This is a genomic window from Streptomyces sp. RK62 (assembly GCF_018070255.1).
In the GTDB taxonomy this organism is placed as follows: domain Bacteria; phylum Actinomycetota; class Actinomycetes; order Streptomycetales; family Streptomycetaceae; genus Streptomyces; species Streptomyces nigra.
In genome coordinates this window covers 115,343-229,451 of the sequence record NZ_JAGPYD010000006.1, presented here as the reverse complement: position 1 = coordinate 229,451, position 114,109 = coordinate 115,343, and the positions used below count along the sequence as shown (strand labels likewise).

The 114,109-nt window shown below is 69.8% G+C and carries 95 protein-coding genes, 9 pseudogenes and 1 riboswitch (2 of these 105 cut by a window edge); of the genes and pseudogenes, 45 read left to right on the top strand and 59 right to left on the bottom strand.

From position 1 onward, the window contains the following. On the top strand, positions 1 to 417 hold the 3' portion of the coding sequence (locus KBY32_RS13710) for a hypothetical protein (protein ID WP_181890334.1). Its footprint begins 378 nt before the window's first position; the window shows 417 of its 795 coding nt (coding positions 379-795); the start codon falls outside the window, past its left edge; the stop codon is at positions 415 to 417. Continuing rightward, complete coding sequence (locus KBY32_RS13705) at positions 410 to 883, top strand: GntR family transcriptional regulator (protein ID WP_210980196.1); 474 nt, start codon at positions 410 to 412, stop codon at positions 881 to 883. The genes KBY32_RS13710 and KBY32_RS13705 overlap by 8 nt, the downstream gene beginning before the upstream one ends. Before the next feature lie 7 nt (positions 884 to 890). Here KBY32_RS13705 and KBY32_RS13700 read toward each other — a convergent pair whose 3' ends face one another. From KBY32_RS13700 to KBY32_RS13665, 8 genes and pseudogenes are all read right to left on the bottom strand, one after another. After that, positions 891 to 3,659 (bottom strand): fumarate reductase/succinate dehydrogenase flavoprotein subunit, encoded by a 2,769-nt coding sequence (locus KBY32_RS13700; RefSeq protein WP_210980195.1) that lies wholly within the window; start codon positions 3,657 to 3,659, stop codon positions 891 to 893. A gap of 11 nt (positions 3,660 to 3,670) precedes the next feature. Beyond that, positions 3,671 to 4,456: an ABC transporter ATP-binding protein gene (locus KBY32_RS13695; protein WP_210980194.1), complete on the bottom strand. Its 786-nt coding sequence runs from the start codon at positions 4,454 to 4,456 to the stop codon at positions 3,671 to 3,673. Beyond that, entirely contained in the window at positions 4,440 to 5,324 is an 885-nt protein-coding gene (locus KBY32_RS13690; RefSeq protein WP_210980193.1) for an ABC transporter permease, read from the bottom strand. Before KBY32_RS13690 ends, KBY32_RS13695 begins: the two co-directional genes overlap by 17 nt. Next, on the bottom strand, positions 5,321 to 6,664 hold the full coding sequence (locus KBY32_RS13685; protein WP_210980192.1) for an ABC transporter substrate-binding protein: 1,344 nt from the start codon (positions 6,662 to 6,664) through the stop codon (positions 5,321 to 5,323). Before KBY32_RS13685 ends, KBY32_RS13690 begins: the two co-directional genes overlap by 4 nt. A 36-nt stretch (positions 6,665 to 6,700) precedes the next feature. Next, positions 6,701 to 6,928 carry a ferredoxin family protein gene (locus KBY32_RS13680; RefSeq protein WP_055620051.1) on the bottom strand — a complete coding sequence of 76 codons (228 nt, stop codon included), beginning with the start codon at positions 6,926 to 6,928 and terminating at the stop codon, positions 6,701 to 6,703. 36 nt (positions 6,929 to 6,964) lie between these two features. Then, positions 6,965 to 7,753, bottom strand: a complete 789-nt coding sequence (locus KBY32_RS13675) for a GntR family transcriptional regulator (RefSeq protein WP_210980191.1) — start codon at positions 7,751 to 7,753, stop codon at positions 6,965 to 6,967. 340 nt (positions 7,754 to 8,093) lie between these two features. Continuing rightward, positions 8,094 to 10,190: pseudogene (gene ligA / locus KBY32_RS13670) on the bottom strand (NAD-dependent DNA ligase LigA). Between the two features lie 175 nt (positions 10,191 to 10,365). Then, positions 10,366 to 11,502: a sorbosone dehydrogenase family protein gene (locus KBY32_RS13665; protein WP_210980190.1), complete on the bottom strand. Its 1,137-nt coding sequence runs from the start codon at positions 11,500 to 11,502 to the stop codon at positions 10,366 to 10,368. Positions 11,503 to 12,241: 739 nt separating this feature from the next. Between KBY32_RS13665 and KBY32_RS13660 the strand changes: the two genes are divergently transcribed. Next, positions 12,242 to 12,943 (top strand): hypothetical protein, encoded by a 702-nt coding sequence (locus KBY32_RS13660; protein WP_210980189.1) that lies wholly within the window; start codon positions 12,242 to 12,244, stop codon positions 12,941 to 12,943. 48 nt (positions 12,944 to 12,991) lie between these two features. Here the strand turns inward: KBY32_RS13660 and KBY32_RS35850 are convergent. Beyond that, positions 12,992 to 13,312, bottom strand: a pseudogene (locus tag KBY32_RS35850) (transposase); the annotation flags it as partial. Positions 13,313 to 13,339: 27 nt separating this feature from the next. Then, the gene (locus KBY32_RS13650; protein ID WP_308293724.1) at positions 13,340 to 14,029 is read right to left on the bottom strand and encodes a hypothetical protein; all 690 of its coding nucleotides are present in this window, start codon (positions 14,027 to 14,029) and stop codon (positions 13,340 to 13,342) included. 581 nt (positions 14,030 to 14,610) lie between these two features. Between KBY32_RS13650 and KBY32_RS13645 the strand changes: the two genes are divergently transcribed. From KBY32_RS13645 to KBY32_RS13630, 4 genes are all read left to right on the top strand, one after another. Then, positions 14,611 to 15,477, top strand: coding sequence for a hypothetical protein (locus tag KBY32_RS13645; protein WP_210980187.1), 867 nt, complete (start codon positions 14,611 to 14,613; stop codon positions 15,475 to 15,477). Between the two features lie 28 nt (positions 15,478 to 15,505). Continuing rightward, positions 15,506 to 16,456, top strand: a complete 951-nt coding sequence (locus KBY32_RS13640) for an RNA-binding protein (protein WP_210980186.1) — start codon at positions 15,506 to 15,508, stop codon at positions 16,454 to 16,456. A 157-nt stretch (positions 16,457 to 16,613) separates the two neighbouring features. Further along, positions 16,614 to 17,147 (top strand): kinase, encoded by a 534-nt coding sequence (locus KBY32_RS13635; protein WP_210980347.1) that lies wholly within the window; start codon positions 16,614 to 16,616, stop codon positions 17,145 to 17,147. A gap of 316 nt (positions 17,148 to 17,463) precedes the next feature. Next, positions 17,464 to 18,117, top strand: a complete 654-nt coding sequence (locus KBY32_RS13630; RefSeq protein WP_210980185.1) for a hypothetical protein — start codon at positions 17,464 to 17,466, stop codon at positions 18,115 to 18,117. A gap of 112 nt (positions 18,118 to 18,229) precedes the next feature. Here KBY32_RS13630 and KBY32_RS13625 read toward each other — a convergent pair whose 3' ends face one another. Together KBY32_RS13625 and KBY32_RS13620 are read right to left on the bottom strand one after the other, a co-directional pair. Next, complete coding sequence (locus KBY32_RS13625; RefSeq protein WP_210980184.1) at positions 18,230 to 19,402, bottom strand: glycosyltransferase; 1,173 nt, start codon at positions 19,400 to 19,402, stop codon at positions 18,230 to 18,232. 653 nt (positions 19,403 to 20,055) lie between these two features. Then, the gene (locus tag KBY32_RS13620) at positions 20,056 to 20,787 is read right to left on the bottom strand and encodes a thioredoxin domain-containing protein (protein ID WP_210980183.1); all 732 of its coding nucleotides are present in this window, start codon (positions 20,785 to 20,787) and stop codon (positions 20,056 to 20,058) included. Between the two features lie 952 nt (positions 20,788 to 21,739). Between KBY32_RS13620 and KBY32_RS35410 the strand changes: the two genes are divergently transcribed. From KBY32_RS35410 to KBY32_RS13600, 5 genes and pseudogenes are all read left to right on the top strand, one after another. Next, positions 21,740 to 22,417 (top strand): hypothetical protein, encoded by a 678-nt coding sequence (locus tag KBY32_RS35410; RefSeq protein WP_247689423.1) that lies wholly within the window; start codon positions 21,740 to 21,742, stop codon positions 22,415 to 22,417. A 293-nt stretch (positions 22,418 to 22,710) separates the two neighbouring features. Then, a complete protein-coding gene (locus tag KBY32_RS13610) occupies positions 22,711 to 23,202 on the top strand; it encodes a hypothetical protein (protein WP_210980182.1) in 492 nt (163 codons plus the stop codon). Positions 23,203 to 23,443: 241 nt separating this feature from the next. Further along, positions 23,444 to 23,730, top strand: a pseudogene (locus KBY32_RS35405) (hypothetical protein). A 448-nt stretch (positions 23,731 to 24,178) separates the two neighbouring features. Next, positions 24,179 to 24,784 (top strand): dihydrofolate reductase family protein, encoded by a 606-nt coding sequence (locus tag KBY32_RS13605; protein WP_210980181.1) that lies wholly within the window; start codon positions 24,179 to 24,181, stop codon positions 24,782 to 24,784. A gap of 715 nt (positions 24,785 to 25,499) precedes the next feature. Further along, complete coding sequence (locus tag KBY32_RS13600) at positions 25,500 to 26,516, top strand: M48 family metallopeptidase (RefSeq protein ID WP_308293723.1); 1,017 nt, start codon at positions 25,500 to 25,502, stop codon at positions 26,514 to 26,516. Positions 26,517 to 26,791: 275 nt separating this feature from the next. On the opposite strand, the gene KBY32_RS13595 is transcribed toward KBY32_RS13600, so the two are convergent. The 4 genes from KBY32_RS13595 to KBY32_RS13580 form a co-directional block, all read right to left on the bottom strand. Then, a complete protein-coding gene (locus KBY32_RS13595) occupies positions 26,792 to 27,184 on the bottom strand; it encodes a carboxymuconolactone decarboxylase family protein (RefSeq protein ID WP_210980179.1) in 393 nt (130 codons plus the stop codon). Positions 27,185 to 27,544: 360 nt separating this feature from the next. Beyond that, entirely contained in the window at positions 27,545 to 27,694 is a 150-nt protein-coding gene (locus tag KBY32_RS13590; protein WP_247689463.1) for an aldehyde dehydrogenase family protein, read from the bottom strand. A gap of 31 nt (positions 27,695 to 27,725) precedes the next feature. Next, positions 27,726 to 28,064 carry an SDR family NAD(P)-dependent oxidoreductase gene (locus tag KBY32_RS13585; protein WP_210980178.1) on the bottom strand — a complete coding sequence of 113 codons (339 nt, stop codon included), beginning with the start codon at positions 28,062 to 28,064 and terminating at the stop codon, positions 27,726 to 27,728. Positions 28,065 to 28,184: 120 nt separating this feature from the next. Beyond that, the gene (locus tag KBY32_RS13580) at positions 28,185 to 29,024 is read right to left on the bottom strand and encodes an oxidoreductase (protein ID WP_210980177.1); all 840 of its coding nucleotides are present in this window, start codon (positions 29,022 to 29,024) and stop codon (positions 28,185 to 28,187) included. A gap of 170 nt (positions 29,025 to 29,194) precedes the next feature. Between KBY32_RS13580 and KBY32_RS13575 the strand changes: the two genes are divergently transcribed. The 4 genes and pseudogenes from KBY32_RS13575 to KBY32_RS35395 all read left to right on the top strand — a co-directional run. Next, positions 29,195 to 29,740 (top strand): TetR/AcrR family transcriptional regulator, encoded by a 546-nt coding sequence (locus tag KBY32_RS13575; RefSeq protein WP_210980176.1) that lies wholly within the window; start codon positions 29,195 to 29,197, stop codon positions 29,738 to 29,740. A 56-nt stretch (positions 29,741 to 29,796) separates the two neighbouring features. Next, positions 29,797 to 30,033, top strand: a pseudogene (locus KBY32_RS13570) (IS5/IS1182 family transposase); the annotation flags it as partial. A gap of 255 nt (positions 30,034 to 30,288) precedes the next feature. Next, a pseudogene (locus tag KBY32_RS35400) lies at positions 30,289 to 30,581 on the top strand (pyridoxamine 5'-phosphate oxidase family protein); the annotation flags it as partial. A 278-nt stretch (positions 30,582 to 30,859) separates the two neighbouring features. Further along, positions 30,860 to 30,958 (top strand): annotated as a pseudogene (locus KBY32_RS35395) (XRE family transcriptional regulator); the annotation flags it as partial. A gap of 92 nt (positions 30,959 to 31,050) precedes the next feature. Here the strand turns inward: KBY32_RS35395 and KBY32_RS13565 are convergent. The 9 genes from KBY32_RS13565 to KBY32_RS13525 form a co-directional block, all read right to left on the bottom strand. Further along, complete coding sequence (locus tag KBY32_RS13565) at positions 31,051 to 31,722, bottom strand: ABC transporter ATP-binding protein (protein WP_210980175.1); 672 nt, start codon at positions 31,720 to 31,722, stop codon at positions 31,051 to 31,053. Beyond that, on the bottom strand, positions 31,715 to 32,626 hold the full coding sequence (locus tag KBY32_RS13560) for an ABC transporter ATP-binding protein (RefSeq protein WP_210980344.1): 912 nt from the start codon (positions 32,624 to 32,626) through the stop codon (positions 31,715 to 31,717). Before KBY32_RS13560 ends, KBY32_RS13565 begins: the two co-directional genes overlap by 8 nt. Positions 32,627 to 32,676: 50 nt before the next feature. After that, complete coding sequence (locus KBY32_RS13555; RefSeq protein WP_210980174.1) at positions 32,677 to 33,558, bottom strand: ABC transporter permease; 882 nt, start codon at positions 33,556 to 33,558, stop codon at positions 32,677 to 32,679. Continuing rightward, entirely contained in the window at positions 33,548 to 34,516 is a 969-nt protein-coding gene (locus tag KBY32_RS13550; RefSeq protein WP_210980173.1) for an ABC transporter permease, read from the bottom strand. The genes KBY32_RS13555 and KBY32_RS13550 overlap by 11 nt, the downstream gene beginning before the upstream one ends. A gap of 35 nt (positions 34,517 to 34,551) precedes the next feature. After that, positions 34,552 to 36,135 (bottom strand): ABC transporter substrate-binding protein, encoded by a 1,584-nt coding sequence (locus tag KBY32_RS13545; protein ID WP_210980172.1) that lies wholly within the window; start codon positions 36,133 to 36,135, stop codon positions 34,552 to 34,554. Positions 36,136 to 36,438: 303 nt separating this feature from the next. Beyond that, positions 36,439 to 37,224 (bottom strand): ABC transporter ATP-binding protein, encoded by a 786-nt coding sequence (locus KBY32_RS13540; RefSeq protein ID WP_210980171.1) that lies wholly within the window; start codon positions 37,222 to 37,224, stop codon positions 36,439 to 36,441. Further along, entirely contained in the window at positions 37,221 to 38,336 is a 1,116-nt protein-coding gene (locus KBY32_RS13535) for an iron ABC transporter permease (RefSeq protein WP_210980170.1), read from the bottom strand. Before KBY32_RS13535 ends, KBY32_RS13540 begins: the two co-directional genes overlap by 4 nt. Then, positions 38,333 to 39,358, bottom strand: coding sequence for an ABC transporter substrate-binding protein (locus KBY32_RS13530; RefSeq protein WP_210980169.1), 1,026 nt, complete (start codon positions 39,356 to 39,358; stop codon positions 38,333 to 38,335). Before KBY32_RS13530 ends, KBY32_RS13535 begins: the two co-directional genes overlap by 4 nt. A 48-nt stretch (positions 39,359 to 39,406) precedes the next feature. Continuing rightward, a riboswitch (cobalamin riboswitch) is annotated at positions 39,407 to 39,528 on the bottom strand. A gap of 215 nt (positions 39,529 to 39,743) precedes the next feature. Continuing rightward, the gene (locus tag KBY32_RS13525) at positions 39,744 to 41,102 is read right to left on the bottom strand and encodes a PP2C family protein-serine/threonine phosphatase (protein ID WP_247689422.1); all 1,359 of its coding nucleotides are present in this window, start codon (positions 41,100 to 41,102) and stop codon (positions 39,744 to 39,746) included. Positions 41,103 to 41,478: 376 nt separating this feature from the next. On the opposite strand from KBY32_RS13525, the gene KBY32_RS13520 reads away from it, so the two are divergent. Beyond that, a complete protein-coding gene (locus KBY32_RS13520) occupies positions 41,479 to 42,003 on the top strand; it encodes an AAA family ATPase (RefSeq protein WP_210980168.1) in 525 nt (174 codons plus the stop codon). 70 nt (positions 42,004 to 42,073) lie between these two features. Here KBY32_RS13520 and KBY32_RS13515 read toward each other — a convergent pair whose 3' ends face one another. Further along, complete coding sequence (locus KBY32_RS13515; protein WP_210980167.1) at positions 42,074 to 42,955, bottom strand: DUF1963 domain-containing protein; 882 nt, start codon at positions 42,953 to 42,955, stop codon at positions 42,074 to 42,076. A 174-nt stretch (positions 42,956 to 43,129) separates the two neighbouring features. Beyond that, positions 43,130 to 43,768 (bottom strand): HD domain-containing protein, encoded by a 639-nt coding sequence (locus KBY32_RS13510; RefSeq protein WP_210980166.1) that lies wholly within the window; start codon positions 43,766 to 43,768, stop codon positions 43,130 to 43,132. A 137-nt stretch (positions 43,769 to 43,905) separates the two neighbouring features. Between KBY32_RS13510 and KBY32_RS13505 the strand changes: the two genes are divergently transcribed. Continuing rightward, positions 43,906 to 44,883, top strand: coding sequence for a GlxA family transcriptional regulator (locus KBY32_RS13505; RefSeq protein ID WP_210980165.1), 978 nt, complete (start codon positions 43,906 to 43,908; stop codon positions 44,881 to 44,883). Between the two features lie 331 nt (positions 44,884 to 45,214). Beyond that, a complete protein-coding gene (locus tag KBY32_RS13500; protein WP_210980164.1) occupies positions 45,215 to 46,315 on the top strand; it encodes an FAD-binding oxidoreductase in 1,101 nt (366 codons plus the stop codon). Positions 46,316 to 46,396: 81 nt separating this feature from the next. On the opposite strand, the gene KBY32_RS13495 is transcribed toward KBY32_RS13500, so the two are convergent. Both KBY32_RS13495 and KBY32_RS13490 read right to left on the bottom strand, forming a co-directional pair. Next, the gene (locus KBY32_RS13495; protein ID WP_247689421.1) at positions 46,397 to 46,981 is read right to left on the bottom strand and encodes a hypothetical protein; all 585 of its coding nucleotides are present in this window, start codon (positions 46,979 to 46,981) and stop codon (positions 46,397 to 46,399) included. Positions 46,982 to 47,011: 30 nt separating this feature from the next. Then, positions 47,012 to 47,446, bottom strand: coding sequence for an arsenate reductase ArsC (locus KBY32_RS13490; protein ID WP_055620092.1), 435 nt, complete (start codon positions 47,444 to 47,446; stop codon positions 47,012 to 47,014). Positions 47,447 to 47,537: 91 nt separating this feature from the next. Between KBY32_RS13490 and KBY32_RS13485 the strand changes: the two genes are divergently transcribed. After that, a complete protein-coding gene (locus KBY32_RS13485) occupies positions 47,538 to 47,846 on the top strand; it encodes a helix-turn-helix transcriptional regulator (RefSeq protein WP_055620093.1) in 309 nt (102 codons plus the stop codon). After that, positions 47,843 to 48,961: an ACR3 family arsenite efflux transporter gene (gene arsB / locus KBY32_RS13480; RefSeq protein ID WP_210980163.1), complete on the top strand. Its 1,119-nt coding sequence runs from the start codon at positions 47,843 to 47,845 to the stop codon at positions 48,959 to 48,961. Before KBY32_RS13485 ends, arsB begins: the two co-directional genes overlap by 4 nt. Before the next feature lie 92 nt (positions 48,962 to 49,053). On the opposite strand, the gene KBY32_RS13475 is transcribed toward arsB, so the two are convergent. Further along, entirely contained in the window at positions 49,054 to 49,590 is a 537-nt protein-coding gene (locus KBY32_RS13475; protein WP_210980162.1) for a GNAT family N-acetyltransferase, read from the bottom strand. A gap of 1 nt (position 49,591) precedes the next feature. After that, complete coding sequence (locus tag KBY32_RS13470; RefSeq protein ID WP_210980161.1) at positions 49,592 to 49,966, bottom strand: helix-turn-helix transcriptional regulator; 375 nt, start codon at positions 49,964 to 49,966, stop codon at positions 49,592 to 49,594. A gap of 472 nt (positions 49,967 to 50,438) precedes the next feature. Here KBY32_RS13470 and KBY32_RS13465 point away from each other — a divergent pair, with 472 nt between their 5' ends. From KBY32_RS13465 to KBY32_RS13455, 3 genes are all read left to right on the top strand, one after another. Then, on the top strand, positions 50,439 to 51,419 hold the full coding sequence (locus KBY32_RS13465) for a hypothetical protein (protein WP_210980160.1): 981 nt from the start codon (positions 50,439 to 50,441) through the stop codon (positions 51,417 to 51,419). 63 nt (positions 51,420 to 51,482) lie between these two features. Continuing rightward, on the top strand, positions 51,483 to 53,312 hold the full coding sequence (locus tag KBY32_RS13460; protein WP_210980159.1) for an HSP90 family protein: 1,830 nt from the start codon (positions 51,483 to 51,485) through the stop codon (positions 53,310 to 53,312). Next, the gene (locus KBY32_RS13455) at positions 53,312 to 56,302 is read left to right on the top strand and encodes a hypothetical protein (RefSeq protein ID WP_210980158.1); all 2,991 of its coding nucleotides are present in this window, start codon (positions 53,312 to 53,314) and stop codon (positions 56,300 to 56,302) included. Before KBY32_RS13460 ends, KBY32_RS13455 begins: the two co-directional genes overlap by 1 nt. Positions 56,303 to 56,747: 445 nt before the next feature. On the opposite strand, the gene KBY32_RS13450 is transcribed toward KBY32_RS13455, so the two are convergent. Further along, a complete protein-coding gene (locus KBY32_RS13450; RefSeq protein ID WP_210980157.1) occupies positions 56,748 to 57,695 on the bottom strand; it encodes a DUF5996 family protein in 948 nt (315 codons plus the stop codon). Between the two features lie 250 nt (positions 57,696 to 57,945). Between KBY32_RS13450 and KBY32_RS13445 the strand changes: the two genes are divergently transcribed. Beyond that, the gene (locus tag KBY32_RS13445; protein ID WP_210980156.1) at positions 57,946 to 58,497 is read left to right on the top strand and encodes a molybdenum cofactor biosysynthesis protein; all 552 of its coding nucleotides are present in this window, start codon (positions 57,946 to 57,948) and stop codon (positions 58,495 to 58,497) included. A gap of 544 nt (positions 58,498 to 59,041) precedes the next feature. On the opposite strand, the gene KBY32_RS13440 is transcribed toward KBY32_RS13445, so the two are convergent. Beyond that, positions 59,042 to 59,650 (bottom strand): TetR/AcrR family transcriptional regulator, encoded by a 609-nt coding sequence (locus KBY32_RS13440; protein ID WP_210980155.1) that lies wholly within the window; start codon positions 59,648 to 59,650, stop codon positions 59,042 to 59,044. A gap of 167 nt (positions 59,651 to 59,817) precedes the next feature. Here KBY32_RS13440 and KBY32_RS13435 point away from each other — a divergent pair, with 167 nt between their 5' ends. Together KBY32_RS13435 and KBY32_RS13430 are read left to right on the top strand one after the other, a co-directional pair. Then, positions 59,818 to 60,588: an SDR family NAD(P)-dependent oxidoreductase gene (locus tag KBY32_RS13435; protein ID WP_210980154.1), complete on the top strand. Its 771-nt coding sequence runs from the start codon at positions 59,818 to 59,820 to the stop codon at positions 60,586 to 60,588. Between the two features lie 847 nt (positions 60,589 to 61,435). Next, positions 61,436 to 62,689 carry a low temperature requirement protein A gene (locus tag KBY32_RS13430; RefSeq protein ID WP_210980153.1) on the top strand — a complete coding sequence of 418 codons (1,254 nt, stop codon included), beginning with the start codon at positions 61,436 to 61,438 and terminating at the stop codon, positions 62,687 to 62,689. Positions 62,690 to 63,003: 314 nt separating this feature from the next. Here KBY32_RS13430 and KBY32_RS13425 read toward each other — a convergent pair whose 3' ends face one another. Beyond that, on the bottom strand, positions 63,004 to 63,669 hold the full coding sequence (locus KBY32_RS13425; RefSeq protein WP_210980152.1) for a TetR/AcrR family transcriptional regulator: 666 nt from the start codon (positions 63,667 to 63,669) through the stop codon (positions 63,004 to 63,006). A gap of 122 nt (positions 63,670 to 63,791) precedes the next feature. Here KBY32_RS13425 and KBY32_RS13420 point away from each other — a divergent pair, with 122 nt between their 5' ends. After that, complete coding sequence (locus tag KBY32_RS13420) at positions 63,792 to 64,580, top strand: SDR family NAD(P)-dependent oxidoreductase (RefSeq protein WP_210980151.1); 789 nt, start codon at positions 63,792 to 63,794, stop codon at positions 64,578 to 64,580. 169 nt (positions 64,581 to 64,749) lie between these two features. Here the strand turns inward: KBY32_RS13420 and KBY32_RS13415 are convergent, their stop codons facing one another. Next, entirely contained in the window at positions 64,750 to 65,748 is a 999-nt protein-coding gene (locus KBY32_RS13415; RefSeq protein WP_210980150.1) for a hypothetical protein, read from the bottom strand. 133 nt (positions 65,749 to 65,881) lie between these two features. Between KBY32_RS13415 and KBY32_RS13410 the strand changes: the two genes are divergently transcribed. Then, positions 65,882 to 66,571: a TetR/AcrR family transcriptional regulator gene (locus tag KBY32_RS13410; protein ID WP_210980149.1), complete on the top strand. Its 690-nt coding sequence runs from the start codon at positions 65,882 to 65,884 to the stop codon at positions 66,569 to 66,571. Between the two features lie 27 nt (positions 66,572 to 66,598). Here the strand turns inward: KBY32_RS13410 and KBY32_RS13405 are convergent, their stop codons facing one another. The 3 genes from KBY32_RS13405 to KBY32_RS13395 are packed head-to-tail and all read right to left on the bottom strand — an operon-like array spanning position 66,599 to position 70,745. Further along, complete coding sequence (locus KBY32_RS13405) at positions 66,599 to 68,206, bottom strand: FAD-dependent oxidoreductase (RefSeq protein ID WP_210980148.1); 1,608 nt, start codon at positions 68,204 to 68,206, stop codon at positions 66,599 to 66,601. 39 nt (positions 68,207 to 68,245) lie between these two features. After that, positions 68,246 to 69,214, bottom strand: a complete 969-nt coding sequence (locus KBY32_RS13400; RefSeq protein ID WP_210980147.1) for a diiron oxygenase — start codon at positions 69,212 to 69,214, stop codon at positions 68,246 to 68,248. Positions 69,215 to 69,248: 34 nt separating this feature from the next. After that, entirely contained in the window at positions 69,249 to 70,745 is a 1,497-nt protein-coding gene (locus KBY32_RS13395) for an NAD(P)/FAD-dependent oxidoreductase (RefSeq protein ID WP_210980146.1), read from the bottom strand. Between the two features lie 625 nt (positions 70,746 to 71,370). Here KBY32_RS13395 and KBY32_RS13390 point away from each other — a divergent pair. Both KBY32_RS13390 and KBY32_RS13385 read left to right on the top strand, forming a co-directional pair. Then, complete coding sequence (locus KBY32_RS13390) at positions 71,371 to 72,153, top strand: MEDS domain-containing protein (protein WP_210980145.1); 783 nt, start codon at positions 71,371 to 71,373, stop codon at positions 72,151 to 72,153. After that, complete coding sequence (locus KBY32_RS13385) at positions 72,150 to 73,109, top strand: sensor histidine kinase (RefSeq protein ID WP_210980144.1); 960 nt, start codon at positions 72,150 to 72,152, stop codon at positions 73,107 to 73,109. The genes KBY32_RS13390 and KBY32_RS13385 overlap by 4 nt, the downstream gene beginning before the upstream one ends. A 346-nt stretch (positions 73,110 to 73,455) precedes the next feature. Here KBY32_RS13385 and KBY32_RS13380 read toward each other — a convergent pair whose 3' ends face one another. Further along, positions 73,456 to 74,448, bottom strand: coding sequence for a polysaccharide deacetylase family protein (locus KBY32_RS13380; RefSeq protein WP_210980341.1), 993 nt, complete (start codon positions 74,446 to 74,448; stop codon positions 73,456 to 73,458). Between the two features lie 1,004 nt (positions 74,449 to 75,452). Here KBY32_RS13380 and KBY32_RS13375 point away from each other — a divergent pair. Continuing rightward, positions 75,453 to 76,334 carry a fructosamine kinase family protein gene (locus KBY32_RS13375; protein WP_210980143.1) on the top strand — a complete coding sequence of 294 codons (882 nt, stop codon included), beginning with the start codon at positions 75,453 to 75,455 and terminating at the stop codon, positions 76,332 to 76,334. 344 nt (positions 76,335 to 76,678) lie between these two features. Further along, complete coding sequence (locus tag KBY32_RS13370) at positions 76,679 to 77,584, top strand: GNAT family N-acetyltransferase (protein WP_210980142.1); 906 nt, start codon at positions 76,679 to 76,681, stop codon at positions 77,582 to 77,584. A 385-nt stretch (positions 77,585 to 77,969) separates the two neighbouring features. Here KBY32_RS13370 and KBY32_RS13365 read toward each other — a convergent pair whose 3' ends face one another. After that, positions 77,970 to 79,403, bottom strand: coding sequence for an MFS transporter (locus tag KBY32_RS13365; protein WP_210980141.1), 1,434 nt, complete (start codon positions 79,401 to 79,403; stop codon positions 77,970 to 77,972). Between the two features lie 148 nt (positions 79,404 to 79,551). Here KBY32_RS13365 and KBY32_RS13360 point away from each other — a divergent pair, with 148 nt between their 5' ends. Beyond that, positions 79,552 to 80,199 (top strand): TetR/AcrR family transcriptional regulator, encoded by a 648-nt coding sequence (locus tag KBY32_RS13360; RefSeq protein WP_210980140.1) that lies wholly within the window; start codon positions 79,552 to 79,554, stop codon positions 80,197 to 80,199. Positions 80,200 to 80,238: 39 nt separating this feature from the next. On the opposite strand, the gene KBY32_RS13355 is transcribed toward KBY32_RS13360, so the two are convergent. Further along, the gene (locus KBY32_RS13355; RefSeq protein WP_210980139.1) at positions 80,239 to 81,024 is read right to left on the bottom strand and encodes a DUF1963 domain-containing protein; all 786 of its coding nucleotides are present in this window, start codon (positions 81,022 to 81,024) and stop codon (positions 80,239 to 80,241) included. Between the two features lie 286 nt (positions 81,025 to 81,310). Continuing rightward, entirely contained in the window at positions 81,311 to 83,137 is a 1,827-nt protein-coding gene (locus KBY32_RS13350) for an RICIN domain-containing protein (protein ID WP_247689454.1), read from the bottom strand. A gap of 515 nt (positions 83,138 to 83,652) precedes the next feature. Between KBY32_RS13350 and KBY32_RS13345 the strand changes: the two genes are divergently transcribed. Continuing rightward, positions 83,653 to 84,312, top strand: a complete 660-nt coding sequence (locus KBY32_RS13345) for a TetR/AcrR family transcriptional regulator (protein WP_374224935.1) — start codon at positions 83,653 to 83,655, stop codon at positions 84,310 to 84,312. A gap of 9 nt (positions 84,313 to 84,321) precedes the next feature. Beyond that, positions 84,322 to 84,516: pseudogene (locus KBY32_RS35390) on the top strand (flavoprotein); the annotation flags it as partial. A 284-nt stretch (positions 84,517 to 84,800) separates the two neighbouring features. On the opposite strand, the gene atzF reads toward KBY32_RS35390, so the two are convergent. Genes atzF through KBY32_RS13325 form a run of 4 tightly spaced genes read right to left on the bottom strand, consistent with a single transcriptional unit; the run spans position 84,801 to position 91,538 of the window. Beyond that, on the bottom strand, positions 84,801 to 86,453 hold the full coding sequence (gene atzF, locus KBY32_RS13340; protein WP_210980138.1) for an allophanate hydrolase: 1,653 nt from the start codon (positions 86,451 to 86,453) through the stop codon (positions 84,801 to 84,803). Continuing rightward, a complete protein-coding gene (uca, locus tag KBY32_RS13335; RefSeq protein ID WP_210980137.1) occupies positions 86,450 to 90,037 on the bottom strand; it encodes an urea carboxylase in 3,588 nt (1,195 codons plus the stop codon). The genes atzF and uca overlap by 4 nt, the downstream gene beginning before the upstream one ends. Next, entirely contained in the window at positions 90,034 to 90,687 is a 654-nt protein-coding gene (locus tag KBY32_RS13330) for an urea amidolyase associated protein UAAP2 (RefSeq protein ID WP_210980136.1), read from the bottom strand. Before KBY32_RS13330 ends, uca begins: the two co-directional genes overlap by 4 nt. Beyond that, positions 90,684 to 91,538, bottom strand: a complete 855-nt coding sequence (locus tag KBY32_RS13325; protein WP_210980135.1) for an urea amidolyase associated protein UAAP1 — start codon at positions 91,536 to 91,538, stop codon at positions 90,684 to 90,686. Before KBY32_RS13325 ends, KBY32_RS13330 begins: the two co-directional genes overlap by 4 nt. 167 nt (positions 91,539 to 91,705) lie before the next feature. On the opposite strand from KBY32_RS13325, the gene KBY32_RS13320 reads away from it, so the two are divergent. After that, positions 91,706 to 92,401 carry a TetR/AcrR family transcriptional regulator gene (locus KBY32_RS13320; protein WP_370592007.1) on the top strand — a complete coding sequence of 232 codons (696 nt, stop codon included), beginning with the start codon at positions 91,706 to 91,708 and terminating at the stop codon, positions 92,399 to 92,401. 27 nt (positions 92,402 to 92,428) lie between these two features. Here KBY32_RS13320 and KBY32_RS13315 read toward each other — a convergent pair whose 3' ends face one another. The 6 genes from KBY32_RS13315 to KBY32_RS13290 form a co-directional block, all read right to left on the bottom strand. Beyond that, on the bottom strand, positions 92,429 to 94,000 hold the full coding sequence (locus KBY32_RS13315) for an amino acid permease (RefSeq protein ID WP_210980134.1): 1,572 nt from the start codon (positions 93,998 to 94,000) through the stop codon (positions 92,429 to 92,431). A 351-nt stretch (positions 94,001 to 94,351) separates the two neighbouring features. Further along, the gene (locus KBY32_RS13310; protein ID WP_210980133.1) at positions 94,352 to 95,212 is read right to left on the bottom strand and encodes an STM4011 family radical SAM protein; all 861 of its coding nucleotides are present in this window, start codon (positions 95,210 to 95,212) and stop codon (positions 94,352 to 94,354) included. Positions 95,213 to 95,221: 9 nt separating this feature from the next. Further along, a complete protein-coding gene (locus tag KBY32_RS13305) occupies positions 95,222 to 96,559 on the bottom strand; it encodes an STM4012 family radical SAM protein (RefSeq protein WP_210980132.1) in 1,338 nt (445 codons plus the stop codon). Next, complete coding sequence (locus tag KBY32_RS13300; RefSeq protein WP_210980338.1) at positions 96,556 to 97,371, bottom strand: STM4013/SEN3800 family hydrolase; 816 nt, start codon at positions 97,369 to 97,371, stop codon at positions 96,556 to 96,558. The genes KBY32_RS13305 and KBY32_RS13300 overlap by 4 nt, the downstream gene beginning before the upstream one ends. 65 nt (positions 97,372 to 97,436) lie before the next feature. Then, a complete protein-coding gene (locus KBY32_RS13295) occupies positions 97,437 to 98,627 on the bottom strand; it encodes an STM4014 family protein (RefSeq protein WP_210980337.1) in 1,191 nt (396 codons plus the stop codon). 50 nt (positions 98,628 to 98,677) lie between these two features. Then, positions 98,678 to 99,637, bottom strand: a complete 960-nt coding sequence (locus tag KBY32_RS13290; RefSeq protein WP_210980131.1) for an STM4015 family protein — start codon at positions 99,635 to 99,637, stop codon at positions 98,678 to 98,680. A 163-nt stretch (positions 99,638 to 99,800) separates the two neighbouring features. Here KBY32_RS13290 and KBY32_RS13285 point away from each other — a divergent pair. Together KBY32_RS13285 and KBY32_RS13280 are read left to right on the top strand one after the other, a co-directional pair. Next, positions 99,801 to 100,031 (top strand): annotated as a pseudogene (locus KBY32_RS13285) (hypothetical protein); the annotation flags it as partial. Positions 100,032 to 100,334: 303 nt separating this feature from the next. After that, the gene (locus tag KBY32_RS13280; RefSeq protein ID WP_210980129.1) at positions 100,335 to 100,643 is read left to right on the top strand and encodes a hypothetical protein; all 309 of its coding nucleotides are present in this window, start codon (positions 100,335 to 100,337) and stop codon (positions 100,641 to 100,643) included. A 397-nt stretch (positions 100,644 to 101,040) separates the two neighbouring features. Here the strand turns inward: KBY32_RS13280 and KBY32_RS35845 are convergent, their stop codons facing one another. Beyond that, positions 101,041 to 103,449: a bifunctional serine/threonine-protein kinase/ABC transporter substrate-binding protein gene (locus KBY32_RS35845; protein WP_210980128.1), complete on the bottom strand. Its 2,409-nt coding sequence runs from the start codon at positions 103,447 to 103,449 to the stop codon at positions 101,041 to 101,043. A gap of 836 nt (positions 103,450 to 104,285) precedes the next feature. Here KBY32_RS35845 and KBY32_RS13270 point away from each other — a divergent pair. The 4 genes from KBY32_RS13270 to KBY32_RS13255 all read left to right on the top strand — a co-directional run bounded on the left by KBY32_RS13270 (position 104,286) and on the right by KBY32_RS13255 (position 108,539). Next, the gene (locus tag KBY32_RS13270; protein ID WP_210980127.1) at positions 104,286 to 105,332 is read left to right on the top strand and encodes a YncE family protein; all 1,047 of its coding nucleotides are present in this window, start codon (positions 104,286 to 104,288) and stop codon (positions 105,330 to 105,332) included. Positions 105,333 to 106,108: 776 nt separating this feature from the next. Further along, the gene (gene chvE / locus KBY32_RS13265) at positions 106,109 to 107,191 is read left to right on the top strand and encodes a multiple monosaccharide ABC transporter substrate-binding protein (protein WP_210980126.1); all 1,083 of its coding nucleotides are present in this window, start codon (positions 106,109 to 106,111) and stop codon (positions 107,189 to 107,191) included. Between the two features lie 475 nt (positions 107,192 to 107,666). Continuing rightward, complete coding sequence (locus tag KBY32_RS13260) at positions 107,667 to 107,930, top strand: DUF1737 domain-containing protein (protein ID WP_210980125.1); 264 nt, start codon at positions 107,667 to 107,669, stop codon at positions 107,928 to 107,930. Between the two features lie 222 nt (positions 107,931 to 108,152). After that, complete coding sequence (locus tag KBY32_RS13255; RefSeq protein WP_210980124.1) at positions 108,153 to 108,539, top strand: hypothetical protein; 387 nt, start codon at positions 108,153 to 108,155, stop codon at positions 108,537 to 108,539. Positions 108,540 to 108,596: 57 nt separating this feature from the next. Here KBY32_RS13255 and KBY32_RS13250 read toward each other — a convergent pair whose 3' ends face one another. The 3 genes from KBY32_RS13250 to KBY32_RS35690 are packed head-to-tail and all read right to left on the bottom strand — an operon-like array spanning position 108,597 to position 109,908. Next, complete coding sequence (locus KBY32_RS13250) at positions 108,597 to 108,779, bottom strand: hypothetical protein (protein WP_210980123.1); 183 nt, start codon at positions 108,777 to 108,779, stop codon at positions 108,597 to 108,599. Continuing rightward, positions 108,776 to 109,783 (bottom strand): 4-hydroxy-2-oxovalerate aldolase, encoded by a 1,008-nt coding sequence (gene dmpG, locus KBY32_RS13245; RefSeq protein ID WP_210980122.1) that lies wholly within the window; start codon positions 109,781 to 109,783, stop codon positions 108,776 to 108,778. Before dmpG ends, KBY32_RS13250 begins: the two co-directional genes overlap by 4 nt. Beyond that, complete coding sequence (locus KBY32_RS35690; protein WP_282107995.1) at positions 109,780 to 109,908, bottom strand: hypothetical protein; 129 nt, start codon at positions 109,906 to 109,908, stop codon at positions 109,780 to 109,782. The genes dmpG and KBY32_RS35690 overlap by 4 nt, the downstream gene beginning before the upstream one ends. A 466-nt stretch (positions 109,909 to 110,374) precedes the next feature. On the opposite strand from KBY32_RS35690, the gene KBY32_RS13235 reads away from it, so the two are divergent. Next, positions 110,375 to 110,662 carry an EF-hand domain-containing protein gene (locus tag KBY32_RS13235; protein ID WP_210980121.1) on the top strand — a complete coding sequence of 96 codons (288 nt, stop codon included), beginning with the start codon at positions 110,375 to 110,377 and terminating at the stop codon, positions 110,660 to 110,662. A gap of 654 nt (positions 110,663 to 111,316) precedes the next feature. On the opposite strand, the gene KBY32_RS35685 is transcribed toward KBY32_RS13235, so the two are convergent. The 3 genes and pseudogenes from KBY32_RS35685 to KBY32_RS13225 all read right to left on the bottom strand — a co-directional run bounded on the left by KBY32_RS35685 (position 111,317) and on the right by KBY32_RS13225 (position 112,438). After that, positions 111,317 to 111,439, bottom strand: a complete 123-nt coding sequence (locus KBY32_RS35685; protein WP_282107994.1) for a hypothetical protein — start codon at positions 111,437 to 111,439, stop codon at positions 111,317 to 111,319. Between the two features lie 5 nt (positions 111,440 to 111,444). Next, a pseudogene (locus tag KBY32_RS13230) lies at positions 111,445 to 111,967 on the bottom strand (OB-fold nucleic acid binding domain-containing protein); the annotation flags it as partial. Positions 111,968 to 112,186: 219 nt separating this feature from the next. Further along, positions 112,187 to 112,438, bottom strand: a complete 252-nt coding sequence (locus KBY32_RS13225; protein WP_210980120.1) for a hypothetical protein — start codon at positions 112,436 to 112,438, stop codon at positions 112,187 to 112,189. 525 nt (positions 112,439 to 112,963) lie between these two features. On the opposite strand from KBY32_RS13225, the gene KBY32_RS13220 reads away from it, so the two are divergent. Beyond that, positions 112,964 to 114,109, top strand: partial view of a histidinol-phosphatase gene (locus KBY32_RS13220; protein ID WP_308293719.1) — the 5' portion only. Its footprint extends 411 nt past the window's final position; the window shows 1,146 of its 1,557 coding nt (coding positions 1-1,146); the start codon lies at positions 112,964 to 112,966; the stop codon falls past the right edge of the window.

The following is a 114,109-nucleotide window of genomic DNA, read 5'->3' as shown; positions in this document are numbered from 1 at the left end:
CGCGTCATGGAGGTTGCCTGTAATGGGTGGCACACGTCCATCGGTCCCTGGCCCGGGCTGTACTACAGCGGTCCGATGCTCGGTGCCCTCGCGGTCGCGACCCCCGCCTGCGTCTGGGCACTGCGCCGTATCGCCTTCGGGCCGGGCGGCCACCAGCAGCGCCGCGACCGTGCCTGGGCCATCGTCGGGGCCTGGGGCCTGCTGGTGTCGTGTCAGGTGCTCCTCGTCGTGCTGATGTTTCTCGTCGCCTTCATGGACGGACCCTGCGCGGGCCCGCTGGGCGCAGTCACCCTCGTGGTGATCTGCCCCCTGGGTCTGCTCGGCATGTTCACGTTCGGATGGTCCCTGCTGACCGTCGTGGCGCCGCGAGCGGTGGACGATGGTGTGGCCGACGAAGGGATGTACGACGATGAGTGACCCCGCCGTTCGCGTCGACACCACCAGTCAGGTACCGCCGTACGAGCAGATCCGTGCCCAGTTGGCCGCGCTCATCCGCACCGGCCGGCTGGTCGAGGGCGAGCGGTTGCCCACCGTTCGGCAACTCGCTGTCGACCTGGGTCTGGCGCCGGGCACCGTGGCTCGTGCCTACCGCGAGCTGGAGGCCGCCCAATTGATCCGGACCCGCCGTGGCGCGGGCACCCGGGTGGCCCCGCTCCCGGACGCTCCGCACGGACACGACGTCCACCAACTCAGCACGCTGGCACGGGACTTCACCGCCGCTGCCCGAGCGCTCGGGGCCGGCACCGAGGACATCCTGACCGCCGTCCGCAAGGCTCTGGACTCGGAGTCCGAGCCAGCCCCGGCTTCGAGGCACAGCGGATCGAGCGCCAACCCGACCGAGGCGTCGGCCACCATCCCCGCTGTGGGCTCACGCGCCAGGTGACAACCGGTCACAGCGCCCGGGCCGCGTAGGCCCTGACGTCCGCATCCGGATCCGTCGTCGCCGTCGCCAGGGCCGCCCGGGCGTCCTCGATGGCACGGTGCCGGGTCAGCGCCGCCACGGCGGCCTTGCGGACGTCGGCGTTCGGGTCGGCGAGAGCCTTGGCGAGGGCAGGTACGGCACGGCCGGGAGCCGCGAGGGAAAGGGCGGTGGCCGCGCCGGCCCGCACTTGCCAGGCCGGGTCGGACAGGGCCGCCTCCGCGCGTGAGGCCAAGGGCGCCGGGCAGCCGGTCGTGCCCAGTGCCTCGTAGGCGGCCGCACGCACCAGCGCGTCGGCATCGTCGATGAGCTCGGCGAGGGCAGAGAGGACTACTTCGGGGCGGGTCGGCGTCGCGTCGTCGAGCTGTCCCGCGCTCACCGTGGCCAGGGCCTTCGCGATGGTGACGCGGACCTCGCGGGACGGGTCGGCGGTCGCCGCCCGGGCCAGCTCGCCGGCGGCGTCGACCGACACGAGGGCCCGCACGGCCTCGATCCGCACGGAGATGTCCGCGTCCGACAGGGAGCTCGCGAACAGCGCGGCGTCACCGAGGCGCAGGGCACGCAGGACGTCGAGTGCGGCGGCACGCGCGACGGGGTCGGCTTCGGACAGGGCGGCGACGAGTCCGTCGCGCAGGGCCGGTTCGGGCTCCAGCGTCTCGACCAGTTCGCGCAGTGAGGCGGCCGCGGCGGCGCGGACGCCGGCGTCGGGGTCGGCGAGCCCGGCGGCCAGTGCCGGTCCGGTGCCCGGTGGCACCGTCTCCGTCAGTACGGTGACGGCCGTCCGGCGAACGGTGGGATCGGAGTCGGCCAGGTACGGGGCGAGGGTGGAGAGCCGGGGCACGTCCTCCGCGAGGGAAAGCAGTTCCAGCAGGCGCGGCGTGGCCGGCGTGTCCCGGCCGGTTCCGGGGCGGGCGGTGGTGTCGGCCGGGGCAGGCTCCTGCCGGGTCGCCACCGGCGCCGCCTCCCGGGCCCCCGCCGTCGCGACCTGCTCCGGGTGGACCTCGCCGAGCGGGCGGGAGGGCCCGCCGACGGCGGCGAGACCGTCGACCGGGACCACGTAGGGAGCCACGGGGCGCGCGGTGAACTCCATCGCCCCCGTAGGGGACTTGTACAGGTCGAGGTGGTGGAACCAGGACGCGTCGTCACGCTGGGGGTGGTCGAGGCGGTCGTGGTAGAGCCCCCAGCGGGATTCCGTGCGGGCCAGGGAGGCCCGTGCGGCCATCTCCGCGCAGTCGCGGATGAAGCTCACCTCCGCGCAGCGCATCAGCTCGTGCGGGGTCCGGGCGCCCATCGCGGCGATGTCGTCGTGCATCCGCTCGAACGCCTCAAGGGCCAGTGACAGCCGGGCGCCGGACTTGGGCGGGGCCACGTAGTCGTTCACGAAGCGGCGCAGCTTGTACTCGACCTGGGTCTGCGGCGGGCCGTCCGGGTTGCGCAGCGGACGGTAGATCAGCTCGTGCGCCTCCTGGAGCTGGTCGAGGGGCAACTCGCCGTCGTACGGCCTGTACTGGGCCGCGTCCGCGCCCGCCAGGTCACCGAAGACGAAGGCGCCGATCATGTAGTTGTGCGGCACGCAGGCCAGGTCACCGGCGGCGTACAGGCGGGGGACCGTCGTACGGGCGTGGTCGTCGACCCGGACGCCCGAGGCGGAGTGGCCGCCGCACAGCCCGATCTCGGAGATGTGCATCTCGACGTCGTGGGTGCGGTAGTCGTGGCCTCGGCCGGAGTGGAAGGTGCCTCGGGTCGGGCGCTCGGTGGAGTGGAGGATCGACTCCAGGGCCGAGATCGACTCCTCCGGGAGATGGCTCAGCTTCAGGTACACCGGGCCCCGGTCGCTCGCGACCTCCTCCGCGAACTCCGCCATCATCTGGCCCGACCAGTAGTCGGAGTCGACGAAGCGTTCACCGTGCCGGTTGACCTGGTAACCGCCGAAGGGATTGGCGACATACGCGCAGGCGGGGCCGTTGTAGTCCTTGATCAGCGGGTTGATCTGGAAGCACTCGATACCGGTGAGCTCGGCGCCCGCGTGGTAGGCCATCGCATAGCCGTCACCGGCGTTCGTCGGGTTCTCGTACGTGCCGTACAGATAGCCGGAGGCGGGCAGGCCGAGGCGGCCGCACGCGCCGGTCGCCAGGATCACCGCGCCCGCGCGGACCGTGACGAAGGCGCCGGTGCGCGTGTTGAAGCCCACCGCGCCCACGGCGCGCCCTCCGGCCGTGAGCACCCGTACCGGCATCACCCGGTTCTCGATCCGGATCCGCTCGCGCATCTCACGCCGCCGCAGCTGCCGGTACAGGACCTTCTTGACGTCCTTGCCCTCGGGCATGGGCAGCACGTACGAGCCGGAACGGTGCACCTGGCGGACCGCGTACTCGCCGTGCTCGTCCTTCTCGAACTTCACCCCGTACGACTCCAGCCGCTGCACCATGGCGAAGCCCCGGGTGGCGGTCTGGCGGACGGTGGACTGGTCGACGATGCCGTCATTGGCACGGGTGATCTCGGCGACGTAGTCGTCGGGCTCGGCGCGCCCGGGTATGACCGCGTTGTTGACGCCGTCCATGCCCATGGCCAGTGCGCCGGAGTGGCGTACGTGCGCCTTCTCCAGCAGCAGGACGTCGGCGCCGTGCTCGGCGGCGGTCAGGGCCGCCATGGTGCCGGCGGTGCCGCCGCCGATGACGAGGACGTCGCAGACGATCTCTTCCGCGTCGGTGAGGGCCGGGGTCTGCAGGGGGGTGTCCACCAGGGTGCCTTTCAAGAACCGAGTGACGTGAGGGCTTCGCGCCGCAGGGCGATACGCGCCGGATCGTCGTGGGCGGCGCGCTCGCGCGGGCGCGGTACGTCCCGTACGGCGATGAGGCGGCCCGCGCCCAGCAGGGCCACGCGGTCGCCGAGGAAGAGGGCCTCGTCCACGTCGTGGGTGACGAAGACGACGGTGGCGCCCGTGCCGCGCAGCACCTCCACCAGCAGGTCCTGCATGCCCGCCCGGGTCTGGGCGTCGAGGGCGCCGAACGGCTCGTCCATCAGCACGGCACGAGGACCGGCGGCGAGGGCGCGGGCCAGTTGCGCGCGCTGACGCTGGCCGCCGGAGACGCGGTGCGGCCAACGCTGGGCGTGCTCGGCGAGTCCGACCCGCTCGAGCCACGCCTCGGCGCGGGCCCGGCGTTCGGCGCGCGGCTGGCCCTGGATGGCGAGGGGGAGTTCGACATTCGCGCGCAGGGTGCGCCAGGGGAGCAGGGCGTCCTCCTGGAACACGAGGGCGCGTTCGGCGGACGGGGCGGTCACGGGGCGTCCGTCCTGCGTGAACTGCCCGGAGAGCAGCGGCAGAAGGCCGGCCAGGGTGCGCAGCAGGGTCGACTTGCCACAGCCGGAGGAGCCGACGACGGTCAGGATCTCACCGGGGGCCACGTCGAGGTCGACCTTGTCCAGCACGGGCGCGCCGGGGCGCCCCAGGGCGGCGTCGTGCAGGGCGAGACGGGTGCCGGTGCCGGTGCCCGTGCTGACGACGGACGGTGAACGGACGTCAGATGAGCTGGTCATGGGACACGCCCTCCTTGGACCTGGGGCCGACCGGTGTGAGGGAAGCGGCTTCGCGCGTACGCCGCGGCAGGCGTGCGCCGGGCACGTACGAGGTGCGTGGCAACCAGCGGGTCAGGCGGCGGCCCAGCAGTTCGACGGCCGTGGAGGTGAGCCAGCCGAGGACGCCGATGGTGACCATGCCGACGAAGACGCCCGGGTAGTCGACGATCGTGTAGTCCTGCCAGGTGCGGTAACCGACGCCGTACTGGCCGGAGATCATCTCGGCGCTGATCACGCAGATCCACGAGACGCCGATGCCGACCGACAGACCACCGAAGATGCCCGGCAGGGCACCCGGCAGGACCACCGAGCCGAGGATGCGCCACCGGCCGCCGCCCATCGTCAGAACGGCCTCCTCCCACACGGGAGTCAGCGCACGGACGGCGTGCCGCGTGGAGACCAGGACCGGGAAGAACGCGGCGGTGAAGGTGATGAAGACGATGCCCTGCTCGTTGGACGGGAACAGGAGGATCGCGACGGGCACCAGGGCGATGGCCGGGATCGGGCGGACCACCTCCAGCAGCGGGCCCAGCAGGTCCTCGGCCAGCCGGGAGCGTGCCACGAGCGCGCCCCCCGCCACACCCAGCACCGCCGCCAGCAGGAAGCCGTTGAGGATACGGGTCAGGCTGTCGGTGAGGTCCGTCCAGTAGTCGGCCCCGGCGAGCCGGTCGGCGAAGGCGTCGGCGATGTCGGTGACCGTGGGGAACTGCGAGAAGCGCAGCCACAGGTCGACGTCCAGGCTGGTGACCAGCTGCCACAGACCGAGGGCCGAGGCGAGGGAGACCACCCGCAGGGCGTACCGGGCGGCTCGCGGCGCGGGCCTGCTCACGCCACACGCTCCAGAGCGTCGGCGTAGGAGATGACTCGCGCCCCGTCGTGCCGGTCGACGTACGCCTGCGCGGTCGCCGGGGCGACGAACGGCAGCAGCTTGTCACCGTCGGCCACCCACACCGCCTTGTCGGCGAACCAGAGGGTGCCGGTGGTGGCGTCGGGGACGTAGGCGGCGCGGATGCCGTCGGAGTGGGCCGCCACATACCGCAGCAGCCGCGCCGGCGACGTGAAGCTCTTGGTCTCCTTGGCGCCCTTGGGCCAGGCCTCGCTCGCGGCGGCGGGCGGCGCGGACGCGAGCCGCTTGCCGTACGACGCCCCGAGCGCCTTCTTCACGTACTGGTCGTCGACGAACGCGTCCACGTCCACGTCGCCGGTCAGCTTCGCAGCCTTCAGGATCGAGACGTCCTTCTTGAGCGCTGCGACGAGCTGCGGCTTGACCGCCGGGTCGAAGGTGGAGATGCCCTGGGCGCCGTTGTAGAGGTACACGACCTCGGCGGGCAGACCGGTGGCCTCGGCGACCTTCTCAGCGGCGTCGACAGGGCGGTCGTTGAGGTAGTCGGTGGCCTGTGCCTGAGCCTTGAGGAACGCGTCCAGGACGGCCGGCCGGTCCTCGGCGAAGTCCTCGCGGGCGGTGACGCCGTGGAAGGTGGGCAGGTTCAGCTGGGCGCCGTCGTACAGCGCCTTCGCCTTGCCCTGGTAGGCGAGCAGGCCGGGCCAGGCGACGAACTGCGACAACGCGTCCGCGCTGCCCGCGGCCAGGGCCGACGCGCCCACCGCGGGCTGCTGGTTGAGCTTCTCGACGCCGTCGTTCGGGTCGATACCGGCGCGCCGCAGGGCCCGTACGAGGGTGCCGTCGGCGGCGGAGCCGACGCTCGTGGAGACCTTCCTGCCCTTCAGCTCCTCCAGGGAGGTGAGCTCGGAGTCGGGTGCGGTGACGATGGTGTTGAGGCCGCCGCGCAGGTTGTAGCCGGTGACCGAGACCAGGCGGGTGGGGCGGTCCAGCTGCCTGCCACGGGCCGCGTTGATGAGGAGCGGGAAGTCGCCCATGGAGCCGATGTCGATCTTCCCGGCGGTCATCTGGGCGGTGATGGGGGCGCCGGTGGCGTAGTCCTGCCAGACGACCTTGTAGGTGCGGCCGTCGTCGAGCGAGTTCAGCTGCTTCTCGAAATAACCGAGGGAGCGGAGCAGAGTCCCGGCCGTGACGGTGTTGATGGTCTTGGACTGGTAGCCGACGGTGACGGTGACCGTGGAGCCGTCACCGGCCTCGGCGTCACCGCCGCAGGCGCTGAGCGGGAGAAGAAGGACGGCTGCGGATGCTGCGACTGCCGTGCGTTTCATGGTGGTTCGGCCTTTCACCGGAGCAGGTCGAGGGGATCAGCGGAGCAGGTAGGGCATGTTGACCGTGACGGCTCCGGTGGGACAGCGGGCCGCGCACGGACCGCAGTACCAGCACTCGTCGACGTGCATGTACGCCTTGCCGCTGCTGGTGTCGATGGCGAGCGAGTCCAACGGGCACATGTCCACGCAGAGCGTGCAGCCGTCGATGCACTTCGACTCGTCGATGGTCACGGGCACGTCGGTCCGCTGGGGCACCAAGGGCATGGCTGTCTCCAGAAAAGGGTGTTGCAGTGAGTGGTGTCAGAGGGAGCGGTGCAGCAGACCGCTCATCGTGATGCGGTCGCCGCGGAAACGGATGAACTCCAGATCCACAGGGCGTCCGTCGGCGAGATGCGTGAGTCGCTCCAGCATCAGGACGGCCGCACCGCGCGGCGCCTGCAGCACGGCCGCCGAATGGGCGTCCGCGTTGACCGCCTCCAGCGTGATGTCGGCGTGCCCGAGGCGCAGGCCGGTGAGGGACTCCAGGAGACGGAAGACGTCGGTGTTCTCCAGATCGCAGCCGAGTAGGGCCGTCCCGATGTCCATGGGGATGTAGGTCAGGTCCAGGGACAGGGGAAGACCGTTCAGGGACCGCAACCGCTCGATATAGAGCACGTCGGTACCGGCGGGGACACGAAGCCGCCCGGCGACCGGCGCGGGGGCCGGCACCGGGCCCACCGTACGCACCTCATTGGTGACACGGCCGTGCTCGTGCAGGGTTTCCGCGAGGCCCATCAGCCGGTCGAGCCCGTGCGGGTACTTCTGGGCGACGACCACCGTGCCGACGCCGGGGAGCCGCTCCACCAGCCCCTCGGCGCGCAGAAGGTCGAGGGCTTGCCGGACGGTGTTCCGGGAGGCCCGGTAGTCGGCGGCGAGAGTCGATTCGTGCGGGAGAGTCCCGGCCGGAAAGCCCCCGGTGAGGATCTGGTGACGCAGAAGGTCGGCCAGCTGGCGTGCCTGGTCCGCGCGCAGCCGACGCCGCGTGCGCTGGGCGGCGACGGTGGGCGCGCCCTGGCCGGCGTGGTCTCGGATGCGGTCGGTGGCTGGCATGTTCCGAACCATACTGATCCGGTAGGGATAGTGGTGTTGCGGAAGTGTTGCGCCACCTGACGGATCGCCGGGTAGGGCTTTGACCTGGGGTTTTGGTGGGGGGACGGGCAGTTCCGCCAGGGCCGTCGGCGCCCGCGGGAAGGGGTTACGCCCGCGTGCGAGGCCCGAGGTGTTCTGGATGTTGTCCTAGCGGGTGGGGCCTGCCTGCCGCCGGTTCGCCCCATGGGGAGGCCGCCGCTGCCGAAGGGACCGCGAGGTGTGTATCGCGGTCACCTTCGTGGTCACCTCGGCCGGTGGAAACCAACTCTCGGCGGGCCCGGCCGTGCGGAAGCAGGCAGGCCTAGTCGAGGTAGTCGGCCACCAGCGTGGCGAACTCGTCCGGGGTGGCCAGGCGGATGCCGAGGCTTTCGGCCTTGGCTCGCTTGGACCCGGCGCCGTCTCCGGCGACGACGAGGGTGGTCTTCTTGGAGACGCTGGAGGACGAGCGGCCGCCGGCCTGTTCGATGAGTTCGTTCATCTGGTTGCGGCTGAGCTTCTCCAGGGGGCCGGTCATTCCGCCAGTGACGACCACGGTCATCCCGGCCAGCGGCCCGCCCGCACCTTCGGTCTCCTCGTCGGAATCGTCGGAAGCTCTGCCGGGAGGGGTGGGCGGGGTGGCGCCGGGTTCGGTCATGTTGACCCCGGTGGCGGCGAGTTTGTCGATCAGCGATGCAAGCTCGGCGAGTTCGGCGACGATCGAAGGGGCCTTCTAGGTGCCGATGCCCTCAACCTGCTGCATCGCCTCCGCATCTGCGGCCCGTATGTTGTCCATGGTGGCGAAGTGCCGGGCGATCCGGCGGGACATGGAGCGGCCGGTGCCGCGGACGCCGAGCGCGCAGAGCACCCGCGAGAGCGGCTGCCCCTTGGCTGCGGCGAGTGCGGCGAGGAGGTTGTCGGTGCTGGTCTCACCCATGCGCTCCAGGCCGAGAAGCTGCTGGCGCGTGAGCGTGAACAGGTCCGCGAGGTCGGTGACGAGGCCCGCCTCCACCAGTTGGACGACGCGTGTGTGCCCGAGCCCTTCGATGTCGAGCTGATCGCGACCGGCGGCGTAGGAGAGGGAGGCGACGAGGTGGCAGTTGCGGCCGTTCGTACAGCGCCAGCGCTGCTCACTGGTGTCGATGTCCGAGCCGCACCGGGGACAGACGTCGGGGAAGACGATGGGCTGTTCCTCGCCGGTGCGGAGGTGGGCGACGGGTGCCTCGACGCGCGGTATGACGTCACCGGCCCGGTACACCATGACGTGGTCGCTCAGACGTAGATCTCGGCGAGTGATGTCGGCAGGGTTGTGCAGGGTGGCGTACGTGATGGTGGCGCCGTCGATCTCCACGGGTTCCAGCACGGCGCGCGGGGCGATGATGCCGGTGCGGCCGACGTTCCACTCCACTTCCAGCAGCCGGGTGATCTTCTCGACGGCGGGCAGCTTGTAGGCGATCGCCCAGCGCGGAGCACGTGAACCCGATCCGGCGGCCTGCTGATCGGCGGCCAGGTCGGCTTTGATGACGATCCCGTCGATCCCGAACGGCAGCTCGGCCCGCACCGCGGCAATCTCCTGCACGCGGGCCAGCACCTGCTCGACGGTGTCGGCGGTGACACCGGGAACGTCGGTGGAGGCGGTGGTGTTGATCCCATACGCGGCGGCTTGAACCATGAGGTCGCTGTGCGCGAGGTCGCCCAGCTTCACGGCGAGCGAGCTCTCGGTGTCGGACAGGGGCAGCAGACCGTAGCCGAAGAACGTCGTCGGCACTGTGTAGGCACGCTCCTTGGCGCGCAGGGTGCCCGCCGCGGCGCCGCGCGGGTTGGCGAAAGGCTGCCCGCCGTGCGCGGAGCGCACCTCGTTGGCGTGCTCGAACTGTGCTGTCGTCATGAGGACTTCGCCGCGTACTTCCACGGTGACCGGCTCGGAGAGTTCCGCCGGCAGGCCCTCGATGGTGCCGATCGCGTGTGAGATGTCCTCCCCGGCCATCCCGTCCCCGCGTGTGATCAGCCGGCTCAAGCGGCCGTCGACGTAACGTGCGGCGATCGCGAGCCCGTCCAGCTTCGGCTCGACGCTGAACCGCTCGACCTCGTGGCCGATGCGCCGGGCCAGCGAGGCGGTCCAGGCGCTGAACTCCTCCGCCGAGAACACGTTGTCCAGACTCAGCATCGCCACCGTGTGCGGGACGTCGCCCTCCACGGCGCCACCGGCGACCTTCCCCGTCGGGGAGGCGGTCAGTATCTGGTCAGGATGCTCGGCCTCCCACGCGGCGATGCCTCGCACCAGTCGGTCGTAGGCGTCATCGTCCAGAGCCGAGTCCCCACTCGCGTAGTAGGCGGCGGACGCCTTCACCGCGTCCTCGACCGCCTGCGCGTAGGCGGCGGCATCCGTGATCACAACTGCAGCTGTCGTCATGCCCGTCATCTTGCCTGCCACCACTGACAATCCCCGATGCGGCGGGACGGCCGCCGCTCTTGGCGTCCTCGCGCCGCGTTGTCTGGCTCGGTACGAGGACGCCGGGGTGGTTGCGAGTGCCTGCGGAGGTGGTCAGGCGCCACGGCCGGGTGGTCCTTCGCCACCCGGCTGCCGGCTGCGGGGCTTACGCGGCGTCGATACGGGAGAGGCTGCCGCCGATGGTGAAGACGTACAGTTCGCCGTTGCGGTCCTGGGCGAAGGAGATGATCTCGCCGCCGTTGACCCCGAGGTCGTTCACGGCTGTCACCTTGCCGTTCCTCATCTGCAGCGAGCGGATGGTGCCGTCGCAGTAGTCGCTGAAGACGTACTGGCCCCTGAGGGCCGGGATCGCCTTGCCCCGGTAGACGTAGCCGCCGGTCACCGAGCAGCCGAAGTTGCTGCGGTCGTACTCATGGATCGGCGGTACGTGGTTCGCGGGTTCCGTACCGCCGCGGAAGGGATGGGTGCCCTCCATCTGGCCCCAGCCGTAGTTCTCTCCGCCCTTGCTGCTCGCGGGGGCCCAGTCGATCTCCTCCCAGTCGTTCTGGCCGACGTCGCCGATCAGCAGGTCGCCCGTGCCCGCGTCGAAGGAGAAGCGCCAGGGGTTGCGCAGCCCGTAGGACCAGATCTCGCCCTTGGCGCCCGGCGTGTTCACGAACGGGTTGTCCGCCGGGATGGCGTAGGGCTTGCCGCCTCTGGGGTCGATCCGCAGGAGTTTGCCGAGCAGGGTGCCGAGGTTCTGTCCGTTGCCGTGCGGGTCGCCGCCGGAGCCTCCGTCGCCGAGCGCGATGTACAGGTATCCGTCGGGGCCGATCTTGATGTCGCCGCCGTTGTGGTTCGCGTAGGGCTGGGTCTGGGTGAGGACGGTGCGGCGGGTGTGCGGCTGGACCTTGCCTTTGCGTACGGCGAACTCGTCGACCGTGCTTGTGCCTTCGGGATTGGTGAACGAGATGTAGAAATGGGCGTACTTCCTGTCGAACGCGATGCCGAGCAGCCCGCGTTCGCCGTCGGTGGTGGTCTCGGCGGATATGTCCAGGACGGGTTTGCCGAGGCCCTTGTCGCCGAGGACCCGGACGGTGCCCGCGCGTTCGGCGACCCAGAGTTTCCCTCCGGGTCCGGCGGCGCCGGCCGTGGGGTTCTTGGCCGTGGCCACTTGCTTGAGGGTGATCTGTGCCGTCTGCCGTGCGGCAGCGGGCTCGTCGGCGGACGCCGTGGTCAGGGCGAGGGAGGCGACGAGACAGATGGCGCCGATGATCGCGGAGCTTCTGGTGCGAACTTTCACCGTGTTCCTCCTGGAGGCGGTGAATCGGCAGGTCGCGTGGCTGCCCGGGCCGATCGTGCGGGATACGTCTGCGACAGCACGCGATCTGTGGGGTGTGGGGGAGTGAACCGTGTGCTACTGGCCGGATACGGGTGAGGATACTGGGACTGACGCACTTGGTATAGACCAGCAACGGGGGGTCTCGCCAACCAGCTCTCGCCACTTCCATGTACCGGCTCCCGTAGTGAGGCCGTTCCTGCCCAAGTGGGCATCGGCACCGTCCACATCGACGCGGTTTTCGCCGCAGCCCAAAGACGGGGCCGATCCGCGCCGGCCGTGCCCGCCCGCCGGCCGGCCCGCAACGGCCGCAGTGACGCGTAGGCCGACAAGCACGACCTGCTCACCACCGAACTCGCGTCGCAGCAACGCGAAGTGGACCGACGCCTGCTGCTCGGCACCCTCGACGACTGAGCCAGCTCAAGGCCGGATCCGGCCTGCTGGTCACCTAGTCGGTCCAACAAGGTGCGCTGCCGCAGCTGCGCACCGCGACGCAGTTCGGTGTGGGCGGCAACCAGTCCTTCGGGAGATCGACGCTTAGGGAGACACGGGCGGATGTTCGCCCTGGGGCGGAGTTCACGTTCCCCATGTGCGACGGGCAACTCCGGCAGGGGGTGTGCGGTGGCGGTGCTAGGAAGTGGCGTGCGTGATTCGGTGGCGGGGTGGGATTCTGGTTGTCAGAGGCCTCCGGTTGAATGAGTACGTGACTGTCCATGACGTAGCTCGCAGGCTCCCTTCCATCGCTGAACTGCGGGATCTGTGCCGCTCACTGGCGATGCTCGATGCGATCTTGTGCCGTGACTGGGAAGGCCGCCACCACTCCTTCAACGCCGGCTGGGCCGACGGTGAGGAGATGGCGTCGATGCGCAACGGGTCGGGGGACGAGTACTCCATCGTGTTCTCGACGGCCGGGGCCTACGTCCGTGGCTTCGCCCACGAAGCACCGATGAGCCCGTATGCCAACGATGGCGAGCCCTGGGAGGGGGTGATCGATGAGGTTCCGGATGCCTTCAAACCCTTCGTGGAGGAGCCGGCGTTCACCGACGATGACGACGTCCCCGTCGTGACGGTCTGCCTGTGGCGAGAGGCGTCGGATGATCAGTGGCGGCACGGCGCAATCGACTTCCCGACCGAGTGCTCCGACCCCGACGGGGCAACGCGCCTCTTCGGGCTCCTGATCGACCGGTCACCGCAGGCGTTTCAGCGCTTTGCCGAGGACTATTTCGAGGTTCCCGTGAACCTGGAAGCGGTGCGTTTCGTGTATGCCTTGCGACCGCTGGACGAGAGGCTCGTGTCATGGCTGAACGCGGGAGTCACCCTGGCAGACCTGGCCGAGGACATCGCTGAGCTCGGCTACCCGGGGCCGGGACGGGACGAGATCTGCGCTGCAACAGTCAGCGACTAGTGCCGCATCAGGCAACGTTCGCCTTGTCGACTACCTCACGTAGTCGTCGTGCTCGGCCGGCCTGGACTTGGAGATCTTCTTGATCTCACGACGTTCCGGGAGCGTGAGAGTCTTGGGTCGACCTCCCTTGTACTTCGGGTAGAGGGACTCGAAGCCGTCGGCGTTGAAGTTGTGGATCACGTCCCGAACCCGGTCCGCGCTGGTGAACGTCACCTCGGCGATCCTCGCCACGGACATGCCTTGGGCGGACGGCAAGACCATCTGGGCCCGCCGCCAGGTCACCACCGACCCCGTGCCCCGGCGCACGATCCGCAGCAGGCGCTTGCCTTCGTCGTCATCGATCTCGCGGACGCGCACTCGTTCTGCCACCCGCACATGATCGCGGCTAACACGCCGTCATGTGGAAACCTCAGGTGGTGCGTAGTGATGCAAGTAGTTACGCAACTGCGGTTCGAGCTGGGACAGGTCGCCGCCGTTGACCGCATGCCAAAGACGGTTCTCGATCCAGAAGCGATGGGCGAACTCCTCGAACGACGGTGCACACCAGAGGATCGCGGCTGTCTGCTCCTCCGCGTCATTGAGATCGCTCTCTGTCTCCTCCCCGTCACGCTGGGCCTCGAACTCGTACTCGTAGTCGAGGTAGGAGTGCACCACGAACGCCTCGCCGGAGGATCGGAGGTAGAGGTACCAGATGACGCAGTCCTGCTGATCCCGCAGGAACCGCACGAGGAAGGAACCAGGCTCGACCGGACTGGGTAGTGGTCGCGAGATGTCGGTCCAGCAGCCAGTCACCGAGACCTCGTCCAGCGAGCCGTACAGATTCGCGCTGGTCTGGAAAGTGACGAAGTCCTGCGGCAGAGACAGGCTCCTGGCCGCCAGATCCCCCGCCAAGTCGTTGAGCTTCGCGACCTGCTCAGGGTCGAGGCCTCGGGTGCCACCGAGCCACTGGAAAGCTCCTGTGAACTGGCTGGAGTCGAGTGGCGGCAGGCTCTCATACGCGTAGCGCTCATAGGTGTAACGGCAGGCGCGGTACTCGCCGAGGTCGGTGGCGCACCACGCGGCGTCGAAGCCGACCGAGGACAGCACGGACCCGGATCTTTCATCAGGCATCGGAACCCCAGTTGATCACTGCGAGCGAAGTCGGCGCTAGCTTGGCAGCCGCCACCGACATCTCCTACAACGGGTGGGTCAGACCGGTTCCCCAGAGCAGGGTCGGGGCGAACGTTGCCTGATGCGGCACTAGTTGGGAGCCCATTGGGCTGGTGGGCGGTCGCGGTCGCGGTCGCCTGAGCGTATCGGCTATGGACCCCGCTCAAGGTCGTTCATCGAAGGCGTGCCCGTATCGACGAGCCCATGCCACGCCAGATCACCTGCCCAGTCAGTCAGCGTTCGTGGCGCGCCGCTCGACGTCCGGAGCCCGCAGGCCATCCCCGCGCGACGTCGTCAGCCAGGCCCCGTCCTGGCGGCTACTCCGGCGGCTGCCTCGCCGAGCTGGGCACAAAACGGCTTGTCCCAAGGGCGGTTGTCGACCATGATCACAGCATGACGACCAGAAAGGGCCATGCCCTCTAGGCATCCTGCTCCGCTCTCCGCCGCTCGCGCACCGCCGGCGCCGCACCGCAGTACCCGTTGGCCGTGACCGAACGCCCGCTCAGGAGAGCCGCCTCATGCAGAAGACTGCCCTCGTTCCCTACGCCCATCTGCCCCATGTGCACCATGGTCGCCATGTCCTGACCAGTACCGTCGACGTTTCCGGCACCGCCCACTGGCTGCTTGCCGAACACGCTCCGCAGCCTGGCGACGCTGTCCGGCCTTTTGACGCGCTGGTCGTTTCCGTCGAGCCGGACGGCAGTGTCGAACTCACCGAGCTGAGCGCCGTCCGAGCCCGTTGGCCGCGCCTGGACCGTCTGTCCGACGGTGGATTTGTGGTCGCCGCGTCTCGCGTCCGCCGAGACGCGGACGCGAATCAGGTACAGGTCTTCGACGCGCTCGGCCGTGAGACCGCGTCCTTCTCCGTCGGGGACGCCATCGAGCACCTCCTCGTGGACGAGGCCGGCCGTATCTGGGTCGGCCACTTCGACGAGAACCCGGTGGGAATCCGCTGCTGGACCGCTACGGGCCGACTCGCCTGGACATCAGACGACGCCGACATCCCCGGTCTCTTCGACTGCTACGCCCTGAACGTGTCGGGCACCACCGCCTGGGCGTGCCCATACACGGACTTCCCGCTCGTCGAGATACGCCCCGACCGCACCCATCGGCCCGTGCGGGTATGGGCGAACCGCGTACAGGGCGCCAAAGCCGTGGCCGTCCACGGCGAGCGGGTCACCTTCTACGGCGGCTACGGCGAAGATGGGGACCGACTCGCCCATGCAGAGATCAGCGAAACATCCGTCGAGCCAACGGGCGTCGGCCTGCTGACCCTGCCCGACGGCTCTGCCCCCGGTCGTCGGCGAATAGTCGGCCGAGGAAGCAGGATCTACGTCCAGGATGAGCCGTTCACGACCTGGGGTGTGTACGACCTCAGCAGCTGACACCCCTACTCACCTCGCAGGGAGCGACGTGCCGCCGTCCTTCGTCCACCGGATAACCAAGTACGACCCGGCTGACCGGGATGAACACGGCCACTACACCGGTGCCGAGGAGGCGGTCAGCGATCACGGGCCGGTTGAGGCCACGTACCTCGCCGCCATCGCCGCCTTCGCGGAGGCCTCGGACATCGATCGGCTGGAGATCCGCGATCCCGGAGTCGCTGGGTTCGTCCACTTCGGCGTGGAACCGTCCGATGCGGGACATGGCCTCGATGGGCTCTTTCCACCCGACCTCTCCGGCTACCACGACGGGGCCGAGGTGTCCCTTCCGGTCGCTCTGGAACTGGTCCGGGTCATGCTCCGCGGCCAAGGTGCCTGGTGTCGTTTGGAGGCGGGGGACAGGCTCACCGTGGATGTCGGATGGGACCAGTACGTGTATGTGGGCAGCGACCGGCCCTGCACGGACGCGGTTGCCCGTACCCGCGAACTCGGCCTCTTCCCGGAACCGATGACGATTTCCCCCTCCGCGGCGGAGCTGGATGAGCCGGAAGTGACAGTGGCGGCCGACGAGGGGTTCTGGGCGCGCGTGCGCACCGAGCTGGCTTCACGCAAGGCGGTGCTCCTGGAGGAGGGCTATCTCCGCAACGCGGCGCGCTTCCACCGTCTCACGCCGCAGAACCTCGATGCGGTGCGTGCCAGCCTCAGCCCGCGCGCCCTCCTGACCGTCTGGCCCGACCTGAACCCCGATGTCGGCGCGGTCCTCGCCACGCTGCCAGAGGAGGAATCGATCGAGTTCGTCTGGGAGATGCAGAGCGGGACGATCAGACACACAGTCGTCGACGACACCGACCACAGAGAACTCGCCGCCCTGGTGGCCGACGCCCGAGCGGCCTGCGCCCTGCCCGTGTACGTCGACGAACGCCGACCACTGCTTTGCGCCGCCCTGCCCGACAGCGATGGCGTGCTGCGCGCCCGCTGGTGACCCCGTTCCATTCGGCCCCTGTGGGGGATCCACGGGTGCCCGGGGTGCCTGTGGCACACCGGCTCCGCTCCATGGACGTACTGGCTGGCTCCGCGTTGCCTGGTCGGAGTCAGAGTCGGAGTCGGTGTCCGTGCTCGTGGGTAGCGTGAGGGGCGTGATGGTGGGCAGTGAAGACACACGGCTGGTCATCCTGCGTGGCAACAGCGCGTCAGGGAAGTCGTCCGTCGCGGCCGGCCTGCGCGAGCGGTTCGGCCGCGGTCTGGCGCTGGTCGGCCAGGACAACCTCCGCCGCATCGTGCTCCGCGAGCGCGACCGGCCCGGCGCGGCGAACATCGGCCTGATCGATGTGACGGCCCGCTACGCCCTGGACGCCGGGTTCCATGTCGTGGTCGAAGGCATCCTGTACGCCGACCGATACGGCGACATGCTGGCCCAACTACGTGCCGACCACCGCGGCGTGACCCACGGCTACTACCTACACGTACCGCTCGGCGAAACTCTGGCCCGGCACGCGACCAAGCCGATCGCCGACGATGTCAACGAGGCCCAACTGAGGGACTGGTACCGGGAGCTCGACCTGCTGCCCGGCTGGATCGAAACCGTCATCGGCGCAAACAGTGCCCTGCACGAAACCGTCGACCGCACCATGGTCGACACCGGGCTCGCCCACCTGCCCGCCACGGACCGCTGACCGCAGCACCGCCGCGTCAAAGGCGGCGCCTGCGTAAGTGTCAACCATCCGGTGTCGGCGTTCTCCAGCCGACGAGGGTGTGGAGGACCGCGAGGGAAGACTCAGGCAACCCCGCACACCCCCGGCGCTGCGCTGCGAGCCCCGTCTGCGATCCACCACGAGCCCCGAACCAGCGCTCCTGGCGCTCCTTCGGCGAGTGGCGGCAAGGTGCGGAATCGGTCTCGGAGCGGTGCCGTTTTGGCTATGGTCTGCCCCATCGGCACCGGGCGTCAGCGCGTCGCCCGGGACCTGGGGGAGCCGACGGGGGAGGACCATCATGAGCTCTGGGCGCGGAAGTCTGGCCGACCACCCGGTCATTGTCATCATCAGTGTGGTCGCCGCCGTGGTGGGCCTGATCGTCGGTGTGAAGGAGCTGAAGGGGACGGACTCCGCACCGCCATCGGTCGCGGCCCCTACCGCAACGGACACCGACACGACCCTGCGCACGCCGACCGCCACGCAAGCGGCCCCGACGCAGGAGGAGGACATGCCTACGCAGGACGAGGAGCCGAACGCCTCCGAGCCGGCACGTGAGCCCGTGACGCAGCCTGTCGAGGAAGAGCCTTCCAGAGCCGCTGCCGTTCAGACCCCTGGGCACACGGCTCCGCTGGTCGTACGGATCAAGTTGGGCTCGTCCGGGAAGACGGGGCCAGACACCTATCGCGTGGGATCGCGGCCGGGGGCCAACACCGAGGTGTACGACGACACCGGCCGCTTGGACCGCGGGTGCTACGTCCAGTGGACGCTGAGCCGTGGTTCGGAAGTGGTGCGACGCGTGACGAGCGGGCGGTGCCGCCCGCCGAGCATCACTCTGTTCAACTTCGAGGACAGCCTGGACGAGCCCGGGTCCTACACCCTGAAGGCGGACGTCACGACGGACTGGCGACAGACGGGGACTGAGTCGGTCACCTTCAATGTCGTACCCGGCTGAGACGGTCTCCTCTCGGAGAGTCTGCGCGCTGTCGCCTGTGCCGTGCTGATCGAGGTGGGCGCGGTGCTGCACGTCGTGTGCGTCGGCCGCGGCCTTCCCTGACCGCGTTCGGTCAGCTGGGCGCGGCGGAAAGGATCACGTCCACGAGTCGCTCCGCCGCATCCGGTCGCCCATGCGCCCGGGCCCGCCGCGCCATCTCAGCCCGCCGCGCGGGATCGGCGAGGAGCGGGCCCACAGCGTCTCGCAGAGCCTCCCCCGTGACGTCACCGAGCAGCGCGACGGCGGCCCCGCCCTCGTGCAGGTGGCGGGCGTTGTGCGCCTGCTCGTTCCCCGACGAGGTGGCAAGCGGGATGAATACGGCCGGCTTGCCGAGAGCGGTGAGCTCGGCCAAGGTCCCGGCCCCACTGCGCGAGACGACGACGTCCGCGAGCGCGAGAACGTCGGGAAGCTCCGGGCCCACGAACCCAGTGACGTAGTACCTGCCGACCGACGCGGCCGGCAGGGCAGCCGCGTACTGCCGCAGCTCTTGGGCGTTGTCCGGGCCGCACTGGTGGATCACGTTCGCCTTCTCCAGCAGCCAGGGCAGGACATCCCGTACGACGCCGTTGATCTGCTGGGACCCCTGCGCGCCGCCAGTGACGTACACGGTCGGCAGCCGCCGGTCGAAGCCGTGCAGCCCCAGAGCTTGGATCGCCTTATCGGGATGCCCGGACAGCACCTCGGGCCGGATCGGGTTGCCCGTGACCACTGCAGCGCCGCGCACCTCGGCCGGCAGGAGGGGCAGCGTCGACTCGGAGGACACCGCGATGCGCGTTGCCGAGCCGGCCAACTTCCGGTTGGCCAGGCCCAGGCGCACCGTCTGCTCGTGCAGCACCAGAGGCCGTCGGCACATACGGGCGGCCAGCCCCGCCGGGACTGCGACGTAGCCGCCGGTGGCGAGGACCACGTCCGGCTGGAAGTCCGCGACCAGCTTCCTGGCCTGGGCCACGCCCATTGGCACCCGGGCCATGTCCCGCAGGTTCGCCGCGGACATCAACTTCAGCGGGTTGCTCGAGCGGCGGATCTTCCCTGTGGCCACCGTGGCGAAAGCGATCCCCTCGGCCGGCGCGACACGCGCCTCCAGGCCCTGGGCAGTGCCGATCCACAACACGTCAAGAGCCCTGCCCTCGGCCGCGAGCCGATCCCGCAGGGCACGGATCGCAGTGAGCGCTGGGTAAGTGTGGCCACCAGTGCCTCCCCCTGTGACGATGAGGCGGAGGGCGTCGGCAGGGCCGGGTTCATTCATCACTCGGCGCACCCTACTGGCTTCGACCCGGACCCCTGCATACATCCGGCCCCGCTCGACCGACTGACAAGCCGAGCCTGCGCCCCGCGAAATACCGCAGAGGTGGCCGAGGGGGCTCGCTGACCTCGCTCATGAACGTGGAACGAGGACAGCGCCACTCTGGACCGGGTCCTTTGAGCTGAAGAATGAGGAGGGCCAGTAGGAGTGCCACCAGGTGGGGCAGTCAAGGGACTTCGGCAGCACCCGCTGTCAGTGTGGGCTGCCGAGACCCTCGGCTAAAACCGTTACTGCCCTCGCAGCGGCTCGACGCGGCCGGCCTTGGAAAGCCGTGCCATCCGGTCTCGAGCGTTTGGCTACGGTCGTGGACGACGCCAGGGACTCCGTCTCCGTCCATGGCCGGTTGCGCTCACCGGTCACGGTCTGCGGTGTGCCGGGGGCGGTCCCACTACCCGGCGCTGTAGAGCGGGTCGCTGTAGATGACTTGGGCGTCCCTGCGAGCGACGGAGACGGCAGTGGCCAGGCGGTCGTCTGGGATGCGCGCGCTTTTGAGCAAGGACTGATGCCGACTGACTGCCCCAGAACTTGTGCTGCCGTGCACGGCAGTGCGGGATTGCGTGCTCGGTGGCCATGAGCCTGCCGGTATGGCAAGGCGGTCAGAGTGTGGTTGCGTCCCACTCTTCGGGCTTGTCGTGGATTTCCTGGAGCAGTTGGGCGAAGGTGTCACGTTCCATGAGAAGGGCACCGTATTCGAGCGGGATCCGCTTGTCGTTGATCACCGCGGTGGGTGTACCGGGGCCTTCGGGATCCTTGGTGCCCCCGGCCTTCTCGTAAGCCTTCTCGGAGGCAGTGACGAAGGCGCGGTACTTCATGGTCTTTACGGCCGCGTCGAACTCCGGGCCCCGCAGCCCCTTGACCTCGCCGGCCAGTTTCAGCAGGTAGGCGTCGGTGTAGCCGTCGACGCTCTCCTCGGGCTGGTTGGCGTAAAGCAACTCGTGGTACTCCACGAACTTGCCTTCCTCCAGCGCGGCGCGTAGCGCGTTGACCGCCTTCTTGGACCCGGCACCCCCAAGCCTGTCGTCCAGGAACGATGCCAACGTGTACTCGGCGATGACCGACCGGTCGAGCATTGCATCGCGAAGCCGCGGACCACCGCCGGTTGTCTCGAACTCCTTGCAGTATGGACAACGGGGGTCCTCATACAGGTGCACCTTCACCGGCGCCTCGGGATCGCCGACAGTGATGGTGGTGCCGTCCGCACCGAGCCTTTCCGGCAGCATCGCGGCGCTCGCGAAATCAGGTTCGTGCTCGGCGGCTCGCTGTCCGCACCCCGACAGGACTAGCACCGCGGCCACACACAGCACAGCCCACCGGCCCCCACGCTCCATGCGTCATCCCCTCCCCAGAGAACAACGCGACCCTAGATCATCAGCCCGAAAGGCGCACCAGCAATAGCTTGTCGACAGGCGGCTCCCCGGCGGACATCACCCCACTGACCGTCGTCCCGTACTCCGGCCATGGGGGAAGTGCCGCGCGCAGCAGCCCCCGGCGGGGTACGACGCCCTTGGGGTGAGGAACCTCTGGATGTGGGTGAGTGGACGGGCCACAGCGAATGTGCGGACGCGCAACTGCTAGGCGATGACTCACTGAACGGTCCAGGTTGGCGGGGCCGGCGCGGACATCTGCGCTGCGCGGGAGCGTTTGCCGGTAAGGGCCCTCGCCGCGGCAGGCTGGCGGAGCTACGGTGCCGGGGTGACTGATCTAGAAGTGGTGGCACGTGGGGTGGCTGGCCGCGGACGCTCCTTTGAACGGCTGAGATGTCATCCGCGGCTTCCGCTGGTGGCCTGCTCGGAATCCGAGCGTCCGGCAGTGCACATATGGGACTTCAGTGGTGGGCAGCTACGTGAACTCGGCTCCGTGGGCCTCACGTCGAATGCCTATGGAGGCGCCTTCGGGTGGGAGCGGGCAGCGCGCACGCCCGCTGTGGCGTGGCATCCGCACCAGCCACTGCTTGTCGTGTCGGGGGAAGGCGGACTACGTCAGTGGACTCCTGCTGGAGTTGCCGAACCGGAAGGCGCCCCAGCCGACGCCTCCTATCGCAGTCTGGCTTTCAGCCCGGACGGGCAGACCCTGTGGGCTTCACCGTCGTTGCGTGACGAAGGCGGCGGGTGGGAGAGCTCGGACGCCCTTGACCTTGCTTCCGGGTCCATCACTACCGGACCTCGCTGGGACACAGGGGTCACGGAGCATCCCGGAGGTGGTGTTGTCGCCACGCTCGCCAGTGACCAGGGGGCCACATACTGTCTCTTCGCGCGCGTCGATCAAGGTACCGCGCCTGCCGTGATGCGGCCGCTGCGCCGGGCGCTGATCCTGGACTGTGACGGCTACGAGACCCCGCTCTTCAGCGCAGACGGACGTCATATGGCGGTCCGTGGCAACGCGTACGGCAACTCGGTGCAGGTATTCGAATTCCCATCCCTGCACCGGGTGATGGCCACAACCCTCGGTGACCCTAACCCGGGCTATCCGTACCCGCAGGAGTGGCTTGACCAGATGACATCCTGGTCGCGTCATAACATCGCCTTGGGACCCCAGCCAGGTGTGCTGTGGATCGCGACGCCCGCGGGTGTTTTGGTTGAGGTGGACGTCGAAACCCACCATGCGACGGAGCACGATGTCCTGACCGGGTCCCGGTTGTCCGCGCTGGCCGCCACGGCGACCGGCGGGTTTGTCGTTGCCGGCAGTGAGGGAGAACTGGTGCTCTTGTCCGTGCTCAGCGACTCCACACAGTCCCGCCCCACGAGCAGGGACGTCTCGAGGGCTGCGGCCGTCGCGTTCCTGGAGGCCACAGCCGAGGTTCCGGACGACGGCGCCGACCTGGAGACCCACCTTGTCCTGACCGATGGAACCGGCACGTGGGAAGCAGACCATCTGGCAACGGTGACCACGGCCGGCGCGACAGACCCGACCTGGCTTCAACTTCAAGCCGCCATCAACAAGGCAAATAGGTGTCGATGAGACGCTGGTCGTGGCGCTGCTATGCGACAGCTTCTGTTCTGCACGCCCTGGCCTCCAGGCCTCACTGCACTGGCAGAATCAGAGATTTCCGGGTGGGGTAGCCGAACTCGTCGCATCATCCCAGGAGATGGGGGATCCCAGCGTTGGTCCCGGTCAAATGAAAGCGGACACGGCTCACGAGGCAAGTATTTAGCCTAGAAGGGGAAATTCATGGCTAAATTGTTTGGAATAGGATTCCTGCTGGCCGTCGGATATGGGGACGTTGGCCGGTATTGCGTCGATCCTGCCAGGCGATGCTGATGATGCGGCAGCGAGTGAGGAAGCTTCGCTTTGCCGCCGTGTCTGCAGTGGCAGTCGTCCTTGCGTCCGGGTGGGTTCTTATTCGCGAGTGGAGCGAGTTGCCGAGCGTGCCTTCGAGTGTTGCGCAGTCCGTCCAATCAGAAGACGTGAGGATTCTGGCGGAAAGGGAAGGTACGAACCCTGGAAACGACTGGGAGCAGTCGTACGTCCTCGTCGCCACATCTCCGTATGCAGAGCCCGTCGATGCCATTGAGGGGGCCCTTCGGTCAACAGGATGGGTTACTTCGAGGGGAGATTCAGGTCCACTTGTCTTGGGTGGAGATCGACCCAAGAGCCACCCAGAATACGGTGTCACGGTTCAAAGGTTAGATAGCTTCATGGATTCCAGTTGCTTCGAGTATGAAGACGTCTGTGAGGAATTCAAAAAGGCAGCAAGGGGTAAGGGGCTGGAGTTCTTTGTTGTCGACTTTATGCCGTACGTTTGAAATGAAATAGTCGAGGCCTTCAGTGAAGGTGATGCAGGAGATATGCAATTCGACCTGCAGGTCAAGTCCCCCCCCGTGGGGCGGGCAGTTCGGCTGCTGCTCTGGCGGTGGTATTCGAGCTTGCGGGGTCCGCCCGGGAGTGGCGGCGATCCATCACCGGTGCCCGCCCCGTGGTCCTGGTCCGCCGCGGCGCAGTGTTCGTGTTCGGTGTTCTGGTCGGGTGTGAGGCGGAGGTGGCCGCGTGAGCCGGCCTGAGCATGGGGCACTGCACCACGTCGAGATCTGGGTTCCCGAACTCGAGCGTGCTCTGCGCTCGCTCAGCTGGCTGCTTGAGACGCTGGGTTACGTGTCGAGGACGCCGCCACCGTCGAGAGGCTCGCCGTCGCCGCGGCCGGGCACGGCTGGAGCCTGATGTACCCCGAACTCCATCCACACGCCGGCGGTCCGCAGCACTACGCGGCCTACCTGGAGAACAGTGACGGCTTCGAAGTCGAGCTCGTCGCAATCAAACCACACCCCACCAGGTGAGCTGATTCGATCCACCAACAGGCGGACTGTTGGGTGTGGGTGGCCACGATGCTCGTGGTGGCGCTGCTGCCGTGCCTGCGGAGTCTCGCGCTGTGTCTGTTCTCCGAGCAGTTGCTCGAGCTCATCCGTCCTCGCAGAGGGCGCGGTGACACCCTTGCCTCGCAACATGCCCGGATGCGGCTTGTGAGTGTTCGCGCAATGCGGTCGTGATGCGGCGGGGGCTCGGTTGGCCAGGGGGTGTGGCGGCGCATCCTCTGCCGCCCTGTCCGGTGGTGCACACGTCGCGCGCGGGTCGCCAGTGCGGGCCCTCTGGCTCTGTGCGCGAGTGCTGTGTGGGTGGCTGGTGCGGCTGCTGTCTGGCAGATTCTGAGTTTTTAGCGGTGTGGCCGGTGAGTTTCTGACGGTCAGCCGGTCGAAGCTGGTGACACCGTGTGGAAGGGAGTGGGCTATGTCGGAGCTTCTGGTCGATTTCATCACTTCGCTGGATGGCTGTGCGTCGGGGGAGGGGTGGCCCGGGTTTTGGGGTCTGGAAGGCCCGGAGTACCTCGGATGGCTCGGGGAACAGCCGAAGGCCACCTACTTGATGGGGGCGAACACCTACCGGCTGATGTCGGGATTCGCCGCAGGAGAGGTCCCGGCCGGCCTGGACGAGTTCAGGCCCGAGGAGGAGGCGTCCGTCGACGAGCTCACGCAGGCGCCGAAGGTGGTGTTCTCCTCCTCGCTGGAGGAGCCGCTGTCGTGGGCGAATTCCACACTCGTGCGTGGCGATGCTGTCGAGGCGGTACATGCCTTGAAGTCGGAAGGTTCGGGTCTGCTGAGCACGATCGGCAGTCTGAGCCTGTCCCGGTCGCTACTGCGGGCGGGACTCGTCGACCGTTTCCGGGTGGTGATGTTCCCGGTGATCACCGGGGCCACGGGAGCAGAGCGTATCTATGACGGTTATCCGGATGTGGCCCTGCAGATGATCGATCACCGTACCTTCGACGGCCGTATCCAGTTGGTCGAGTACAGGCCGCGGGTCCTCGAACACCCGCCGCTCGGCGTCCCTGGCTGACGATGCTCGGCCCGGACGGCCACTGGTCCGCACGCCCCGCCGGAGGGCGGGTGCGGATCGAGTGCCAGGAGACCGGGGACGGACGGACGTCCGACGTCAGCATGCCCGGTCCTGGTCGTCACGGGACAGCGCTCGCCGACGGGTGGCGAGGCCGTCCGGGTCGCTCGTGCGGGGGGCCGTACTCCCGGTGAAGTCGGGGGCGGGAAGGTCCCCGGAAGAGGGCGGTCCGGTCCAGCGGTGCCGGGGGAGGGTTTCGCGCTGCCTGTGCTGTGCCGCAGCGCGCTTGTACCCGTGCCTTGCTCGGCTTGGGTGGTTGCGGTGGGGTCACGGTTCCGCGCGGGCGGGCGTCCGCACTTTCACGGTGTCGTCGTGCTGTGATCGGATTGGCGTGATCAGCAGGGGAGCGGTTCAGGGGTGGGCCGTCCAAGAGGGGGAGAAAAGTGTGATGCCGGCTATCGCCGAAGAGACCGTGCAGCCGTGCCCGGAATGCGGCTCGGAGATACGTGGTGACGGCCGGTTCACCCTGTGGTGCGCGGCGTGTGACTGGAACGTCGACCCCAGTGAGCCGCATCCGGATGCGGGGCGGCTGGAGCGGGCGGGGCGTGTTCTGGCGCGTCGGCACGGTGAGCAGTTGCTCGGCGAGATGTTGGACGGGTCGGGTGGGCGTCCCCGGCGCGACGTGTCGGCGGTGGCGGCGACCGTGCTCGCTCTGGCCGTGCACGCTGTCACTGTCGTACTGGCCGTCGGTGGTCTGTGGTGCGTGGTGGCCCTCGGGGGTGGCATCGGGGTCGTGGCGGGTGTGGTGCTTCTGGCGCTGGCCTGGCTGCTCGCCCCGAGGCCCGGCCGTCTGCCCGAGGGCCGGCCCGTGCTGCTCCGGGCTGATGCCCCCGAACTGTTCGCCCTGGTCGACGAGGTGGCTGGGGCGGTCGGCACCCGCAGCGTGGACGCGATCGTCGTGGACGGCAGCATCAACGCCGCTGTCACCTCCTATGGGATACGGGGAAGGCGGCTGCTGGTGCTGGGCATGCCGCTGTGGGAGATCCTCACCCCTGAGGAGCGGGTCGCGCTGCTGGGCCACGAGCTGGCCCACTACGCCAACGGCGACATCCGTAACGGTCTGGTGGTGGGCAGCGCGGTGCGTTCCCTGACGGTGTGGCATCACATCGTCCAGCCGCTCCCGCACGCGACGGGCCTTGAGATGATCGTCAACGCTCTCTACGTGCTGCCCCGCCTGCTGATCGGGGGATGGCTGATCCTGCTCATCCGTCTGACGTCACGGGCCGGTATGCGGGCCGAGTACCTCGCCGACCGGCTGGCCGCCCGCACCGCCTCCACACCCGCGGCCGCCGGCCTGATGGACCGCCTGCTCATCACCGAAGCCCTCGGCGTCTGGCTGCGCACCGAGGCCAACCGTGCCGCCCTGCGCGGACCCCGCTCCACCCGGCACGCCACGGACCGGGCCGGCGAGCTGTGGGAACGCCTCACCGCATACGCGGAGTCCATCCCGGAACACGAGTACGAAAGGCAGCGCCGCGCCGGAGCCCGGCGAGGACACCAGGTCGACACCACCCACCCGCCGACCCACCTGCGTCGCACCTCCCTGCTTGCCGGCCCGTCCGAAACAGCCGCAGTAACCCTCCAAGCCCACCGAAGCGACATGATCGCCGCTGAACTCGCCGAGCCCCGCACCGAGGTGGCCCGACGCCTGCTGCGCGGCGCCCTCGACGACTGAGCTCCCTCTCGGTATACATGCCAGGTGGCCTGACTGGACACAGCTGGGAATGGTCAGGAAGCAGGGGCGGCTGCTCGAGCACGGCGAAGGCGAGCAGGCTGAGGACCACCTCGGCGACAGCCTCTTCCACCGCCTTGACCAGGAGACCGCTGCGGACTTTCGCCGCCCTGCGAACCCTCACGGAGACCTCCCCGTTCTTAGGGCTCGGCGCATGGGTCCAAGCACAACGGCTCGGCTGGGGCCGGCTCCTGCCCACACAGGCCGGATCTGGCGGATCAGACGGCGTTGGACGAAGCGTTCTCGGCGAAGACGGACAAGGCGACCTGGTAGGTCTCGAAGGCGCGGGCCGCTCCCGCGTAGACGGCGAGGTGGATGAAGAGGTCGACGATCTCGTCCTGAGTGACGCCGTTGTTGAGCGCGATGCGCAGCTGCCCGCGCAGTGGTTCGAACGCGCCCAGCGTCGCGGCGATGGCGACGGAGACCAGGGATCGGTCGTGCGTCGACAGTGCGGTACGGGTCCATGAGTCCCCGAACGTGTGCACGGTTGCGACCTTGCGGAAGTCGACTCCGGAGGCCGGTTCGCCGGGGCTCATCGGCAGTTCCAGGCGCTGTCCCAGGAGTTCGCTTGCGGTGTCCAGCGCCTGCTCGTAGGCGTCGTCGGTACTCATCTCTGCTCCTTGCCGGTCGGTCGAGCGGGGCGGTGGGCCGGCGGGCCTGGCCACCATGGGCAGCGCAGGGTTCGGCTGCGGGTCAGTGGGGTTTCCCACTCGCTGGGGGTGCTGCTCGCCGGGGCAGCGGGGCGGCTGTTCGTCGTACGAGGCCGATGTCCAGCCTCGCACCGTGTGCGATCGGTCTGCTCGGTCGGGTGAACCGTCAGGGCTACAGGGCACGGATCGAATGTCCCGTCCGGACTGCGACGGCCGGGCTACCCCGAAGGTTTTTGGGCGGGCCCCTGGGGCGTGGGCGGATCGGGGAGCCGTGCGGGACGGGCCCTTCGTCCTCCGGCAGTCCGTCCCGCCGCGGTGTGACTACCGGGGGCAGGTGATCGACTTGTGCTCGACGTAGCCGGTCAGACCGGCCTTGCCGTACTCACGGCCGAGGCCGCTGGCCTTGTAGCCGCCCAAGGGACCGTCGAAGCTGATCGGCGAGCCGTTCAGCGTGACGGTGCTGGTGCGCAGCCGACACGCGGTGGCCAGGGCGCGGTCGGGATCAGAGGTCCGGATACCGCCGGTTGACGTTCACATCGCGGTGGAACTCGTCCTCGGGCATGTCCTCGATCGAGCCCACACTTCGGGCGCCGGCGCTGTGCGCGAGCACGTCGACGGCTCCGAACTCGGCGACCGTGCAGGCGACCGCGTCACGCGCGGACGCCGGGTCGGTCACGTCCAGGGCGCGCACGCGCAGCCGGTCGCGGTGCTCCTGGGGAACGGGCACCGCGTCGGGCGCCAGGTCGGTCGCCACCACGTTGTGGCCGGCGGCGAGCGCCACCGTGACGACACGGCCGCCCGGGCCCCCGGCGGCACCGGCTATCAGGAAGGTCTTGGTCATTGTTTCTCGCTCCTCCTGGGCCGGCGGCCGGCCCGGCGAGGCGGGGTGGGCGGTCGGTCGGCGGGGCCGCCCGGGGATCCGGTGCCCGGACCGGTCCGCTGCCGCGCGCGCACAATGCCGTCAGGTGGTGGGGAAGTCCGTGGAACGGCTGACCTCGGCCCACTTGCCGGCCTCGGCCAGACGGCCTTCCTCCGAGCTGATGGCGATCTCCAGGGCGTCGCTGCCCAGCAGCAGCCTGCGCGGGGGCTCCTCGGCGTCCACGGCGCCGATGATCGCGCGGGCCATGCGGTCCGGATCACCGGGCTCGTTGCCGGCGTAGTCCGCGAACCGGGACAGCCACAGACCCACGGTCTCCTCGTAGTCGGGAGTCACGGGACCGGAGGGCTCCGCGGCACCCGTGGCCCAGCCCGTGCGGATACCGCCCGGTTCGACGATGGTGACCTTGATACCGAACGGTGCCACCTCGTTCGCCAATACCTCGGAGAACCCCTCGACGGCGAACTTCGCGGTCTGGTAGGCGCTCAGACCCGGCGTACCCCCCACACGTCCGCCGATCGAGGAGATCTGCACGATGTGCCCGGACCGCTGGCGGCGCATGACGGGAAGGACCGCCCGGGTCATGTTGACCACGCCGTACAAGTTGGTATCGACCTGAGCGCGGAACTCGTCCTCGGGAAAGTCCTCGATCGAGCCGCTGGTGGCGTAGCCGGCGTTGTTGACGACGACGTCCACCGATCCGAACCGCTCCAGCGTCGCGGCCACAACGCCCCGGGACTGGATCGCGGAGGTGACGTCCAGCGCCGCCGCCTCCAGCTGGTCGGGATACTCGGCCTTCAGGGAAGCCAGCGCCTCGGGCTTGCGTGAAGTCACCACCACGTTGTCGCCGGCCCCCAGGGCCGCGAGCACCAGGGCCCTGCCCAGGCCCTGCGAGCCCCCTGTGATCAGCCAGGTTCGTGCCATGACACGTGCCTCGTTTCGTCTTCTGATTCACCGCCCCGAACGGGAAAGCAACTCCACTGTAGACGAAATTGGTCTAACTTCAACATCGATGATGCAGTAATTTTCAATGTCGCATCTCACAACGTGCTGTTAGGCGGCTAAGTGAAGCCCGCGCGTAAAATGCCGACATCATGAGAGCTGACGCCGCGCGCAACCTGACTGCCGTCCTCCACGCCGGAGCTCGACTCCTGGCGGAGGACCCGGGCGCCTCCATGGCGGCCATCGCCGGCGCCGCCGGGGTGGACCGGACGACCGTCCACCGCCGTTTCGCGAACCGTGAAGCCCTGCTCAGCGCCGTCTTCCAGGCCAAGCTCGACTCCTCCGAGCGCGTACTGGACGAAGCCCGCCTGGTCGAGTCCCCCCTGCCGGTCGCCCTCCACCGCTACCTGGAGGGGATCATCCCCGTCAGCCGCGAGTGGCCGGTCGACCTGCGTCTGATGATGCGGAAGGACCCGGCCGCCCGGGCCCGCCAGGAGGAGCTGAGTGCGCGCCTCGACGCCTTCATCCGCCGCGCGCTGGACGAGGGCTACCTGCGCGCCGGCGTCGACGCGGCCTGGGCGCGGACGATCCTGGACGAGCTCGTCGACACCGCCGCCCACCGGTTCCCCGACCTGGAACCCCCGCAGGCCGCTGACCTTGTCGCCGCCACCTTCCTGAACGGCCTCGGCGCGGCCTGATACCATCACCCGCCGCGGAACAGGGCAAGCCCGACGACCGCGACACCAGCATGCGGCTCGCCGAGCAGTCCAAGTATTGCCGGTACTCCACCAACCACCAGGTCGTCGCCGATGCCGACACGCGCGTGGTCGTCGTCGGCCGACCGCTTCCCGGCAACCGCGCCGACTGCAAAGCATGGGAGGAATCCGGTGCCAAGGTCGCCGTCGGCAAGACCACCACGATCGCCCGCTGCGGCTGTCCCAGCACAGGACTCGTCATGCCGCATCGCCGACGGGTATCCACTCCGGGGTGGTCCGCTCATATCTGGTCACCGGGCCACGCGCACCTTCCACGCGTCTGCGGATGACAGGGACCGCGTCATGCTGGTTGCTTCAGGGCAGGGAGTGCAACTCCCGCGCGTTGACGGATGGTTCCGGCTCATGATGCATGTGGGTGCGGTAGTGCGCGCCTTCGGTTGAGGGCGGGTCGGGTTCGGATTGGGGTGCGGTTTCGGTGTCCTGGCTGTACGGCCGTCCGGCGCGGGCCGTGGACCGGTTGGGTGCGGGGCCGCGCCATCGACGGTGCCGTGGTCGGTTTCGAAGCCTACGAGGTCGACGCTGCGGCGCGCAGCGGCTGGAGCGTCGTCGGCACCGACCCGGCCCCGGTGGTGACCGACCACGACGAACATGAGCACCTGGTCCAAGGGGCCCCCGCTCCTGGGTGCCCTGGCCTGTGGAAGTCCTCGTGCGCATCGAGCCGGAGCTGGTCACGGGCCGGGAGCTGGTCGGCGGGCGCGGTGTGGACATGCTGCCATCGGCTTCGGCGCGGACGTCGGAGCCACCGTTGGCGAAGGAATGCTGACCCGGCAGGCCGAGCCTGTCCTTGATCGGAAGCGCGTCGCGCGTCGTGCACTCATCGTGCGGACCATGCGAACGCAGCGGATCGCGCGCTCCCCGTCATCGATGCGGGGAACCGGGTGGCCGGCGTCGTCTCCGAGGCCGAGCTGTTGCGCAAGGAGGAGTTCCGCGACAGCGACCAGGAGGTGCACCCGGATCCGGGAAACGCCAGTGGTGTCCTGGGACACGAGGACGATGGCCTTGCGCGCCAACGCATCCGCGCCTTGCGGGTGGCGCAGGGCTGCCGAGGGCGGGCCCTGCGAGAGCCTGGGCATCTTCGACCGTGACGCCCGCCGCGGCCACCAAGGCGAGAGCGGCGACGACACCCAAGGCGCTCCCGAACGACGGCGGAGGCCGCCCGACGGCTCAGCGGGGACGACCTCTTGCGCGCCAGGCAGCACCCTGCGGCGGCACCCGCCCAGGGCGCGAGGGCGTCAAGCCCCGACGTCTGCGGCGATGAGGTCGTCCCAGTGGACCGTGCGGTCGCACCAGCGGTCCAGGAGCCTGTGGTCATGGCCGACGGTGAGCAGTCCCGCGCCCGTGGCGGCCCGGTACTCCTCGACGGCTGCGACCAGGGCAGCGGCGGTGGAGGCGTCCAGCATCGCGGTCATCTCGTCGCAGATCAGCCAGCGCGGACGCAGGACGAGAGCGCGGGCGAGGCAGGCGCGCTGGAGCTGGCCGTCGCTGACCTCGTGGGGCCGACGGTCCAGGAGATCGGGGGTGAGGCCGACGGCCGGGGCCAGGTCGGACAGGCGCTGCGGTATTTCATCACGCCGGCCGGTGGCCCGCAGGGGCTCGGCGATGAGGTCGGTGAGGCGCAGCCGCGGGTCGGCGGACAGACGGGGCTGTTGGAAGACGACCCCCAAAGCGGTGCGTTGGAGGCGTGGGGCGCTGTAGCGCCAGCCCTGTACGGGTTCCCCGTCGAGGGTCACGGTGCCGGTGTCGGGGCGGTGCAGCAGGGCCGCGACCCGGGCGAGGGTGGACTTGCCGCAGCCGCTCGGCCCCAGGAGGCCGAGACTCTCGCCGGCGGCGAGGGACAGGCTGGCGTTGCGGACGACGGGGGTTCCTCTGTCGTATCCGGCGGTGATGTCGTGCAGTTCAAGCACGGAGGTCCTCCGGTACGTGCGGGTGGTGGCAGGCGACGCCGTCGGCGGGCTGGGGCAGGGCGGTGCACGCGTCGGTGGTCCGCTCACAGCGTGGGGCGAAAGCGCACCCCGCGGGCAGGTCGCCGAGCTCGGGCGGCGTGCCGGGAATCGGGCTGAAGGCGCGGTCGGGGAGGGCCTGGAGGAGACCGCGGCTGTAGGGGTGGCGGGGGCCGGCGGCCCCGAAGAAGCTGTCCGCATCGGTGACTTCGACGAGGCGGCCCGCGTACATCACGGCCACCCGGTCGGCGATGCGCTCGGCCGCGGCCAGGTCATGGGTGATCACCAGAAGAGCCCGGCGACCGGTGTCGACGTGGCGACGCAGTTCGTCGACGGTGTGTTCGACCAGGTCGCGGTCGAGACCTGTGGTGGGCTCGTCGGCCAAGAGCAAGGGGGCGTCGCCGACGAGGGCGAGGGCGGTGGCGGCGCGCTGGGCCATGCCGCCGGAGAGTTCGTGCGGGAAGCGATCGAGGTGACCGGCCGGGAAGGCGGCGCGTTCGGCGGCGGTCTCGGCAGCGGAGCGTACGGCTGCCCGTCCGCGAATTTCGGTCAACGCGGAGACGGTTTCCTCCAGGTGCGAGCGGGCCGTGCGTACCGGCGTGAGGTGTGCGGCCGGGCTCTGCGGGATGAGGCCGATCAGGCGGCCCCGTACTGCCCGCGCCAGTGTCCGCTCGTCGGCGGCGAGCAGATCCAGGTCTCCGATGCGGGCCTCTCCCGCCGCCTGGGCGTTGGCGGGCAGCAGCCCGAGCAGGGCGGAGGCGAGGACCGACTTGCCGCAGCCGCTCTCGCCGATCAGGGCGAGACACTCGCCGGCCGCCACGTCGAAGTGCGCGTCGGTGACGGCGGCGATCCGCCGCCCGCCTGGCATGAGGAAGCGCACGGACAGCCCCCGTACGGTGAGGATCGGGGTTCGCTCGGTCACAGCATCAGCTCCGATCGACGGCGGGGATTGATCCGCTCACGCCAGGCCCCGGCGAGCCCGGCGATGGCGAGCGTGGGCACGATGATGAGAAGGCCCGGGAAGAGGGTCGGCCACCACTGCCCGGAGAGCAGCGAGCTCCGCGCGCCCTGGACGAGGTTGCCGAGGCTGGCCAGATGGGTGGGCAGGCCCAACCCGAGGAAGGACAGCGCGGATTCGTGCCACATGGCGTGCGGCACCATCAGGACGGCGGCCAGTGCGGCCTGCGGCAGCACGCCGGGCAGCAGATGCCGAATCGTCACACGCCACCGGGACGCCCCACCGGAGACGGCCGCGTCGATGTAGGGGCGCGCACGCAGGGACAGCACCTCCGCGCGCACGATCCGCGCGGTGGACAGCCAGTGGGTGAGCGCGACCGACACCACCACCGGCCACACACCGGGCCGGAACATGGAGACGATGAAGATGCCCAGCAACAGGTGGGGTACGGATGAGAGCGTGTCGACGAGCCGCATGAGAGCGCGGTCGGCCCAACCGCCGAGTGCCCCGGCGGCCGCCCCCACGGCCGTACCGATCAGGGTCGCCGTGAGCGCGGCGGCGACTCCGATCAGCAGGGAGACCCGCAGGCCGTAGACGCACCGCAGGAGCAGGTCCCGGCCGAGGTCGTCGGTGCCGAAGGGATGCGACCAGCTCGGGGGCAGCAGCTTCGCGTGCAGGTCCACGGCCTGCTGGTCGAGCTGGACCAGTGGCGGGACGAGGAGCACGGCGAGCACGGCGGCGGCGACCAGGGCCGCCGAGACGCGCACGCGCACGGTCCTGGTGGAGCGGCGATCGGTGCCGTACGACCGCCAGACGGTGCCTTGAGGTGCCTCACATGTCATGGAACTTCACCCTCGGGTCGAAGAGGCCGTAGAGCAGGTCGGCGAGGAGGTTGCCGAGGAGCACGGCGGCGGTGGCCAGGGTCGTGAGGGCGGCGAGCAGGGGGAAGTCGACGGCGGTGGCCGCTTCGACGGTGGCCGCGGCGATGCCGGGCCAGCTGAAGACGGTCTCCACCAGCAGGGCCCCGGTGATGAGTTCGGGTACGCGGGAGCCGACCAGGGTGAGGACCGGGAGCAGGCCGGAGCGCAGGGCGTGGCCGAGCAGGACGGTGCGTTCGCTCACGCCCCGCGCGCGGGCGCCGCGTACGGGGTCCTCGGCGAGGGCGTCGCCGACGCCCTGACGCACGTACAGGGTGAACCAGGGCAGTTGGGAGAGGGCGAGGATTCCGGCGGGCAGCACGATGTGACGGGCGACCTGCCCGAAGGTGACCTGCTCGCTGGCGGTGTCGGTCAGACCGCCCGCGGGAAGTGCGCCCCACTGGAGAGCCATCAGCCAGATCGCCAGCAGGGAGAGCCAGAAGACCGGTGCCGCCTCGAGCGCGTAGGTGAGCGACGTCACGACCCGGTCGAGGACCGACCCTGGTCGCCGGGCCGCGAGCACACCCAGCACCGTGCCCGTCAGTACGGCCACCACGAACGCCATGGCACACAGCAGGGCGGACCACACGAGGCGTTCACCGATGACCTGGGTGACCGGCTGCCGCATCACGCTGGACTGCCCGAAGTCGCCGCCGAGCGCCGCGGTCAGCCAGTCCCACCAGCGGGAGACGAACGGCTTGTCCACGCCCAGGTTCTCCCGCAGCCGTGCCAGCGTCTCGGCGTCCGCGCCGAGGGCGGCCGTCCCCGCGTACGCCTTGACCGGGTCGAAAGGGGAAGCGGCGGCGATCGCGAAGACGCCGAACGTGACGACGAGCAGGATCGGGGCGGCGAACAGCAGCCGCCGCCCCGCCAGTCGAGCCATGGCGCTCCAGGGCAGTGATCTTCCGCGGGCCGGCGTCACTTCTTGGGCCGCCAGGTCTCGAGGTTCCACCACGGTCCGGAGGCGAAACCGTGCTCATGAGGCTCGACCTGCGTGGTCAGCCCGTCCCAGCGGTCGGCGAGGACGTAGACGTGGTCGATGTGGGTGAGGAACGTGTAACCGGGATTCTTGAGCAGCTCACGTTGGAGTTCGTCGTAAGCGGCCTTGCGAGTCGCCGTGTCCGAGCTGCGGCGGCCGGTGTCGAGGGCCTTGTCGACGACCGGGTCGTCGTAGCGGGCCATGTTGTTGAAGCCGTCGCCGGCGAGGGAGGAGTGCAGGAGCGTGTGGAGACCGTAGTCGGGGTCTCCGGTGCTGCCGAAGCCGGCCAGGACAGCGTCGTCCTTCATACGCGGCTCGATGACCTCCCAGGTGGCGCTCTCCACCTTCACCTCGATGCCGGCCTTCTTGGCGTCGGAGGCGTAGGCGAGCGCGTGGTCCTGGCGGACCTTGTCGCCGGAGGGGCAGAGGAGGGTGAAGGAGGCCCGCCGGCCGTTCTTGACGCGGACGCCGTCGTCGTCGGCCTTCCAGCCGGCGTCGTCCAGAATCCGCCGGGCCTCGCTGAGGTCCTGCTCGCGCTCGATGCCCTTGGCGAACCAGGGGGTGTCGACGGGCAAGGGCCCGTACGCGGGGCGTCCTGCGCCGTCGAGGATCGTGTCGACCATGCCCTGCCGGTCCACCGCGGCGTCCAGTGCCCGCCGGACGGCACGGTCGGCGGTGACCTTGTTCCCCTGCGGAAGGGTGACCGCGCGGAAGTCGTACGTCGTCGCCTCGTAGGTCTTCTTCGCGCCGTCGCTCTTGAAGGTGGCGGCGAGATTGGGCGGCAGGACCGCGCCGTCGAGGTCACCGGAGCGCAGGCGGGTGGCGCGCACGTCGTCGTCCTTGATGACCGCCATGGTCACCTTCCTCACCTTCGGCGCGCCGCCCCAGTAGCCCGGGTTGGCCTTGAAGGTGAGCTTCTCTCCCTTGCTCCAGGCAGTGAGCACGTACGGGCCCGTGCCGACGGGCTTGGTGTTGAGGGAGCCGGTGTTGGGGTCCTGCCCCTTGGCGATGTGCTCGGGGACGACGGGCAGCACCGTGCGCCCGGCGAAGGGGGCGTAAGGGTACTTGAGGGTGAAGACCACCTTGTCGTCGCCGTCCGCGCGGACCTTCTTGATGGCGTCCAGCTCGCTGCGACTGGTGTTGTTGGTCTTCGCGTCGAGGATCGTCTCGTAGGTGAACACCACGTCGGCCGAGGTCAAAGGCTCGCCGTCGCTGAATGTCACGCCGTCACGGAGGGTGTAGGTGTAGGTCAGGCCGTTGTCGGTGACCTCGGGCAGGGCCTTGGCGAGGGCGGGCCTCAGCCTCAGGTCGGCGTCCCGGGCCAGCAGGCCGTCGAACACCTTCGAGTTGCCGTCCTTGCCGTAGCCGAGCAGGGGACTGAGTGTGTCCGGCTCGGATGCCACCCCGATCACGACGGAGTCGGCTCTGCCGCCGACTTCGCTGTCACCGGGGGCCGAGCAGGCGGCGACGCCGGTGAGTAGGGCCGCCGTGGCGGCGGCTGTCCGTATCCGACGGACCGTCATGGACCTCACACCCTTAATGAAGATCATAAGCTGTTGCATACTACTTGCAACAAAGGCTGCCCGGGCAGCTCAGAGGACAGTCCGGTACCGAAGGGCCTGCTCGGGCCCTTCACATGGGCGGTGTCGTAGGGGGCAGGCGGCGTCCATGAGGCGGCGCGCGCCGCCGGTCTTGCTCTGGGCAGGACATCGAGGCGATGCGGCAGCCCCCTACCTGACAGGGCAGGGCCAGGCTCTGTGCCGCCGTCAGGAGCGCGGCGGACAGCCTGCGCTCGCGCCGTCACCGGGCGCCCTGGGTTGAGCTTGTCAGGCGCGTGGCTCCAGGGGGAGGAACGTCACCTGTGGGGCGCCAGTGCGCGGATGGACGGCCACTTCCGTCTCCACTCCATAGACCTCGGCCAGGAGCGCGGGGGTGAGTATCTCGGCGGGCGGTCCGGAGGCGGTGACCTCACCCTCGTACAGAACGTAGAGGCGGTCGCAGTAGCGGGCGGCCAGGTTGAGGTCGTGCAGGGCGAGCAGCACGGTGGCGGGCAGGCGCCGCAGGGTGCCGAGCACGGACAGTTGATGCCGGATGTCGAGGTGGTTGGTGGGTTCGTCGAGGACGAGGAGGGTGGGCTGCTGGGCGAGGGCCCGCGCGATGAGGACGCGTTGGCGTTCGCCGCCGGAGAGCCGGTCGAAGGTGCGGTCGGCCAGGTGGACGACGTCGACCGCCAGGAGCGCCGCGTCGATGAGTTCGGCGTCCTCGGGGGTGTCACCCGCGAGGAGCCGTTTGTGCGGAGTGCGGCCCATGGCGACGACCTCACGCACCGCGAGGTCGAAGTCGGCTGCCGACTCCTGGACAACCGCCGCCACGGTGCGGGCCAGCTGCCGCACCGGCAGCGACCAGGCGTCGGTTCCGTCGACCTTGACCTCACCCGCGTCGGGGCGCAGCACGCGGTAGACGGTGCGCAACAGGCTCGACTTGCCGCTGCCGTTGGGGCCCACGAGCCCGATGGTCTCGCCCGGACGGGCGGTCAGTGACACGTCGCGCACCAGGTGGCGGGCTCCGGCGGTGAGCGTGACGCCGTCGACGCTCAGATCGGACGCGGTCATGCCACACCTCGGTCGGTGCCGCGCCGGGCGTCCCGGCGCATGAGCCACAGGAAGAACGGCCCGCCGCACAGGGCCGTGAGGACGCCGACGGGTATCTCCATCGGCGCGGCGATCGTCCGCGCGGCGATGTCGGCCCAGACGAGGAAGACCGCTCCGCCGAGCGCCGCCGTCGGCAGGACCCGGCGGTGGTCGCCGCCGACGAACAGGCGCACGATGTGGGGCGTCATCAGGCCGACGAAGCCGATCGGCCCGGCCGCCGCGACCAGCACGCCCGTGACGAGGGACAGCAGGACGAACAGCCGGGCACGGAAGCTGGCCACGTCCAGCCCCATGGTGGTGGCCGCCTCCTCGCCGGCCAGCAGCAGGTTCAGGTTGCGGGCCTGCGCCAACAGGACGCCGACACCGAGCAGCAAGGCCGTGCTCGGCAGCCACAGCGTGCCCCAGTCGACCCCGCCGAGACCGCCGAGGGTCCAGGCGAGGACCGCGCGGGTCTCGTTGCCCCGGTCGGTGGTGAGCAACAACAGATCGAGGACCGCGGTGAGCATCGCGGCGATCGCCACGCCGGACAGCACGAGACGGGAGGAGGTGATGCGTCCGCCGGTGCGGGCGGTGGCGTACACGAGCAGCAGCGCCCCCAACGCCCCCACGAAGGCTGCCACCGGCAGGGAGACCGGACCGAAAAGGGTGACTCCGAACACGATGACGGAGACCGCGCCGAGGGACGCCCCCGAGGAGACGCCGAGCAGATACGGCTCGGCGAGCGGGTTGCGCACCAGCGCCTGAAGGGCGGTGCCGACCACCGCGAGGCCGGCGCCGGTGACCGCCCCGAGCAGCACCCGCGGCGCTCGCACGTCCACCACGATGGTCTCCCGGGCCCGCGACCAGTCCGGCTGCTGCCAGTCGGCACCCAGTGCGTGCGTCACGATGCCCCACACCTGGGCGGGTGGCACCTGGACGGAGCCGATCGCAAGTCCGGTGACGGCGGAGACGACGAGCAGGGCGGTGAGCACCAACAGTGTGACGGCCAGCCGGGTTCGGCCCTCTCCTGGCTCGGTGGTCCTCCGTCGTCGGACTCGCGTCTCGACGGACGTGACGGTGGTGGTCCGGGTCACCGGAAGCTCTCGGGGTGCAGTCCGCGGGCAAGATCGTCGACGGCGTACGCCGAGCGGATTCCCACCAGCGTGGCGGTCAGCGGCAGCACGACGAACCGCTTGTTCCTGACAGCGGGGACGTCGGCGAGTGCGGGCTGGGACAGCAGGAACCTCTTCTTCTGCTCAACGCTTCCGGCACCCGCGTAGTCGTAGACGGCGATGACCTCCGGTCTGCGCTCGATGACCTGCTCCCAGGAGACGTCGCCGAAGACGTCGTCGAGGTCGGCGAAGACGTTCTCGCCGCCGGCCAGCCGGATGAGCTCGGTGCCGAGGCTCTTGCCGCCCGCGGTGAAGGCGGCCTTGTCGCCGCTGTCGTAGACGAAGACGGGTACGTCGGGCTCGCCCTCGACCTTGCCGGCGGCCTTGCCGACGCGGCTCTTGAGGTCGGTGACCAGCTTGTCGGCCCGGTCCGTGACACCGAAGATCTTGCCGATGGTGCGGACCTCGTCGTAGGTGTCCTCCATCGTCACCTTCTTCTTGCCGCAGTACTCACGGTTGAGGTAGGTGTCGATGCCCGCGTCGGCGAACGCCGTGCGGGAGCGGCCCTCCTTCTCGGCGAAGGCGCTGCCGTAGCCGCCGTAGACGAAGTCGGGTTCGGCATCCAGGACCTTCTCGAACGACGGTTCCTTCCGCGCCAGTTCGGGAACCGCCTCGTAGTCCTCCTTCAGCTCGGGCAGCACCGCGGAGTCGGGGAAGGCCGTGCCGACCATACGATCCTTCAGGCCGAGGGCGAGCATGAGTTCCGCCGGGTGCTGATGGATGGTGACCACCCGCGACGGCGGCCTGTCGTACGTCGTCCTCACACCGCAGTTGTCGACGGTGACCGGGAAACCCGCGGGCACGGCCGCGGTGGCCTTCGCGTCCCCGCCGCTCTCGTCGGCCGCACCGCAGTTCGTGGTCAGCAACACTGACGACAGAGCCACGGCAGCTGCCGTGGCACGAAGGAACCCGCGCGTGCGGGCAGGGCTGAACAGCTGGGACACGTGAAGCCTCCTGGAGTCCGCGCTCCTCGGATCGGGCCCGCGACGGACCAGTGTCCTGACTCCCGGATCGACGCTTCCTCCGCCTTCCCGCGCGGCGCGCAGTGGCGTGTCGGAGGGGCGCTCCCCGGTCACAGTGGCGGGACCGTGCCGGATTCGCACCGGCTTCCTGTCTCCCGTCGCGGCGATGACCAGGTGATCCTACGATTCCCCGTGTCATCGGCAAAAGGCCGAGGGGTTCCGGCCGCACGCACCACGCCTCCTCGACGCTCCGTGGACGGCCCACTTGCCTGCTGGGTCCGCCCAAGGAGCGAGCGCCGTGCTGATCACTCGTGACCGCGCTCGGGTGACTGCCTGTCAGGCGGTCTGGCCTCGTATCCTTGTGGCCTTATGCCGGGAGCTGTGGGGAGCGGGTGCCGGCAGGAATGCGCAGGGCGAGGATGGCCATGTCGTCCTGGCCGTCGCTCGGGTGGTGATCGGCCAGGACCTGCACGAGTTCGTGCAGCGGCCGGGTGGCATGGGTGGCGGCGAGGTCGGCGAGCGCGGTCAGGCCCACATCGATGGAGTGGGCTGGATGTTCGATGAGGCCGTCGGTGAAGAAGAGGAGGATCGAGCCCGCGGGCAGGGAGCGAGTGTGGTCGGGGCGGTGTTCACCGGTGCTCACCCCGAGCGGCAGGCCGGGCTCGGCGTGCAGGTACTCCGTTTCCAGGTCAGGGCTGATCAGCAGGGGAGGAAAGTGCCCGGCCGTGCTCCATCGCAGTACCCACCCGGACGGATCGGGTTCGATGCGGGCCAGGCAGGCTGTGGTGACCGGGACCTCCGCAGTGGCATGCAGAGTGCGGTCCAGTTGGGCGAGGATCTCGCTGGGCGGAGTACGGCGGTCGTACAGCAGCGCCCGGAGCATGCTGTGGGTCTGCGCCATGGCGGCCGCCGCGTACAGGTCGTGGCCGCCTACGTCACCGATCATGATGCCGACCGCCTCGTCAGGCAGCACGATGGCGTCGTACCAGTCCCCGCCGAGCCGGTTGGGTTCATCGGCCGGCCGGTAGACGGTGGCGGCGGTGAAGGGGCTCAGATCGGGCAACGTGGGCAGCAGCAGACGCTGGAAGGTCTCCGCGCTGTCACGGACCTGTCCGAAAAGGCGGGCGTTCTCGATCGCGATACCGGCGGCGCTGGCGAGGGCGACCACCACGTCCTCGTCATCGGGGCCGAAAGGACGGCCGTCGAGACGTTCGGACAGGTAGAGATCGCCGTAGATCTCGCCGCGGACGCTGATCGCCACTCCCAGCAGGGTGCGCATGGGCGGATGACCGGGCGGGAAGCCGGCGGAGGCGGGATGCGAAGGGATGTCGTCGACGCGGAGTGGTTCGGGATTGTGGATGAGATGCCCGAGCACGCCCCGACCGTGGGGGAACGCCACCCCGCCCAGATCGGCGCGTTCCGTCTCAGTCAGCCCCGCCGTGATGAAGGCCTTGAGATACTCGCCGGACTCGTGCAGCACCCCCAGGGCGCCGTAGCGTGCGCCGACCAGTTCCATCGCGGTGGTGACGATGCGCCGCAGCACGGCCGAGAGATCCAGTTCCCCGCTGATGGCCAGCACCGCGCCCAGCAGACCCTGCAGCCGGTCCTTGGCGTCGGCCAGGGCTTGTAACTGCGCACCGATCTCGTCCAGCTCGGTGTCCAGCTGCAGCCGCAGGTCAGGAACCTTCGGCTGCTCGGTCCGCCCGGGCTGGTCCTGGTCACTCAACGCGCGTGCCTCTGGATCGTGTGATGTGCGGTCAGTGGGAGTCGGGTCCACCTATATACCTAGCCGCCTACGAACGGGAGGCGGCCAACGGCGCAAGCTTTGCCCCGTTTCGTTCATCCGCAAACAGGCCATGTGCCCGGCTACGTGTGCGTGGACCAGGCAGGGATGGCATAGACGGAAGCCGTGTCACTTCGGGCGGAAGCCGTGGCAACGTCTTCGTGCCCAGCTCGGCGCCGCGCGTTGCGCCGGTACGTGGCACCCGATGAGCCGCTCGCGCCGAGTCCGGCCGGTCGCGGCGGCCGGGGCACCCACGGCCACGGCTCTGCGTAGCGAATAGCACCGCGCAGTCGCGTGTGCTCATGTCTACGCTGGCGGAGTGACATTGGTGTGGGTGACCGGCAATTCAGGGACGGGCAAGTCCACGGTCTGCGGGGTGCTGCGCGAGCGTGGCTTCGTCGCGCTCGACGCTGATGAGGACGGCTTCTGCCGCTGGTTCGACCGGGCTGACGGCGAGGTGGTGACGAACCCGCCTTACCCGGTTCCCGCAGGCTGGCTCGATCGATACGGGTGGGAGATCGTCCGCGAGCGGGTGGAAGCCCTCGCGACGGACTCCCGTTCCCGCGTGGCCTTCTTGTGCGGGTCGGCGGAGAACGAGGCGGACATCCTCGATCTTTTCGACGTCGTCGTGTGCCTGGCGATCGACGACGAAACCCTCCGCCACCGGCTCGCGACCCGCACCACGAACCCTTTCGGACGGCATCCCGAAGAGCTGGCGGCGGCTCTGAGGTGGAATCCTCTGACGCGAACGATCTACGAGCCTCACGGCGCTACGATCATTGACGCCTCCAGGCCTTTGGCCGAAGTGGTGGACAGGGTGATCGCCGCGGTACAGGAGCGCTGAGGTCGGTGTGTGCGGATACCCCGCGGCGACTGGTGCGAGGGGTTCGCCGGCTGGACGGAGGTCCGGTGCCCTACTCGGTGAACTCGGTCACGGAAAGCGCCCTGTCCACCCGGGCGGCCGCCAGGTCGTCATGTCGGATCACGAAACTTCCGTAGTAGAACTCGTGCGCGGCGGGAAAACGGGCCAGTGTCATCCATTCGCTTGTCAGTCGGTGCTTCTCCTTCTCCACATGGGAATACCATTTCGCCACCGGGATGACGATGTCGCCGGCCTGCTCGAGCCCCGCCAGCGTCTGTTCGGCAATACTCGTGATCACTTCGTCGTCGACATACCCGCCGATACATGCGCTGGCGAGTCCTTCGTCAGCCGGCCACAGGTCGTGGGCCAGAGCGCGGAGTTGGTCCAGGTGCGGGATGTCACGCTCCAGGTCGCGGGCCAACTGCTCCTGAAAGGGCGACCGATCGTCCTCACCGTCATCCGCGTCCTCGTCCGCTTCGAACCAAGGCGGAAGCTCAGCGAGAAGCGTGGCGCTGACGGCATACTCCTCGCCGACGCATTCGGGTCCAGGGGGTTCCGCGGCCACGGTGTCGGTGCCGGCTTGGACATACAGGACGCGGGCGTAGCTCCGCTCCCCGCCACCGTCGTCCAGATGGTCCTCCTCATGGTCCAGGAAGAAGAGCAGTGTTCCGTCGGACGGCAGGCCGAAGCCGTCGACTCTCGGAAGCGCCCCGCAGTCGACGGAGAAGACGAACGGCAGCGGACTGTGCCCCGCGGACGGCCAGGGCACGCCCACCGGCAGGCGGGGCACCCCGCCGAACTGCCCGACCGGAGGACCTCCGGAACCCCCGCTCAACCGGATCGACAACCGCAAGTGCCGGCCGAACCTGCTGATCTCGTCGTCCGGGATACCCAACTGGCCTGCCGCGCACCGGAATTTGCCCTGATGATCCATGCCGACATGATGTCAAAGGCCGGCGACCAGCACCGGACGGCACCCAGCCGACCGCTCGATGATCCGACCGTCAGCAAGGCGCCGAGCAGACCGACGACATACACCGTGAAGATCACCGGCATCGTGACGGACAGGCATCACTCACACGTGTCATCACGTTCCACGGCGCCTTGATCAGCTCGGCCACGGAGCGCCCATGATGCGCTCGACCGTGCTCGTGCGCTGGAAGCCGGGAATGAAATGCTCCAGAACATCCGCATTCACGGTTCCGTTCGTGGTCTCCGGGCGGTGCTTGAGTCCGTCGACGTAGGCCTGCAGGAACTCGTTCTTGAAGTCACCTCTCGGGTGAACGGTGATGATCTCGTCCACCTGGCCGCGATCCAGCTCGCCCAAGCCCAGGCCGATCACGTCGGTCAGAACCCCCAGATGCGTGATGGCGATCTCCGGGCCCATCCGCCCGGGAATTCCCGGGGTCGTGTGCAGCGCGATCGCCGTCCACACCACGTCGGCGGCCTCGGCGGGAAACCCGCTGTCGAGCATGAACTTACGTGCATGGTCGGCTCCATCGACCTCGAAGCGCTGCTCGACGTCGGAGAACGGCGTCAGGAGACCCGTGTCGTGAAACATGGCGGCCAGGTAGAGAAGCTCCGGGTCGGGCTCCAGGCCGAGTCTGTGAGCGTGCATCGCGCCGAAGACGAAAACGCGCCGGGAGTGGTGGTAGACGAGGGGGCCGGTGGCCTGCTGTATGAGGCGGGTGGCCTCGGCGACCGCCGTCGTTCCGGGAATCTCCACCCCCGCGATGACCTCGCTCATGACCTCTGCTCCTTCTGAGACGGGTGTGTTACGAATGGACGGTGCGTCCGTCTTCCACCCTGCCGACCACCCGGCCTCCGGCGCTCCCTCGGTCCGGCCATGAGTCACCCGAATCCGGACAGGCGGGCAGCGAGGAGGTGGGCTCCGCCACGCATCGGGTCGCGATCCTGGTCTACGACGGGGTCAAGCTCCTGGACGTCGCCGGCCCGGCGGAGGTGTTCGGGGAGGCGAACCGGCTCGGTGCCGAGTACACGATCGTGCTGGTGTCACCGACCGGTGCGGATGTCACCTCGTCCATCGGGATCCGGATCGCGGTCGACGCCGCCGTCGCGGAGTCTGCTCCTGACACACTCCTGGTGGCCGGCGCGGACCTCTACCCGCGCACACCCGTGCCCCGTGATCTGATCGAGGCAACGCGCACGCTGGCCGATCGGGCCGGCCGGGTCGCGTCCATCTGCACCGGAGCGTTCATCCTCGGTGCCGCGGGCCTCCTGGACGGCAAGCGCGCGACCACACACTGGAAGGTCGCGCACGAGCTCGCCGCCCGCTGCCGGGCCAGCCGCGTCGAACCCGACGCGATCTACGTCCGCGACGGCACCACCTACACCTCGGCGGGCGTGAGCGCCGGCATCGACCTGGCAATGGCACTCGTCGAAGAGGATTGCGGCCCTGAGGTGACCCGCGACGTCGCCCGCGCCCTGGTGGTCTACATGCAGCGCTCGGGCGGCCAATCACAGTTCTCCGCCCCCCTGCAGGGACCGCTGCCCCGGTCTCCTGCCCTCCGCAGAATCACCGACTTGATCACGGCGAATCCCGGAGGCAACCACTCGCTCGGCGAACTCGCCAAGCACCTCAGTGTGAGCTCCCGGCATCTCACGCGGCTCTTCAACGACGAGCTGTCCACCACGCCGGCCCGGTACGTGGAGATGATCCGGTTCGACATGGCCAAAGCCCTGCTCGACCAAGGGCATACCGCGACACAGACGGCATCTCTTGCCGGATTCCCGAATTACGAGAGCATGCGGAGAGTTTTCGTGAGGAAATTGTCCCTCAGTCCCGCCGCCTATCAGCGACGCTTCAGCACAGCACGCCGAGCCGGCGCGCAGGAGCAGTAGCGTTCCTGCTGCCGTCGGCGCCTCTGGACAGTCGCGGAATCGTCGGACGGCCGATGTACTGCTCGGAGGCCTCCTCCCAAGCTGTGGCCCGACTCCTGATCCTGCTGGTCTCCGCCTGTCGGCCAGGGCCGTCCGAGGTGGCCGCTTGAACATACTTCGGACCGGTGTGAGGCTGGAGGAGGCACGGTTCCGCCGTCGCGTCACGAAGAGCCCACCTGACAGATTCGCCCACCGGGTCCGGTAACCCACCAGGTTGCGGCGGCGAGGGGTGAATGCAACCCCCGCCCCGCAGGGGCACGGACGGCATCTCTACGCGAAGTGAGGCGATGGAATGGCTCGGGTTCCCGAGGTTGCCGTGGTAGGAGCCGGTATCGTCGGCCTCTGCACCGCCTACGCACTGGCCGAACGTGGAACGACGGCGCGGGTGTACGAGAGCGGCGTTCCAGGCCATGGACAGTCCAGTGGCCAGTCCCGCATCTTCCGCCACGCGCACGACGACGCCCGCCTCGTCGAATTCACCCGGCAGGGCCGTGCCATCTGGGACGAGTGGGCCGACCGGTTGGGCACCGAACTGGTCTCCCAGGACGGAGTGGTCGCCCTGGGCGGTCCCGTACCTGGGAGACTGCGCATTCTGCAGGAGGCGGGTGGCATAGCAGTCCGGGCCGTGGACGGCGCCGAGATGCGCACTCGCATGCCGCTGCTCGCCGACTACAGCGGCCCCGCGATGCTCGATGAGGACGGGGGCGCCATCCGCACCCGTGCCGCGGTCGAGAGCCTGGCCGAAGCGCTGGGCGACGCGGTGGTCACCGACGAGGTCATCTCGCTGCATCCGACGGGCCGCGGCACGGTGGAAGTGCTCAGCGCGGCCGGCCGCGAAGAGTACGCGACGGCCGTGGTGTGCGCGGGCCTGAGCACCGCGCGGCTGGCACGCAACGTGGGGCTTTCGCTGCCCGTACGGCCGGCAGCCCATGTCCGCCTCACCTTCCAGGTCAGGGGAGCGCCTCCGGAACGGGTCGCCTGCCTGCAGGACAGCAGCGGCGACTTCGGTGAGGTCGGCGTCTACGCGGCCCCCTACCCCAGCAACAGCCGCTACGCGGTGGGCCTCAGCGAATCGGTGGAAGTACGGGAGGACGGCAGCTTCGCGGACCCCAACGCACTGGTGGCGCTCAACGACCGCGCCCGCGCCTATGTCTCCCGCGCACTGCCCGGCCTCGATCCCGAGCCTGTCGAGTACCTGCACTGCTGGGTGACGAGTCTGCCGTGGAGCGAAGACGGCATGGCGGTCTGGGAAGCCGACAGGATCTTTTTCACCGCTGGGCACAACCTGTTCAAACAGGCGCCTCGGCTGGGACGGGCATTGGCCGGCGCGGCCATGGGCGAAGGACTCGAGGAGAGCCTGCGACCGGCGGCGACACTCGGCCGGCCCCGCTGACCGCCCCGACGGTCGGCGATCCCGCTCCGACCGCCTGGTGCCTACGAGGGCCGCGGGCGCTTGCCCGCGGGGCGCTAAGGCTCAGGTGTTGGCGGCGCCATAGTGCAGGACGTCGCCTCGCGGAAGCAGGTACCCGATGTCCCGCGTCTTCGGCATCCTCCCCGCCAGCGCCGACGCGTCGGTGCAACCCGAGACCTCGAAACCGATGACCCCCAGGCTGAAGGAGGTGCTCGTGAAGGTTTCGGTGCCGATGGCGGCCAGCCATTCGTCCATCACGTCGGACCGGAAGAACGGCCGGCCGTCCCAGTAGGCGACGCCTGCCTTGTCCAGGGCGCCGAGGGGGACGTAGAAGTCCAGCCAGTCACTGCTTTCGTCACCGCCGCGGATCGCCACACAGCCGCATACGGTCAGGTGGCCCGGCGGCAGGCGGACCCGGCCACTGAGGTGACCGAACTCGGCCAGTGAGTCGACCGTGCACGGCACGGGATCCTGCTCCTCGGGTTCACGGTCTCTCCGCCCGAAGCACCCGTGAACGTCGGCGGCAGACCACAGAGCACTCAGGACGGCTTGGATCCGGGCATCGTCGTTCGACCCGACCTCGATGGCCAGCTCGTAGTAGCCCTCCGACCAGTTGGTCCGGTCCCGGAAGGCGGCAGGACTCGTCATACCGTGATCATGTGGCAGGGTCACGACGAGTCAGGCCGTCGTCTCCGGCTTGGACGGGGCGATCTCAGCGATCAGGCCCTCGACCAGGGTCTTGATCTCGTCGCGGATAGGACGCACGGCCCCGACGCCCTGGCCGGCCGGGTCGTCGAGCCGCCAGTCGAGGTAGCGCTTGCCGGGGAAGACGGGGCAGGTGTCGCCGCAGCCCATGGTGATGCAGACGTCCGATTCGCGGACCGCGTCGACGGTGAGGATCTTCGGTGTCTCCTGGGAGATGTCGATGCCGACCTCGGCCATGGCCTCGACAGCGGCCGGGTTGATCTGGTCGCCGGGGTCGGAGCCGGCGGAGCGGACCTCGACGCGGTCTCCGGCCAGGTGGGTCAGCCACGCGGCGGCCATTTGGGAGCGGCCCGCGTTATGGACGCAGACGAACAGGACGGACGGCTTCCTGCCGGGGCTCTCGGGCATGACGGACTCTCTCGTCTCACGGTGGCACACCGCCACCCATGACATCGCCATCCGCTGATATCAGCGAAGGGTGATGTGACAGTATCAGTGCATGCTGACTTCAGTCGATCCTGATGTGATCCGGGCGCTGGGCGATCCGCTGCGCCTGGAGATCGTGACCCTGCTGGCGCGCGAGACGCTCTGCACGACGCACCTCGTCGAGGAGACGGGAGCCAGGCAGACCAACCTGTCCAACCATATGAGGGTGCTGCGCGAGGCGGGGCTGGTGGAGACCGAGCCGTGCGGCCGCTTCACCTACTACAAGCTCAAGCCCGAGGTCCTGGCCGGCCTGTCCGAGCAGTTCGCCGAACTGGCCGCCTCGGCCCGCACCGCTGCCGAGAACAAGAGGGCCTGCCCGTGACCTCCGCCGAGCCCACCCCCGCTCGCGCCCAGAGCGCCGACGCGGCCGGGGACGACTCTATCGTCAAGAAGCTCTCCACTCTCGACCGCTACCTCGCGGTGTGGATCCTGCTCGCCATGGCCGTCGGTCTGAGTCTGGGTCGCTTGGTCCCGGGGATGGACGACGCGCTCGCGAAGGTGGAGATCGGCGGGATCTCCCTGCCGATCGCGCTCGGCCTGCTCGTGATGATGTATCCGGTCCTGGCCAAGGTCCGCTACGACCGGCTCGACCGTGTGACCGGCGACAAGCAGCTGATGGTCTCGTCACTGGTCATCAACTGGGCCGTCGGCCCTGCGGTGATGTTCGCCCTGGCGTGGATCTTCCTTCCGGACCTGCCCGAATACCGGACCGGCCTGATCATCGTGGGCCTGGCCCGCTGCATCGCCATGGTCGTCATCTGGAACGACCTCGCCTGCGGGGACCGCGAGGCGGCGGCCGTCCTGGTCGCACTGAACTCGGTGTTCCAGGTGGTCGCGTTCGGGCTGCTGGGCTGGTTCTACCTCGACCTGCTGCCGCGCTGGATGAACCTCGGTGATGGCCAGGGCCTCGACGTGTCGGTGTGGTATATCGCGTTGAACGTCGTCGTCTTCCTCGGCGTCCCGCTGCTGGCCGGCTTCCTGACCCGCCGCATCGGCGAGCAGAAGCTGGGCCGCACCGGTTACGAGGCGCGGTTCCTGCCGACGGTAGGCCCGTGGGCGCTGTACGGGCTGCTGTTCACGATCGTCATCCTCTTCGCCCTCCAGGGGCAGACGATCACCTCGCGGCCGCTGGACGTCGCCCGGATCGCCCTGCCGCTGCTGGTCTACTTCGCGGTGATGTTCTTCGGCACCTTCCTCCTCGGCAAGGCCGTGGGCCTGGCCTACGACCGCACCGCGACCCTCGCCTTCACGGCGGCGGGGAACAACTTCGAGCTGGCCATCGCGGTCGCCATCGCCACCTTCGGCGTCACCTCGGGCCAGGCCCTGTCCGGTGTCGTCGGCCCGCTCATCGAAGTGCCCGTGCTGATCGGGCTGGTCTACGTGGCGCTCGCCTGGCGCAGGAGATTCACCGCCGACGCGGTGACGACGGCCCCGTGACGCAGCACGCGGACGGGATGGTGGTGGGCGACGGACCAGCGGAGCTCGGCGCCGACCACGCCCTGCGCCGGCGCGGCAGCCGTCTTGACGGGTCAGACGATGGCGGGGCTGCGTCGCTCGACGAGGACGACGTCGCGCCAGACGCCGTAATGGCGTCCGATCCGTTCCCGCGTGCCGATGACACGGAAGCCGGCCCGCTGGTGAACAGCGAGACTGGCGGTGTTCTCGGGGAAGATCCCCGACTGGATCGTCCAGATCCCGGCCCGTTCGGTGGAATCCACCAGAGCCTTCAGCAGGGCGGAGGCGACGCCCCGGCCTCGGGCGGCGGGGTGGACGTAGACCGAGTGCTCGACCACGCCCGTGTACGCACACCGGTCGGAGACCCGGCTCGCGGCCACCCAGCCCAGCACGGCCCCGTCCGCATCAAGGGCGGCGAAGCGGTGCTCGGGCAGCTTCGCCGCGTCGAACGCCTCCCAGGTCGGCGCGACGGTCTCGAGGGTGGCGTTCCCCTCGTCGATCCCCGCCTGGTAGACATCCAGGACCTGCACCGCGTGCTGCGGCGCCAGTGGCACGATCTCCGCGTTGGTGAATCCGCTCCCCACGACGTCCTCCCGTTGGACCTCGTTCATCTCAGGCCGCGCCCGGCAGGGTCAGCAGCTTGCCCATCGCCGCCAGCACGGACGACTCGACCCGGTAGTAGACCCAGGTGCCGCGCCGCTCGGAAGTGAGCAGACCGGCGTCTTTGAGCTTCTTCAGGTGGTGGGACACCGTGGGCTGGGAGACGCCCACGTCGGAGATGTCGCACACGCACGCCTCCCCGCCCTCGTGGGAGGCCACGGCCGAGAACAGCCGAAGCCTGACCGGGTCGCCGAGCGCCTTGAACATCCGCGCGGCCGTCTCGGCCTCCTCGGCGGTCATCGGACGCTCGGTCAGCGGCGGGCAGCACGGCGCCCCACCCTGACCGTCGGCGGGCTCGAGCAGCGGCAGCAGACTTGCATTCGACATGCGTCTATGTTGACACATGTCTAACCAGGGTGGGGAGGGTCGATTACGGCGCCCGGGACGAACTCGGTGCGGCTGTGCGCCAGCGGTTTGAGGAGGTCCACGACGCTGCCTGCGTCTTCGGACACGGGGACTGGGACGGCCGCGGCGTGAGCGGGTCTCGAGCGGGGGAGGGCAGGCCTGCACCTCCCCCGCGCTGCCTGCCCTCCCTCGTGCAGCCACCCTTGCCGGCTCGTCCCCGAGCCCGAGCATGATGCACACGCGCGCCGGTGCGCCGGCCCGACGAGCCTGAAGCCAGGATCCGCTCGCCCGTGCTCCCGCGCAGTAGATTCCGCACCCCTGCGGCCGATGTATCGGCACACCCCGCGCTACCTGGGGCGTTCGCGTGGCGCCGATGTGAAAACCCTGTGGAAGCGATGTCGGTGGGGCGCCCTATGATGCGCGAACGATCACGCGGACCAGGGGAGGGCGCGACATGTTCGGCAAGTTGTTCGGCAGGGGCGGGGACGGACCGGGGGCGGATCCGTACGCTCTGCCGACACCGCGCAGGAAGAACGGGACGTACGCCCTGCGCGCCCTCGGGGACACACGGGTACTGGCGGTCGAGGAGGCGGCGGGCACCGGTGACTGGGACGCGGTCAAGGCCGCACTGACTGCCTTCGACCTGGGTCATGACCACCAGGTCCTCGGCAGGCTGGCCGTCCTGGACGGGGTGCAGGACTGGATCGTCCGCGCCGTCGAGGAGGACAAGGAGCACCGGGCCCTGGCCCTGCTGATATCCGGGGCGCGTCACGTCAACTGGGGCTGGGAAGCCCGCACCAGCGCACGTGCCGTGGACGTCACCCGGGAGCAGTGGCAGGTCTTCCACGAGCGGCTCAACGTCGCCGAGCAGCACCTGTTCGAGGCCGCCGAACTGCGTCCCGACTGGATCACGCCGTGGCGTCACTTGCTCACCTCCGCGCGCGGCATGTCGCTCGGCGCCGCGGTCGCGGAGACCCGGCGCGACGCCGCCCTGCGCCGTGACCCGCTCGACCTGGAGGTCCACCTCGAATGGCTGTCCCAGCTCCAGCCCCGGTGGGGCGGCGAGCCGGGCGAGGCCCTCGAGTTCGCCCGCGCCGCGTTCGCCAAGGCACCCGACGGGCACCGGCTCGGCTGCGTCGTCGCCATGGCGTACGTCGAGGAGTGGGTGGAGTCCGACGACAGCTCCTGCCTGCAGCAGCCCAGGATCCGGACCGAGCTGAGGCAGGCGGCGGAGCGCAGCGTCCTGCACCACGCCTACGAGCGCCGGCTGGGCTGGCAGGGCGACTACAACATCTTCGCCATGGCCCTGTCCCTGGCCGGAAGCAGCACGGCCTCCAACGTCTTCCGCGAGCTCGAGGGCGCGTACACCGAGTGGCCGTGGGCGTACATGTCCGAACCGCAGAAAGCGTACGCGCGTCTCCGCAAGGCCTTCTGAGCCCCGGTTCGCCCCCGTCCGCTGCCAGTCGCCCGTCGCACGCCTTCACACCCCGGACCGCCGATGACCCTGCCCGAGAACACCGCCGACCGCACCTTCCAGGTCGACCTGCGTGGCCTCGTCGACCTGCTTTCCCACCACCTCTACTCCAGCCCCCGCGTCTATTTGCGTGAACTGATGCAGAACGCGGTGGACGCGCTCACCGCCCGGCACGCCCTCGAACCCGCCGCCCCGCCCGGCGCCTTCGGTATCCGGCTGTACGCCGACACCGCCGTGATCCGCGTCGAGGACGACGGCGTCGGCCTCACCGAGGCCGACGTACACACCTTCCTGGCCACGATCGGCCGAAGCAGCAAACGCGCCGACGGCATCGCCGAACAACGCGGCGACTTCATCGGCCAGTTCGGCATCGGCCTGCTGTCCTGCTTCCTGGTCGCGGACGAGATCCACGTGGTCAGCCGGTCCGCCCGCACGCCCGACGCGCCCGCCGTGGAGTGGCGGGGACGCGGCGACGGCAGCTACACCGTACGCACCCTGCCCGCCTCTGCCCGGTCCCGGCCCGGCACCACCGTCACGCTGACCCCGCGCGCCGACGCCGGCGAATGGACCCGGCCGGCGCAGGTACGGTCCCTGGCCGGGCACTTCGGCTCGCTGCTGCGCCACCCGGTGACCTTCGACGACGGCACTGGCCCCGCCTTGCCGGTCAACCCTGAGACGGCGCCCTGGGCGCGGACGTACCCGACGCCGGGCGCCCGCGCCCGCGCGCTGGCCGCGTACGGCGAGGAGGTGTTCGGCTTCGCCCCGTTGGACACCATCGAACTGGACCTGCCGGCCGTGGGCTTGAGAGGCCTCGCGTGCGTGCTGCCGGAGGCGGTGCCGGCCGGGCGCCGTCACGGCCACCGGGTGCACGTCAAGGGCATGCTGCTGTCGGAGCAGGCGGAGGAGATCCTGCCGGACTGGGCGTTCTTCGTCCGCTGCGTCGTCGACGCGGAGAGCCTGCGCCCGACGGCGTCCCGCGAAGCCCTGTACGAGGACGACACCCTCGCCGCCGTCCGTGACGCGCTCGCCGAGAGGCTGCGCGCGTGGATCGCCCGCGTCGCCGCGAGCGACCCGGACCTGCTGCACCGCTTCCTCCAGGCGCATCACCTGTCGGTGAAGTCGCTCGCCGTGCACGACGACGAGATCCTGCGGATGCTGCTGCCGTGGCTGCCGTTCGAGACGACCGACGGCCACTGCACCCTGGACGAGTTCTCCCGCACCCACCGCACCGTGCTGGTGACGTCCAGCGTGGAGGAGTTCCGGCAGGTCGCGGCCATCGCGTCGGCCGCCGGGCTCGGCGTGGTCAACGGCGGCTACACCTACGACCGCGAACTGGCGCACCGGCTGCCGGAGATCAGGCCCGAGGTGAGCGTCGCAGACCTCGATCCGGCGACCCTGACCGCGCACCTCGACCCGGTCGACCGGGAGACGGAGCTGGCCGCCGCGGCCTACCTGGCTCTCGCCCGGGACGCCCTCGTGGTGTTCGACTGCGATGTCGCGCTGCGCGCCTTCCAGCCGGCGTCCGCGCCCGCCCTTCTCGTCGACAGCCGCGAGGCCCGGCACGAGCGCACCCGCTCCCGGCTCGCCCGTGAGCAGGACGGCGGCCTGTGGGGCGACATCCTCGGCGCCCTGCAACAAGAGGCCCCGCGCGCCCAGCTGATCCTCAACCAGCTCAACCCGCTGGTGCGCACCGCCGTCACGATCGATGAGCCCGAACTGGCCCGCACCAGCGCGGAGGCCCTGTACGGGCAGGCCGCGCTGCTGTCCCGGCGCCCGCTGCGGCCCGCCGAGTCCAGCCTCATCAACCGCTCCTTCCTCGACCTTCTCGCCCACGCCCTGCGCAAGGACAGCTGATGCAGACCGCACCCCAGACCACCGACGAGCTGTACGAGGCGCTGCGGGAGAACGACCGGCGCCCCTACGGCCGCACCCGTACCGTCACCGCCGAGGAACTCGCCGAGGCGGCCGAGCTGTTCGGCGAGCCGGTGCCGCTGATCCACGCCCTGCTGGAGCTCCAGGAGGCGTACACATATGGCTCTGAGCCGCGGAAGTCGCCGGTCGTCTTCGCCCGGCTGCTGAACCTCTTCGACGAGCAGCCCAGCGTGTTCGACGACCGTCTGCGCCACCAGCTGTTCTGGCGGTTCAAGTGGGTCGCCAACGCGCTGCGCTCCCTGCCCGAGGTGCCGCTGGCCAGCCTGCGCCAGTGGCAGACGGAGATGCGCGACCGCTACGAGAAAGCCGGGCTCGAACTCCAGCCCTACTACGGACAGGCCTACCAGCTCGCCGCCCACGTAGGCGAGGACACCGCCCTCGCCTACGAGCTGTGGGCGGGCCGGACCCGCAGCCGCCTCAGCGACTGCGAGGCGTGCGAGACCTGCGAACGCGCCCTGTACCACCTGGCGGCGGGCGACGACGAGCGGGCGCTGCGCGCCTGGGAGCCGGTGCTGGCCGGCAAGGAGTCCTGCCAGGAGGAGCCGGCCCGCTCAGTGTCGTACGCGCTGCTGCCGCTGGTGCGCGCCGGGCGCACCGACGAGGTGCGCCGCCTGCACCTGGCCGGCTACCGGGGCTGCCGCCGCAACCCCTCGATGGCCGGGGAGATCGGCCGTCACCTGGAGTTCTGTGCGCTGACGGGCAACGAGGCGCGCGGTCTGGAACTGCTGGCGGAGAACCGCACCCTGTTCGACGAGGTGGACTCGCCGCTGTCCCTGCTCGACCTGCTCACCGGCGTGGAGGTGCTCCTCGCCCGGGTCGAGGCGCTGGGCCACGGGGAGCTGCCCACCGCCGGGTTCCCCGGCCGGAGCTGGACGGTGGCGTCGCTGCGCGCCGAGGTGCGGCGGCGCGCCGACGACCTGGCCGCCCGCTTCGACGCCCGCAACGGCACGACGGCCCACACCGACCGCCGCAGGACCCGTCTCGACCGGACGCCGCTGCTGGAGTCGCTGGAGCTGACCCTGCGGCCGCGGACCCTGGCCGACGTGGCTCCGGCGACCGCCCCAGCCGCACCCGAGCCGGCCGAGGCGCTCCCCGAGTCGCCCGCCGAACTGATCAAGCGGGCGCGGGAGCTGGACGAGCAGGGCCATCCGGACGCGCACGCCTGCTGGGCCCGTCTGCGTACCCTCACCACCGACCCGGACTACGTCCACCCGGACGACCCGGAGGCGGGCCCGCCGGCGCGGCTGCGTGCGGACTTGCTGGAGGAGGAGGCGACGCTGGCGGAGCGCAAGGACGCCCACGCCGACTCGGCCGCGCTGTACGAGGAGGCCGCGGGTCTGTACGAGGACGCCGAGCTCGCGGGCCACGCGGTGATCGCCCGAGCGAGCGCGGTCCTGGCGGGGGCGCAGGCTGTGCCTCCGTGGGCCGAGGCCGAGGACGCGGAGCGTGCCGTTCCCGAGGGGGCCGGCGCTGAGGGTGCGGATCCGCAGGCGCGGACCGCCGCTCAGGTCGCGGTGTTCTCGGAGGCGCACGAGGAGCTGGTGCGGCTGCACGAGCAGGCGCCCGGGATCGCCCCGTACCTGCAGGCCCGGCTGCTGCGCCTGCGGGTGAGCGCACACGGCCTGCGGCTCCAGGCGTCCGGGGACAGCGAGCACGTGGCCCCGGTCCTCGCGGAGGTGGAACTGCTGTTCGACTTCGCCACACGGCACGGCCTCACCGGGCAGATCGCCGCCGCCCGGCTGCTGCGGGCCACAACGCACGCCATGGCCGGCGACCTGCCGACCGCGCTCGCCGAGGCGGACGGACTGGTCGAGGTGCTGCGCACGGACGGTCCCGCCTGGCACCTGCCTCGCGCGCTGTCCCTGCGCGGCAAGATCCAGCTCGGCCTCGGGGACGCCGAGGCCGCCTACGCGAGCCTCAGCGAGGGGGTACGGCTCGCCGTCGAGTGGCCCGCCGAGTCGGTCGACACCCCGACCCTGCACGGCGAACTCGCGCAAGCCTGCATGGGTCTGGGCCGCACCGACGAGGCGTTGCGCCATCTGACCCGGTCGGCGGAGCTGGAACTACGGGCAGGCGCCCGGTTCGACGCGTTCTGCACCTACAGCAACGCCGCCCAGCTCAGCCTCGACCTGGGCCGGATCGACGACTGCATCGCGCTGCTCGACTCCCTGCTCCTGGAACCGGACGTCGTCGACGGCGAGCTGGACGACCGGCTCGTCGCCCAGTTGCGCCTGACCCGCGCCCGCGCCCTGCGCACCGGTGACGACCTCAAGGCCGCCACCGCGGAGTTCGTCGCCCTCTCAGCCGAGTCGGCAGGCTGGGACGACGACCCGGGGAGTCACGCCATGATCGCGGCGGAGACGGCCATACTGCTCGGTGAGGCGGGTGAGTTCACCAAGGCCCGCGAGGTCGTCGACCAGGCGCTCGCCGCCCACGCCCGCGACCCGCGGTACGAGCAGGTCAGCAACGCCTTGCGGGAGCTGGCCCGGCTGCGGGCCCAGCAGCACGGCCCCGAAGGCCTGACCGACGCCCGCGCCTTCCTCGACGACGCCGGCCGGGTCGCCGACGCGGCCCGCACTGTCGGCTTCAAGGCGCACGGCCGCTCCCTGGACACGGCCCTGGCCTACGAGCACGGGCGGATCAACGCATACGCCGGTGCCTACGACGAGGCGCTGGCCGCGCTGGACAAGGCCCTCGGGCTGCTCGGAGAGCCGGGTGAGGACCCCCACCTGGCCGCTGAGTGGGCGGAGTGCGTCCGCCTGGCCGGTGTCGTGGAGGGCGTCTACCTGGAGCGCACCGCCCCGGCCCTCGCCCGGATCGAGGCGGCGGCCGACCGGCTGACGTCCCTCGGCCACAGCGAGGAGGCCGAGCCCCTGACGGGGCTGGCGGAGCGGTTGCGCGACGGGGAGTGACTCGTGCCGGCGCCGGGGAGGGGTTCTTCCCCTCCCCGGCACCGAGGGGGTCCGGGTGCCGTCCCGTCTCACCATGAACAGGGACGGGTACTTGTCCGACGACCGCCCCCCGCGCCAGCGGCGTTACTCGCTGCCCGTAGGACGCTGACCGGCTGTGACAATCCCTTTTGACGTGCCGGTGGGAGATCAGGAGGAAGGCGAGGCGGAGGAAGGGCTCAGGAAGGGCTCGTGGATGTCGTCGCGTCGTCTTCCCAGCGCTTCCGCAAGCGGCGGAGGCCGTACAGCCCGGAGGTCGTCGGCTCGACGACCCGGCGGAAGATGTCCAGGCCGGTGCCGTATGACTGTTGACGTTCGGCGATCGCGGGTCGGATCTCGTGCTGCCGTAGGCGTCGGCGGTACTTGTCGTGGGCGTAGCCGCGGTCGGCGAAGAGCGGCCGCCCTTTCCTCAGCGCTGCCGGGATGCCCAGCGACGAGGGTCTGTCTCCAGCGTAGAACGGTCCCACCGTCCGCCGTCGGCGGCGGCGTCATAGGTGCTGTGAAGGAAGGCCGCCAGGGTCGCATCAGGGTCGGCGGATTGCCGCACGGCCTCGTACGGGAGGAGGAACTGACCGTGCTCACGACTGTACGAGGCTGCCTCGGGAACCACGGGAGCGAGTGAGAAACCCTCTGGCTCCGGATAGGCGTAGGAGTAGAAGGCTCCCTCCTCGCCTCCGCCCGGCCAGAAGCCGCAGCTACTGAGTTCATGGGAGTAGCCCTCGACCATCACCCAGTCTCCGCAGTGCGGCGCACCCCCCGGATGCACCGGCGCGCGCCGTCCGGAGAAGCGTGTGCACGCAAGATCCATCGCCCCCCAGAAGAAGTGGACAGGGCTCACCTTCCCCGCGAAGTACGAGCGGAACGCCGTCATACCTCGATGCGCCTGGACGAGCTGCTGCCAGAAAAGATGGACAGCGTGCGGATCGTAGGTGCGGTGCACGAAATCATCGGTGAAATCGATCGCCACCTCCGTCTCATTCGGATGATTCTGGATCCCGACAGGAACCCCGAGCTCGAACAGGCCTGACATCAGCCGCGCGTGGAACTCCATGACGGGCATGGAGCGCAGCGCCACGTCCCGCCGACCACCCTCGCTGGTTCGGACTACGAGTGTGTGCTGCGTGAAGTCGAATTCGATGTCGAACAGCCCCGACCCGTACGGGATCCCGGAGGTGGTCAGCCCGCGTGGAGTGACGTAAAGGGTCACCTGCCACCAGTGGTTGACCAGAGGCGCGCAAGCCAAGCGCACTTTCCCCACGATCTGCACCCACATGTGAAGTGTCTCGCGCGTCTCAGTCCACTCGTCGACCAGGAGCCGCGGCCACGCCGCTTCCTTCGCGAACTCGGCAGCTGCCATGGGAGCTCTCCTTTCACCGCATGGCCACAGGGCGGAGGCCAGCCGCGCAGCCCGAACTCCTCTGTCCAGCGTGACGTGGCGCCTGATCAGGGGCAAGCTCACATGGCGAGGGGCAGACCTGCCGCTTCGACGGGGGAGGAGGCGCCGCACTGGACCGCTCAGCGGAAACGAGCCTGCAAGGCCTCGGCCCGGCCCTGAGCCGCGGCTTTCATCGGGTGTCCTGCTTTTCGGCCCGTCATACTCTGAGTTCATGACCGCGATAGAAGTGATTCAGCTCTTGATCTCACCGATCCATCGCTATGTCGGACGGCCGGCCGACGGGCCGGTTGCGACGCAAGAGGACGAGCTGGTCGACAGCGTCGAGGTCCGGCGTACGCTAGGGATCGTCGGCGATCGGTACTTCGCTCATCCGGCACACCGTCGCGCTGCAATTACTCTGATGGCCGTGGAAAATCTTCCTCTGCATATCAATGGCGCGGTCGACCTTCGTCAGACACGCAGGAACGTGCTTCTCAGGGGGGTGGATATCGACGAGTGCGTGGGATCGACCGTCAGTCTGGACACCGGTAGCGGCCCCGTCCTGCTGGCAGTCAACAGCGCGGCACGCCCTTGTGCCTGGATGGAGACCACAATCGGAACCGGCGCCCAGCGTGCGCTGCGAAACAAGGGAGGCGTGCGCTGCACACCACTCTCCGACGGCATCCTGAGCTTGGGTAGCGCAGCATTCACCGTTACTGACACGGGAGTGGAAAAGGCAGGTCCGGACGCTTCCCGCTCCACGGGCACGACTTACGACCGCTGACACGGTGAGGTGGGCAGGCGGTGAAGGCCGTGTCCAGGGTGGGAGCTGAGGGTTCGCTTTGTGTAGCCGCAGCGCGAGCGACGCCGGCCGCAAGCCGCTGCCGGAGGGGGGTGACGGGAGGGTGTACTCCTTGCCTTCGCGGACGGTTCGGCCGTTACAACGGCAGCGGAACTGACACCCAGCCGGCTTGCTCGGGCTGGGCAGGAAAAGCGTTCATGCCGACGGACGGAGACTCGTCGGCGGAGGACGCCACCGGCCTTGTCAGTGCTTTCGACCATGTGACGAGTGCGGCGTTCGCGCGTGTACCCCGAGCAGAGCTGCCGCGAAGATCTCGATGGCCTCGGTGTCCGTTCCGTGGAGGAGTCCGGGCGCCGGCAGCCGAGGTGCCTGCCCGCGCGCGGAGGGTCATGGGGCGGACGGCTCCGCGACGCGGGACGGGCCCTGCGGCACTGATGTATGCGCAGCCGCGTATCGGGCCCGGGGGAAGCGGGTGCCTGAGCCACCCGGTCGCTGCGCACCGGGACCGGGCGCAGCACCTACCACGTCACACCCGGGGCGCCGGTGTCGACCGCAGATAGTCAATCCCGTTGTCGAGTGCCGCCTTGAGGTGCGCGGAGTCGCCGGTCGACATCATGATGGCGACCCCACCCTGGATGCCGGCGAGCAGCGCGGCGGCCGTACGGTCCACCTCCAGAGCGGGTGAGACCAGCCCGTTCTCCTGGAGGGCGCGGATACCACGGGCCAGATCCTGCTGCCACTGGCGCATCAGCTCGACGACGATGGCGCGGGCCCCCGGTCGCGAGCGCCCGACCTGCATGAAGAGCGAGCCCAACGGGCATTCGTCGCCCTGCTGTTCGTAGCGTTCGACGACCGTGTCCCGCCATCGCGTCCATGACTCCCACGAGTCCAGCCGGCCCAGGTGCGGCTGCTGGTCGGCCAGGACCCGGTCGGCCTCGAACTGGGCGACCTCCAGCAGCAGTTCGTCCTTGCCTCCCGGGAAGTAGTGGAACAGCTGGCTCTTGCTCGTGCCGGTCCGGGCGCGGATGTCGTCGAGCGTGGTGAGGGCGACCCCCCGCTCGCGCAGCACGGAGGCGGCACCCTCCACGATGCGGGCGCGCGTGGCACGCCCTTTGGCGGTCGAGGCGTACGGCATACGGACTCCCGATGGCTTCTGGCTCCTGGCCGACGGGCTTGTGCCCTGGCCCCGAACTTTTCTGGACTTGCCGGTCCATTTTCCACGACGCACAGTGGCACGCGAAACCGCGCGGGTCACCCGAGGCGCGACGCGGGACGACGAGTACCGGAAGGACGGACGGACCCATGAGTGAACGTCTGCGGAACAGGACGGCCCTGATCACGGGGTCGACCAGCAACATCGGCCAGGCCATCGCGGAGGCCTTCGCCGCACAGGGGGCCCACGTGGTGGTCTCGGGGCGGAACCGGGAGCGCGGCACGCGCGTCGTGGCCGGCATCCGGGCCGACGGCGGGCGGGCCGATTTCATCGAGGCCGACCTCGACGGCAGCGCGGAGGCGTCCAGGGAACTGGCCGAGCGGGCCCGGGAGGCGCTGGGCGGCCGGATCGACATCCTGGTCAACAACGCCGGCGTCTACCCCGCGCCAGCCACCACGGCTACCGACGAGAAGACCTTCGACCAGGTCTACGGCGTCAACGTCAAGGCGCCGTTCTTCCTCACCGCCGCTGTCGCCCCCTGGATGACCGAATCGGGTGGCGGCGTCGTCATCAACCTCGGCTCCTGGATCGCCCGCCTCGGCGTTCCGCTCGGCGCGCTCTACAGCTCCACCAAGGGGGCCATGGAGACCCTGACCCGGGCCTGGGCGGCGGAGTTCGGCCCGCGGGGCGTCCGCGTCAACGCCATCTCCCCGGGCGTCATCCTGCCCCCGTCCCCCGATGGCGTGGAGCCGAACGCGGGCGAGCAGATGATGAAGGGCACCCCGGCCGGCACAGTCGGAACCCCGGAGGCCATCGCCCATGCGGCCGTCTGGCTGGCGAGCCAGGAGTCGTCCTTCGTCCATGGCACGGTGGTGGACGTGGACGGCGGCCGGGCGGGGGTGGCGGTGGTCGCCGCGTAGACCACCCACCGGCGCCCGCCCAGGCCCCGCCCACTGCGCTCGGCTCTCACCGGCCGCCGTCCGTCTTCGCGCCGTGGGCGTATGGGGCGGGGGCAGCCGCAGGCATTTGCCTCGCCGCCGACGCTTTCGGCTGAAGTCGCCGCCGTGCGGCCGAACTCACCCCGGACTGTCGGAGCGGGTTCCTGCAGTCCGTAGCGTCCGGCGGCACCGTCTCGCGGCTTCGGCCGAGCCACCTCGCACCCGGGAGCAACGTCCCCCGAGCGATCCAACCACCTTGAAGAGCCGCGCGACCGCCTTCCTCGCCGCCTGCGACGGCCGCCTCGTAGATGACGCCACCGCGGGCCGCCTGGACTCGCACGGCCCGCACGCCAGGGCCGCGGCGGGGCCGACACCTGACAGGCCGCCAGCACCATCGGCGGAAGACCACGCGCACCCTCACGCCCTCGCTGGCGCCGAGCGCCGCCGACTACCGCACAGGTCGCATACGAGGCCTTCGCCAGTGGCCCGGTAGGAGGCCCAAGGGGGATCGTCGGTGGGTCACGGGCCGGGTGGAGTCGCCGGCATCGCTGCCTTTCTGTCACACCGGTGGGCCCGTGAGCCCCGGCCACTCGTGAAGCTTCGCATGTGGAAGCCCTGACCCGGCTGCGCCGAAGAGGCGCGGTCCGCTCCGATCGCGAGCGAGCCGGACGGGCCGTCAGTGAGCGTCATGAGGGCGTCCCCTGACGCGTGACATCGCTGGTGTCGGGTCGGGCCAGAGGCACAGCCGTGCGGCGTGCCTGCGGGTACGGCGGCCGTACAGCCGTCACGATCGCTTCGTCCCACATCCGGCCGCCCGCAGGAGCCCCGCATGTCCGACAGTGCCCCCGAGCCCCGTCCCGGTGCCCCGAAGGGAGTGCCCCTGGGCACCGGAGCCCGGCGGTGGCTGTTCCGCCCGCCACGGCGTCACGGCGAGGTGGACCCGGACCGCAGCGTCAGCTTCCTGGAACTCTTCTACGACCTGGTCTACGTCGTCCTGGTCGGCCAGGCGGCCCACACGCTCGCGGAGCACTTCACCTGGCGCGGCACGGCGACGTTCGCCGTGGTCTTCGGGCTGATCTGGATCGCCTGGCTGAACGGCACGCTCTTCTACGAACTGCACGGCCGGGAGGACGGCCACACCCGGTCCCTGATCTTCGTGCAGATGCTGCTGCTGTCCCTCATGGCGGTCTACGTCGGCCACGCGGACGGGGGCGACGGCCGCACCCTGGCGATCCTGTACGCGATCCTGCTCGCCCTGCTGAGCTACCAGTGGTTCTCCGTGTACCGGCTGGACAGACCGGAGCTGCGCAGGACCCCCCGCCGCTATCTGATCGTCATGGTCGTGGGCATCGTCGTGATGGCCGTCTCGGTGCCGCTGTCGGCCGACGCCCGTCTGGTCGTCTGGGCGGTCTTCGTCGTCGCGTGGTGTGCCGTGGAGTGTGTGATCCTCATTTCCTGGCGTAGGGCGCCGAGCTACGCCGTGGTGACGGAACCGCTGGTCGAGCGGTTCGGTCTGTTCATCATCATCGTGCTCGGCGAGGTGGTCATCGGTGTCGTGAACGGGCTGACGGACACCGAACGAGGTGCCCTGGTGACGACGACGGGCCTGCTGGGGCTCGCCGTGGGCTTCGGCTTCTGGTGGAACTACGCCGACCTGGTGGCCCGGCGCATGCCCCGCGAGACCGGTCACTCCCTGGCCACGTGGATCTTCGTCCATCTGCCGTTGTCGATGGCTGTGGCGGCCGCCGGGGCCGGCATGGTCGGCCTGGTGGAGCACGCCGCGGACGAGCGGACTCCCGTCGCCGTGAGCTGGCTGATGGGTGGATCGGTGGCCGTCATGCTCGTCACGATCGTGGTGCTGCTGCCCACCCTCTCGGACTACGACCGCCGTCCGTCCCTCCGAACGTCGGTGCAGACGGCACTCACCACGGCGGCCGCCGGCGCCCTCGTCGTCGGATGGGCCCGCCCCGTCCCGTGGCTCCTCGCCCTGGCCCTGCTCCTCCTGCTCTTCGCCTCCTGGGTATTCGCCTTCGTTCGCTGGCTGAGCGAGGGCTCCCTGATCAACGAGCGGCCTGCCGGCTGAAGGGCATGCGCCGAGTGGTGTGCCATCGCCAGGCGGACCGTCGGTCGGTCGCGGAGCAGGTGCAGCACCTACCGCACGAACACCTCTTGGTGCTGGAGGATGCCACCGTGCCGGAGCGTGGCTGAAGGGTGTCCCGCGACTGCCAGGCCGCGGCTGAGACGATCTTGCGGTGCCTGCTGTGATCACGGCGTCGGCAGTCGACTTGGGCAGCGCCGTTCACCGGGCTGAGCCCGCGCGTGTTCGCCAAGTTGACGCCTCACCCTGCGACGCCAGGACGAGGAGAGGAGGCCTTCGCGAAGGTAGGCATGGGGAGACTACGCAGAGCCGTGGGGCCTGGTGTCCGAGGCGCCGTGGCCGTCCGGCGTGCCGTATCGCGCGAGCATGGTCAGCACCGCTTGGTCGACCGCGTTGGCGACGGCGGTGTCGTCGGGTTCCCAGTGTGCGAGCAGCATCCGGGGCCAGAATACATAGTTGGAGATCATGCCGAGGAATTGGGTCGCCGCCGTCTCCGCATCGTCGAGCCGGGCTGTTCCGGCGGCGTCCTCCGCTGCCAGGTAGCGGCGGACCGTTTCGAAGTAGGGCATCTTGCCGAGCTTGAACTGGGTCTCGCCGAGCTCGGGGAATCGCGGTACCTCGGCGATGACGATACGGAAGAGGGCGGCCATGCCGGGCTGAGTGAGCAGGGCCACGTATCGGCGTCCGATGGTCTCAAGCCCGGCGCGGAGGTTCCCGGGCTCGGGGAGGGGCGCCTCCCCGTCGTCGACTTTCCAGTATTCGGTGACGATCGCCTCGAACAGGGCCGCCTTGGTGGCGAACTGCTTGAACAGGGTCGCCCTCGACACTCCGGCCGCCTCCGCGATGCGGGCCAGCGAGGTGCCGTCGTAGCCGGAGTCGAGGAACAGCTTCGTCGCCGCCTCGATGATGGACGTCCGCTTCTGCGCTGCCACGCGCCGGTGGTACTCCGAAGGCTGTGCCGTCATGCCCCCAGTATGCCCCTCGCTCCGAGGTGAGTCACTTGACTCTCCTCTAATTCTGCTCCTACCGTGAGTGGGGAGGTGAGTCACTCGGCTCACCATTGTGTGAGCCTGGAGGAGGAAGCAGCATGGAGCGCTTCGAAGGCCAGACCGTCGTCGTCACCGGCGGCAGCGGGGGTATGGGCAGCAGTCATGTGCGGGGCTACCACGCCGAAGGGGCGAACGTCGTCATCGCCGGCCGTGACGACGACGCCGGCCGCGATCTCGCTGCTCGTCTCGGTCAGCGAGCCCTGTCCGTCCACCTGGATGTCACCAGCGAGGACGACTGGGCGGCACTGGTACGAGAGGTCGAGAACCACTTCGGGCCGATCACCATCCTGGTGAACAACGCGGGCATCCAGAACCCGGCGGCCCCTGTCGAACACACCGAACTCCGGGCCTGGGAGCACACCATCGGTGTGAACGTCACCGGTCAGTTCCTCGGTATCAGGGCCGTGGCTCCGTCGATGCGCAGGGGCGGTGGCGGAAGCATCGTCAACGTAGCCTCGACCATGGCCCACGTCGGCACGGCCTTCTACGCCCCCTACACCGCAAGCAAGTGGGCCGTACGCGGGCTGACCAAGACGGCCGCGCTGGAACTGGGGCGGGACAACATCCGGGTCAACTCCATCCACCCCGGCGTCGTCTCCACACCGCTGATCCACGAACCCACCGTCGCAGGCCAGCCGGCCATCGCCGACCTCTACTCGCCCGATCCCTTCGCCATTCCCCGGCTCGCCGAACCGTCCGAGGTCACCCGCCTGTTGCTCTTCATCACGTCCCAGGACGCATCCTTCGCCACGGGCTCGGAATTCGTCCTGGACGGGGGTCTGCTGCTCGGCCCCGCACTCCGACCCGAAACCGGCATCGCAGCTTGAGCCGGCAGTGCAGGACGGACGTGCAGTCGGGGACGCCCATCAGGCCAGGACAGGACCATCTCCGGCAAGAACAAGCGGATCGCCGACAAGTGCACGGCAGACGTGAACACCGAGCCTGCCGGAATCCTGGCCCCCTCACTGCCTGCCGTGCCGACTGGACCCTGAACGGTCAGTTCGAGATCTCCCACCATGGGCTCCGGCGTTCGTGTGCATCTGTGATCCGGATCGGTTCGTGCGGGGTGCTGTGCTGGTACCGCGAACGCTCATCGTCGGTCACGAACCATGGGGCCGCGGGCAGGTCGGCTTCGGGGAAGGACTCCTGCACACAGAGGTACGTGAAGCTGATGGCGGCCCGCTGGCTGTCCGTGAGCGAGCGCACTGCACTGTCCGGGGCCCCGTCGAGGAGGCCGCGAGTTCCGGCTGGGGGAGCTGCGGCGTCTTCGATCGGCAGGGGGTGGTCGATGAGCCGCCGGTAGACGCTGACGACCTCCTCCATTCTGTAGCGTGGCCAGGTCGAGGACACGGGAGGGAGGAGGCTGGACAGTTCGCGTACGGTGAACGAGCCCCGGGCCCGGGTCCGCGCAGTCTGCCGGACGGCGTCCAGCCGGGACAGCCCGATCAGCCACTTGCTTCCGGCCCACCAGTTGATCAATGTCAACACGATCGCGAGAGCCACCAGCCAGCCATTGCCGCCCCAGTGAAGACGCGATGTGCCCCACCACCACGGTGGGACGGCCAAGAGGAGAAGGACGCCGGCACCCCGGGCCACCCAGGCGGACGGATCGCGATGCGACATCCGATAGCCGAACAGGGGTCGGCGTCGAGGAATGGCGCGCGAGACCAAACCGTGGACGAAAGCGTTGGCGCCGGTGGTGATCTCGTCGAACACCCAGCCCGCACGCTCAGCCGACGGCATGGCGGTCAGGTACTCCTCGATCTGGAGGGCGAGGAACCTCGCCGTGAACACGTGGGCGGCCGTCAACGCGGTGAAGACGAGCCACATCCGATCGATCGGCACAGAGACCGCGGCCACTTGAAGGGACTGACCGCCCGCCAGAAGGCGGGTGAGGACGACGGCGACGGCGAGCAGACCGCCGATGGCCAGGATCCGTTCCGCATTACGGGCTCCGGCCACGAGTCGCCGTTGCGCAGGACTGGGATCACTCACCGGCACACGATCGCCCATCTGCGGTGGTATTGCCAAGCTTCCACCCGCGCAGCGACGCCTGGTGGCCCGGGCATTCGGTCGTATGAGCGACGACGCCCGTCGTTGACGTCCGGGTCCCCGATATCCTGGCCCGATGGCGGACAGAACCGGCGGCGAGCCGCCCATCGACGGGCGCTCCACCCGGTGGGACGAGCACAAGGCGCAGCGTCAGCTCGAGCTGGTGGACGCGGCGGTCGCCCTCATCGAGGAGGAGGGCGCGCGGTTCCGGGTGCAGCGGCTCGCGGAGCGGGTGGGTCTGCCCCGGTCGGTCCTCTACCGGCACTTCAAGGACCGCGCCACGTTGGACGAGTTGATCCGCCGCCGGGTGGTGGAGTCGTTCATGCGGCGCATGGAGCCCACGCTCACCTTCGACGGCACGATCGAGGAAGCGATCCAACGGGTGGTCGGTGCGCACCTGGACTGGGTGGCCCAGCATCCGCGCCTTTACGCGTTCATGGGCGTCGGGGAGCACGCGATGGGCGACGGGTCGCTGGTCGCGGATACGAAGACGGCCATCGCGATGATGCTCGGTGACCGGTTCGCCGACGTGCTCAAGGCACTCGGGGTGAGTGAGGCGCCGATCCGTTCGGTGGCCATCGGGATCGTCGGGTTCGTCGACGCCTCGGTCAACCAGTGGGTGCGCGACGAGCGGCGCGAGCAGTCCGAGGAGGAGCTGCGGGCGATGCTCTGCCGTTCGGTGTGGGCGGTCCTGGACGCGACGCTGCGGGATCTGGGCGTGAAGCTGTCGCCGGATCAGCGCGTGGCGGACCTGGAGCGGTCCTGACCCCGCTCCACGTCCTCATGACAGCTGTCAGGCGCGTGCCGCCGGGTTCGCCTCCGCCGCCCGACGCAGGGCCTCTGTGTCCGTGAACTTGACGCGCGGGCGGCCCTGCGCCTTGCCCGCCTCCCGCTCGGCCCGGTCGATCGCCCGCCAGGCGTCCAGGTCGAGCGCCTGCGTCGTCGTACGGACGGTCCGCTCGGCCCCGCTGAGGCGGCCTGCCGCGAAGTCGTCCAGGAGTGACTCGACCGTTTCCTGCGCGCAGGACTTGTTCGTCCCGATGAAGCCGGTCGGGCCGCGCTTGATCCAGCCCGCGACATAGACGCCGGGCTCGACCCGGCCGGCTTCGTGCGGCACGGTCGCGCTCGCCTCGTCGAAGGGCAGCCCCGGCACGGGCCGTGCGCGATAGCCGACGGAGCGCAGGACGAGGCCGGTCTCGAGGACCTGTGTGCCGCCGGCGGGGCGGGCGCGGACGGTGCCGTCGTCATCGGTGTACAGCTCCGTGGGGGTGATCTCCAGGGCGCGTACGGACGTGTCACCGGTGATCCGCAGCGGGCTGGTCAGGAAGCGCAGGACGATGCGGCGGCGGCCCTCGGCCGGTGTCCGGGCGGCCAGATCCGCGAGCAACCGGGTCTTGTCGCTGGTGTCCGGGTCCAGGCCTTCGGGCCAGCCTTCGACCAGCACGTCCACGTCCTTGAGCGCGGAGAGCGCGAGGAGTTCGGGGACGGTGAACGCGGACTGGGCGGGTCCGCGGCGGGCCAGGAGCACGACCTCGCGGACGTCGCTGGTGCGCAACGCGGCGAGCGCGCGGTCGGAGATGTCGGTGCGGGCGAGCGCGTCGGGGTCCGCGGTGAGGATGCGGGCGATGTCCAGGGCCACGTTGCCGTTGCCGACGACGACGGCGCGTTCGGTGTCCAGGGGATGGTCGTCGTGGGCGCGGTCGGGATGACCGTTGTACCAGCCGACGAAGTCGGTCGCGGAGACGCTGCCGCGAAGGTCCTCTCCCTCGATACCGAGGCGTCTGCCGGCCGAGGCGCCGACGGCGTAGATCACCGCGTGGTGCTCGCGCAGGAGGTCGGTGTGGGTGAGGTCGGTGCCGAGTTCGACGCCGAGCCGGTAGCGGAAGCCGGTCTGCGACTCGATCGTCCGGAAGAGCTGGGTGACCTGCTTGGTGTCCTGGTGGTCCGGGGCGACACCGGCCCGCGCGAGCCCGTACGGCGTCGGCAGCCGGTCGTGGACGGTGACGCGCACTCCGGGGTGGCGGAGCAGTTCGTCGGCGGCGAACATCCCGGCGGGGCCCGCGCCGACGACCGCCACGGACAACTCGGCGGTGGGCAGTTCGCGTCGGCGCGGCACGACGTACATGGGGCTTCGGTCGGTATGCGGGTTCCGCTTGTAGTAGTCGGCGTTCAGCTGGAGGAACGGCAGTTCGCCCTCGCCGAGCTTGGTGTGAGGCTTGAGCGCGTCGACGGGGCAGGCCGTCGTGCAGGCACCGCAGTCCACACAGGTGCGGGGGTCGACGTAGAGCATCTCGGCCGTGCCGAAGCCGGGCTCGCCGGGCGCGGGGTGGATGCAGTTGACCGGGCATGCCAGCACGCAGGAGGCGTCGGCGCAGCAGGATCGGGTGACGACGTACGGCACGGCGGCCTGTCTCCGTTCGGTGGTGGAGCGGTCGGTCTGTCAGTCGGCGTGCAGGGCGGGCTCGCCGCGGAAGCGGGCGGGGCGGCCGTCGATACGCAGCGCCTTCCAGACCGGCCGTGACACCTTGTTCATCAGGCCGATGTCCTCGGCGAGCATCCGTACGTCGGAGAAGAGGTCGTGCAGCATTCTGCGGCCGGCCTCGGACTTCCAGAAGACGTCCTTGATCACCCAGCCCGGGATGCCGACCTGCGCGGCGGACTTGCGGTCCGGGATCATGATGACGTCGCACAGGACCCGCATGATCACCGGGAAGAGGACGGAAAGTGCGCCGCGGCGGGCCTTGCGCATGTGGGGGACACGCAGGCGCAGGAACTCGTGCGCGAAGGAGATGTGCCGCGCCTCCTCGGCTATGTGGATCTGCATGATCCGCTGCGGCAGGGGGTGGACGGGTTCGCCGCTGCGCAGGGCCGACTTCTGAAGGTGGTCGATGGGCTCCTCACCGGCGAGGATGCCGGTGAAGAACGCCTCCGGGTAGAGCGATCCGGCCAGCGGCAGGAAGCGGCTGACCTTGCGGAACCAGCGCTTGCCGCCGGCGGTGTCCACGCCGGTCCGGTTGACCAGCTCCTGGAACATCTGGGTGTGGTGGGTCTCCTCGGTGATCTCGTGGGTGAGGTAGCGGAACTCCTCGTCGCGGTTGCCGAGTTCGTAGAGGTAGTCGAGGGCGCCGCGCATGAGGATGTTCTCGAACTGCATGCCCACCTTGGCGATGACCGCCCAGCGCCAGATGCCGATCCGGATCTGCGTCTCCAGTGGCTGTTCCCGGTACCAGGGATGCGCGCCGAGGGCGTCCGCGCTGGTGAGCACCCAGCGCGGGTCGCTCGTGTCGACGGCGAACTCGGGGTCGTCCCACTGGATGTCTTTGAAGGCGTTGAAGTTGACGTTCACGGACCCCTCGGACAGGGTCCGCAGGCGCTCGTCGTACAGCTTCCTGGTCAGGTTCGCGGTCATCGTCGTCCTCGGTTCCTGTTGTACGGCCGTACGGTCAGGCGGCGCGGGTCGGGGCGTCCTGGGCCACGCCCGCCTTCTCGAAGCGCAGTGCGCTGTCGTTGATCGGGGCGTCCCGGAGCAGGGCACGGTCGCGGTAGTAGTTGTTCCACAGCCGCCAGGGGTCGCGGGTGCCCTGCCGTGGCATGACCTCGTTGGCTCGGGCGATGTAGCCGGAGGTCAGCGCCTCGCCCATGACGGAGAACTCCGAGCGGTCGGAGTCGGAGGCGACCGGGGTGGCGATGGCGTGGCCATGGCGCCGCATATGGGCGATCAGGCGGGCCGTGTAGGCACCCGCGAGGTCCGCCTTGAGGGTCCAGGAGGCGTTGGTGTAGCCGATGACGAGCGACATGTTGGGCACGCCCTCGAGGAGGACGGCCTTGTAGAGGACACGGTCCTTGACGTCCACCGGCTGACCGTCGACCGACAAAGTCATGCCACCCATGAGGCGGACGGTCAGGCCGGTGGCGGTGACGACGATGTCGGCCTTAATCTCCTGGCCGGACTTCAGCCGGATGCCGTCGGCGGTGAACGTGTCGATCTGACCGGTGGCGATCGACGCCTCGCCGCGCTTGAGCACCTTGAACAGGTCGCCGCCGGGGACGACGCACAGGCGCTGGTCCCAGGGCTTGTAGTCCGGGCTGAAATGGCGCAGGTCGACGCTTCTGCCGGCCTGGGCGCGAACCAGACCCAGGAGCACCTTGCGGGCGAGTCGCGGATACTTGCGGCAGAAGGCGTAACTACCGCGCTGGAGCGCGATGTTGCGGGCGCGGACCACCTTGTGTGTCAGGCGGGCGGGGGCACGCAGCTTCTGCAGGACGGAGGTGAGCGGGTCGACCTCGGGCAGCGTGAGGACGTAGGTGGGGGAGCGCTGCACCATGGTGACGTGCGCGGCGGTGCCGGCCAGCGCGGGCAGCAGGGTGATGGCGGTGGCGCCGGAGCCGATGACGGCGACGCGCTTGCCGGTGTGGTCGAGGTCCTCGGGCCAGTGCTGCGGGTGGACGAGCGTGCCCTCGAAGGCCGCCTCGCCGGGAAACCGCGGCCGGTAGGGGGTGTCGTAGTCGTAGTAGCCGGTCGCGCCGACGAGGTAGCCCGCGCTGTAGGACTCGCGCGCACCGGTGGACTCGTCCTCGACCTCGACGGTCCACCGGCCGGTGGCGTGCGAGAAGTCGGCGCTGATCGCGCGGCGCCCGAAGCGGACGCGGTCCAGGATGCCGCCGTCGGCCGCGGCGTCCTCCACGTACTGCCGGATCTTCGCACCGTCGGCGAGGATGCGCTTGTCGCGCCAGGGGCGGAAGCCGAAGCCGAAGGTGGGCATGTCGGAGTCGGAGCGGATGCCGGGATACCGGAAGAGGTCCCAGGTGCCGCCGACCCGGGCGCGGCGCTCGAGGAGTACGAGCGAACTTGCCGGGTTGTCGCGCAGGACATGGCGGGCGGCGCTGATGCCGGATATGCCTGCGCCGATGACCAGGACGTCGGTGTGGATCTGCTCCATCGTGGGGGGTCCTTCGCTCACGGGCCTCACGGAGAGGGAGGGGCGGAGATGCGCCCCGCCGCCGGGGGCACAGCAGTTGGTCGGACACGTGGTTCCACTTCTGCGTGTGATGGCAATTTACCTGCGACACGCTGTTGCAGCTACCCCCGGTAACGTGCCCTAGGTCACATTCTTGATGAGGGCTCGCCGCTTCTCGGGCCGCAGAATCCGAGTCCCGGGCACCGGACGCGACCGGTCCGTGCGAGGACGCCGAGGTGCTCCCGGACTCCGCGGACCGACGCCTGCCGAGGGGGCCTGTTTCCCCTGACGACCGAAACGTCCGCACCGATGACGCCGCCTACGCGCAGACCGAGGTATGACGGGGGCAGCCGACGGCCGCGAGCGGGTCCTGACCGCCCGGGCACGGTGCCCCCGTGCGGCGATCGTCTGCCGGACAGGCGCGCGACGACGGCGGGAGGGCGACCGGTCGGCAGACACAGCATTCATCCCGCTTCGCCGGTGGGTTCCCTCGGCTTGCTCCGCGCGCCGGCGATGCGCGGCTTCGGGTGATCGATCATGGCCCGGACGGCTTGGTGATCTGCGCGTGCGGAACATTAAGGTGGGAGGCGAGGCGAGGGAGGAAGCGGTGAGAGCGACACGCGCGGTGGAGACGCTGGATGAGGTCGATGTCGGTGACCATGTGTGTCAGCTTCTGGATGTGACGGACGATCTGATGGTCCGAAGCCGGGCCTTTGTCGCGGACGGAGCTCTGTTCGGCGACAAGGTGCTGATCGTCTCGCCCTCCGCGCAGGTCACGACTGATGCCGTCGCTCTCGTACTCGATCCGACGCGGCTCGAGGAATCCCTTCTCGCGGTGGTGCGCCGGGAGGCGGCCAGCGCCGAGAGCGAGGGGTACCGGACTCTACGGGTGCTGAACCATGTGACAGGTGAAGCCGCCGGCGGTGACGAGGAGCGGCTGCTGCGCAGTGAGCTGGAACTGGAAGAGTTCGCGGCTGACAGCGGCGCGTCTGTGGTCTGCGCCTATCAGAGAGGCCACTGGGATGCTGCCCTTCTCGACAAGCTCAGATGTGTGCACCCCCATCACCTGGGCAGCCGACCGAAGTCGCCCTCGTTTCAGCTCTACCGGGCGGGGAAGGGCGGCTGGACTGTGAAGGGGATCGTCGACACCGACGGTGCCGTGGCTTTCGGTGCGATCCTGCTCACGCTACTGCGGCAGACGACCACGGTGCGGCTGCGGTGCCAGAGTCTGGACTTCTTCGACGCAGCCGGCATGAGCGCCCTTGCCGATGCCGCTCGAGCGCTGCCCGATCGCAAGATCGTGCTGGAGGGAACCAATGAGACCGTACGCCTGGCTTGGAAGCTGTCCGGCTTCGCAGACCCTTCCATCCCCGTGGTGATGACGCCATGACCTCCTCCGAAACCCACACCACACCGTCACCGTCCGGGGAGGGATACAGGCACGAGCTGTACCCCTACGAGGGCAGCGAGGAATACCTCCAGGGCACCCTGGGCTTCATCCGGGAGGCCCGGGACGGTGGAGAGGCTGTCGTCGTCGCCGTTCCCGAGGAGAAGGCCGCCCTCTTGCGTGCCGAGATGCCCGGGGACGACAAGGTTCGCTACGTCGAGACCAGCGCGGTGGCTCACCACCCGGGCCGACTCATCGAGGCGTGGCAGGAATGGATCAAGGCGCACACCGCCGTAGGCCGGCCTGTGCGCGGGATCGGCGAATCCCCCTGGGGCGAGGTGCGCAGTCCTGCGGAGGCGGAAGAACTGCGCTACCACGAGTGGCTGCTGAACAAGGCGTTCTCCGTCGGCCCCGCGTGGTGGCTGCTGTGCCCGTACGACATCGCGGGCGAAGGGGCTGCGCTGGAGCGAATGTCCCGCTGCCATCCCACCATCCGTACTGACGGCCGCAGCGAAACGAGCGAGACCTACGACCCGCAGGCACCCTTCGACTTCAGCCCGCTCAGTCTCCCCTGTTCCCCCTACGAGGAGTTCGCCTACAGCCGAGGTGATCTTCCCGCGCTCAGGGAGAAGATCGCCTCCTGCGCCGAACAGCTCGGGCTGGAAGGGGCCCGCCTGCGCGAGCTGCATCTGGCGGCGACCGAGATTGCCGCCAACAGCATCCGACACGGCGGGGGCCAGGGCGTGTTGCGGATGTGGAGCCAGGAGCAGCGCCTGGTGTGCGAATTCCGCGACGCCGGCTTTATCGACGATCCGCTCGTGGGCCGTTCACGGCCCACCCGCACCCAGGTGGGCGGTCGGGGCCTCTGGCTCGCGCACCAGCTGTGCGACCTGGTCGAGATCCGTTCGACCCCTGACGAAGGAACCACGATTCGTCTGCACACCGGAGTGACGTACTGAGACTGCAAGGGTGGCGCCGCCGGTGCCTGCGACCGTGATGGTGGCGCCGGCGCCGTGGTCTTCGGCTAGGCGGCCAGGAGTTCGGCCAGACCTTCCACTGGCACCTGCTGGACAAGGGCATCGGACACGTCCGCATCAAGGCCCCGCACACCGCGGCTGAACGGCAAGGTCGAGCGATCCCTCCGCATCGACTCGGAGGAGTTCTACCGGCTGCTGGAGAGCCAGGTCGTCGACGACGTCAACTACCATCGCCCACACGGCGTCCTCGCTGGCCGGACCCCATGCGAACGCCTACGACAGAAAGCCCAAGACCCACTGTCATAGGCGTCCGTCAGCTACACAGCCCTTAGCTGGTGCTGCAGGTGACTGTGGGCCAGGTCCAGTTTCCGTTGGTCTGGATGGTGGCGCCCCAGGTGTTGCCGTTGCCGTTGGGCTTGGCCACGAGGGTTTGTGCGTCGGGGTAGCTTGCGCTGATGTTCCAGGTGGCCAGCACCTTTTCGGGTGAGGGCACCTTCATCGTGACGGTCCAGTTGTTGGATCCGTTGACGGAGACGTTCAGGTTGTAGCGGTCGTTGTACTTGGTGCCGGCCGACAGCGTTGCCGTGCAGCCACCGCCACCGCCACCACCGTCGCCGGGGCCGCCATCGGGTGCGACAGCGCGGCCGGTGCTCGGGGAGATCATGCCGGTGCAGAGGTTGCGGCTGGCCAGGGACTGCGCGATGCGAGGGATGGCGGCGAGTGTGTTGGAGGGCCACTCGTGCATCAAGATGACCTGGCCGTTGGTGAGGCGGCCGACAGCTTGCACGATGGCGTCGGTGCTGGCGTTGTTCCAGTCCTGGGAGTCGACATCCCAGAGGACTTCGGTGAGGCCGTAACGGGATTCCACCGACCTCACCGTCGAGTTCGTCTCGCCGTACGGAGGGCGGAACAGTTTCGGTGTGCCGCCGCCTGCTGAGGCGATGGCCGCTTGGGTCCGGGAGATCTCGGAGTCGATCTGGGATTCGCTCTGCTGGGTCAGGTGGGGGTGCGTGTAGCTGTGATTTCCGACCCACATTCCAGCGTTGACCTGTGCCTGGACTTGAGCGGGGTAGGCAGCCGCGTATTGGCCCTCATTGAACATGGTGGCCCGGAGTCCATTTTGTTTGAGGGCGTTGAGCAGGGCGGGGGTGTGGTCGTTGGACGGTCCGTCGTCGAACGTGAGGGCGACGTAGCCGTTGCAACTGGCAGCCTGGGCCGGTGCGGCACTTCCTGCGACGAGGGAGCCGGCCATGAGCATCCCGGCCACAAGCGCGTAACCGGTGGCGATGGCTGCTAATGGCTTCCGGGGTGTGCGAGGCATGAGGTGTTTTCCTCCTGGGAGGTACGGGCAGGCGGGGGTGGCCTGCCCGTTGTCATGTGAGGAGTTGCGGCTAGCTGGTGCTGCAGGTGACCGTGGGCCGTACGTGCCCCCGTCACTGGTGACGGCCCCCATGGACACCGAGCCGCCGCCGTCGCTCCAGCGCGCGTAGGGGTAGCCGCTATTGGTGCCGGCCTGGTTGGTGGCGTCGGCGCTGGCGGTGGCCGGCAACGCCACCGCTGCGTTGACGACCGCGAGTGCACAAAGCCGGCTGAAGAGGGAGAGCAGACGCACTCGAGGCCGGTCAGGAGGCTCCCGACAGTCTGAGCGGATGAGTGGTGCATGCCTTCCTTCCTGGGTTGGGACTTACAGGAGGGAGATCACGGATGCTGCCCGGAAGACCACGCCCGCGCCGAGGGGCACGTTCGTTGGGTGCGGTCCAGGGGCCATGGCGGACGGGCTGGGAGGTTCGGATCGATGTCGGCACCGTTCATGAGGAACCTGGGGCGTCTGCAGCGGCCGAAGGTGAAGCAATCGACCTACAGGCACCAGGAGTCCCCTCGTCGTTACGGAGGAGGGTTCGAACGCTGGAGAGTATGGGCGGGGTTCAAGTACACAGTCAATGACAAAGTTTCCGAAAGTTTCTCGAAACATGAGTAGGCTGACCGGGGAGCTGTTGACGAATGTTTCGGACTCTCGGAAAGGGGTGGCGAACGCCCATGTGGACCCAGGTTGGGTGTCGTGGGGCGACGCCGGTCCGATGTAGGGCGCGGTGGATCAGTGACCGAAAGAGTCGCAGTGCCGTGAACGCACGTGTCGGCGGTGTCGGCGGTGCGTGGTAGGAGTGTGTCGGCCAGGCGGGTCCGCAGAAGCCTCGGCATTCCGTCGGCGTCCTGGGGTGGCCCCGCCAGGTGAGCCAGCGCCGCTCGAAGACTGCAGCAGTGATGCCGGGCTCCGGGAGCGTTGGAGCTGAGCACGTCGGGACTCGACAGAGGAGCGCACCGTTGATGGAAGCGACACCTGCCCTGCTTGAACGCCTCCAAGTGGCCGGTCTGAGCGACGTCGTTGCAATCGAGCCAGTTGCCGGAGGCTTCGCGGCGACCTCGGGACTTGTGCACTGTGGTGACGGCACGTCAGTGTTTGTCAAGGCGTTCGGTGAGCCACCGTCGGACGGCGCGTTCGCCGCCGAGGCGGAAGGGCTCACCGTGCTGTGTGAGGCCGGCGGTGTGACCACGCCCGAGATCATCCTTGTGGACCGCGACTTGCTCGTGCTGTCCATGCTGCAGCCGCAGCCCGGGACCGAGACCTTCTGGGAGCGGCTCGCGCATGTGCTTGCGCACCTGCACACCAGCACTCGGTACCCCCGATTCGGGTGGCACCGGGACAACTGGCTGGGGCGCCGTCGGCAGATCAATACCTGGGAGGATGACGGCTTCGAGTTCTTCGCCCAGAATCGGTTGTTGCGCTGGCTGGACGAGCGTCGCGTTCAAGAGGCGTTGGATGCCGCCGACCGGATGGCGCTGGAGCGTCTGTGCGAGCGATTGCCTGAGCTGCTGCCGATCAAACCCGCCTGTTTGACGCACGGAGATCTGTGGGCCATGAACGTCATGGCGACTGCTGACGGCCGGCCTGCACTCATCGACCCGGCCGTGTCGTACACGTGGGCCGAGGTCGACCTGGCCCACCTGTGGACGACGGCGCCGCCGCCTGAGGCGCACGTGTTCTTCACGCTGTACGCCGAGCTCACCGGCCTCGACCGCGGCTGGCGCGAACGCATGCCGATTCTCCAGCTGCGCCAGCATCTGGCTGTGATCGCCCAGTTCGAGCCCGACTGGGGGGCCGTCGACATCGTGCGCGCCACGCTCGCCCCGTTCCGGCGACGGCTGTGAAGTGATCTGAACACACCGCAGACGCGATCCTGGTTCTACGGCCGAGGTCAGTGTGACCGGTGTTTCGCGTCGCCGGAACCGACGGGCCGGCGTTATCGACGCAGACCTGTCGTGGCATGACACCCACCTCCAGCGACAGGGGCTGCTTCCACCTCCCTCGATCGAACATGATTCGAACGCTGTGGAGCGAACCGATCTTCAGGTATATCGCGGACCGTTCGCCTCGCCTGCCGCTTACCTCCGTGGTGCGATGGAACGGGGGAGAGGAGGAGAGAACGGTGGTCCCACCAGCAGCGGAGCGCAAGAGTGGAGCGGTCCCTGCATCAGTCCGCCCGCTGGGTGAGATGGACCTGGATCGGGCCGATGAGATCTGCAGGGTCGCCTTCGGGACCTTCCTGGGGGCACCTGATCCGTTCGGGACCGTGGACTACGTCCGTACGCGCTGGGCGGCCGATCCACAGGCGGCGTTCGCGGCGACGGTCGAGGGTGAAGTAGTGGGATCGAACTTCGCCACCAACTGGGGCAGCGTCGGGTTCTTCGGTCCGCTGACTGTACGTCCGGATCTGTGGGACCAAGGCATCGGCAGGCGCCTGATGGAGCCGGTCATGGACTGCTTCGACGCCTGGGGGAACAGCCACCTCGGCCTGTTCACCTTCTCGCACAGCCCCAAGCACCTTGAGCTCTACCGCCGGTACGGATTCTGGCCCCGATTCCTCACGGCCATCATGAAGAAGCAGGTCGCAGAAGCTGCCGCAGTGCCCGGCCGGGTGCTGTATGGCGAACTGCCCGCTGCCGAGCAGCCCGATGCGCTGAGTCTCTGTCGAGCACTGACCGGAGCCGTCTACGAGGGCTTGAGCCTGGAACGAGAGATCGTGGCCGTGCACACGCAGGGACTCGGTGACACCATCCTGCTGCACGGCGCCGGCTCCGAGCTCGACGGCCTGGCCGTCTGCCACTGCGGAGCCGGGTCGGAGGCCGGCACGGACGTGTGCTTCGTCAAATTCGGTGCCGTACGTCCGGGTCCGGGGGCTGCTGACCGGTTCGAGCGATTGCTCGACGCGTGCGAGCGGCTGGCTGCTGAGCGCGGGCTGGACCAACTGGACGCCGGCATGAACCTGGGCCGCCCCGATGCCTACCGGCGCATGATCGACCGTGGGTTCCGCACCTGGTTGCAGGGTGTGACCATGCACAGGCCCAACCAACCCGGGTACAGCTACCCCGCCGCCTATGTGATCGACGACTGGCGCTGAGACCACCGCCGCGCTCGATCCGCCAGGAAGGCCCGGTGCTATCGGAACCCGTGAACATTCCGAGCCAGTGCCGAGGGCAAGACACCTCGCCGACCGCTGGCGCATCGCGTACTCGTCACGCCGACCACCCGCGGGACCTGTGGCTGGGGTTTTGGGGCGACCTGCTCAACGGACGTTCGCCGTATGCAGGAGACGTCTTCGCACGTGAAGCGCCGTACACGAAGTCGCAGGACCACCCGCCGCCCTATCACGGGAAGATCGGCGGGGAATCACAGGTAGGAGCCGTGCAACCCAACGCTTCCTTCTGAGTCCGGGAGCTGTCGGGGTGGACGGTGACAGTTCCTGGCGTTCTGAGGCCCGGCGGCTGCTCGCCGGTGGGCGGCGATCAGTGGACGTGCGGGCCCCCGGTGGACCGGGGCTTGCCGCGAGGCACGAGCCCCAGGGCGACGACGGCGCCGGCCCCGGCGGCCACCGCGCACACCGTGAACGCGTCACGGAATCCGGCTGCCGAACCACGCGCGAAGCCGGAGGCGGCGACGGTGGAGACGACGGCGACGCCGATCGAGCCTCCCACCTCGTGGAAGGTGTTGACGACGCCGGAGGCGAGGCCCGACTCGGCGGGCTCCACCATGGTCAGGGCGGTCGTCATGGCCGTGACGAGGACCGCGCCGATACCGAGGGCGGCGATCACGAAGCCCGGCAGCAGCCCGGCGTACACGTTGCCGGTCTGGGACAGCCGGGTCAGCGGGATGGTCCCGGTGGCGGCGAGGGCCATGCCGGCGGCGGCCGTCGGACGGCTGCCGATCGTGCCGACGAGCCGGGAGGCGAGGTGTGCGCCGATGCCGGTGGCCACGGCGACGGGCAGGAACACCAACCCGGTGCGCAGCGGGCTGAGGCCGCGGATGTGCTGGAGGTAGACGGATCCGAGGAAGAAGTACGAGATCAGCAGCGCGGTGGCGATCAGCATCAGGAACGCGCCCGCGAGCACCGGCCGCCGGGTGAACATCCGCAGGTCCATCAGCGGTGCCCGACTGGCGCGCTCGACCGCTGCGAAAACCGTGTACGCGGCCGCCGCACCGGCCAGCGCCAGCAGGGTCGAGGGGTCCGTCCAGCCACTGTCCCCCGCTTCGACCAGACCGTAGATCAGGGAAGCCGTGCCCGCGGTGACGAGGAGCGCTCCGGGTACGTCGAGTCGTACGGGCTGCGGGGCACGGATAGGAATGACGGCAGGCAGGACGACCAGCAGGAGTAGTCCGACCGGCACGTTGATGAAGAACACCCAGGGCCAGCCGGGCCCGTCGGTCAGGGCCCCGCCGAGGAGTACGCCGGCCGCGGAGCCGGTGCCGCCGATCGCGGCCCAGACACCGAGAGCCTTGTTGCGTTCGGCGCCGTGGAAGGTGGAAGAGACCAGGGAGAGCGCGGCCGGGGACAGCAGGGCCGCACCGACGCCCTGGCCGATCCGGCCGCCGAGCAGCATCGGGGCGCTCTGGGCCAGTCCGGTGAGCAGCGAGGCCGCGGTGAACAGTGCGAGTCCGGTGAACAGGATGCGGCGGGCGCCCAGAGCGTCGGCGAGTCGGCCGCCGAGCAGCATCAGCCCGCCGAAGCACAGGGTGTAGGCGGTGACGACCCAGGTCAGCGTGGACCGGCCGAGATCGAGATCGGCAGCCATGTCGGGCAGGGCGACATTCACGACGGTGACGTCGAGGACCAGCATGAACTGGGCCGCGCAGATGAGAACGAGCGCGGTCCAGCGGCGGGGGTCGGCGGGCGGATGGTCCTGCTGGACCGAGTGATGAGTACTGGCCGGGGAGTGGGTCATGGCGGGTCCTTCGGACGTTTGTCGGCGGTCGGATCTGGTGCAACGGTCAATGGAGAAGCAGGGCTGCGGCCGCACTCGACTCTGAACTGAACCATACTGTTCAGTTCACATGAACTCAACAGTTCAGGTGAACTGCTAGGGTCGCGGTATGAGCGTGAAAGGTGTCAGACAGCCCCCCAGCGGCCCCCGTGCGGAGGTGAAACGGCAGGCCATCGTCCGGGCCGCTCGCGCGTTGTTCCTGCGGGACGGCTTCAGCGTGGGGATGGACACCATCGCCGCCGAAGCCGGCGTGTCGAAGGTGACTGTCTACAACCACTTCGGCAGCAAGGAAGCCCTGTTCATCGCGGTGATCACGGACGCTCTGGATGAGCCGCTCGCCGGGGAGTCGTCGGCCGCGCTGGAGGGGCTGGCGGCTGCCGAGGACCTGCGGACCGCCCTCGTCGATGCCGCCCGGACCTGGATCCGCGCCGTGCGCACGAACGACGAGGTCTCAGCGTTGAGGAACCTCGTCGCCGCAGAGGTCCACCGTTTCCCTGAACTGGGCAGGGCTTGGCGGCACCGCGGCACGGAGAGCCACCATCCCGCCGTCGCGGGAGCTCTGCAGGCCCTGGCCGAGCAGGGGCGGCTGGAGATCTCCGACCTGGAGGTGGCGATCATCCAGTTCTACGGCTTGCTGGTCTTTCCGCACATGGTCTTCAGCTCCTACGGCACGGACATCGATGAGGACCTGACAGACCGTCTCATCATCGGGGGAGTGGCCATGTTCCTCGACCACTACAGCCCTGCAGGCGCCTGAACGCCTCTTGAACTCGCCTCGACGGAACTCGGTTGCCGTTCAGACTTGCTGCTCGAACTCCAAGGCGTTGTACCGGCGCGCGGCGATGTCCTCGCGGGTGCCGACAATCAGAGTCTGGGTGTAGACGTGGCGGTCGATCGACTGTCCGTGTATTTGGGCAAGGAGGACGCGGTCACCTTCGTCCGGTGGTGACTGCCAAGGGCTGGAGTGGCCGCCGAGTTGGACTGCGACTCCGTGTGAGGCGCCGCCGGCTGCCTCTTTGCGCACGGCGTCCTCGAAGTCGTCCAGGGTGTCGTCGCGGTCGCCGTCAAGGTCCAGGTACGCGCTGGTCGCCGGGCTGTCGCGCCAGTCGGGTGAGACGGTCAGCCCCGGAACCGCATACAGAACGTCCGGCTGGTAGACCTTGACCTGCTCTGGTTCCCCGTAGAACTCGTAGGTCGCCGAGTGTTGTGTGGTTCGCACGCCGGCGGGAACGTGCAGCACCGCCGACGACTCCGGCTCGTACTCGATCGTGATGAAGAACAACAGGTAGCCGTCCTGCGGAAGTTCGATGTCCAGGGCTTCGCGGGGGAGAGCTGCGCAATCGACGGTCAGTATCAGCGGGTCGCGCCCATCGGGCCAGTCGACGCCGTCCGGCAGGCAGGGAAGGCCTCCCGTGCGCGCGGCGGGACGGGCCGCCCGCTGCTTGTCGGGCGTCAGGTCCTGGATGGGGACCAGGTGGAGGCACGGCCGGGATTCGGCCAGCAGCTCCTGCCCTACGGGGCCGGGAACGCCATGCCTTTGGGCCGCCCTCAGGACGAGCTCTTCCACGGTCGGAGTGGTCATGACCGCGATCATGCCAGGACCGACTGACATCGACAGGCCTCAACTCCCGTCGGCAGGTGGCAGGTTCCTGCCCTGGGGCCGTCACCCGGAGCCCGTGCCGGATCGACTTGTTCGGCGGCAGCCAGGAACGCCTGCCGGCCCGGAGTCACGCCCTGGCTGACAAGACGCCGCACATGTACGCCGCACCGCGTCCCCGTCCCCCCGATGGCGGCTAGTTTCAAGCTCGTCGGTGGTGGGGCCGCCGGGGTCGGCCGTGCCCCACCACCTTCGAGGTGGAACCGTCAGGTCAGCCGGTCAGTCGGAAGGACTGGGCCGTCGAGCCGGAGCAGCTCTGCTGGGACAGCTTCGCACCGTTGGCGGTGGAAGATCCGTCCACAGTCAGGCACTTGTCGCTGTGCCGGGCCACGAAGCGGTACTGCCCCGAGGTGAGGGGCTCGGCACGCCACTGCTGGTTGGTGCCGCCGACGTAGTCCCACAGGTGCACCTTGGTCCCGTCCGCGGTCGCGCCGGCGCCGCCGTCCACATCCCAGGACTTGTTGTTGTGCTGGTTGACCACCTGGTAGTAGCCGTCACCGACGGAGCGGAACTGCCACTTCTCGTTGGCCCCGTCGCCGCACGACCACTGCTGGAGCGGGGTGCCATTCGTGGTGCCCCAGTCAGTGGCGTCCAGGCAAGCGCCGCTGTTGGTGTTCGCCACCCGGTACCAGGCGCTGGTGTCGATCGGGCCAGTCGGGTCACCGCCGCCGGACGGGTTCCACACGAAGGTGGCGACCGCGCCACTCGGCAGGGTGTAGGTGAGGGAGCGACCGTTGTCAGTGATGGAGAAGCGCTGCGTCCCGCCGGTGTTCACCACGTAGGCGACGCGTGTGCCGTCCGGGTTCTGGAAGGCGACGTTCTGGATCCCCCCGCCACCCTGGCTGGTGGAACCGATCCGGGTGGCGCCGACCTTGACGAACTTGCTGATGTGGCCGAGCGAGTAGTACTCCGCACCCCGGTTGACATTGCCGTTCGCGATCTCGACCACGCCGTTGCAGCGGTTGGCGCAGTGCCCCTGGTGCGGGCCGCCGTTCTGGTCGAGGGCGAGGTTCCAGGTCACCACGGTCTCGCCGCCGTTGCGCATGTTCTGCACGACGAGGTTCTCCGCCTGCCAGCGCAGGCTGTCTGCGAACGTGGTAGCCGGATTGGAGCTGTCGGTCCCGGAGCACTCGGTGAAGAAGACGCGCTTGCCCGCGTTGACGACCTGTTGCTGGGCGGAGGGCTGTCCACCGTAGCAGTGGAAGGCTGCGCCGATGATGCGGTTGATCCCGGATGTTCGGGAGAACACCTCGAGGGGGTAGTTGGGGTGGTCCCAGTTGTGGTCGAAGGCGAGGAGGTTCGTCGGCAGTGAGGCGGCGGTGAGCTTGGGGTCGAGGACTCTGAGGAAGTCAGCCTGCTGCGTCGAGGTCATGGACATGGAGGGATAGCTGGTGGCGAACTCGGGTTCGTTCTGGACGCTCAGGTCGGTGAGTGTGATGCCCTCCTGCCGGTAGGCCTGGATGGTCTTGACCAGGTAGTCGGCGTAGGAGCCGTAGTTCTCGGGTTTGAGGCTGCCGCCGTTGAGCGAGTTGCTGGTCTTCATCCACCCCGGAGGTGACCAGGGGGTTCCCATGAAGCGGATGGACGGGTTGACGCCGAGCGCCTGCTTGATCACTGGAATGATCTCTGCCCGGTCCCGGTCGATGGAGAACTGACCGGGCGTGTCCTCGTACGAATGCGGGTTGTTCGTGGCGTCGAAGTCGCTGCTGCCCAGCGGCTGGCGCAGGTAGGAAAGGCCGATCCCGTCACCCGAGGTCGAGAACAGCGACCGCATGAGGTCGTTGCGCCTGTCCTGCGGCAGTTGCTGTATGAGGTGGGCCGACGCGCCGGTGACCGAGGCGCCCGCACCCGTGTACCTCTGCCCCCGAGCGTTCGCGTCGATGCGGATGTCGACGGACTGCGGGGAGCCGGTGAAAGGTGCGCTGCCGTCCGAGCTGAGCTTGCGGGCGCCGTCCGGGGTCGTGATCCACACCTGGGCGACGGGATCAGCGGCCTGTGCGGTTCCACCACTCGTGAGGCCAAGACCGGTGACGGCCAGAGCCAGGACGAGCGCAGCCGCCCGAGCTCTGGGCGGGCGGGTCCTGAGGTGGTTTGACACGGTGCGGGTCTCCTTCGGTCGGTGACGCGTGGGGGGGTATACCGATCGGCTCGCCGGAGCGGGGAGGAGGACGAGCCGACCGGGCTCGAAGGGTGGTGCACTCGGGGTCGCGCGGGCAGGCATGGAGGCCGGACGCGGGAGAGGGGAGGCATTTCTGCCTTCCGGCCCGTCGCATTGGTACGCGTCCACCGCCGGCGAATCGCCGCCCGACTGGGTGACGGCCCCGTCCTGTGCGCTCCGCACCCAGCCGACGGGCGGCACAAAACAGCCCAACTCCGATGATTTGAAGTCCTGTTGCCGAGGGAGAAGGCATGAGGCTCCTCATGGGCGCAACAACGAGTGGGCGACATGAAAACACACTTACTAAGTACTTAGTAAGTGGTCTGCACCAATCAGTTGTCCCGGAGATGCAAAGATCATTACCGGTGGTGAGGGCTCGGCGTAGGCTGTCGCGGGTGAGTGATCAGCCGGTAGACGGACCTGCCCGCAGTGCCAGGGCTACGCCACGCGCGCCGCGCAGCGTCGAAGCTCGGAGGCGGCAACAGGAGATCCTGCATATCGCCACGGATACGTTCGCCGCCCGCGGCTACAACAACGCATCCCTGGCGGAGATCGCCGACCGCGTGGGATTGACCCAGGCCGGCGTACTGCACTACTTCCGGTCGAAGGCCTTGCTGCTCACCAGTGTCCTGGAACTCCGCGACGAGGCAGACATCGAGCAGCTTGGCACCGAGCGCCCGCAAGGCCTTGAGTTCCTCCGTCATCTCGTCGCCACCGCCCGCCGGAACGCCGAGCGCGAGGGCATCGTCAGGCTCTACACCGTGCTCTCCGCCGAGTCCGTCACCGACGCCCACCCGGCCCAGGCGTACTTTCGAGACCGTTACGCCGGTCTGCGCGCCTTCGTCACCGACGCCGTGATCGAGGCCTGCGGAGCCGACGAGGAGACCAGGCCGGCCGCGCAGAACGCGGCGAACGCCATCATCGCCGTCATGGATGGTCTCCAGGTCCAATGGCTGCTTGCCCCGGACAACGTCGACATGGTGGCCTCCACGGACCTGGTCATCACGTCGTTGCTCGCACACCTTGCTCCTGAGCGCTTCTCCGCGACCACTTGAGCCGGCTGCGGACGGCTCGCGGACCGGCGTCCACCCCAGCTGGAGCGTCTCGGCGTGGCGGCCAAGGCCGCCGTCGACCGGGGCCACGCGGAGGCGGTCACCGGCTTTCGAACCGAAGCGATCGACCGGGTGGACGACGGCCGTCTGGTCCTGGTCGACGAGGACGGCCGCCGCCTGGAGCCCGTGGACGAGGTGATCGTGCTGCTCGCGCCGCCCTGCTCGTCCTGCGGCGCGCAGATCCTGAGTGGGACGGCTGCTCCGGTCCCAGAGGAGGACGCGTGGGCCCGCCACCGCCCCACCTTCCGCGACGCTCTCACCCGTGGGACCGCTGCCCCATGCACCCTGCCCGACGCGCCTGACCAGGCTCCGGTCGCCGGGATTCGATGCGCGGCACGGCTGGAGGGGGACCGGGGCGCGGGGGGGGGCCTCGCCCTGGTGGACTGCTGTGATGTCCCACCTGGCGAAGCCCGACCCCAAGGTCCCGATCGTCACTCCGTGCGGGCGGCGAGCGCCGCGCGCCAGCCGCCGTGCGCGGTGATCTCCCGCGCGCCGTCGAGGGCCTCGGGCTCGCAGAGGAAGCCCGGCACGCGGGTGCCGTCCGCGAGTTCCACGCTGCCGAGGGCCATCGGGCGGGGGAGGGCGGCCACCAGCGCGCCCAGCCCCTCGGCGGGCAGCCGCCACACCTCGGCCTCGATCGCCGCTCCGCCGTCGCGCACCCGGACCAGACCGGGTTTCGCGGGCGTCGTGTCCAGGGCGTACAGCCGGTACGCGGGCGCCGTCGCGGTCGTGCGGACGAACCGGCCGCCGAGGGCGAGCAACTGCCCGTTGAGCGGCTGCCCGGACAGGTGCGCGCCGATCACCGCCAGGTCCAGGGGCGGAGCCATGAGCAGGCGGGCGATCCGGGCGAGGCGTTCGTCGGTGTGGGCCGGCCCGATCAGCATGACGCCGAACGGCCGTCCCGCCACCTCGCCCGCCGGGACGGCGACCGCCGCGAGGCCGAACAGGTTGGTGGAGTTGGTGAACCGGCCGAGCCGGGCGTTCGCGTCGAGGGGTGCGGCCGCGACGTCGGCGAGAGTCGGGTGCCCGGGCGTGGTCGGCAGGAGCAGCGCGTCCGCGTCGCCGAGGGAGGCCAGGGCCTGGGCGCGGAGGCCGGCCAGTCTCTCGCGGTCCGCGTACAGGCGGTGAGCCGGCACGTCGCGCGCCCCGGAGATGATCCCGGCCACCGTCGGATCGAGGCCCGGATCGCCCGCGTGCTCGTCGACGAAGGCGCCGACGGCCGTGTAGCGCTCGGCGACGAACGCACCCTCGTACAGCATGGCCGCTGCCTCGAGGAAGGGCGCAAGGTCCACGGGCAGGAGTTCGGCCCCCGCCTCCGCCAGCCGGGTCGCCGTCGTGACGAACGCCCCCGCCCAGCCCTCGTCCAGCTCACCGAGCTGCGGGGCCCGAGGCACCGCGACGCGCCACGGCCCTGGGCGGCGCGGCGGCACGGCGGCGAGGTCCACCGGTGCCGCCATGAAGGACAGGGCCTGCTCGGCCTCGGCGAGGGTGCGGGCGAACACCGTGACGCAGTCGAGCGACGCGCAGGCCGGGACGACGCCCTCGGCAGGGACGAGCCCGGGGGTCGGCTTGAGGCCGACGACACCGTTGAAGGCGGCCGGCACCCGGCCGGAACCCGCCGTGTCCGTGCCGAGGGCGAGGTCCACGAGACCGAGGGCGACCGCGACCGCCGAACCGGACGAGGACCCGCCGGACACGTACGCCGGGTCGACGGCGTTGCGGACCGCGCCGTACGGGCTGCGCGTACCCACCAGACCGGTCGCGAACTGGTCCAGATTGGTGGTGCCGAGGACCACCGTCCCGGCCGCCCGCAGCCGCGCCACCGCCGGTGCGTCGGCTGCGGGCCGGTACGCGTACGAAGGGCAGCCCGCGGTGGTCGGGAGCCCCGCGACATCGATGTTGCCCTTCACGGCGAGAACCGTTCCGGCCAGGGGCAGGCGCTCCCCGGCGGCGGTCCGCGCGTCGATGGCGGCGGCCTCCGCCTCGGCGTCCTCCTGGGGGCGGAGGTCGATCCACACCTCGGGCCGGTCCGCCCGGGCGATGCGGGCGTACGCGGCCCGCACCCGTTCCAGCGCACCCCTCATACGGCCACCTCCGCGGTCTCGACGGGGGCCAGGACGACGAGGGCGGTACCCGCCTCGACCTGGGTTCCCGGCCTGATCAGGACCTCAGCGACGACGCCTGCGGCGGGAGCCGTCACAGGGGACTCCATCTTCATCGCCTCCAGGGCGACGAGCTGCTGACCCGCCGACACCCGGTCGCCGACCTCGACGTTGACCTGCCAGACGCAGGCGGTGAGGTCGGCCTCGACCAGCCGGCCGCCCTCGGGCACCTCGACATCGGCGGTGGGCTGCACGACCTCGGTGGCCGCCTCGGCGCGGGCGAACTCGCCGGCGGTCTCCCAGGCGTCGCGTTCGGCGCCGAAGGCGGCGCTCTGCCGGGCCCGGAAGGCGGCGATCGACGCGGCGTTCGCGTCGAGGAAGTCCTGGTGGGCGGCGAGCGAGAAGGTGCCCTCCTCGGTCTTCGGCACGAACCGGCCGGAGACGATGTCCGCGCGCAGTTCCAGGAGTTCGTCGGCCCCGACCGGGTACCACTTGATCCGGTCGAAGAAGCGCATCAGCCAGGGCCTGCCGGGTGCGAAGGCGCCGCGCTGTTGCCAGGGCGACCACACCTGGGTCGTACGGCCGACGAACTGGTAGCCGCCGGGGCCCTCCATGCCGTAGATGCACAGGTAGGCGCCGCCGATGCCGACCGAGTTCTCCGCCGTCCAGGTGCGGGCCGGGTTGTACTTGGTGGTGACCAGCCGGTGCCGGGGGTCCAGCGGGGTGGCGACGGGGGCGCCGAGGTACACGTCGCCCAGGCCGAGCACCAGGTACTCGGCGTCGAAGACGGTGCGGTACACGTCGTCCGCCGTGTCCAGGCCGTTGACACGGCGGATGAACTCGATGTTCGACGGGCACCAGGGGGCGTCGTCGCGCACGCCGGCGATGTAGCGCGCGATGGCCTCACGGGTCGCCGGGTCGTCCCAGGACAGCGGCAGGTGCACGGTCCGGCTGGGTACCACCAGTTCGTCCGTGGCGGGGAGCTCCTCCTCCACGCGCAGCACCACGTCGAGCAGGTCGTGTTGCGGCAGCACGTCCGGATCGGTCTGGATCTGGAGCGAGCGGATGCCCGGCGTGAGGTCGACGACTCCGGGGAGCCCGCGTGCGGCCAGCGCCTCCGCGAGGGCGTGGACTCGCATGCGCAGCGCCAGGTCGAGCTGCATGGGCCCGTACTCGACGAGGAGGTTGTCGTCGCCGCTGCGCCGGTAGGTGACCGACGGGCGGGCGTCGTTCTCGGGCAGGCGGGCGAGGACGCCCCCGTCGACGATCACCTCGCGGTCGGCGCGCGGCACCGTGGCCGGGGCACGGCGCAGCCCGGCGGCGGCCTGCGCGGTGACCGGGACGAACCGGACGGTGTCGCCGGGGCGGAGTTGGCCGAGCTTCCAGCGCTGCCCGGTGACGACTGTCGCCGGGCAGACGAAACCGCCGAGCGACGGCCCGTCGGGGCCCAGGAGGACTGGCATGTCGCCGGTGTAGTCGACGGCGCCCACCGAATACGGCGTGTCGTGGATGTTGGAGGGGTGCAGCCCGGCCTCGCCGCCGTCCGAGCGCGCCCAGCGCGGCTTGGGGCCGACCAGCCGGACGCCGGTGCGCGCCGAGTTGAAGTGCACCTTCCAGTCCGCCGCGTAGAAGTCGCGGACGTCGTCCTCGGTGAAGAACTCCGGGGCGGCGTGCGGACCTTCGACCGCGCCGACATGCCAGACGGTGCCGAAGTCCGGCCGTTCGGCGACGGGGACGACGGAGGTCTGCGTGCGTGCCGCGCCGCCGTGCAGGACGTCGCCCGGGCGGAGGGCCCGTCCGCCGTGCCCGCCGAACCGGCCCAGGGTGAACGTGGCCGCGCTGCCCAGGAACTCCGGTACGTCGAGGCCGCCCGCGAACAGGACGTAGGTGCGCAGACCGTGGGCGGTGGGTGCGTCGACGGCGAGGGTCTGTCCGGCGTCGACGGTCACCGGTTCCCACTGCGGCACGGCGGCACCGTCGACCGTCACCCGTGCCGGGGCACCGGTGACGCAGACGGTGGTCGGGTGGGTGAACCGCAGGGAGGGGCCCTGGAGGGTGCATTCCAGTCCGGGGGCGCCTTCGTCGTTGCCGAGGGCGGTGTTGCCGAGCCGGAAGGACAGGTCGTCCATCGGCCCGCCCGGGGGGACACCGACCTGCCAGTAGCCGGTACGCCCCGGCCAGTCCTGCACGGTGGTCAGGGTGCCCGCGGCGACGACCTCGACGCGCGGGGTCGGGTCGGTGACGCCGGCGAGCGTGGCCGTGGAGTGGGCGGTCGCGCGGACGTCGGCGTTCCGCAGGGCCGCGCGGACCAGGCCGAGGTTGGTCTCGATGCCGTCGACGCGGGTCGCGGCGAGGGCCGCGTCGAGCCGGTGGAGTGCGTCGGTACGGTCGGTGCCGTGCGCGATCACCTTGGCGAGCATGGGGTCGTACGAGGTGGTGACCTCGGTGCCCGTCTCTACCCAGGCGTCCACGCGGACGTCGTCGGGGAAGGCGACCCGCGTCAGCAGGCCCGCGCTGGGGCGGTGGTCGCGGGAGGGGTCCTCCGCGTAGACGCGCGCCTCGACGGCGTGGCCCGTGGGGGCCGGGGGAGCGGTGACGACGTCGGTGTCGCCCTGGGCGAGGCGCAGCATCCAGGCGACGAGGTCGACGCCGTAGATCGCCTCGGTGACCGGGTGCTCGACCTGGAGGCGGGTGTTGACCTCCAGGAAGTACGCCTCCTCGCGGGCGGCGTCGTACACGAACTCGACCGTGCCGGCGGATCGGTAGTCGACCGACGCGCACAGGTCGCGGGCGGCGGTCGCGAGCCGGTGGCGGACGTGGTCCGGCAGGCCGGGGGCCGGTGCCTCCTCCAGGACCTTCTGGTTGCGGCGCTGGAGGGAGCAGTCGCGGTCGCCGAGGGTGACGACCCTGCCCCTGCCGTCCCCGAAGACCTGCACCTCGACGTGGCGGGCCCGCTCGACGAGTCGTTCCAGGAAGACCCCGGCGGAGGAGAAGGAGGCGGCGGCCACCCGCTGCACCCGCTCCCAGGCGTCGCCGAGTTGGGCCGCGTCGTGACAGGCCTGCATGCCGATGCCGCCGCCGCCCCCTGTCGCCTTGAGCATCACCGGGTAGCCGATCTCGTCGGCGGCGGCGAGGGCCGCGGTCACGTCGGGGAGGAGGCCGGTGCCGGGGGCGAGCGGGACGCCCGCCGCCTCGGCGGCGGCGCGCGCGGTGTGTTTGGCCCCGAAGAGCTCCAGTTGTTCCGGGGTGGGGCCGACGAAGACGATGCCGGCGTCCGCGCAGCGGCGCGCGAAGGCGGCGTCCTCGGACAGGAAGCCGTAGCCCGGGTGGATCGCGCCCGCTCCCGTGTCCTTGGCGGCCTTGAGGACCAGGTCGGCGTCGAGGTAGGACTCCTTGGCCGGGGCGGGGCCGAGCCGTACGGCCTCGTCGGCGATCCGGACGTGCTCGGTGGCGCGGTCGGCGTCGGAGTACACGGCGACGGTCCGCAGCCCGAGCGTCCGGGCGGTGCGGATGACGCGCGCCGCGATCTCGCCGCGGTTGGCGACCAGCAGGGTGTCGAAGGTCATCGTGCGCTGTCCTCGTCGTTCTCGCCGGGCTCGGTGATGGTCATCCGGACGGCCGTCGGGTCGAACCCGTTGCAGGGGTTGTTGATCTGGGGGCAGTTGGACAGCAGGACGAGGACGTCGGTGTCGGCGCGGAGCACGACCTTCAGGCCCGGGGCCGAGATGCCGTCGACGATGCCGAGTGTGCCGTCCTTCTCGACGGGCACGTTCATGAACCAGTTGATGTTGGAGACCAGGTCGCGTTTGCCGAGGCCGTGTTTGGCGCCCTCGCCGAGGAAGTTCTCCACGCAGGCGTGCTGCGACCAGGTGTGGTGGCCGTAGCGGAGGGTGTTGGACTCCTTGGAGCAGGCGCCGCCGAGGGTGTCGTGCCGTCCGCAGGTGTCCTCGACGACGGTCATCAGCGGCGTGTGCTCGTTGGAGAGCAGGACCGAGCCGGTGGTCAGGAAGACGTTGCCCTGGGCCTGGATCGTGTCGGGGGCGCTGTAGCGCACGGAGGTGTCGTGCGCGTCGTACACCAGGAAGTCCGCGGCCTGGTTGCCGTGCAGGTCGGTGAGGGTCAGCAACTGCCCCTTGCGGACGACCGCGGACCAGCCGGCGCGGGCGGGAACGGTGTCGTCGCGGACGACGAGTCCGGGAAGGGCGGTGACGGTCATGCGAGCCCCCGGGCGGTGAGGTGATCGGCGGTGTTCAGGAAGGCGCGGCGGCCCTCCGGGGCGGCGTCCCAGAGGGCGTCTCCGGGAGCGGTCGGACGGGACCGGTACGCCACTACCTGGAGGTCTCCGCAGACGTACCGCGGACGCGGGTCCAACGGGTGCGGCACGTTGGCGAGGAGGACGGTGACGTCCTGCTCGGCGCGCAGGGTGACGGACGCGCCGGGACCCGCCGAGCCGGTGAACACGGTGGTGCCGTCCTCGGCGATCCGTACGCCCTGGAAGAAGGAGACGGACGGCGGGAGGTCGCGCGGGGTGAGGCCGTTCTTCAGTGCGGCGAGCTTGAACAGCTCGCGTCCCGCCGGCGAGGCGGACTGCGGGGTCCCGTCCCCGTACCGGGCGGCGTTGCGCGCGAGGGTGGAGGTGCCGGTGAGGGCGTCGTGCCGGCCGGAGGTGTCCTGGACGACGGAGGCGAGCACGCGGCCCTGGTCGGAGAGGAGCAGGTGTCCCTCGCCGAGGTAGGCGTTCCAGAGCACCTTGACGGTGTCGGCCGTGTTCATCCGCTCCCAGGGCCGGTCGGCGCAGTGCAGGAGGAGGTGGGCGCAGGCGTCGCCGGTGAGGTCGGTCAGCCGCAGCTCGGTGCCGCGGGCGAGCACCTTGTGGGTGTAGTTGCCACCCGCCACGGTCTCGGCCCAGACGAGGTCGCCCGCCGCGACGCCCGGGGGAGGTTCCGGCCACTCGCTCGCGGGGACGACCGGCATGGCATCCGCCGGGGTCCCCTCCTGGGCGCGGGCATGTGCGCGGGCGCCGTACGCCGACGCGGTGACTGACGGTGGCGCTGAGGGTGTCCCCATGGCTCGACCTCCGGTGCGGGCTCGTCTCCGGCCTAATTTCTGTCGCTCGACAGAAATTAGGCAGCGGCCGCTTCACCGCCATTGCCCGCGCGTTTCCGGTCGGTTACCGAGGGCTCACCCCACGGCCCGCGCCCAGGAAGCGGATGACCCTGTGCGAGGATCACGCAGTGAGCACGCCGAACACGCCCGCCGGCAGGAGAGTCGGCCGCCCGAGAGCCCAAGAACGACCCGCCGACGGCCCCGAGCCGCGCGAAGAACTCCTCGCCGTGGCAGCGGAGTTGTTCACCACCCGGGGCTACACGGCCACCTCCACCCGCTCCATCGCCGAGCGCGCCGGGCTACGACAAGCGTCCCTGTACCACTACTTCGACGGCAAAGAGGCGATCCTCGCCGATCTGCTGGAGGGAACCGTACGACCCTCGCTGGAGTTGGCAGCCGGACTCGTCTCCCGTACCGAGGCGTCCCCCGAGGCACGCCTGTGGGCGCTGTGCCATTCCGACGCCACCCTGCTGTGCGCGGGGCCGCACAACCTCGGCGCGCTCTACCTGCTGCCCGAGGTCGGGACGGAGCGCTTCGCCGACTTCCACCGCCTCAGGGCCGAACTCAAGTCCGCCTACACGGGGCTGCTGGCCACCACCGAGCCCGGTGCGCACCTCACCCCCGAGGAACTGGCACTCCGCGCCGATCTCCTCTTCGGCCTCACCGAGAGCGTGATCCTCATCCGCCGCGCCGGCCCCGGCCACGACCCCGACGCCCTCGCGGGGGCGACCGCCGACGCCGCGCTCCGAGTGGCCGGCGTACCGCAGCGCGCCCTGGCACGACTGCGCCGCGAGGGCCTTGGGCTCCTCGCGGCACGGGTCTGATCCCCGGATCCCGGACGCGGACCTGTCTCAGGCGCCTGCGGTCGCGGCCTCCGGACCCGGTTGCACGGGAATCCCGTGCTCCGGGACGCCCCGACGCCGGCGGTACCAGCGGTAGGCCGCCCCCGTCGCGACCGTCGCCGCCAGGACCAGGACGGTGAACCAGCGGAAGTACCAGTGGCCGCCCTCAGGGTCGTACACCTCCGCACGCGGCCAGGCGAGGTTGACCGTCATGAAGACTCCGTAGGCGGCCGCGAGCACGTTGACGGGAAGTCCCCACCGCCCGAGGGAGAACAGGGGACGCCCGAGCTCGTCTCGCTCGGCGTCGGCCGGAGGCCGCCACTCTCCCCGCAGCCGCCGCACGAGCATCGGCCCGGTCACCATGGCGTACGCCAAGTACACCATCGCGATGCACGTCGTGCCGATGGCGAGGAACGCCTGCGGGGAGGCCAGGTTGAGCAGGAGCAGCAGTGCCGCACCGACGCCGACCACCACCGCGGCCGTGCCGGGCATCCCGGTCCGTCGCGGCACCCGCGCCAGGGCCGCCGACCGGGGAAGGACGCCGTCCCGGGCCATGGAGAAGAGCATCCGGGTCGCCGAGGTCTGGATGGCGAGGGTCGCCGCGCAGACGGCGACGGCCACGTCGGCGAGCAGAACCCGGCCGAGGCCGTCACCGAGGGTACTGGTGAGCACGTAGCCGAGCCCCTCCGTCGCCAGCCGCCCGTCGGTGAGGCTGGGCGCGGCGAGCAGACCGCCGAGCAGCAGCAACCCACCGCAGACACCCGAAGTGGTCAGCGCGGTGAGCGTGGTGCGAGGCGCGGTGCGCCGGGGGTTGACGGTCTCCTCGCTCATCTCGCTCGCGCTCTCGAAGCCGATCAGCACGTACGCGGCGGTGAACGAGCCCACCAGGAGCGCCGTGATGAGGCCGCCCTCGCCGCCGGTGTGCAGGGTGATACCGGGGTCGCGTTCCGCGTGGGTGGCCAGGAGGACGACGATCAGGGCGACGCCGGCGATCTCGGCGGTGACCCCGACCGTGTTGACGGCCGACAGCGCCCGGTTGTCCAGGACGTTGAGCAAGGTGGTGAGTGCCAACAGCACGAGGCCGAGGAGGACGGCGTTGGCGGCACCGCTGGCCGTCGTGGGCGACGGGTCGCCGCCGACGATCTGGAAACCGGACCAGACGGCCGGCAGGACGACCTGCAGGGCGAGCGCGGCGGCCGCCACCACCACGATCCGCCCGATCACCATGATCCAGCCCGCGTACCACCCGAAGGCGGGGGAGCCGAGCCGGCTCGCCCACTGGTAGATCGCTCCGGCGATGGGCAGGCGGGCGGCGAGTTCGGCGAAGCAGGCGGCGACGAGGAGCTGCCCGATGAGGACGGCCGGCCAGGTCCAGAAGAAGAGAGGCCCCCCGAAGGAGTAGCCGAGGGAGAAGAACTGGAAGACCGTGGTCAGCACGGAGATGAAGGAGAACCCGGCGGCGAAGGAGGCGTACCGCCCCATCCGCCGCCGCAGCTCCTGGGGGTAGCCGAACGGGGCGAGTGCGCCGCCGTCACCCGGCGATGGAGATGCGGGTGGCGTGGCATCGGTGGTCACGGTCATGGCGGTCCCCTGTCGCGGAGGTGAGTCGTCCCTGCGAATTCCTGTCGAGTGACAGAAATTAGGGACGACCCGTTTCCGCCGCGTGTCGCGGCCGTATCCCGCCCGTTAGTGACTGCTCTCCCGGGAGCCCGGCTCGGCCCGAGCGGTGGGGGCCGAACATTCCACCTACGCGGGTTGTCCCGTAAAAGATCTACGGAACGCCGATCGAGGATCGGTGTTGTGCGTCATCCGGTGAGAGTGTCGGCGACCGGCGGGCGGGCTCGGTGGCCGAGGGCGCGGGTGGGTGTTCCGTGGCCGGGATGCGGGCACCTCTCCGCGAGGCGGCCCGGTGACGTCCGCTCCGGCCGGTGGCTACGTCCGGCCGGGCCGGACGGCGGCCGGGATGCGTTCCAGGACTCCGCCGGCGAAGACGTCGTACAGGGGCAGCGTCTCCAGATGGACGTAGCCGATGTGGCAGTCGCAGACCGTCAGCGGGCACGGCCGTGGGCGCAGCGCGGCCCGGTAGCTGCCGTCGTACAGGTTGCCGAGCTCGGCGCGGACGAAGTGGCAGCGGCGCACGGTGCCCTCCCCGTCGACCGAGATCACGGACTCGCCGGTGCGGCAGGGCAGTCCAGCGCTGGCGTGCGGGGTGCGGCTGTAGGGGAACAGCGCGTCCAGCACCGTCCAGTCCTCCGCTTCGGCGTCGTCGTATGTGTGTCCCTCGGCCGCGTTGACCCACAGGTACACGTGGTCCGGCAGGTCGGCGCGCAACCGGCGGGCGGCCGACAGGTGTTCGGGCAGACCGACCACGCCGACGCTGTAGCGCACACCGCGCCGGGCGAGGTCGTGGCACTTGGTGAGGAAGCGGTCGTAGGGCGTCTGACCCGGGTGATAGGTGCACCACAGGGCGAGGGTGTCGCGGTCAGCGGTGTCCAGCCAGTCGGTGCGGCAGCTGAGGTTGGTCTGGATGGCGACGCGGCGGATGTGCGGCAGGTGGGACAGCTCCGCGAGGGTGCGCCGGTACCAGGAGCGCACGAGTCCCTCGCCCCACGGGGTGAACAGCAGGGAGAGCCGGTCGCCGGTCTGCGCGGCGGCCCAGGCGGCGAAGCGGTCCAGGGCGGCCCGGTCGGCGCGGAGCTGGGTGGGGGAGTCGCGCCGCTTCGCGAACGGGCAGTAGGGACAGTCGTAGTCGCAGGAGGCGAGGGGGCCGCGGTAGAGGACGGTGAGGTCCATGGCCGGATGTCACTTCCTCTCGTAGGCGGCCATGGCGGCGCGCACGGCGGGGGAGAACAGACGCGGACCGATGGCGTCGGAGTGTGCGAGGCCCTCGGGTGTCAGCCGCAGGCGGGCGGCGGTGGGGTCGGCCAGCCAGCCCTGGTGCGCGAGAACGTCGAGTTCGGCGCCGAAGTCGTCGGTGGGCAGGGAGCCGAAGCGGGCGCGGTAGTCGGCGGTGTCCAGGCCGTCGGCCTGCAGGAGCGACTGCAGCAGGTGGCGGCGGCGTGCCTCGCGGGGGTCGATGCGGTAGCCGACCGCCGCGCGCGAGAAGTCGGTGGTGGCGACGTAGTCGTCGATGATCCCGCGGATCTCGTGCATGCCGACGGCGTAGTCGAACGAGTAGTGCAGTGCGGAGGTGTAGGAGCGGGCTCCGCAGCCGAGGCCGATCATGCCGTCGGTCTGGCAGGCGTAGTCGTCGGCGCCCTGTGGCGGGGCGTCGGCCCGGCGGAACATCCGCATCGACTGCTGGACGTACCCCTGGGCCAGCAGGTGGTCGCGGCCCGAGCGGTATAGCCGCAGCCGCTGCTCGTCCCACGCCGGGTCGCGGCCGGAGTCCGGGCGGTGGCGGTTCAGGCCGGTCAGGGGGCGGACGTAGAGCGGGTACAGGTAGAGCTCCTCCGGCCGCCAGGCGAGCGCCGCGTCCAGCGAGCGCAGCCAGGTCTCCTCGGTCTGGCCGTCGATGCCGTAGATGAGGTCGATGTTCAGCACCGGTATGGCCGCGTCGCGGATGCGGCCGAGGGCTGCCTCCACGTCGGCGCGGCGCTGCGGACGGACGGCGGCGCGGGCCTCGGAGTCGACGAAGCTCTGCACGCCGAGGCTCAGCCGGGTGGTGCCGCGTTCGGCCAGCACGGCCAGGCGGTCGGTGGTGGCCGTGGCGGGCGAGGCCTCGACCGACAGCGGTACCGCGCGCAGGTCGGCGCCCATGCGCTGCTCGGCAATGTCGCAGAGCCGGTCCAGTTCCCGGGCGGTGAGGAACGTGGGGGTGCCGCCGCCGAAGGCGGCGGTGGCGAAACGCGTGCCGTCGTCGTCGCCGAGCGCGTCGCGCACGGCCGTCGCCTGCCGCTCCAGGGCGTCCAGGTAGGCACCGGTCAGTCCGTCGGGGGCGCCGATGCGGGTGAAGAGGTTGCAGAACCCGCAGCGCACCTCGCAGAACGGGATGTGCAGGTAGAGCGAGAGGGCGCTCTTGTCCTCCCTCTCCCACAGGGACGTCAGCGACGGCCGGTCGGGCAGGGGCCGGTAGGCGGTCTTGTGGGGATAGGCGTAGACGTAGTGCTGGTAGGGGCCGGTCGGCGGGGCGGTGGTCATCGGGCGGCCTCGGCGGGGTCGAGGAGGAACTGGGCGTACGGCACGGTCCAAACGCACTCGTGGCCGAGGCGGTGCCCGGTGTAGCCGTCGTCGCCGTAGGCGGTGCCGTGGTCGGAGCAGACGATCGCGAAACAGCGGCGCCGCGAGCTCGCGGCCGCGAACAGCCGTCCGATGTGCCGGTCGACGTACTCAAGGGCGGCGGCGTGGGTGGCACGCGTGTCACCGGCCTCCCGGGTGGCGCCGGGCAGGTGGAACCAGTTCGGCTGGTGCAGCGCCGAGACGTTGACGAAGAGGAACAGGCGCCGGTCCGCGGGGAGCCGGGCGACGACCTGCTCGGCCCGCTCGACCTGGTTCTCGAAGGAGCGGGGTGAGGTGACGCCGAACTCCGGCTCCCAGTGCGATTCCTGGAACAGGCCCGGCAGCACCGAGCCGAGCGGGCCCTGCTTGTTGAAGAAGCCCACTCCTCCGATGCACACCGTGTGGTAGCCGGCCTTCGCCAGCCCGCCGACGAGGTCGGGGGTGTCGTAGACGAAGGTGCCTTCGGCGGTGGTCTCGCTGCCGGCGAAGCTCGCCGCGAAGAGCCGTGGATGCGGCCCGGGCGCGGCCGGGGTGGGCAGGAAGCCGGCGAAGATCGCCTGGTGCGAGGCGTAGGTGAAGCTGCCCGGCGCGTGCCGCTTCTCCCAGCGGCCACCCGGCAGATGACGCGCGAGGTGGGGGATGCGGCCCGCTGCCGCCAGTTCCTCGGCCACGTCGTGGCGCAGGGTGTCGAGGGTGACGAGGAGGATGTCGTGCTCGCCGACGACGTCGTTCATGTCGGGCTGGGTCATGCGGTGTTCCTGTTCTGTACGGGTGCGGCGGCCGGCGGGGCCGGGCGGTGTCACACGGCCCGGGCGGGCGTGCGCGGGGCACCGGGCTGCGTGCCGGCCGGGTGATCGGGCAGGGAGGAGGGCGCCTGCGCCGTCGACCATGGGACGTCGGGGCGGGCGGGTCCGCGCAGCACCGCCGCGACCTGCGCGCCGTAGGTGTCCAGGCCCTCCGCGCCGCTGCCGGGCAGGCCGGTGAGACCGGGCAGCAGATCACCGAAGGCGTTGACCTCGCCGACGACCGTCCGGCGCCAGCCGACGGCCGGCAGCAGGTCGACGCCGACACACAGGGTGCGCGGAAAACACGCGGCCGCCCGCTCGCACACCTCCAGCACGTCGCTCCAGCGGCCGCCCGCCGCCACGACGGCCGCACGGGCCGCGTCGAGGTCGCCGCGGCGTCCGCCCAGATGGAGGTTGGTCAGGGGCGAACGGCTGGTGCGCACCACGGCGTGCGTGGCCCGGCCGGCCACCACGACCACCCGGAAGTCGGTCGCGCGGCCCTGCTGGGACGCCTTGGGCACCCACCGCTCCAGGTGCAGGCCGTCCGGGGCGAGTGCATCCACGATGGCGGCGACATCCCGCTCGTCCTCGTAGCGGCGCAGCTTGAGGGAGTTGTACAGCCGGCCGTCCGCGGTCACCTCCACGGACGTGGTCGCCCTGATCCGGCCGCCGCCCGACTCCACGGCGAGGACTCCGGACGCCGACGACCCGTGGGCGGGTTTCACGAACAGTCGCGCCATCCGGTGGGTGCGCATCAGCGCCCGCACGTCGTCCCAGCCGCGCACCGGGGCGCCGCCCGGCCCGGAGGTGGGGGAGAAAGGCACCGGCACGCCCGCCGCGTCCAGAACGGCGTGGCAGCGGCGCTTGTCGAATAGCACGGACACCTCGTCCGGGTCGTCCAGCCGGACGCCGCCGCCCAAACCGCGCAGCGCGGCCGTGAACCCGGCGTACCAGCGCGCCGATCCCTCCACCCGGGTGGGTTCCGCGGCGCCCCGCAGCATGCGGTCCACCTCAGGGTCCTCGCCGGGAGAGTCGACGCGGACGATCTCGCCCGGGGCGAAGCGGGCGCCTCCCCGGCGCAGGACGTCCGTCCACGGCACCACGCGCGGGCCGGGCAGGCCCGCCGCGCGCACCGCGTCGGCGAACAGCGTCACGCGGCGGTTGCCGGGATTGCCGACCACCGCGAAGCGCACACCGGCCGCCACCCCCGACGTACCGGCCGTCCCCCGCTGCCCCGGGACCGGGTTGTCCGTGCTCACTCGCCGACGGAGACGTAGCGCCAGACCGTGCCGTCCTCCTCGGTCTCCTCCTCGGCGTCGTCGCGGTCGAGGTCGACCTCCACACCGGCCGGCTCCAGCGCCTGACGCACCTGCTCCTCCAAGGCCTTGCTCAGGTAGTGGTGGTGCAGGTCGAGCTTCTTCAGGTGGGTCAGCGGCTGACCGTTCAGCAGGGCCCCCGCGCCCTCGTCGGTCAGCACGCCCATGGACAGGTCCAGGACCTCCAGGCGGGCCACGACGGGGGCGGCGGCGACGGCCGCGGCCACCGCGTCCTGTATCTCGCTGTTGCGCAGGGCCAGATGGCGCAGGCGCGGCAGCCGGGCGCCGGACAGGATCGGCTCCAGGTCGGCGGCTTCGCTGTCGCCGCCGTAGTCGGGCGTGCCCAGCCACAGGTCGAGGTGCTCCAGCGCGGGCAGGTCGCTGGCGCCGATACCGCGCACCACCGACGCGGGCAGGCCGCCGGTCTCCACGACGAGACGGCGCAGCGCGGCATGCTGCACGGCGGTGAAGCCGAGGCCCGACCCGCCGCGCACGCCGAACTCCTCCAGGGCGGGGAAGCCGGCCAGCAGCGGTGCGACATCGGTCTGGTTGATCCAGGAGATCTCGCACTCCTCCATCACCATGTCGCCCAGGAAGAGCGCGCGCAGCGCGGGCAGCCGGTCGCGGGCGGCCAGCAGGGCCTCGACGACGTCGGAGGGGTCCGAGTCGTAGGCCTCCTCCCAGGCACCGACGATCAGGGCGCGCACCTGGGTGGTGTCGACGGTCTCGCAGAAGCGGGTGAACGCCGCGGTCCAGCTCTCGTCGGAGTCGTACACGTCCGCGGAGATGCGCCAGGCGACGGAGTCCGGCTCGGGCAGGCGGCCGGCCGGGGTGCCGGGGCCGGGGAAGGCGTGAGCGGGCAGCCGGTACAGCTCGTGCAGGTGGTCACCGATGGTCATGCGGCTGCTCCTGGAAGAAGGGGTGTGCGATCCGTGATGCCGCAGTTCTACCAACCGCCACTGACAACACAGGATGGTGGGGCGGCTTTCGGGGCAGCGGGCGCCCCCTACGGTCGTGGTCACGCGGCCGGTGCGCGGCGCACCCGGCGGGGAGGGCAGGGCTGTGTACCAGCAGGGAGACGTCCTGATCGTGCCCGTGGCGCAGGAGGCGGTGCGGAGCACGTGGCGTACACGCACGAGGAAACGCCGGGACGGACGCGCCCGTCTGACGCTGGCGCTCGGCGAGTTGACCGGGAACGCCCACGCGGTGGTGAGGCCGGGGGAGTTGGTGCGCGAGCCCGGGCCGCTCCATCCGCTGCCGCGGCACCTGCCGAAGGGCGGTCGGGTCGTCCACGGGCGGATGCTGCCGCAGTGACGCCGAAGCCCCACTGGAGCGAGCTGACCACCACCGAACCTCGAGGAACCCGCGCCTGCCGTGCGGTGGCCTGGGCGATTGAGCTCGGGCTGCCCCCTGTTGCGTCTGCGGTGGTGCCGAAGGGGAGCGGATGCTGAGCCGCGCCGGCTATCTGCCCCCGTGACATGTCGATCACCTTTGTGGGTGCACGGCCTGTGGGATGAGGCAGTCGGGCGACGACCGGCATGTTGCGGACGGCCGAACAGGTGACATTCGGTTGAGGTGGCTGCGATGCTTTGCGCCATGATCATGATCGCTGGCCCTTCGGCCGCAGACACATCCGACCCGATAGGGGTCCTGATCCTCCTCGCAGTCCTGGGCGCCGCGGCTGTCTGCCTCGGAGGGAGGTGGGCGTTCAACCTGCGCGGTGCTGTTGATTCGACGCTGGCGCGAAGACGGGCCGCCCTGGAGTTGAGAGGCCAGCGCACGGGGGATCTGAGCCTCGCGGACACCAGAAGCCTCAGCCCCGTCTTCTTCAGGTATGTCGGCAGCGTCATTGCCGTGGCGGGACTTGCCATGCTGGGCCTGAGCCTGATCCTCGCGACCGGCTGAGTCACCGATGGACGCGCCGCCCACCGCGACGATCGGGCTGGACCGCAGCCGCACCGGCCCTGCCGCCAGATCAGCCACCACCGGCGCCGCGAAGCCGGCCGGCACGCTGCTCAGCGCTCCCAACGCCACACGGGGCCGTGGGGGTCGTATCCGCCGGGGTCAGCTATGGATGACCCGAGACGTCAGGCGAGGACTGAGCGGCCTGTGGGCCTCAGCCGGAGTTACCGAGGAGCTGCCGTCTGCCCTCGCATCATCGCCGTACGTTCCTGGTGGCGACGATGAACCAGACCTTGCCCGGCTGGATCGCATGCGGAGCAGAATGGCGGCCATCCCTGCAATGGGGGTGGAGGTTTCGCCTGCGTCCGCCGCTCGGCACCGGCTCTTCATCGGCTCGGTGTCACGGAGCCGCGGGGCCGCTGGTCACGCTGGTCCACCGCCCGGATTCGACCGAGATCACCGTCAGGCGCCGGTTACGGGTGTCGCCGTAGCCGTCGAAGGCGACCCGGCCCGTGACTCCGTCGAAGGTGAGCCGGGACACGGCCTCGGGCATCCTCGCCCGCGCGTCCCCGGGCAACGCGCCGTCGTTGGCCTTCACCAGGGCCTTGACGGCCTCGATGATGCTCCACGTGGCGTCGTAGGCGTACGGCCCGTACCAGCCGGCTGCCTCGGTATACCCCGCCTTGCGGTACCGGGCGAGGAAGTCCGCCCCCTTCGCCTGCTGTTCGGCGGGTACGCCGATGTGCACGGCGAGGTCCCCGTCGACCTCCGGTCCGGAGGTGAGGTACTGCTGGTCGTAGATGCCGTCGCCGCCCATCAGGGGGACGTCGACCCCGGCTTGACCGAGCTGCCGGGAGAGCGCCCCGGCGGTGTCGTAGTAGCCGCCGAAGAAGACCGCGTCGGCGCCCGAGGCCCGGAGCTTCGCCACCAGGCCGGAGAACCCTCTCTGGTCGGTGTCGACGTGCTCCTGGCCCACCACGCTCCCGCCGAGCTTCTCGAACTCGGCCGTGAAACCGGAGACGAGTGCGGTGCCGTAGGCGGTTCGGTCGTCGACGACGTACAGCTTGCCCTTCCCCGCGTCGTTCCGCAGGTACCGCGCGGCGAACGGCCCCTGGTCCGCGTCGTTCGCCAGGGTGCGGAAGTAGGTGTCGTGCGGACGGGACTTGGTACCGGATGCCCAGTCGGGGCCCAGCGTCAGGACGGGGCTGGTGTTGGCCGGTGAGACGTTGACCAGATCGGCGTCGGCCAGGGGCGGCACCATCGACTCCGCCACGCTGGAACTCACGGGGCCGACCACGCCGAGCACCTTCGGGTCGGACACGAAGCCCGCGGCGTTCGTCGCGCCCTTGGCGGGGTCGCCCGCGTCGTCCACAGCCTTGATCTCGAAGCGCACACCGGGGACGGCCTTCTTCTCGTTCGCCGTCCGGACGGCGAGGTCGGCGGAGTTGCGCACACCGAGGCCCAGCTCCGCCAGCGCGCCGGTGAGCGGTGCGTCCACGCCGATCGCGACGGTGACGGCGGGACCCTCGGCACCGTTTCCGGCCACACCGCCGCCGTGCGGCTTGTCGTTGTCGCCGGACAAGGTCCAGGTCAGTGCGGAACCGGCCGCGAGCGTGGCCAGAGCCGCGCCCACGATCACGGAACGCCGGGTGAGGACACGTGCCCGTCCGGCCTTCCGGTCGCCCGCTTCCGCCTTGACGGTCGCCTTCAGCGACACCAGATCCTCCGTGGGCGGAGGAGGAACGGGTCCCGGCACGGGCGGAGGACTGGTCGGGCGGCTCGGGACCAGCGGAGGACCCGTCGGGCGGTCCGGGCTCGGACGCCGGGGATCGACCGGTGTCGACCCGGAGTCCGGGACCGTGGGAACCCGGGGGGCCGCAGTGGCGGATGGTGGGGAGGGTTCGGTGCGGAGTGCCGGATCCGCCACGGCATCCTGTTCCGCTTCGGATGCGTGACCACGCTCGTCCGCCTCCTCGGCGGCCGGGAGGGAGCGGAGCACCGACGCCAGCATCCGGCCGGCCTCGGCGGCACCCACCCGCTGCTCGGGATCCTTGACGAGCAGCGCGTCCAGCAGCGGCGCGAGCGGTCCAGCGTGCACCGGTGGTCGGTGCGGGCGGGTGAACACGGCCACCGCCAGGGCGTGCAACCCGTCCGCGTCGAACGGAGGCTGCCCCTCGACGGCGTGATACAGCGTGGCGCCCAGCGCCCACAGGTCGTTGGCGGGAGTCGGCCGTTTGCCCTCGAGCTGCTCCGGGGGCATGTACTGCGGTGTGCCGATGACCATTCCGCTGCGGCTGAGCTTCGTCGTGGCGTCGGCGAGGTGCGCGATGCCGAAGTCGGTGAGGACGACCCGGTCCTTGGTCAGGAGCACGTTGTCCGGCTTGATGTCACGGTGGACGATCCGCGACCTGTGTGCCTCGGTGAGGGCGTCGAGGACGATCGCGCCGATCTCGGCCACCCGCCGTACGGGCAGCCGGCCCTGTGTGCGGACGGCGGCGGCCAGCGACGCACCGCGGACGAACTCCATGACGATGACGGGGGCACCGTGGTGCTCCACCACGTCATGGATCGTGATGATCCCCGGGTGGCTGAGAACGACCGCGGCACGGGCCTCACCGGTGAAGCGTCCGACGAGCGTGGCCCGCTCGTCGTCGTCCATCCCCGGGGGGAAGAGGATCTCCTTGACGGCGACCTCGCGTCCGAAGAGCTGCCGGTCCTGTGCACGCCAGACGCGGCCCATGCCGCCCTGGCCGATGCGCTCGACCAGTTCGTACCGGCCTGCGATGAGTTCGGGGTTCTGCTCGGTCACGCGCACACTTTAGATCTCGTCGGGCCGTTCGGGTGAGGGTGAGGATGGCTCGTTCACGACGTGGTGGCTCTCATCCCGTCGAACCGTCGGCGTGGGTGATCAAGGTGACGGGATCCATGAGCCGACTCCCTCCCCTCGGTGAAGTCGGCGCGCGGCATGACGTCACGTGCCGAACGCCCACGGTAGGGAGCGCGGTTCGCTGTGTATGGGGTTTGCCGGCTCTACCGCCATGAACAACTGCATTGTGCTATGCGAGTGTTGAGCCCTTCTGTCCAGCGCCGGCCCCCGGCACCCCCTGGTACCGCATCCCACCGACTACTTGGTGACGAGGCCGTGAGGGTTGTGCGAGGCAGCTCACAAGGACCGCCGTGCCGTCCCTCAGCGGAGCCGCAACCGGCGCGGGGAAGCCGAGGCACGGGAATTGCTCGTACCGGCCCTGCCGTTGGGTCTGGTCCAGGGGTCATGCGTGCCCTTGCCCGTGGAGCCACGAACCACGGGCCGACGAACCGAGGCGGTTTGGGTCTGGCTGTCGCTGTGGTCGTGGGCTTGTGCCGCGGTCGGTCCCTCCACCTTCGCCGCCCCCCCCGGGGGGCATAGAGGATCTTGAGTCCGATCAATGCCAGGGTGCTGGGCGCAGGCAACAACTACCCGTGCTCACCGCCGTGATCCAGGGTGGTCGATGTCACTCCGCTCAACGGGGGTCAACTGCCGCATTATGGCGGGAAATTGTCCGATCAGGTGTGCATGGCCACTGCAGGGAGGGGCATCCGTCGCAGGTGTCCCACTCCTGCTCGCCTGCCTCTCCAGGCACCCCGACCGATGAGGACGACGATCCGATGAGAAGACCCGGCCTTCGCGGCGCATTCGGTGTACTGATCCTGCTGTTGTTGCCCCTGTTCGGTACGAGCACTGCCGCGGCGGCCGAGCCGCAGACCGAGCCGACCTCCACGGCACTTCCGGTCTCGTATCACGCGGACATGGCCGTGGACGACGTGCACCGCAGGCTGTACATCGCCGACATCGTCACGAGTTCCGTGCTCGTCACGGACTTCGACGGCAGGCTCCTGCGAACCCTCAAGAACAAGCCGGGCGCGGCGGACCTGGTGCTGTCCCCTGATTCACGCACGCTGTACGTGGCGCTCAGCGGCGGCGACGCGATCGCCGCCGTCGACACCGGCACCTACCGTGAGAAGGCCCGCTACTCCACCGGGGACGGAACCGCGCCGCTGCGGCTGGCTCTCGCGGGCAACACCCTGTGGTTCAGCTACGGATCGGACTGGGACAGCAACATCGGCGCGCTCGATCTCAGCGGCACCCGTCCCACCGTCCGCCTCGGTCTGGTGCCCTGGGGCACCTGGGCCGGGCCGCCGATGCTGCTGTCCTCACCGGCGGCACCGGGTGTGGTCATCGCCGGCGAGCAGTACCTGTCCTCGTCGAACGTGACGGTCTACGACGTCAGTACGGGCAACCCTGTCGTCCGCACGACCCAGGACAACCCCGGTGGTGTGGGCACCATCAACGACCTCGTTCTGTCCCCCGACGCCGCCACCCTCTTCATCGTCGGCGGCTACCCGTACCACCACCTGGCCTTCCGGCTGAGCGACCTGTCCGTCGTGCACACGTATCCCACCACCTCCTATCCGAATGCGGCCGCGGTGTCCGCGAAGGGTGAGGTCGCGGCGGGCATCGACAACTCGTACGGGCAGGACATCTACCTCTTCCAGACCGGTGCCGACACCCCGTCCCGGATCATCGACCTGGAAACGGGCACCGGCCGGTCACTGCGGCCACACGGCCTGGTCTGGTCGCCGGACGGCACCCGGCTGTTCGCGCTGACCGGCGAGTACGGCGCGAACCTGACCCTGCACGTGATCCCCGCGTAGCATCCCGTTCCCCTGGAGCGCCGACGCGGAACGAGGGACCGCCGCCGCCCATGCGGTGGCGGTCCTGTCACTCCCGACGCAGGAGGGCGACGGGGGCGCCGGCCAGGGCCCTGGCGATCCAGCTGCGCTTGGTGCCGGCGCTCGGTCGCCCTCAACGGGGCCCGGGTCTGCCGGTGGTGCCGGCTGCAACGGGCCCGCCATCACCGCACTCCTCGTCTCCCATGCCCCCCTGCACGGCCGTTTTCCGCGCCCTCAGCCTCACCGACCTGCACGACCTCGACCACGGACGCCCTCCGTCTGTTCATACCGTTGACAGTCCGTCACATGTCCCCTAACTTCGCGTCATCTTTTTCGAACGCGGGACGAAATATCGAACATCTGAGAGGCGAGTGCCCTGTGTCTTTCCGGAACTTGCGCCAGGTGCGTCGAGGTGCACACGGGCATCGGCTCACGAGAGTCAGGGAGTCTCGGCTGATGAGGCCCAGCGACGCAGCCGTCGCCGATGCGCAGGGCCTCGAGATGCCTTGGGGACGAGCCAGGTAAGAGACCGAGTCGACCTGACCCGGAGTGGTCGGCGAGATCCGCCGCTTATGCGTTTATCGCGGTCCGATCACTCTTGGGCCCCAGCGATGCATCTGCACGGCCCCGTCCCCCGTGACCTGGCCCGGGACACTGTCTGGTCGGCTTGTACAGACCGCTCCACCTCTCCCCGCTGCTCCGCATGCGTCTCTGTGCCCTCATCTCCTCAACGACGAGAAGAACAAGGAACGATCACCATGCTCAATCGAAGAGCCGTCCTCGCCGGAACCATGTCTCTCGCCTTCCTGGCAGCGTGCAGCCAGAACGGTGAGGACGGCTCCGGGGGTGCTTCCGAGGGTGGCACCGTCGGCATCGCCATGCCGACACGGGCCTCCGACCGGTGGCTCACCGACGGCAGGAGCGTCGTTCAGAGTCTGAAGGCCAGGGGTTACAAGACCAAGCTGGTCTACGGCGACGACGACCCGAAGGCCCAGGTCTCGCAGATCAAGGGACTGATCGAGCAGGGCGTCGACGCTCTGATCGTCGCGGCGATCGACAACAGGTCGCTGGACGGGGTGCTGCAGCGGGCCGCCGATGCGGACATCGTGGTGATCTCCTACGACCGGCTCATCCTCGGCACCCGGAACGTCGACTACTACGTCTCCTTCGACAATGAGATGGTCGGCCGAATGCAGGCCCACCACATCATCGAAAAGCTCGGCCTGGAAGACGGCAAGGGCCCGTTCAACATCGAGTTGTTCGCCGGCTCGCCCGACGACAACAACACCAAATACTTCTTCGACGGTTCGATGGCGCTTCTGCAACCGTACCTGGACGACGGCAAGTTGGTCGTCCCGTCCGGTCAGACCAAGCTCGACCGGATCACCACACTGCGCTGGGACGGGCCCACAGCGCAACGGCGCATGAGCGGCATCCTCGCCAAGTCGTACGGCGGCAGGAAGGTCGACGCGGTCCTGTCGCCGTACGACGGCATATCCAGGGGCGTCCTGTCCGCACTGAAGTCGGCCGGCTACGGCTCCGGCGGCAGACCGCTTCCGGTCATCACCGGACAGGACGCCGAATTGGATTCGGTGAAGTCCATCATCGCGGGCCAGCAGTCACAGACCGTCTACAAGGACGTCCGCCAACTCGCCCAGGCCGCGGCGACCATGGTCGACGACATCCTCAACGAGAGGGAGCCGGAGGTGGACACCAGCGTGGACTACGACAACGGTGTCAAGCCGGTCCCCGCCGTCCTGCTACAGCCCCTGAGCGTCGACAAGACCAACTACGACGTTCTGGTCCAGTCCGAATACTTCACAGCCGACCAGCTCAAGTAGCAGCACTGCCTCCGTGCAGTGGACCGGCACGAACGTACGGGAGTGAAAATGGAACTACCCATCCGACGACCATGGGTAAGGCATGAAGCAAGCGCTCAACGTCGTGGAGTTGGGAATCGTGGAGTCTGACGGAGGGCGCCCGGTCGGCGCAGCCCGCCCCGTGCCCGATGAGCAGCTGGTCGCGATGTTTTGGAGCGGGGCTGGTCCGAGGGGCTGCACCTGACCGGGCAGGGCGAGCTGCTGCAGCTGACGAAGCCGGTCTCGGGAATCGGCCCTCCTAGGTGAGATCACCGATCACCTCGGCGATGAGCAACACGATGCGGCCAGCCGGGGCTGCGGCAACTCCCGCAGTGGAGGCCAGGTCAAAACCGTCCTCTTTCTACGGCGCCTGCAGCCTCCATCGGTGTCTAACGATCTTGGGAGCGATTGAGCTGAGGGCTCATGGACACCTTGGCTTGCGTGAGATCATTCGCCAATGAGCACACCGCCTGATGGATTGCCTGTCTACCGGGTTTTGACCGGGCCGGACGATGCCGCGTTCTGCCACCGCGTGAGCGAGGCGATCCGCCTTGGCTACGTGTTGCACGAAGGCCCTGCTGTCACTTTTAGCGGGGAGAGCGTCATCGTCGCCCAGGCGCTGGTCTGGCCGAGCGGTGGTGGGGACCTTGAGAGCCACGGTGATCATGGTCGGCCTGTGACGCGGGAAGCGCCGCACGGGTTGGGCGAGCGTGACGCTTAGCTGGCGCGCGCCGTCTGCTCCCATCCTGCCCTGTCCAGGGTCTCCCGCGCACACTTCCTCCAGTTACTCGAACAACTCGCCCCGTGAGCGCGTCGTAGTGGTCGCAAAGAGGAGACGACGCAGCGGGTGAGTCGCTTCACGCTGGCTACTTCTCCCATTAGTTCCCGCAGCCTCCGGCTCGCGTATGCGTCTTCGTGCTTGCAGGACGGCGGGGAGGCCTGCGTGGGCGGGCACGTCGTCGCGATCGCGTTCACCAGCGAGTTGTTCGACGGCTGGCATCAGCAGCGCCAGGTGATCGCATCGCTTTCCTCTGGTCACGAACGCCCGGGACGACCTGGTCGCGGCCCGTGTCATCTGGACCACCAGCCCGCGGGCGCTGGGCGGGCTGATGTCGGTAATGGGGGAGGGCGAGAGCAGATCAGGGATTTGACGGCCATCTGCGCCTACGACCCCCTGAACACGATCGACCAGACCCAGAACACCGGGTACGCGATGCCGCCGTTCGAGCTGGCACTCATGGAGGCGGCGCAGCGGATCGCCGGCCTGGGCGACAAGACGTGGGCGATCGTCAATGACATTGACGAGTGCCAGCTGCCAGGACGTGAGTAGTCCGCCCTCACTCCTCACTGAAGCCGCAGGACGCCAGAAGCCCGGTCTTCGAAGATCTCAAGCAGCCAGTCGAAGGCAATCTTCCGCATCGCCTGAGCAACGGACAGGTCCGCGACGAATCCGTTGGTCACGGTCGACCAGGGCGACGTCCGCGCCGCAGCCGTGCGCGGCCGGGAAACGGGCAAAGTGGTGGCCGGGCGTGACGAACCAGACCTCGGCGGGGGCCAGCGTCTGCATCATCGGCCACCTCCCTGTACCGCCAGGTTGCGTGCCGCGTCCGGGATCAGGTCCTCCTGCCCGGCGATGACCCGGCGTTGACCGAGCTCGACGAAGAGGTCCCAGGGGTGCACTCCCTGGCTCTCAGCGGCAGCCAGAACGGGCCTTTTGATCCCGGAGAACACCCCGGTCAGCCCGGATACGAGGCTGGTGGAGTCGATCGTCGGCGGTGAGGGCATCAGCGTCCGCTCGGCGAGATCGGCGGCGTCGGCCAGGCGCCGCAGGTCGATTCCGGTCCGGTAGCCGTAGCGCTCCAGCACGGCCACGAGAACTTCCAGCTGGGTGTTGCCCACGCCCGCGCCGCATCCCCGCGCGCACGCGTCGATCGTGTGAGCGCCGGCCTCGACGGCCGCCACCGAGTTCGCCACGGCCATCCCGAGGTTGTTGTGCCCGTGGAACGCGACCGGCACGTCCACCGGCGCGGTGAAGGCGGTGAGGTCGCCGGGCAGGTAGTGACCGGCACTGTCGAAGATGCACACCGCCAGCGCGCCGTAGCCGACCATCAGGGCGGACTCCTCGGCGAGTTCGCCGGGGCTGGCCATGTGGCTCATCAGCAGCACGCCCTGCGCTTCGGCGCCGAGCTCGCGAATGACGCCCAGGTGGCGTTCGGTGACGCTGGCCTCGGTGCAGTGTGCGGCCACGCGCACCACGTCCACACCGTGGCGGACCGCATTGCGCAGGTCAGCGGTCGTGGCCCAGCCGGGCAGCATGAGGGTGGCCAGCCTGCTGTGGGTGAGGGCTTCGCGGGCGGTGGCGAGCATCTCGTCGTCGCTGAGCCTGCTGCGGCCGACCTGCAGGGATGAGGCGCCGAGCCTGTTGCCGTGGCCGACCTCGACCACGGGGACACCGGCCGCGTCGACCGCCGCGGCGTAGGTGTGGATCTGCCCGGCATCCAGCTGGTGCCGCACCGCGTGCTGGCCGTCGCGCAGAGTGGGGTCGTGCACGGTCACGGTGGTCTGGGCGATCATCGGGCGAGCTCCTTCAGCGCGGGGGCCTTGACGAGGGCGTGCTGCTCGGCCGCGTAGATGGCGGCGGCGCTGATCACTTCGAGGTTCCCTGCGTGCACCGGCATCCGGTTGCGGGTGGCGGTCACCTCCGCGATCACACGGGCCGTGTCGCCGGCGACGTATCGGGAAACAGGCCGTGTGCCGGACTCCGACGCCGTGGGCGAGGAGCCGGCGGTGCCCGGCCGGGACCCCCGTGACGCGCAGGGTGTACTGCTGGCCGCGCCGCACGACCACCCCCCGGCCGAGCGCGGCGCGCTCGGCCGGGCTCCAGCTCGGTGGTGCGGAGGTAGTCGGCGACCCTGCCCGGCATGTCGAGCGTGACCGGCAGCTCCAGGGCTCGCTGGCGGTGTGGTCGGTGACGCGCCACGCCCCGGCTTGATCAATGCCACCCGATGCTGTGAAGGAGCCTCCAAGCGAAGAAATTTTTTCCGGTGGTCACCGCCCGCTCACAGCCCTTATGACGCGCCCTGGGCGACCCCCCTGGACGGGCACCGTGACCGCTACTATCTACGGAACGTAACTACCCGGATACGGAAAGTGGTGAGTGAGAGCGTGGACCGCGAGGACATCACCCAGGAGAAGATGCAGGCCGTCTTCCAGAAGATCGACACCAACGGCGACGGGGTCATCACCCCAGCCGAGTACTACCGCTTCCTGATGCAGCACGGCGATTTCCACATGGAAGCGAATCAGGGTCAGGACTTCCTCGGCGCGGACTACAACGGGTTGAACGAGATCGACTTCCCGGAATTCGAGCGCGCAGTGAGCCGGTGGTACCGGAACAAGGACAGCAACGATCCCGACGTGCGGCTGGTGGAGTCGATCTTCCGGCGGTTCTGAGCGGGCCGACCGTGTCGGGATCGGCGACGGGGTCGCGTCACTCAACGCGGGTGGCGCGACCCCTCGCCGTATCCGGCCGCGGGGCAATCGCCACAGTCGTTGGCGCTGGGAACGATTATGGGCCGGTCGGTGCGGCCGCCACGAACCAACACTGGCCGATCCCCAGCAATGTCTCCAGCCCGAACCACGCCAGAGCCTGCAGCCGTATGCGTTGCGCAAGCTCCACTGGCCCCGCCGCAAACAGCCGAAGGGAACCACCAAGCTGAGCAACAGCAGCGCCAGGCGGCAGAGCCTGCACGATCGGAGTGAACCGTCCCAGCACCGTCGTCAACTCCGGTAGCCCGCCGCGCTGCCGCAGCCGGACATGAACGAACGTCGCGACCTCGGACACTGCTTGATCACCTCCCCCAGCCACTCGGCGAACCCGGCGGCCGGTCGCCTCATCCGGCGGGACCAGCCGGTGTGTTCACGGCCTGAGGCATGCGGGAATCTGCGAACCAGTCGGATTCGGCTGGACCCTGCGCCGATCGTCGTGGCCACGCCGGTCCAGGCGAGCGTGCGCAGCCGGATCAGCTGGGCGAGGCCCTCGGGGCCGCGCTCGAAATACCGCTCGGCGCCGGTGAGGTCGGCGACGGCGGCGTCGGGTGGGAGGGCCTAGGCGCGGGCGGTGATGGTGGCGAGCACGTCCAGCACCTGCGGGTATTGCGAGTCGCCGGGCGTCAGGCCGTGGTAGTGGACCCGCACGAGGTGCCGGACGGCGGGCTGTGTCGATTTCACGGTGTTCACCCCGCGCTTCCCTGGCTGCGGTGGCCGAGCCGGGTCAGGTCGGCCGAGCGGGTGCCGGCGGGCTCGAGGTCGGCGTAGGGGTGGAGACGGGCCCCGGCGGTGCCATCGGTGAGGGTCCGCCGCTGCCCGGTGGGCTGGGCCGGGGTGCGGGCAGGCGCGGCGCGGCCCAGCAAGTCGAGAGCGGCCTGCGGGCCGTGGTCACGGCGGACCGCGGCGATCTCGTCCAGGTCCCAGGCCATCGCGCCGACGACGGTGCGCCGCGGGCCGCGGGCCGCGGGCCTCGACGGTGCCGCGCACGAGCAGCACTCCCGCATGGAACACGGTATGCGCGACCTGCTCGTGTGAGTCCTCGAAGAACGCGATGTCAACCAGGCCGGAGCCGTCCTCCAGCGTGCAGAAGATGACACGTTTCCCGGACAGGATCGGCGGTGTCTGAGTGGAGGCCCGCACGCCGGCGACGAGGACCTTCTGTCCGGGGACCATGCCGCGCAGGTGGGCGGCGTCGATCGCGCCGAGCTCGTCGACGGCGTTCGCGAAGGGAATGTGTCACCGGGCTACGCGTCGGGCGAGTGTCTCACGCACGGCACGCGCGGAGTCGATGTCCAGCCCTTTGAGGTGGGGCAGGTCCCAGTCGACGTACCGACGGCCGGAGATCACGGGGCAGGCGTGGCTGTAGCCCAGGGTGATCACGATGTCTGCGGCACGGACGACTTCCCGGGTCAGGAGCTTGGGGAACTCCTAGTCCGTTGAATCGCCCAGCTCGTCGTGCAGTCGCAAAGCCACGGGATCGATCCGGTCGCGGGGCAGTGTGTCGGCGCTGTGGACGCGCACGGCACCGGCCGATACCTGGTGCAAGAGGGCGGAGACGAGCTGCGATCGGCCGGAGTTCTCGGTGCAGACGAACAGGACCTCCGGCAGGCTCTTGGACAGCAGGCCCTGGGTGCGGGCCAGTGCGTCCAGGCGCTCGGTGGCGAAGCGTGCAGCGATCACGGGCAGTTGCCGCCGCAGGTGGGGACTGTGCCGCCCGCGTTTCCGCGACCTGCAAGGCAATTGCAGCGAAACTCCACAGCCCAGGCGAGCGGAGGCTCTTGGAACGGCTGGGAAACGTCCGATCTGGATGGGGACGGTGACGAGGGGGAACGGCGACAGCCGGGACCCCGGCCGCGACCTACGTGCATGTGTAGCCGAGGTCGAAGCCCGCCGACGCAAGGTGATTTGGCGGGAGGGGTCCTTCATCTTCCTGACGCCGTCAGGTAATCGGTGCGACCACTTGGCGAGGGAAGGCGCCAGTTTCCTGAGTGCACACAATTACACCATCACAACCGAGAAGAGACCGGCGTGTCACACGACCACCCCCACAGACGTCCGCACTCCCACAGCCACACCCACGGAGTCGACGAAGCTACCCGAGCTGCGGCAGACACCTCCGTCTCCGACTCCGATCTCACTCCCAGGGAGCTCTCCCGGCGGCGCCTGCTGAAGGCCGCCGGTGTCACCGGCGCTCTCACCGTCGGCATGTCCGGCATGCTCGGTGTCACCCCGGCCATGGCGGAAGGAGCCCGCCGCGGCAAGGACGACAAGGCCACGGGCGGTAAGAAAGTCCGCCACTGGCTGGCGGGCGACCACCACATCCACACCCAGCACTCCTCCGACGGCCAGTACACCGTCCTCGACCAGGCGCAGCACGGCGCGGCGTTCGGCCTCGACTGGATGGTCATCACCGACCACGGCGGCGCGACCCACGCCCGCCTCGGCGTCGACCTGGTCAACCCGGACATCAGGGCGGCCCGCGCCGAGCTGAAGGACACCCTGATCTTCCAGGGCCTCGAGTGGAACATCCCGGCCGCCGAACACGGCACCGTCTTCGTAGCCCCCGGGAAGAACGAGGTCGCGGTCCTCAAGCAGTTCGAGAACGACTACGACGGCAGCGTCAAGGGCGCCTCCGACAACACCCCGGCGAACGAGGCCCTCGCCGTGGCCGGCATCCAGTGGCTGGGCAGGCAGAAGGACCGGCGCGTCGTCGATGACGCCCTCTTCATCGCCAACCACCCGGCGCGCAACGGGATCGACAGCCCGCACGAGGTTCGGGCCTGGCGCGACGCCGACCCGCGGATCGCGGTCGGCTGGGAGGGCGCCCCCGGCCACCAGGCGGGCGGCCTGCCCAAGGGGTACGGCACGGGCGGGGCGCGCGGCCTGTACGGCAACGCGGCGGGCGCCAACTCGTTCCCCGGCTACCCGCGGGAGAGCTACCGCTCCTGGGGCGGCTTCGACTTCTACACTGCCACCGTGGGCGGCCTGTGGGACTCGCTGCTCGCCGAGGGTAAGCCGTGGTCGATCTCGGCCAACTCCGACTCCCACGTCAACTGGGGCGACACCTCCCGCCGCCCCGACGGCTCGGACTCCGCGCAGTTCGACCGGAACGGCCGCTACGGCGACCCGGTGTACGCCGGCCAGGTCAACAACGGCGCCAGTGACTTCTGGCCCGGCATGTACAGCCGTACTCACGTCGGCGCCGCGGACCGCAGCTACACCGCGGTCATGCGGGGCATCCGGGACGGGCGGGTGTGGGTGGACCACGGCCGGTTGCTGAAGAACCTCGACGTGCGGGTGGTCGCCTCGGGCCGCGGCCGCGGCGAGGAGACCCTCGGTGGCACCCTGACC

What these genes read in the sequence shown, in the direction of transcription:
- KBY32_RS13705 (WP_210980196.1), top strand. Translation starts at nt 410, where the DNA reads ATGAGTGACCCCGCCGTTCGCGTCGACACCACCAGTCAGGTACCGCCG.
- KBY32_RS13695 (WP_210980194.1), bottom strand. Translation starts at nt 4,456, where the DNA reads ATGACCAGCTCATCTGACGTCCGTTCACCGTCCGTCGTCAGCACGGGC.
- KBY32_RS13685 (WP_210980192.1), bottom strand. Translation starts at nt 6,664, where the DNA reads ATGAAACGCACGGCAGTCGCAGCATCCGCAGCCGTCCTTCTTCTCCCG.
- KBY32_RS13680 (WP_055620051.1), bottom strand. Translation starts at nt 6,928, where the DNA reads ATGCCCTTGGTGCCCCAGCGGACCGACGTGCCCGTGACCATCGACGAG.
- KBY32_RS13675 (WP_210980191.1), bottom strand. Translation starts at nt 7,753, where the DNA reads ATGCCAGCCACCGACCGCATCCGAGACCACGCCGGCCAGGGCGCGCCC.
- KBY32_RS13645 (WP_210980187.1), top strand. Translation starts at nt 14,611, where the DNA reads ATGCAGAAGACTGCCCTCGTTCCCTACGCCCATCTGCCCCATGTGCAC.
- KBY32_RS13635 (WP_210980347.1), top strand. Translation starts at nt 16,614, where the DNA reads ATGGTGGGCAGTGAAGACACACGGCTGGTCATCCTGCGTGGCAACAGC.
- KBY32_RS13630 (WP_210980185.1), top strand. Translation starts at nt 17,464, where the DNA reads ATGAGCTCTGGGCGCGGAAGTCTGGCCGACCACCCGGTCATTGTCATC.
- KBY32_RS13625 (WP_210980184.1), bottom strand. Translation starts at nt 19,402, where the DNA reads ATGAATGAACCCGGCCCTGCCGACGCCCTCCGCCTCATCGTCACAGGG.
- KBY32_RS13620 (WP_210980183.1), bottom strand. Translation starts at nt 20,787, where the DNA reads ATGGAGCGTGGGGGCCGGTGGGCTGTGCTGTGTGTGGCCGCGGTGCTA.
- KBY32_RS13610 (WP_210980182.1), top strand. Translation starts at nt 22,711, where the DNA reads ATGCTGATGATGCGGCAGCGAGTGAGGAAGCTTCGCTTTGCCGCCGTG.
- KBY32_RS13605 (WP_210980181.1), top strand. Translation starts at nt 24,179, where the DNA reads ATGTCGGAGCTTCTGGTCGATTTCATCACTTCGCTGGATGGCTGTGCG.
- KBY32_RS13595 (WP_210980179.1), bottom strand. Translation starts at nt 27,184, where the DNA reads ATGAGTACCGACGACGCCTACGAGCAGGCGCTGGACACCGCAAGCGAA.
- KBY32_RS13585 (WP_210980178.1), bottom strand. Translation starts at nt 28,064, where the DNA reads ATGACCAAGACCTTCCTGATAGCCGGTGCCGCCGGGGGCCCGGGCGGC.
- KBY32_RS13580 (WP_210980177.1), bottom strand. Translation starts at nt 29,024, where the DNA reads ATGGCACGAACCTGGCTGATCACAGGGGGCTCGCAGGGCCTGGGCAGG.
- KBY32_RS13575 (WP_210980176.1), top strand. Translation starts at nt 29,195, where the DNA reads ATGAGAGCTGACGCCGCGCGCAACCTGACTGCCGTCCTCCACGCCGGA.
- KBY32_RS13560 (WP_210980344.1), bottom strand. Translation starts at nt 32,626, where the DNA reads ATGCCAGGCGGGCGGCGGATCGCCGCCGTCACCGACGCGCACTTCGAC.
- KBY32_RS13555 (WP_210980174.1), bottom strand. Translation starts at nt 33,558, where the DNA reads ATGACATGTGAGGCACCTCAAGGCACCGTCTGGCGGTCGTACGGCACC.
- KBY32_RS13550 (WP_210980173.1), bottom strand. Translation starts at nt 34,516, where the DNA reads ATGGCTCGACTGGCGGGGCGGCGGCTGCTGTTCGCCGCCCCGATCCTG.
- KBY32_RS13545 (WP_210980172.1), bottom strand. Translation starts at nt 36,135, where the DNA reads ATGACGGTCCGTCGGATACGGACAGCCGCCGCCACGGCGGCCCTACTC.
- KBY32_RS13540 (WP_210980171.1), bottom strand. Translation starts at nt 37,224, where the DNA reads ATGACCGCGTCCGATCTGAGCGTCGACGGCGTCACGCTCACCGCCGGA.
- KBY32_RS13515 (WP_210980167.1), bottom strand. Translation starts at nt 42,955, where the DNA reads ATGGATCATCAGGGCAAATTCCGGTGCGCGGCAGGCCAGTTGGGTATC.
- KBY32_RS13510 (WP_210980166.1), bottom strand. Translation starts at nt 43,768, where the DNA reads ATGAGCGAGGTCATCGCGGGGGTGGAGATTCCCGGAACGACGGCGGTC.
- KBY32_RS13500 (WP_210980164.1), top strand. Translation starts at nt 45,215, where the DNA reads ATGGCTCGGGTTCCCGAGGTTGCCGTGGTAGGAGCCGGTATCGTCGGC.
- KBY32_RS13495 (WP_247689421.1), bottom strand. Translation starts at nt 46,981, where the DNA reads ATGACGAGTCCTGCCGCCTTCCGGGACCGGACCAACTGGTCGGAGGGC.
- KBY32_RS13490 (WP_055620092.1), bottom strand. Translation starts at nt 47,446, where the DNA reads ATGCCCGAGAGCCCCGGCAGGAAGCCGTCCGTCCTGTTCGTCTGCGTC.
- KBY32_RS13485 (WP_055620093.1), top strand. Translation starts at nt 47,538, where the DNA reads ATGCTGACTTCAGTCGATCCTGATGTGATCCGGGCGCTGGGCGATCCG.
- KBY32_RS13475 (WP_210980162.1), bottom strand. Translation starts at nt 49,590, where the DNA reads ATGAACGAGGTCCAACGGGAGGACGTCGTGGGGAGCGGATTCACCAAC.
- KBY32_RS13470 (WP_210980161.1), bottom strand. Translation starts at nt 49,966, where the DNA reads ATGTCGAATGCAAGTCTGCTGCCGCTGCTCGAGCCCGCCGACGGTCAG.
- KBY32_RS13465 (WP_210980160.1), top strand. Translation starts at nt 50,439, where the DNA reads ATGTTCGGCAAGTTGTTCGGCAGGGGCGGGGACGGACCGGGGGCGGAT.
- KBY32_RS13460 (WP_210980159.1), top strand. Translation starts at nt 51,483, where the DNA reads ATGACCCTGCCCGAGAACACCGCCGACCGCACCTTCCAGGTCGACCTG.
- KBY32_RS13455 (WP_210980158.1), top strand. Translation starts at nt 53,312, where the DNA reads ATGCAGACCGCACCCCAGACCACCGACGAGCTGTACGAGGCGCTGCGG.
- KBY32_RS13450 (WP_210980157.1), bottom strand. Translation starts at nt 57,695, where the DNA reads ATGGCAGCTGCCGAGTTCGCGAAGGAAGCGGCGTGGCCGCGGCTCCTG.
- KBY32_RS13445 (WP_210980156.1), top strand. Translation starts at nt 57,946, where the DNA reads ATGACCGCGATAGAAGTGATTCAGCTCTTGATCTCACCGATCCATCGC.
- KBY32_RS13440 (WP_210980155.1), bottom strand. Translation starts at nt 59,650, where the DNA reads ATGCCGTACGCCTCGACCGCCAAAGGGCGTGCCACGCGCGCCCGCATC.
- KBY32_RS13435 (WP_210980154.1), top strand. Translation starts at nt 59,818, where the DNA reads ATGAGTGAACGTCTGCGGAACAGGACGGCCCTGATCACGGGGTCGACC.
- KBY32_RS13430 (WP_210980153.1), top strand. Translation starts at nt 61,436, where the DNA reads ATGTCCGACAGTGCCCCCGAGCCCCGTCCCGGTGCCCCGAAGGGAGTG.
- KBY32_RS13425 (WP_210980152.1), bottom strand. Translation starts at nt 63,669, where the DNA reads ATGACGGCACAGCCTTCGGAGTACCACCGGCGCGTGGCAGCGCAGAAG.
- KBY32_RS13420 (WP_210980151.1), top strand. Translation starts at nt 63,792, where the DNA reads ATGGAGCGCTTCGAAGGCCAGACCGTCGTCGTCACCGGCGGCAGCGGG.
- KBY32_RS13410 (WP_210980149.1), top strand. Translation starts at nt 65,882, where the DNA reads ATGGCGGACAGAACCGGCGGCGAGCCGCCCATCGACGGGCGCTCCACC.
- KBY32_RS13400 (WP_210980147.1), bottom strand. Translation starts at nt 69,214, where the DNA reads ATGACCGCGAACCTGACCAGGAAGCTGTACGACGAGCGCCTGCGGACC.
- KBY32_RS13395 (WP_210980146.1), bottom strand. Translation starts at nt 70,745, where the DNA reads ATGGAGCAGATCCACACCGACGTCCTGGTCATCGGCGCAGGCATATCC.
- KBY32_RS13385 (WP_210980144.1), top strand. Translation starts at nt 72,150, where the DNA reads ATGACCTCCTCCGAAACCCACACCACACCGTCACCGTCCGGGGAGGGA.
- KBY32_RS13380 (WP_210980341.1), bottom strand. Translation starts at nt 74,448, where the DNA reads ATGCCTCGCACACCCCGGAAGCCATTAGCAGCCATCGCCACCGGTTAC.
- KBY32_RS13375 (WP_210980143.1), top strand. Translation starts at nt 75,453, where the DNA reads ATGGAAGCGACACCTGCCCTGCTTGAACGCCTCCAAGTGGCCGGTCTG.
- KBY32_RS13370 (WP_210980142.1), top strand. Translation starts at nt 76,679, where the DNA reads ATGGACCTGGATCGGGCCGATGAGATCTGCAGGGTCGCCTTCGGGACC.
- KBY32_RS13365 (WP_210980141.1), bottom strand. Translation starts at nt 79,403, where the DNA reads ATGACCCACTCCCCGGCCAGTACTCATCACTCGGTCCAGCAGGACCAT.
- KBY32_RS13360 (WP_210980140.1), top strand. Translation starts at nt 79,552, where the DNA reads ATGAGCGTGAAAGGTGTCAGACAGCCCCCCAGCGGCCCCCGTGCGGAG.
- KBY32_RS13355 (WP_210980139.1), bottom strand. Translation starts at nt 81,024, where the DNA reads ATGACCACTCCGACCGTGGAAGAGCTCGTCCTGAGGGCGGCCCAAAGG.
- atzF (WP_210980138.1), bottom strand. Translation starts at nt 86,453, where the DNA reads ATGAGGGGTGCGCTGGAACGGGTGCGGGCCGCGTACGCCCGCATCGCC.
- uca (WP_210980137.1), bottom strand. Translation starts at nt 90,037, where the DNA reads ATGACCTTCGACACCCTGCTGGTCGCCAACCGCGGCGAGATCGCGGCG.
- KBY32_RS13330 (WP_210980136.1), bottom strand. Translation starts at nt 90,687, where the DNA reads ATGACCGTCACCGCCCTTCCCGGACTCGTCGTCCGCGACGACACCGTT.
- KBY32_RS13325 (WP_210980135.1), bottom strand. Translation starts at nt 91,538, where the DNA reads ATGGGGACACCCTCAGCGCCACCGTCAGTCACCGCGTCGGCGTACGGC.
- KBY32_RS13315 (WP_210980134.1), bottom strand. Translation starts at nt 94,000, where the DNA reads ATGACCGTGACCACCGATGCCACGCCACCCGCATCTCCATCGCCGGGT.
- KBY32_RS13310 (WP_210980133.1), bottom strand. Translation starts at nt 95,212, where the DNA reads ATGGACCTCACCGTCCTCTACCGCGGCCCCCTCGCCTCCTGCGACTAC.
- KBY32_RS13305 (WP_210980132.1), bottom strand. Translation starts at nt 96,559, where the DNA reads ATGACCACCGCCCCGCCGACCGGCCCCTACCAGCACTACGTCTACGCC.
- KBY32_RS13300 (WP_210980338.1), bottom strand. Translation starts at nt 97,371, where the DNA reads ATGAACGACGTCGTCGGCGAGCACGACATCCTCCTCGTCACCCTCGAC.
- KBY32_RS13290 (WP_210980131.1), bottom strand. Translation starts at nt 99,637, where the DNA reads ATGACCATCGGTGACCACCTGCACGAGCTGTACCGGCTGCCCGCTCAC.
- KBY32_RS13280 (WP_210980129.1), top strand. Translation starts at nt 100,335, where the DNA reads ATGATCATGATCGCTGGCCCTTCGGCCGCAGACACATCCGACCCGATA.
- KBY32_RS13270 (WP_210980127.1), top strand. Translation starts at nt 104,286, where the DNA reads ATGAGAAGACCCGGCCTTCGCGGCGCATTCGGTGTACTGATCCTGCTG.
- chvE (WP_210980126.1), top strand. Translation starts at nt 106,109, where the DNA reads ATGCTCAATCGAAGAGCCGTCCTCGCCGGAACCATGTCTCTCGCCTTC.
- KBY32_RS13260 (WP_210980125.1), top strand. Translation starts at nt 107,667, where the DNA reads ATGAGCACACCGCCTGATGGATTGCCTGTCTACCGGGTTTTGACCGGG.
- KBY32_RS13250 (WP_210980123.1), bottom strand. Translation starts at nt 108,779, where the DNA reads ATGATGCAGACGCTGGCCCCCGCCGAGGTCTGGTTCGTCACGCCCGGC.
- dmpG (WP_210980122.1), bottom strand. Translation starts at nt 109,783, where the DNA reads ATGATCGCCCAGACCACCGTGACCGTGCACGACCCCACTCTGCGCGAC.